The sequence below is a fragment of the Roseovarius sp. MMSF_3281 genome, from assembly GCF_030733685.1.
Classification (GTDB): Bacteria; Pseudomonadota; Alphaproteobacteria; order Rhodobacterales; family Rhodobacteraceae; genus Roseovarius.
In genome coordinates, this window is the sequence record NZ_JASHIM010000008.1 from 55,126 (window position 1) to 138,200 (window position 83,075).

Here is an 83,075-nt window from a genome sequence, read left to right on the forward strand (position 1 = left end):
CCGCCCTTGGCCTCCTCCCACGGCAGGGCGGCATACCCAGCCTTGATCCCTTCGCCCAGAAGCCGGTGATAGGCGGGGTGAAAGCGCACCTCGTCCAGACGCCGCCCCCCGGCATCGAAAAGCAGCGCCTCGGGGGAATGGCGGTTGGCGTCACGCCCTGCCGCGCGTATCTCGGCGGTGCCGATGCGCGCCCCGAACCGGGCCAATGTTTCGCCATCCGCGCCCGCCGCCGCCGCGTGACAGCGCAGGGGGGAATCACCCTTCCAAAGGTCCAGATCGCCCCGGTCGGGTGGCTGGTTGGCGACCTCATGGGTGGTCAGCGCGGCGCGGGGCGGCAGATGTGGCATTGGCGACTCTCCTCTGCCGCGAAATGTAGCTTGCCAAGCGATTGAATGGAAAGGGGGATTCACATTGCGAATCACTTGTGGCATTCTGGGGCCTGACCGCCCGGCAGAGGCGGCGCATAAGGCAGAGACAGGCAAACCGATGACATCCCGCAAGCGGCCCGCTTTGGGCGTATTGATTTATTCCGCCGTGGCCTTTGGGCTTTGTGCCTATTTCACCTTTGCCGCCGTGCAGGGGGACTATGGGTTGTTCCGCCGCGCCGAGATCGACGCCCAGAACCGGGAACTGACCGAACAACTGGCCGGGCTTGAGGCCAAGGTGGCGCGGATGGAGAACCTGACGCATCGTTTGTCGGACAGCTACCTTGATCTGGACCTGTTGGACCAGCAGGCGCGCGATGTGCTGGGCCTGTTGCGCGCCGATGAGATCGTGATCCGGTAGGGTGTAAGGATTTGGCGCTTGGCTCGTGGCGCGGAGCCAAGGCGCGGTACGCGCCGCCGCGCCATCGTCGGGCCGCCCCACCGGCCCGGCGATTGGGTTGCCCAAGGCGCTGTGCGATTCCGTCCCGCGCCAGTGGTTGAGATAAATCGCCCAAAAGCCAGTGTTGGATCGCCGCGCCGCGGCCCGCCGATAGCGCGGCGGCGTTCATGCTCCGTGAGGTTAAAGCGTTTCGCGAAAAATCTGAATCACAGATTTTCGCGAAACGCAGTGCTCCGCTCAATCGTTGCACGCGTTCCGCCTTTCGCCGATGTCTCGGGTTAAAGGCGGAACGCTTTAGTGCTGATTCAGCACCGCAACCATGGTTGCGTAATGGCCCAACCGTTTGTGCATGTCGGCCTGGGCAGTACCTTGGCCAAGGCTGTTGTCATGGCCGCAAGCGCCCCTTTGCGCCCGTGCCAGGGGGCATTGCGCCGCAAGCCCCTTGCGTGGGGCGGCTCACGCGCGTAAGACGTGGGCATGACCAACACCTGCATCATCATTTGCTGCATTCCCTGCTGAGACATCTCAGGCGGGCCGGTCTTCTATTCCATCCATGACATGAAGTTGCTAAAGCCCGCCGCAAGGGAAGCTGCGCGCGCGAGGACCTTATGACGACCATCAAACTGCACAACACCAAGACCCGCAAGAAAGAGGTTTTCACGCCGCTCGATCCGGACAACGTGCGCATGTATGTCTGTGGCCCCACGGTCTATGACCGGGCGCATCTGGGCAATGCGCGGCCGGTGATCGTTTTTGACGTGCTGTTTCGCCTGTTGCGGCATGTTTATGGGCCGGAACATGTGACCTATGTGCGCAATTTCACCGACGTGGATGACAAGATCAACGCGCGGGCGATCGAGACCGTGGGCGAGGGCGGCGATGTGAACGCCGAGATCGCCCGGATCACCGGCATGACCACGCAATGGTTTCTGGACGATATGGGCGCCTTGGGCGCCTTGGAGCCCACGCAGATGCCCCGCGCGACGCAGTATATCGGCCAGATGATCGAGATGATCGGCGGGCTGATTGCCGATGGCCACGCCTATGAGGCCGAGGGGCATGTGTTGTTCTCGGTGGAAAGCTACAAGAACTATGGCGCTTTGTCGGGCCGGTCGGTGGATGACATGATCGCCGGGGCGCGGGTCGAGGTGGCGCCCTACAAGCGCAACCCGATGGATTTCGTCTTGTGGAAACCCTCAAGCGATGACCTGCCGGGCTGGGACAGCCCATGGGGCCGGGGGCGGCCCGGCTGGCATATCGAATGTTCGGCGATGGCGTATGAGTTGCTGGGCGAGAGTTTCGATATTCACGGCGGCGGCAACGACCTGATGTTCCCGCACCATGAAAACGAGATCGCGCAAAGCTGCTGTGCCCATCCCGAGGGCGGGTTCGCGCAGGTCTGGATGCATAACGAGATGTTGCAGGTGGAGGGCAAGAAGATGTCCAAATCCTTGGGCAACTTCTTTACCGTGCATGATTTGCTGGAACAGGGATACCCGGGCGAGGTGATCCGCTTTGTGTTTTTGAGCACGCATTATCGGAAGCCGATGGATTGGACCGAGGCGAAGGCGCGGGAGGCGGAAAAGACGCTGAGGAAGTGGCGGGCAGCAACTCAGGATGCTGAACCTGGACGAGTAAGCGACAAATTCATTTCCACTCTTTCAGACGATCTAAATACTTCTGAGGCATTGTCTGAACTGCATAGGATGTACCGAACACTTCAAAGAGCAGAGAAAGACCCCAAGCAAGATGCTTTTGTTCCCGGTCTCCGTTCTAACCTTTTAGCGTCGGCGCGCTTTTTAGGGTTGCTTGACGCTGAGATGGGCTATTGGGCCGCAGCGCCGGAGGCCGACCTTTCGGGGCTGGAAACTCAACTTTTCCAAGCCCGCCAAACCGCCATTGACACCAAGGATTTTTCCGAAGTGGACCGCCTCAAATCTGCTCTGGTCGAGGCAGGGGTCGAGGTGCGGATGAGCAAGGAGGGGGTTGAGCTAGTCCCCGGTGCAGGGTTCGATCCTGCAAAGCTGGAGGGGCTGGAATGACAACACTCACCAAACGTTCAGCCCGGGCTTGTCCCGGGCAGCGCCCGACCCGCCCCCCCACGGGGCGGGCGCTTTTGGCGAAGGTCGTGATGCCGCCGCGCGCTAGGGTCTTTCATGCACTGTCCCAAGCTGCTCAGAGCCGCCCCGCGCGGGTCGGGCGCTACCCGGGACAAGCATCTGTAGCCTCTGGTCTCGCACATGCCCTCCCAGGGTCGGGCGCGTTCCTTGTTGCGTCGGTCCGCGCAGGGTTGGGAGCGGTTGGAGGCGTGCGCGCCAAGCTGCGCTGTCGGAGTGAGGGGCCAGCCCCTCACGCTCCCCGGGATATTTTTGAAAAGAAGAAAGCAGGGGGTCTGTGATGGGTAAGGAAAGGCTTTACCTTTACGACACCACCCTGCGCGATGGGCAGCAGACGCAGGGCGTGCAGTTTTCCACCGCCGAAAAGCAGCAGATCGCCGCGACTCTGGATGCGCTGGGCGTGGATTATATCGAGGGCGGCTGGCCCGGGGCGAACCCCACCGACAGTGCTTTTTTCGATGCAGCGCCCGAGACCCGCGCCAAGATGACCGCCTTTGGCATGACCAAGCGCGCGGGCCGGTCGGCGGAGAATGACGATGTTTTGGCTGCCGTGCTGAATGCCGGGACGGGGTCGGTCTGTATTGTCGGCAAGAGCCATGATTTTCATGTCAAAACTGCGCTGGGCATAAGCCTTGAGGAAAACACTGCCAATATCGCCCAATCGATCAGCCATATCGTGGGGCAGGGGCGCGAGGCGCTGTTCGATGCCGAGCATTTCTTTGACGGGTATAAATCCAACCCGGACTATGCGGTGGCCTGTTGTCTGGCCGCGCTGGAGGGCGGCGCGCGCTGGATCGTGCTGTGCGATACCAATGGCGGGACGCTGCCGCAGGAGATTGGCGCGATCACCAGCGCGGTGATCAAGGCGGGGATTCCCGGTGATCGGCTGGGTATTCACACCCATAACGACACGGAAAACGCCGTGGCGGGCAGCCTTGCGGCGGTGGAGGCGGGCGCGCGGCAGGTGCAGGGCACGCTGAATGGGCTTGGCGAGCGTTGTGGCAATGCCAACCTGACGACGCTTATCCCGACGCTGATGCTGAAGGAGCCCTTTGCCAGCCGGTTCGAGATCGGTGTCACGCCCGAGGCCTTGAAAACCCTGACGCAGGCCAGCCGGTTGCTGGATGAAATCCTCAACCGGGTGCCGGTGAAGCAGGCGGCCTATGTGGGGGCCTCGGCCTTTGCGCATAAGGCGGGGCTGCATGCCTCGGCTATCCTCAAGGATCCCACGACCTATGAGCATATCGACCCAGAGGTGGTGGGCAATGCGCGCATTATCCCGATGTCGAACCAGGCCGGGCAATCGAACCTGCGCCGCCGCTTGGCCGAGGCCGGGATCGAGGTGCCCAAGGACGACCCGGCGCTGCCGCGTATCCTTGACGAGATCAAGGCGCGCGAGACCCGCGGTTATACCTATGACAGCGCGCAGGCGAGCTTCGAATTGCTGGCGCGGCGGGAACTGGGGCAGTTGCCGCAGTTCTTCGAGGTCAAGCGCTACAAGGTGACCGTGGAGCGGCGCAAGAACAAGTACGACCGCATGGTCAGCCTGTCGGAGGCCGTGGTGGTGGTGAAGGTCGATGGCGAAAAGAAGCTGTCGGTCAGCGAGTCGATGGACGAGGCGGGCAATGACCGTGGCCCGGTGAACGCGCTGGCCAAGGCGCTGGCCAAGGACCTGGGCCGCTACCAGGGCGCGATCGACGATATGCGGCTGGTGGATTTCAAGGTGCGCATCACCCAGGGCGGCACCGAGGCGGTGACGCGGGTTATCATTGACAGTGAGGACGGGCAGGGGCGGCGGTGGTCGACCGTGGGGGTTTCGGCCAACATAGTCGATGCCAGTTTCGAGGCGCTTTTGGATGCGATCACGTGGAAACTGGCCCGCGACGGGGGGCAGATATGACCCTTGCCGACGAAGAGGCCTTTTTGACCGTCCACGCGGATATCCCGCGGCAGGGGCCGGGGATGCCCGAGGATGTGCATTGGGCCCTGGATGGGCTGGAGGTGGGCCGCGAGGCGCGCATATTGGATGCCGGTTGCGGGCCCGGGGCCGATCTGGAAACGCTGGCCGAGGCGCGGCCCATGGCGCGGATCGAAGGGATCGAGCAAATCCCCCATCTGGCCGATGAGGCGCGCGAGCGGTTGCGGCATTTCACCAATGTCCAGGTGATGACCGGCGACATGGGGGCGCTGAGCGGCTTTTACGATTTCATCTGGTCGGCGGGGGCGATCTATTTCCTTGGCGTGACCGAGGGGTTGACGCTGTGGCGGCAATCGCTGGCGCTGGGCGGTGCGATTGCCTTTTCCGAACCGGTTTTGGAGCCGGGCGCGCCACAAGCGGCCAAGGATTTCTGGGCCGACTACCCGCAGATCACCGATTACGCGGGGTTGCAGGCGCGGGTCGAGGCCGCCGGATTCGACGTGGTGGATCACCGGGCGCTGAGCACCGCCGCCTGGGCCGCCTATTACATGCCGCTGGCGGCACGGGTGGCACGCCTGCGGGCCGGGGCCGACGCGGCGCTGGAACCGGCGCTGGCCGAGGCGGAGCGCGAGATTTCGCTTTGGCGGGCGGCGCCGGAGCATGTGCGATACGAATTGATGCTGGTCCGGCCCGGCACGGGGCCTAGCTGACCCTCATGGAGTTTGACGCCGATCTGACCGCCTGTGCGCAGCTTGTGGAAGCAGGCGACCCCGAGCGTTTTGCCGCCGTGATGGCCGCCCCCGTGGCGGCGCGCGGCAAGCTTTTCCCGCTCTATGCCTTCAATATCGAGGTTTCGCGCGCCCCTTGGGTGACGCAGGAGCCGATGATCGCGGAGATGCGCCTGCAATGGTGGCGCGATGCGCTGGAGGAAATCCGCGAGCGGGGCGTTGTACGGCGGCACGACGTGGTGAGCCCCTTGGCGCATATCCTGAGCCCGGAGGATACCGAGCGGCTGGATGACCTGATCCTTGCCCGGCGCTGGGATATCGAGCGCGAACCCTTCGAGGACATGGCGGCCTTCCGGCGGCATATCCGGGACACCTCGGGCGGGCTTTTGGCTGTGGCGGGGCAGGTTCTGGACCGCGCTGCGCCGGTGGAGGTTCTGGAAAAGGCGGGCTATGCGCTGGGGCTGGCCAATTGGCTGCGCGCGGTGCCCGCGCTTGAGGCGGCGGGGCGTATTCCGCTGGTCGAGGGGACGCAGGATGCGCTGCGCGGTTTGGCGCAGGAGGGGCTTGAGGCCCTGGCCGAGGCGCGGCGCGGTCGGGGCGATATGCCCAAGGCCGCGCGCCCGGCGCTTTTGCCGGTGGCGCAGGCCGAAACGGTCTTGCGCCGGGCCGTCGCGGTGCCGGGGCGTGTGGCCGACGGCGCGCTTGATCCGGCCCCGATCGCGCGGCGCATGGCCTTGACCCGCGCCGCGGTTTTCGGCCGCTGGTAAAAGGACGCGCCTGCGGCGCGGCAGGCTTGAGCGCGCTGATGCGCACCGTTTGAGGGGCTTTGCCCCTCGGCCTGCGGCCTCACCCCAGGATACTTTCAAAAAGAAGAAGGGGTCAGGCGTCGTCGGGGCGCAGCATGAGCCAGAGAAGGGCACCGCCCGCGAGGGCGAGGAAGGGCACCATGGCGAGGTTGACCGACATCCAGCCATCCTGCGCGTTGCCGCCCGAGCAGTTCATCAGCCCGCCCGAGGCCAGCGAGGCCATGGTGACGCCGCCGAAGACCAGAACGTCGTTGAGGCCCTGCATGCGGCCGCGTTCATGGGCCTCATGCGCGCCGGCAAGCATGCTGGTGGCGCCGATGAAGCCGAAGTTCCAGCCGAGGCCCAGCAGGATGAGGGCGATGAAGAAGTTTTCGATGGCGACGCCTTGCAGGGCGACCGCGCCCGCGGCGGCGAGGATCACGAGGCCTGTGCCGACGATCTTTTCCACCCCGAATCGGGCGATGAGGTGGCCGGTGAAGAAGGACGGCGCGAACATGGCCAGCACGTGGCCGGTGACGATATCGGCGGCGTTGCCTTCGGTGAACCCGCAGCCGATCACGGCCAGCGGTGTCGAGGTCATCACCAGGTTCATCAATGCGTAGGAGACCATGGCGCAGATCACCGCCACGGCGATGCGCGGGGTGGTGATGAGTTCCCACCGGGAGCGGCCCTTGGGGGCGTCCTCGGAGGGGACGGGCGGTTTCGGGATGTCGAGGAAGACAAAGAGCAGCGCGCCCACGAGGTTGAGGACCACGACGGCAAGGTAGGTGCCCATGAAGGGAATCACCATGGCCTGCGACGTGACCTTGACCAGTTGCGGGCCCAGCACCGCGCTGGCCAGCCCGCCGGCCATGACATAGGAGATCGCCTTGGGGCGGAATTCGTCCGAGGCGGTATCGGCGGCGGCGAAGCGATAGAAGCCTTGCGCCGACATGTAGATACCGGTGATCAGGCTGCCCAGCAGGAAGACCGGGAAAGAGGCAAGGTAAAGCCCGTAGGCCCCGATGGCGGCCCCCAAAGCCCCGGCGCCTGCGCCGACGAAGAATCCGGCCTTGCGGCCCGCGCGCTGCATGAACCACGACAGCGGGTTGGCCGCCAGCATGGAGCCCAGAACAATGAGCGAAATCGGCAGCGTGGCAAAGCATATATTGGAGGCCAGCGTTTGGCCCGCCAGCCCGCCCACCACGAAAATCATCGCCATCTGCGCGCCAAGGAAGGCCTGCGCGAGGGTCAGAACGGTGACATTGCGCTTGGCGCGGCTGTCGTCGGGGAGGGCGGTTGTCTCGGTCATGGGGGCAGGCTTACTCCGACTGAACCGGATGGTCCAGATGGATCATTCCCCCCGGTCGATGATATGCGCGAAAGAGCCGTGCACCTGGCCCTGGGCAAGGCCCATCGGGCCAAGCTCTGTGCCCATGGCATCGCGGGCATGAAAGAGGGCTTCCCCCTCGGCGCGCAGGGTGGAGGCATAGTGGAACTCATGCCCGGCATGGCTGCCGGGGAAGGCACCGCGCAGGGCGTGGAGGCTGCGGTATCCAAGGTGCAGCTTGCGCTGGGCGAAGGAGGTTTCGAGCCGCAGGAGGCCTGCCATTTCGTGCCGTGTGCCCGCGGCGTCGATGAGCCCGTCGCCCAGCACCATGTAGCCGCCGCATTCGCCATAGGTGGGCGTGGTTTGCGCGGCCTTGCGCAGCGAGGGCAGGAAGTTTTGCGTCGCCGCGATCCGTGCGGCGTGCAGTTCGGGGTAGCCGCCGGGCAGGAAGATGAAATCGGCCTGCGGCACCGGGTCGTCGCCCAGCGGTGAGAAGAAGGTAAGCTCGGCCCCCGCCTGCCGCCAATCGTTCAGCATATGCGGATAGCAAAAGCCAAAGGCGCGATCCTGCGCCACCGCGATACGCTGCGCGGGGGGCGGCATCGGGGCGGGTTTGCCCGCTGGTACGTCTTGTTGCGCGGCGAGATGCAGCAGCGCCTGCATATCAAGATGTTCGGCCATGGTATCGGCGGCGGTTTCAAGGAACTGTTCAAGATCGGGGCGTTCCTCGGCCTGTTCCAACCCAAGGTGCCGCGAGGGGTGTGACAGGGCGCTATTGCGTGGCACCGCGCCATAAACCGGCGTGTCGGGCAGGGCACGGCGCAGCATTTTTTCATGCCGGGGGGAGCCGACATTGTTGAGGATCACCCCCGCCACCCGCACCTGTGGGTCCAGCGTGGCAAACCCGTGGGCCAGGGCCGCGACCGAACCTGCCATGCGCGCGCAGTCGACGATCAGAACCACCGGCAGGCCAAGCAGGCGCGCCAGGTCGGCGGAGGAACCTTTGCCATCGGGCGGCGCGCCGTCGAAAAGCCCCATGGCCCCTTCGATCACGAGGGTTTCCCCCGGATCATGCGCCGCGAGGTCGCGAAAGCGGTCGGGCGTCATCGCCCAAGCGTCGAGGTTCACGCAGTCCCGCCCCGAGGCGGCGGCGTGAAACCGGGGGTCGATGTAATCGGGGCCGGACTTGGCGGAACGGATCGCCACGCCTTGCCGCGCGGCGGCGCGCAGGAACCCCAAGGTGACCGTGGTCTTGCCACTGCCCGAGGCAGGGGCGGCAAAGATCAGCCCGCCCAAGGCTCAGGCGCTTTCGGCCGGACGCCCCCGGCCCAGCGGGTCAAGGTTGCGCGGGGCCTCGCCCGCGATCATGCCTTGCCAGTCCAGCACCTGCCGCATCAGGACCGAGCGGCCGACACAAAGGATCGCCGGTGGCTCAAGCCCGCTTTGGCCGATGTCATGGGCCATGGTGCCAAGGGTGGTTTCCAGAACCTGCTGTGCGCCGGTGGTGGCCGAGCAGACGACGGCGCAGGGTTCGGACGCGGGGCGCCCGGCATCCAGCAGCGCGCCCGCGATGCGCTCGACATGTTTCATGCCCATGTAGATCACGATCACCTGGCTGCCCCTGGCGATCGAGGCCCAATCCAGCGACGAGGGCGTTTCGCCCGATTGGTCATGGCCGGTGACGAAAGTCACCGATTGGTTCACGTCGCGATGGGTGACCGGGATACCGGCATAGGCCAGCCCGCCGATGCCGGCGCTGATGCCGGGGATGATGCGGACCGGCACGGAATGTTGCACAAGCGTCTGCGCCTCTTCCCCGCCACGGCCGAAAACGAAGGGGTCGCCGCCCTTGAGGCGCAGCACCCGCTTGCCTTCGCCCGCCAGATCGACCAGCCGGAGCGAGATATCGCGCTGATTGGCCGAGGGTTTGCCGCCGCGCTTGCCCGCATAGATATGCTCGGCCTGCGGGGCCCAGTCCAGAATGGCCTCTTGCACAAGCGCGTCATAGATCACCACGTCCGCCTGCCGCAGCGCATTGACCGCATGCAGCGTCAAAAGCCCCGGGTCGCCGGGGCCAGCACCGCACAGCCAGACCCAGCCGGGCAGCAGTTCGGGCCAATGGCCCGAGGGAAGAGGGAGCGAGTCGGTCATATGTTCCTTTATGCCCCGGTTGCGCGGTGTGGAAAAGGCCGGGGACGACGGATTGCCCCGGTATTTGCGGCGTGTCCCCTGTGTGTTCCCGGCAAGGCATCTGGGCAATTTGCCGATTGGCCTTGGTCCTTGCCACTTCTATAGTTCGGCGCGAGATGGCCCGCAAACCCGATACCCCCCTGCGCCGTGGCTGGACCACGGGTGCCTGTGCCACCGCCGCCACGCGCGCGGCGCTTTTGGGGCTGTGGGGGCAGGGGCGGCCCAGCGAGGTGCAGGTCACCCTGCCGAAGGGGGAAACGCCCGTGTTCGAGGTGGCGCATTGGGATGAGGGCGCGGGCTGGTGCGAGGCCGGGATCATCAAGGATGCGGGCGACGACCCGGATGTCACCCACGGCGCGCTTGTGACGGCACGTGTGTCCGCCTCGGAAAGCGGTGTGCGGTTCAGGGCGGGCCGGGGCGTGGGGCAGGTGACCATGCCGGGGCTGCCCATCCCGCCCGGCGAGCCCGCGATCAACCCGGTGCCGCGCCAGATGATGAAAGGCGTGGTGCATGACCTGGCGCAGGAGCTGGGACAGGCGGGCGATGTGGTGATCGAGGTATCCATTCCCAATGGCGCGGCGCTGGCGCGGGAAACGTGGAACCCGCGCCTTGGCATCAAGGGCGGTTTGTCGATCCTTGGCACCACCGGCATCGTGCGGCCCTTTTCCTGTGCCGCATGGATCGCCTCGATTCATCGCGGCATCGACGTGGCCTGCGCGCAAGGCCTGCCGCATGTGGCAGGCTGCACCGGTGCCACCAGCGAAAAGACCGTGCAGGCGCTTTACGATCTGCCGGATCACGCCATGCTGGACATGGGGGATTTCGTGGGCGGGTTGCTCAAGTACCTGGCCAAGCACCCGGTGCCGCGTATGACCATCGGCGGCGGGATCGGCAAGATGACCAAGCTGGCCCAAGGGGCGCGGGATCTGCACTCGGGGCGAAGCCAGGTAGATTTCGATGCGCTGGCGGCTGTGCTTGGAAATTCCGAGCTGAAGTACATGAATACTGCTTTGCAAGCCTATGAAATAGCTGGGGAAACCATGGCGCAATGGGTGGCTGAAACGACCCTGGAACAGGTGCGCACCATGCTGCCCGACGAGGTGCAGGCCGATACCGTGGTGATCGACCGCGAGGGGCGCATCATCGCCCGGGCAGGCGCATGACGCTGTTGTTGCTGGCAGGCACGGGGGAGGCACAGGCCATCGCCAAGGCGCTTGCCCTGCAGGGCGCTGATGCTGTCGCCTCGCTGGCCGGGGCGACGCGGATGCCGCGCGCAATGGCCCTGCCCACCCGCCACGGTGGATTCGGCGGTGCCGAGGGGTTTCGCGACTATCTGGAGGAGGCCGGGATCAGTGCCGTTCTGGACGCCACGCACCCCTTCGCCCATGATATATCCATGCGCAGTGCCGCGATTTGTGCCGAAAGGAATATCCCTTATTGTCAGGTTCTCAGGCCGGAATGGGTGCCCGAGGCCGGGGACGATTGGACCTTCTTGACCCAAGAAGAGGACGCGGCCCGGCATATCGCGCCGGGGGCGACGGTGTTTCTGGCCACCGGGCGGCAGACGCTTCACCGCTTTGCCAACCTGTCGGCCTGCCGGTTGATCTGTCGCCAGATCGATCCGCCGGACCGGGTTTTCCCGTTTCCCAACGGTGAATTTCTGCTGGGCCGTCCACCGTTCCCGGTGGAGAGGGAAGAGGCGCTTTTCAAGCGTCTGGGGGTTGATTGGCTGATCGTGAAAAATGCCGGCGGCGAGGCGCCGCGCTCAAAGCTCATCGCGGCGCGGCAGCTTGGGATCAAGGTGGCGATGATCAACCGCCCCCCACAGCCCGAGGCCCCCAAAGTGGCAACGGTAGAGCAAGCCATGGCTTGGATCGGGGCATTATGAGTGAAAGAATAATCCATACAGATCAAGATGTTGAAGAGGGTATTTCACATCTCACCTTAACCTGTCCGCGCATGGCGTATGCCCAGGGCCTGACCGGCCCCTTGCCCCTGCGCCGCCGCCCTGACGGGTTTTCGCAACTCCTGAGCGCGATTGTCAGCCAACAGGTCAGCGTCGCCGCCGCGCGCGCCATCTGGGCCAAGATGCAGGCGGCCCGCCTGACCGGCCCTCGCAAGGTGAAATGGGCCAGCGAAGACGACTTGCGCGCCGCCGGTCTGAGCCGTCAGAAGGTGCGCTATGCCAAGGCGCTGGCCGAGGCGCGGATCGACTATGGGGCGCTGCGCGAGGCCCCCACCGACGAGGTTGTCAAAACCCTGACCCAAGTGCCCGGTATCGGCGTCTGGACCGCCGAGATTTACGCGATGTTCAGCCTTGGCCGCGCCGATGTCTTCGCCCCCGGCGATCTGGCCCTGCAAGAGGCCGCGCGCCTGCTTTACGACCTGCCCGAGCGCCCAAGGGAACACGAGTTGCGCCAGATGGCCACGGCCTGGAGCCCGTGGAGATCGGTTGCGGCCCGGCAACTCTGGGCCTACTACCATGTGGCAAAGGACAGGGAAGGGATCAGATGACACGCGTACTTCAATCGGGGCGCAAGGGCCCGCATTCCGGCGAAACTCGCTCGATCGTGGTGTTCCTGCATGGCTATGGGGCCAATGGGGCGGACCTTCTGGGGCTGGCCGATGTTCTGGGCGAACATTTGCCCGACACGCTGTTCGTGGCCCCCGACGCGCCCGAGGAAATCCCGATGATGCCCGGCGGCTACCAGTGGTTCCCGATTCCGTGGATCGACGGATCGAGCGAGGAGGAATCCGAGCGCGGCATGATGGCCGCCGTGGATGACCTCAACGCCTATCTTGACGCGCTGATGGTGGATGAAGACGTGTTGCCCGAACAGGTGGTTCTGTTCGGCTTTTCCCAGGGCACGATGATGGCCCTGCACGTCGCTCCGCGCCGCGAGGACGAGGTGGCGGGGATCGTTGCCTTTTCCGGGCGGCTGTTGCGGCCTGAGCTTTTGAAGGACGAGTTGCAGTGCCGCCCGCCGGTCCTTTTGGTGCATGGCGATGCCGATGACGTGGTGCCGCCACAATCCCTGCCCGAGGCGGCGGAGGCCCTGCAAGAGGCGGGCTGGCAGGATGTTTATGCCCATGTGATGAAAGGCACCGCCCACGGCATCGCGCCCGATGGGTTGCAAGTGGCGCTGGCCTTCATGCGCGACAAGCTGGGCCTTTGAGAAAAAAGCGCGCGGTGCCAATGGCATAGCGCGCGCGCTTCAAGTTCTTTCGGGCGTTCATGCGCGACGAAGGCCGCAAGGCCCGAGACGCGTTAGCCCAGTTTGCGCAGACGTTTGAACAGGCTCGAGGTATCCCAGCGCCCGCCGCCCATTTTCTGCACGTCCTTGTAATACTGGTCCACTAGCGCGGTGACGGGCAGCGACGCGCCGTTTTCATTCCCCGTGGCAAGGCAAATGCCCAGATCCTTGCGCATCCAGTCCACCGCGAACCCATGCTCGAATTCATCGTCCAGCATGGTTTCATAGCGGTTGGCCATCTGCCAGCTTCCGGCGGCGCCCTGGCTGATCACCTCGACCACGGCGCGGCCGTCAAGGCCGGATTTTTCCGCGAAATGCAGCGCCTCGGAGAGGCCTTGAACCACGCCGGCAATCGCGATCTGATTGCACATCTTGGTCATCTGGCCCGCGCCCGACTCGCCGATGCGGCGGCAAAGCTTGGCGTAGATGTCCATCACCGGCAGGGCGGCGTCAAAGGCGCCTTGGTCGCCGCCGCACATGATCGACAATTGCCCGTTCTCGGCCCCCGCCTGACCGCCCGAAATCGGCGCATCGACGAAACTGAGGCCCGCATCCTTGGCGGCGGCATACATTTCTTCGGTGACCTTGGCCGAAACGGTGGTGTGATCGACGAAAACCGCGCCCTTGGACATCCCGCCAAAGGCCCCGTCCTTGCCGGTGCAGACGCTGCGCAGGTCATCGTCGTTGCCGACGCAGGCCATCACGAATTCCGCACCCTCGGCGGCCTCGCGCGGGGTGGGGGCCATGCGCCCGCCGTGCTCTTTCACCCATGCTTCGGCCTTGGCCGTGGTGCGGTTGTAAACGCAGACGTCGTGCCCCGCCGCTTGCAGGTGTCCCGCCATCGGATAGCCCATCATGCCAAGGCCAAGGAATGCCAGTTTTGCCATTGTCTTTCCCCTTTTCATTGTCTCGCCCCGGATTTCTGACTATCCCACGCGGGGATGCAAGGGTAAACAAGGGCGCGTGCGCATGGCTGGTCTTTTTCGGTGGTTGCTGCGGATTGCAGGCGGGATGATCGTTTTGGCGCTTGTGGCGGTGCTTGCGCTTTATTTCCTGCTGTCGCGCTCGTTGCCCGATTACGACAAGACCCTTGCCGTGGAAGGCATCACCGCCCCGGTCGAGATTGTCCGCGACAACGCCAATGTTCCGCATGTCTTCGGCCAAAGCGATGCCGACACGTTTTACGGGCTTGGCTATGCCCATGCGCAGGATCGTCTTTGGCAGATGGTCATGCTGCGCCGCACCGTGCAGGGGCGTTTGTCCGAGGTCTTTGGCCCCCGCACCGTGGCCATCGACAAGACCCTGCGCCGTTTTGGCCTGTACCGGCTTGCCCGCGAGTCGGTCGCGGACCAGGACGACCAGACCCGCGCCGCGCTTGACGCCTATGCCGCGGGGGTCAATGCCCGCCTCAGCGAGATCAATACCGAGGCTTTGGGCCGCGGCGCGCCCGAGATGTTTGTTTTCAACGCCCCCGTGGCCCCGTGGCAGCCCGCCGATTCCATCGCGATCATCAAGCTGATGGCGGTGCAATTGTCCGCGCATCTGTCGAACGAGGTGCTGCATGCGCGCACCTCGCTGGCCCTGGATGTGCCCGAACGTCTGGACGATATCATGCCGCTGGCCCCCGGAAGCGGGATCGCCGCCTTGCCGGAATACGCGGCGATCTTTCCCGAGGCGGGCAAAACCCGCGTGGCGCAGGCCCCTGACATCACGGCGCATCCGCTGTCGCCGTTCAGGAAACCGGCCTTTGCCGGGGCCTCGAATGCCTGGGCCGCGTCGCCCGACCGCTCGGCCTCGGGGGGGACGTTGCTGGCCAATGACCCGCATCTTGGGTTCTCGGCCCCGGCCATCTGGTACCTGGCGCGGCTGGAGTTGGAAACCGGCGGCGTCATCGGCGGCACCATTCCCGGCGTGCCCTTGGTGATGACCGGGCGCTCGGCCAGCCTGGGGTGGGGGATCACCTCGTCCTACATGGACGACCAAGACCTTTATATCGAGAAGCTGAACCCCGAGAACCCGCAGGAATACCTGACACCCGAGGGGTATAAACCCTTTCGGACCGAACGGTCGATCATCCGTATCAAGGATGCCGACCCGGTTACCCTGACCCTGCGCTGGACCGAGAATGGCCCCGTCTTGCCCGGCTCTCATTATGATCTGGCCGAGGTGACACCGCCGGGCCATGTGGCGTCGCTGGCCTGGACGGCGCTGTCTCCGCGCGATACCACCGTGACCTCGGGCATGGGGTTGATGCGGGCCACCTCGGTCGATGAGGCGATCGAGGCGGGCAGGCTTTACATCGCGCCGTCGCAGAACCTGACGCTGGTGGATGAAAACCACGTTGCGATGAAGACCATCGGCGCGATGCCCCGCCGCCATGCCCAGCACGAAAGCCAAGGGCGGATGCCCTCGCGCGGGTGGATTCGCGAAAATCGCTGGCAAGGCGTCAGCCCCTTTTCCGCCAACCCCGGGTTTCGCGACCCGGCGGGCGGCCTGTTGGGCAATACCAACAACAAGACCGTCGACCGGCCCTTCCCGCTGCATGTCAGCTATCTTTGGGGGGATACACAGCGCGTCTTTCGCTGGCGCCGCCTGATGCAAAGCCGCGAGGTGCACACCCGCGACAGCTTCATCGAGGCGCAGCTTGATACCGTCAGCTTTACCGCCCGGTCGCTTTTGCCGCTGATCGGGGCTGACCTGTGGTTCACCGGCGAGGCCGCGCCCGAGGGCACCCCCGAACGGCAACGCCAGCGCGCGTTGGAGTTGCTGGCGGAATGGAACGGCGAAATGAACGAACATCTGCCCGAGCCGCTGATCTATGCGGCTTGGTTGCGCGCGCTTCAGGATCGCCTGATCCGCGATGACCTTGGCCCGCTGGCCGATGAATTCAACCATCCCGACCCGCTGTTCATCGAACGGGTCTTCCGGCAGAAGGACGGGGCCGAGGCGTGGTGCGATGTCAAGCAATCCTCGCCCATCGAGACCTGCACCGATATCGCGCGCATGGCGCTGGACGATGCACTTGTCTGGATCAACGAACGCTATGGCATGGCGCTGGAATCCCTGCGTTGGGGGGACGCGCATCAGGCCACCCATGACCACCAGGTGCTGGGCGAGGTGCCGGTGCTGCGCTATTTCGTGAACATCCGCCAAAGCACCTCGGGCGGCGACAACACCCTGATGCGCGGCCGCACCAGCGGGCAGGAGGCCGACCCTTTCCAGAACGTGCATGGCGCGGGCTATCGCGGGGTCTATGATTTCGCCGATCCCGACAGCAGCGTTTTCATCACCTCGACCGGGCAATCGGGGCATTTCCTGTCGCGCCATTACGACGACATGGCACAGCTTTGGCGGCGCGGCGAATACATCCCGATGTCGCTTGACCCCGAACTGGCGCGCGCGGCCTCGGTGGGGGTGACGGTGCTGGAGCCCGTGGAGTAGGGGGGCAAATCAATTGCCCCATAGCGTTTTGAGGCCTTTTGGAAATGCTTTGAGCCGCGCCGTGAGATACTACTGAGCATTCGATATGATCGCGAGACGGGTCTTCCCCCGGGGCTTCGCCCGTTCGGCCCTCAAACGCTCCCCCGGAGCGTTTGCCGGGCTTCGCCCGGATCGCCGCTCACCCCAAATACGGGGTGGGGTCGACGGATTCGAATCCTTCGCGCACCTCGAAGTGCAGTGCCGCGGTTCCCTCGCGGAGGATCTCGGCCAGCTTCTCGCCTCGTCCGACGCGGTCCCCCTTCTTCACGGTGACATTGCCCACGTTGGAATAGACCGTCAGCAGGTTGTCGGGGTGCTTGACCACGATGATCGGGATGCCATTGGTGTCTTCGGTGATCGCGGCCACCACGCCGTCGGCGGCGGCCTTGACCGCCGTGCCGGGGCTGGCGGCGATGTCGATCCCGTCATTCTTGCCCTTGGCGTATTCGCGGATGATGTCCCCGCGCACCGGGAAGGCCATGCGCGCATTGCTGGCCTTGGCGGTGCTTTGGCTTTGGCCAAGATCGGGGGCAGCCTTGGTCTCGACCGGTTCGGCGGCAGGGGCAGTATCCTCGGCGGGAAGCGGGCTGGAGGCGCTGGGGGGCTCTGGCGTGGGAGAGCCGGCGCCGGGCGCGGTGACTTCGGCGGACTCGGGCTCTTCGAAGCTGTCGGTCGTTTCTCCCGGCAGGGCCACCGGGATTAGCAGGAACTGTCCCTCGCGCACGGCAAAATCACTGCCCAGCCCGTTCCATTCCGCAAGGCTGCGCACCGAAACGTCGTAAAGCCGCGCGATGGTATAGGCGGTCTCGCCGCGTTCGACCTTGTGGCGCACCGGCTCCACCCCGGTTTGGGCCGGGGCCAGCGTGCTGCTTTCGACGCGTTGGGAATCCGCCTCGTCAATGGCGTTGCCGGCAAGCGAGGTGATGTCCACGCCGCTGGGCGGCTGGATGGGACCACCGGCGGGTTCGGCCACGCGCGAGGGCAGGGCGACGATCTCGCCCCTGCGCAGGCGGTCGCCGGTCTGGATGCCGTTGAAACGGGCGATTTCCTCTGCGTCGCCGCCGATCCGGGTGGCAAGGCTGGCCACGGTATCGCCGCGCCGGGCCACGGCCACCTGGTAGCCGGGGTAGGAAATGATACCGCGCTGGTCGGCGGCGGGGCGGTCTGCGGTTGCCTGGCGCGCGGCCTCGGCGGTGTCCAGACGTCCGCCCAAACCGCCGCGCATGTCGAAATCAAGCGGTTCGTCGCAGGCGGCCAATGTCAGGCAGGCGGCACCGGCCACAAGCACGGGAAAGGGGCGCATGGAAAGGGTCATCTCGATCTTGTCCTCATCATCTGCCCCTTGTTGGCCGGGGCCTTGGTCAATCGCATTTATCGCTCAGCTATCGCGCCCCAGCCCTTCGACCAGCGGCACAAACCGCACCGGGCGCAATTCGTCGTAATCGAACCCGCGCTCGTGCCGGGTGACACGGATCAGGCTTTGCACCGCGTCCGACTGCCCCACCGGCACCACCATGATACCGCCGATTTTCAATTGCGCCAATAGGGGGCCGGGCGGGTCCTCGGCGGCGGCGGTCACAAGGATGCGGTCAAAGGGGGCCTGATCGGGCAGGCCGAAGCTTCCGTCGGCGGTGACGGCGGTGATATTTGTCAGGTCCATATCGCGGAAAATCTCGCCCGCTTCGCGCACCAGGCGCTTGTGCCGGTCCACGGTATAGACCCGGCGGGCCAGTTGGCTGAGGATCGCGGCCTGGTAGCCCGATCCGGTGCCGACCTCCAGAACCTTGTCGCGGGGGCTGACCTTCAGCGCCTGGCTCATCAGGCCCACCACCGACGGCTGCGAGATCGTCTGCCCACAGGCGATGGGCAGCGGCATGTCCTCGTAGGCGCGTTCGGCGAAATAGCCGCGGATGAACGGGCCACGGTCGATCTTTTCCATTGCCGTCAGCACGCGGGCATCCGTCACGCCCTTGGATCGCAGGGCGAAAAGGAACTGCATCTTGCGTTCCGCGCTATCCTCGGCCCGGTCGTTCATTCGATCGCCTTCAGGGCCTCCATCACGTCATGCGCCGTCAGGTCCGCCCGCATCGGCGTGACCGAGGTGTACCCCTGAAGGTTCACATCCGCGTCCGAGCCGGGTGAAGTGGGCTGTTGCTGTGGCGCGCCGGTGACCCAAAGGAATTGCCGCCCCGAGGGCGAGGCGACGGGCTGTACGCCAAAGCCCATGTCGCGGCGAAAGCCCTGCCGCGCGGCCTTGATCCCCTTCACATCCGCCGCGGGGACGGGGGGGAAATTGATGTTGTAGAAGATGCCGTAGTCATCCTCGGTCCAGATGCCGCGCTCCAACAGGGTGCGCAGCGTGGCAAGGCCATGACCGCGCGCCGCTTCGAACTGATCGTCCAGATCCTTGTTGGCCGGGCCGTAATACTGGCTGAGGGCCACGGCGCGCACCCCTTGCAGGGCGGCTTCCATCGCAGCACCCAGCGTGCCGGAATAAAGCGCGTTCTCGGCGGAATTATTGCCGCGATTCACCCCCGACAGCACCAGGTCGGGGCGCGCATCCTTCATGATGTCATGCAGGGCGGCCAGCACACAGTCGGCGGGGCTGCCCTCGGCGGCATAGGTCCGGTCAGACATTTTCGACACCATCATCGGACGGGTGAAGGAAATGCAATGCCCCACGCCCGATTGCTCGAACGCCGGGGCCACGGTCCAGACCTCGCCGTCGGGGCCTGCCAGTTCCTCGGCAATCTCGCGCAGTACGGCCAGGCCCGGGGCGTTGATCCCGTCGTCATTTGTGATGAGAATGCGCAATGTCTTTGCCTTTCCTGTCCCTGTTGACCATGATGTGTAGCCGCGCAGGCCCTTTGCGACAAGGGATTGTGCCGCGCAGTTTTCTCAGGTGACCTGCCCCAGAAGCCGCCGCGCTTCGTCCCGCGCATCGGCAAGGCCGCTGCGATCTTCGCCGGGGTGGAAACGCGCGCGTGTCGCCGTGGGCATCGGCTTGGGGGCAAGGATGTGCACCCGTGGCCCGGTCTTTTCGGTCTCGGCCTGCCAGCTTCGGGCCAATGCGATTTGCGCGGCCTTGGTGGCGCCGTAGCTGCCAAAGAATTTCTCGCCCGCCTTGGGATCGTCGAAAAACAGCGCCCGGCCCGCATCGCCCAGAAGCGGTGTGATGAAAGGGATAAGCTGCCCGGTGGCCGTGACATTCATCGCCACGGATTTTTCCCAATCCTTGGGGTCCATATGGCTGGCCGGGGAAAGCGGTGCTGCATGGACAGCCGTGTGCGCCCAAAGGTCGATCCCGCCCCAGCGGTCATAGATCGAACGGCACAGATGCGCCATGGCATCGGCATTGGTGATATCCATCGGGGCCAGAGTGGCCTGCCCACCCTTGGCCTGGATGCGGTCATCCAGTTCCTCAAGCGCGCCGGTGGTGCGTGCCACGGCCACGACATGATGGGTTTCACTCAGCAATTCAGCCAGGGCTGCGCCCAATCCGCGCGAGGCACCGGTGACAAGGGCGATCTTGGGGGGGGATGTATCGGTCATGGTTTGGCAAATCCCACCAGACGGGCTATAAATCAAGGGCATTTGCTTGACTTTTGCCGATGCACAGCGAAAAAGTCGGACTGGATACAGGAAAACCACGGAAAGGACGCGATACCATGCGCGATACAGTTCTCAGCCGGGCCGTGATCGGTCAGGAAACCCTTCTCAAGCAGGCGGCCCTTGTGTTGGGCGGTTCGCTTTTCATCGCCATGGCCGCACAAGTCAGCTTTGGCTGGCCGGTGCCGATTTCGCTGCAAACCCTGGCGATCCTGACGGTCGGCCTGACCTTCGGGTCGCGCCTTGGCGCAGTGACCCTCGTGGCCTATCTGGCGCAGGGCGCGGCAGGCCTGCCCGTTTTCGCCAATGGCATGAGCACGCTGGCCCTTGTCGGCCCGACCGCCGGCTTCCTCTATGGTTTTGTCGGCATGGCCTTCCTTGCCGGTCTGGCCGTGGAAAAGGGCCTTGCCCGTGGTATCGTGCCGACTGCGCTTGTCTGCATGGTGATCTCGGCGGCGCTTTATATTCCCGGTCTGGCATGGCCGGCGGCGGTTCTGGGCAAATCCATGCCCGAGCTTTGGACACACTGGATGGCGCCCTTCCTGATGGGGGATGCGCTTAAGGCGGTTCTGGCGGCCATGGTCGTCTGGGGCGGCTGGAAAGCCCTTGAGGCACGCCGCGGCTAATCCGCAGCAAGATAGCTTATAAAGAAACGCCGCCCCGGATCGGGGCGGCGTTTTCTTTTGCGGATCAAGGGGGCCTTGGTGCCTAGAGCGGCCAGAAGACCAGGATGGCCGGAACCGAGACCGCGATCACCAGAATTTCCAATGGCAGGCCCATGCGCCAGTAATCGCCAAAACGATATCCGCCGGGGCCAAGGATCAGCGTGTTGTTCTTGTGCCCGATGGGGGTGAGGAAGGCCGCCGAGGCCGCGACGGCCACCGCCATCAGGAAGGCGTCGGGCGAGGCATCGAGGCGGCGGGCCATCTCGATCCCGACGGGGGCGGCGACAAGGCTGGTGGCGGTATTGTTCAGCACGTCCGACAGCGTCATGGTAACCGCCATCAGGATCGCAAGGATGGCCCAGCCGGGCAGGCCCTCGGTCAGGCCGATCAATTGCCCGGCCACAAGATCGGCCCCGCCGCTGTCGTTAAGCGCAGACCCAAGCGGTATGAGCGAACCAAGCAACACCACGACCGGCCATTCGATTTCATCGTAAAGATCGCGCAGGGGGATGATCCCCGTCAGCACATAGGCCATCACCACCGCGCCCAGCCCGATCGGCAGGCTGAGCACCCCGAAGGAGGCCGCGGTGACAGCAACGGCAAAGAGGCCGATGGCCAGCCATGCCATGTTCTGCTTGGTGATCGACAGGCCCCGTTCGGCCAGTGGCAAACAGCCCAGCCAGCGCACGACCTGCGGGCCGTGATCCACCGGGGTCAGCAGCAAAAGGATATCGCCGGCCTTGATCCTGGCGCGGCGCAGGTTGTCAGAGATGCGCCGCCCCTGCCGCGAAACCCCGACGATGATCGACCGCTGGCGCCAGTGCAGGCCAATGGCCTGCGCCGTTGTTTCGGCGATCCGGGCATCGCGTGGAACCACCGCTTCGATCAGGGCAAGGCCCTCGGCCTCGCCCTCGATCACGTCGCGCCGGTCGGCATCGGTATAGGCCAGGCCCTGACCGGCGCGGAACTCGTCCAGGGCATCGGGATGGGCTTCGATGACAAGGATATCGTCGGGTTCAAGGCGGGTGCTGCGGGCGCTGCCATAGCGGCGCTTGCCGTCGCGGATCAGGCCAAGAATCGTCACCTCGCTATCGTCGGCGGCCTCGTAAAGGTCGCCAAGCGGCTTGCCGATGGCGGGGTTGCCCTCGGGCACCGAAAGCTCGGCCAGGTAGGCCGAGGTCTCGTGCAGGGCTTCGCTGGGGTTCTGTTCCGTGGCGCGCTGCGGGATGAGGCGCCAGCCGATGATCGTGACGAACCCCATGCCGACAAGGGCCACGGTGGCCCCGACTGGGGCAAAATCGAACATCTGGAAGGGCGCGCCCAGCTCCTCGGCCCGGATCGAGGCGATGATGATATTGGGCGGGGTGCCGATCAGGGTGACCATGCCGCCCAGAATTGTCGCGAAACTGAGCGGCATCAGGCTCAGGCCCGGTGACCGCCCCGCCTTGCGCGCCGCGCGCAGGTCCACGGGAATGAGCAGGGCAAGGGCCGCCACGTTATTGATGAACCCCGATAGGATCGCACCGCCGCCGCCAAGCACGGCAATATGGCCTTGCAGGGATCTGCCGCTGTCGACCACGACATTGGTGATCAGTTGCACGGCCCCCGCCTTGACCAACCCCGCCGAGACCACAAGCACGAGCGCCACGATGATGGTGGCGTGATGGCCAAAGCCGGTAAAGGCCTCTTCGGTGGGGACAACGCCAAGGATCACGCCAAGAAGAAGCGTGGAAAAGGCAACGATATCATAGCGATAACGCCCCCAGAGCAACATTGCGAAAAGAAGGCCGAAAAGACTGAAAAGGATGATCTGGTCACTGGTCACACGCGCACCTCCGTTGTGAATGACAGCCAAGCGGAAAACCCAAGGCATTGCAACCGGCTTGCAGGGCATGGGGGGAGTGCCCTATATCAGGCCAAAACCACGCAATTCCCGAGGGAGAACCCATGGCCGGCCATTCAAAATGGGCAAATATCCAGCACCGCAAGGGGCGGCAGGACGCCGCCCGCTCCAAGCTTTTCTCGAAGCTGTCCAAGGAGATCACCGTCGCCGCCAAGATGGGTGACCCGGACCCTGAGAAAAACCCCCGCCTGCGCCTTGCGGTGAAAGAGGCCAAGTCGAACTCGGTGCCCAAGGATGTGATTGATCGCGCGATCAAGAAATCCACCGCCGGCGACGGCGAGGATTACGAGGAAATCCGCTACGAAGGCTACGGCCCCGACGGGGTGGCGGTGATCGTCGAGGCGATGACCGACAACCGCAACCGCACCGCCAGCAACGTGCGCTCGACCTTCACCAAGAACGGCGGCAACCTTGGCGAGACGGGCAGCGTGGGTTTCATGTTCGAACGCAAGGGCGAGGTGACCTATCCCGCCGAGGTGGGCGATGCCGACACGGTGATGATGGCCGCCATCGAGGCTGGCGCGGAAGACGTGGAATCCGCCGAGGATGGCCATACGATCTGGTGCGCGGATACGGATTTGAACGACGTGTCGAACGGGTTGGAGGCCGAACTGGGCGAGAGTGAATCGACCAAGCTGGTCTGGAAGCCGACCACCACCACCGAACTGGATCTTGAGGGCATGCAAAAGCTGATGAAGCTGATCGACGCGCTTGAGGACGACGACGACGTGCAGCGCGTGACCACCAACTTCGAAGCCTCCGACGAGGTCATGGCGCAACTGGCCGCCGAATGACTTTCCGCGCCCCTAAAGGGGTGCCCGCGAAACAGGTTACCCCATAAGTTTACCCCCGATTTTCCTGCGAAAATCGGGGGTTTTCCTTGTGGTGTCCGACGTGTCTCAGAACCATCTGTCGGCAGGGACGGGCAGGCAGGCCTGCGCGTTGGCAGGCCCCGGGGCCGTTGATGGTTATTCGAATTCGATCAGCAGATCCTTGGCGTCGATCTGACCGCCCGGTTGGACATGCACGGCCTTCACCGTGGCGTCGCGTTCGGCGTGGATGCCGGTTTCCATCTTCATCGCCTCGATGGTCAGCAGCATATCGCCTTCCTTCACGGCCTGTCCGACGGTGGCGACCACGCTGGCCACCACGCCGGGCATCGGCGCGCCGACGTGATCGGGGTTGCCCGCTTCGGCCTTGGGCCGGGCCACGGCTTCGGCCTTCACCTTGCGGTCGGGCACGCGGATCACGCGGGGCTGACCGTTGAGTTCGAAAAAGACCTTCACGTCGCCCTCTTCCGAGGTTTCGCCGACGGTTTGCAGGCGGATTTCAAGGATCTTGCCGGGGTCGATCTCGGCCGAGATTTCCTCGCCCGGTTCCATCCCGTAAAAGAAGGTCCGGGTGGGCAGGGTGCGCACCGGGCCGTACATCCGGTGGCGGCCCATGTAATCGAGGAAAACCTTGGGATACATCAGGTACCCGTTGAGGTCTTCGCTATCCACCTGCATGCCTTCAAGCTGTTCGACCAGATCGGCACGGGCGGCGTCAAGGTCCACCGGATCAAGATGCGCGCCGGGCCGTTCGGTGTTGGGTTTTTCGTCTTTCAGAACCTTTGTGACGATGCTGTCGGGGAAGCCGCCCGGCGGCTGGCCAAGGTTGCCGCGCATCATGTCGATGACCGAGTCGGGGAAGGCGACATCGGTGTCGGGGTCTTCCACCTGCTCGCGGGTCAGCCCCTGGGAGACCATCATCAGCGCCATGTCGCCCACCACCTTGGAGGACGGCGTGACCTTCACGATATCGCCGAACATCTGGTTCACATCGGCATAGGTTTTCGCCACTTCGGGCCAGCGGTCTTCAAGGCCAAGGCTGCGCGCCTGTGCCTTGAGGTTGGTGAACTGGCCCCCCGGCATTTCGTGCAGGTAAACCTCGGAGGCGGGGGCCTGCAGGCCCGACTCAAACGCCACGTATTGGGCGCGGACATGCTCCCAGTAGTTGGACACCTCGCGGATGCGTTCGATATCAAGCCCGGTGTCGCGCTTGGTGTGCATCAGGGCCTCGGTGATGGAGCCAAGGCAGGGCTGCGATGTACCTCCCGAGAAGGCATCCATCGCCGCGTCCACTGCATCGACACCCGCCTCGGCGGCGGCAAGGATGGTGGCCCCCGCGATGCCCGAGGTATCGTGGGTGTGGAAGTGGACGGGAATGTCCAGCTCGTCCTTGAGCGCCTTCACAAGCTGCGTTGCGGCGGCGGGTTTCAGAAGGCCCGCCATATCCTTGAGGCCCAGAACATGCGCGCCCGCGGCCTGCAGGTCCTTGGCCATGCCGACATAGTATTTCAGGTCATACTTGGCGCGGTCGGGGTCAAGGATATCGCCGGTATAGCAAATCGTGCCTTCGCAGATCTTGCCCGAGTCGATGACCGCGTCCATGGCGACGCGCATGTTTTCCACCCAGTTGAGGCTGTCGAACACGCGGAAGACATCGACGCCGGTTTCCGCCGCCTGACGGACGAATTCCTGCACCACGTTGTCGGGATAGTTGGTGTAGCCCACGCCGTTGGAGGCACGAAGCAGCATCTGCGTCAGCAGGTTGGGCATGGCGGCGCGCAAATCGCGCAGGCGCTGCCACGGGCATTCCTGCAAGAAGCGGTAGGCCACGTCGAAAGTGGCCCCGCCCCAGCATTCCACCGAGAAAAGCTGTGGCAGGTTGGCGGCATAGGCGGGTGCGACCTTGGCCATGTCGATCGAGCGCATCCGCGTGGCCAAAAGCGATTGGTGACCGTCGCGCATGGTGGTGTCGGTCAGAAGCAGGCGGTCTTGGTCCAGCATCCAGTCGGCCACGGCCTTGGCGCCTTGTTCTTCCAGCAGGGTTTTGCTGCCCGGCGCGGGTTCGGCGATGAGTTGCGGCGGGCGGGGCGGTTTGACATCGGCGGGCTTGGCGCGGCCGGTGGTTTCGGGATGCCCGTTCACCGTGATGTCGGCGATATAGGTCAGCACCTTGGTGCCCCGGTCGCGACGCTTGGAGAAATTGAAAAGCTCGGGCGTCTCGTCGATGAACTTGGTGGTGTATTCGTTGTTCAGGAACGTGGGATGCTTGAGCAGGTTTTCCACGAAGTTGATGTTGGTCGAGACCCCGCGAATACGGAATTCGCGCAGGGCGCGGTCCATCCGGGCAATCGCCGCCTCGGGGGTTTGGGCGTGGGCGGTGACCTTGGTCAGCAGGCTGTCGTAGTAGCGGGTGATGACGCCGCCGGAATAGGCGGTGCCGCCGTCAAGGCGAATACCCATGCCCGTGGCCGAGCGATAGGCGGTGATGCGGCCATAATCGGGGATGAAGTTATTGAGCGGGTCCTCGGTGGTGATCCGGGTTTGCAGGGCGTGACCGTTGAGGGTGATTTCCGACTGGTCGGCCTTGCGGGTGGCCTCGGCCAGCGGCTTGCCCTCGGCGATCTTGATCTGGGCCTGTACGATGTCGATGCCGGTCACTTCTTCGGTGACGGTATGTTCGACCTGTACGCGGGGGTTGACCTCGATGAAGTAGAAATTGCCGGTTTCCATATCCATCAGGAATTCGACAGTGCCCGCACATTCGTAATTGACGTGCTTGCAGATTTTATAGCCCAGCTCGCACAGCTCTTCGCGCTGTGCGTCCGAAAGGTAGGGGGCAGGGGCGCGTTCCACGACCTTCTGGTTGCGCCGCTGGACCGAGCAATCGCGCTCGTAAAGATGGTACATATGGCCGTGCTTGTCGCCCAAGATCTGAACCTCGACGTGGCGGGCGCGGGTGATCATCTTTTCAAGATAGCCCTCGCCGTTGCCAAAGGCGGCTTCGGCCTCGCGGCGGCCTTCCATGACCTTTTCGGCCAGTTCCTCGGGCTTGGTGATCGGGCGCATGCCACGGCCCCCGCCGCCCCAGCTTGCCTTGAGCATGAGGGGATAGCCGATTTCAGCCGCTTCTTTGGCGATGGTGTCCATGTCGTCGCCCAGAACCTCGGTGGCCGGGATCACGGGCACGCCCGCCTCGATCGCCACCTTGCGGGCGCTGGCCTTGTCGCCAAGGGCGCGCATGGTTTCGGCCTTGGGGCCGATGAAGGTGATGCCGTTTTCGGCGCAGGCATCCACGAAATCGGGATTTTCCGACAGCAGGCCATAGCCGGGATGAATGGCGTCGGCGCCCGATTCCTTGGCGACGCGGATGATTTCCTCGATCGACAGGTACGCAGCCACCGGGCCCAGCCCCTCGCCGATGCGATAGGCCTCGTCGGCCTTGAAACGGTGCAGGCCCAGTTTGTCCTCTTCTGCGAAGACGGCGACGGTGCGTTTGCCCATCTCGTTGGCGGCACGCATGATGCGGATGGCAATTTCGCCGCGGTTCGCGATCAGGATTTTCTTGAAGTCAGCCACGGGCCATGTCCCCCTTGGTGCGGTCTTTTGATCTGGAGGGGATGTTCGCGCTGCGGCGCGGCACCCCCGCGAAACTTGTAGGATTTGTGAAAGGTTTGCGCAATCCGGCTTTGTGGGTATTTGCCGAGTGGGGAAAATTCCTGCCCGGGCGGGTAGGGCGGTTTACCCGGGTGGCGCCGAAGTCTTGAAAAGACTTCGGACCGATTTCTTTTGAAGAAATCGGTCGGGCGCCGTGGGGTCAGCCCGGCGCGATCAGCCTTTGCCGCGCATCGCTTAACCGGGTCAGGCCCAGTTGCCCCATGTTGGCGATCAGGTCCTGGGTCAGGATATGGGTCAGGTGGTCGGGGCCCGCCTCGCCCAGGGCCCCAAGGGCATAGTGCCATGCGCGGCCCATCATCACGAAATCGGCCCCAAGGGCAAAGGCGCGCAGGATATCAAGCCCCGTGTCAACCCCGCCATCCATGATCACCGGCAACGACGTGGCCGCGCGGATGGCGGGCAGCACTTCGGTGGTGGCCGGGGCAGCGTCGAATTGGCGGCCCGCGTGGTTGGACACCCAGATCGCATCGACGCCTTCGGCCTCAAGCGCCTTTGCATCCTCGGCCGACAGCACACCCTTGACCACGAAGGGCCCATCCCACGCCTCGCGCAGCCAGCGCAGGTAATCCCAGTCGGGCGCCGTGCGCAGCAAGTACCCGGCGTGTTTGTTCGATGGCAGCCCCGAGGTTTTCCCGGCATATTCGTCAATCAGGCGCATGCGCGGCATGCCGCGCTGTGCCATGCCCATGGCCCAGGCCGGGCAGCGCGCCACTTGGGCCAGAAGGCGCGGCGTCAGGCGCGGCGGTTGCGTGAGGCCAGAGCGGGTTTGCCGTTCGCGTCGGCTGGGCGTGGGAACATCGACAGTCAGGATAAGCGTGGAAAAGCCCGCGTTCTTGGCACGGGTAAGCATATCCTGCCTGATCTCGGGGTCGCGGGGCGGGTACATCTGGAACCACGCATGTTGGCCCAGTTGGCCTTTCAAATCCTCGGGGGTCTGGCTGGCCACCGTGGACAGGCCATAGGGGATACCGGCCTTGGCCGCCGCACCCGCCAGCATCCCTTCGGCCCCCGGCCAGATCAGGCCCGACATCCCCACCGGCGCGATGCCGAAGGGCAGCGGCAAGGATTGGCCCATAAGCGATACCGAAAGGTCCGGCTCCACCTCGCCATGCAGGATGGAGGGCATAAGGCGCAGCTTGTCCATCTCGCTGCGGTTGCGCCTTTGGGTGGCCTCTTGTCCCGTGGCACTGTCGAGGTACTCCCAGACAAAGCGCGGGATGCGCCGCATGGCATGGTCACGTAGATCGGAAAGGCCGGGGTATTTTGCATCAAGATTCATGGCCGTAGTTGTGCGGGTTTGGGCGAGGTTGTCCAGAGGCAAAGCATAAAGAGCAGGGCCGCGTCCGACCCCGGGTGGGCGCGGCCATGGCGCCCGCAGGTTATTTTCTTCAACACGAAGAACATTCCCCGAACATTCCCTTTAACTCATATTTAACCCGCGCTATCTTGTACGCCATGAGCAGTTTTGACGAATCCGACGCCTTTGAAGGGGCAAGTCTTGCCGCGCGGGCCGTGGCGGCGCGGCCCACGCCCTATCTTGAAGATCTCAACCCGCAGCAACGCGCGGCGGTGGAGGCCTTGGACGGGCCTGTCCTGATGCTGGCAGGCGCGGGAACGGGCAAGACCAAGGCCCTGACCACCCGGATCGTGCATTTGCTGAACACCGGCAGCGCGCGCCCGAATGAAATTCTGGCGGTGACCTTCACCAACAAGGCGGCGCGCGAGATGAAGATGCGCGTCGGACGGACGCTGGGCGAGGCGGTGGAGGGGATGCCTTGGCTGGGCACCTTCCATTCGATCTGTGTGAAGCTGCTGCGCCGACATGCGGAACTGGTCGATCTGAAGTCGAATTTCACCATTCTGGATACCGACGATCAAATCCGGCTGATGAAGCAGTTGATCCAGGCGGCGGGGATCGACGACAAACGCTGGCCCGCGCGGGCGCTGGCCGGGGTGATCGACAACTGGAAAAACCGGGCATGGACGCCGGATAATGTGCCAGCCGGTGAGGCAAGCGCCTTTGATGGCAAGGGCGTGGCGCTTTACAAGCAATACCAGATACGCCTGCGCGAATTGAACGCCGTGGATTTCGGTGACCTGCTGTTGCACATGGTCACGATTTTCCAGGGCCACGAGGATATCCTGGCGCAATATCAACGCTGGTTCCGCTACATCCTGGTAGACGAGTATCAGGATACCAACGTCGCCCAATACCTCTGGCTGCGGCTCTTGGCGGGGGGACACAAGAACATCTGCTGCGTGGGCGACGACGATCAGTCGATCTATGGCTGGCGCGGGGCCGAGGTGGGCAATATCCTGCGGTTCGAAAAGGATTTTCCGGGGGCCGAGGTGATCCGGCTGGAGCAGAATTACCGGAGCACCCCGCATATCCTCGCCGCCGCTGGCGGTGTGATTTCCGGCAACAAGGGCCGTCTGGGCAAGGAGCTTTGGACCGAGGCCAAGGAGGGAAAAAAAGTCGGCCTTATGGGCCTTTGGGATGGCGAAGAAGAAGCCCGTTGGGTGGGAGAACAAATCGAAGATGCGCAAGCTGGGCGAGGGCGCTTCAGGGATCGTAAAAATCCTCGTTCAGAGAGCTTTCAACAGGAGTTGGACAGGCGCGCTAAACATGGGCTTGGCCGACTTACCAGACAGCAATTTGTACGATGGGCTATGGAGAGTGGAACGGCGTATTCCGATCTCAAGGTTCAAAATTTGCTACTTCGGCTTTTGAAAGACGATCCAAATGCGCAAAATATGTACAAAGCCATTTTGGCGAGTCCTGTAGATCGGTATTCATTAAATGAAGTAGCCATCCTCGTGCGTGCCTCCCACCAGATGCGGGCCTTTGAAGATCGGTTCCTGACCATCGGCTTGCCCTATCGCGTCATCGGTGGCCCACGGTTTTACGAGCGGATGGAGATCCGCGATGCCATGGCCTATTTCCGGCTGGTGGTCAGCCCCTCGGACGATCTGGCCTTCGAGCGGATCGTGAACACGCCCAAGCGCGGGCTTGGCGACAAGGCGCAGCAGACCATTCAGCGGATCGCGCGGGACAACGGCGTGTCGCTCTTGGATGGGGCGGCCTTGGCGGTTGAGCAGGGGGCGATCAAGGGGAAAGGCGCAAATGCGCTGGGCAAGCTGGTGGTGGACCTGTCGCGCTGGGGCCGGATGACGGGCGATGCGGACGTAAGCCATGTGGAACTGGCCGAGATCATCCTTGACGAATCCGGCTATACCGAGATGTGGCAAAACGACAAGACGCCCGAAGCCCCGGGGCGCTTGGAGAACCTCAAGGAATTGGTCAAAGCGCTGGAGCAGTTCGAGAACCTGGGCGGCTTCCTCGAACACATCAGCCTGATCATGGATAACGAGAACGAAGAGCAGGGCGAGAAAGTCAGCATCATGACCCTGCACGCCGCCAAGGGGCTGGAGTTTCCCGCCGTGTTCCTGCCGGGGTGGGAGGATGGCCTCTTTCCCTCGCAACGCTCGATGGACGAGTCGGGCCTCAAGGGCGTGGAGGAGGAGCGCAGGCTCGCCTATGTCGGCATCACCCGCGCCGAGGAGATTTGCACCATTTCCTTCGCGGGCAACCGGCGGGTTTACGGCCAGTGGCAAAGCCAGATGCCAAGCCGCTTCATTGACGAGCTGCCCGAAGAGCATGTCGAGGTGTTGACCCCGCCGGGCCTTTACGGCGGCGGATATGGCGCGGCGGGTGGCATGGGCCAATCGGGGTTGGAGCAGATGGCGGCAGAGGCCAATGTTTACAACTCCCCCGGCTGGCGGCGGATGCAATCGCGCGCCGGCGAGCGGCCGATTTCCCAACCCCGCGAAAGCAAGTCCAGCGTGATCGACGCGCAGGCCGTCAGTTCGCACACCATGGGCGAGCGGGTCTTTCACCAAAAATTCGGCTATGGCGCGGTGATCGGGATCGAGGGCGACAAGCTTGAGATCGACTTTGAAAAGGCAGGCGTAAAGAAGGTTGTAGCGCGTTTCGTCACCGGCGCGGACGATGTGCCGTTTTGAACGAAAATCCATCGCGAAACGCCCCTTTTCACGCGGGCCATCTAAGTTATATATGCAACTCACGACACAGGGTTGAAACAACGCGTTGAGCATGAGCCAGCATCAGGTAATCACGGCAGGGCCTATGGGGGACGACGGGGATGATACCTCGGTCGTGGTGGACACCCGTACCAAGACCAAGCGGCCACCGCTTTACAAGGTTTTGCTGCTGAACGACGATTATACGCCGATGGAATTCGTGGTCGCCGTGCTGGAGCGGTTTTTCGGCATGAACCACGCGCAGGCCTTCGAGATCATGCTGACCGTCCACAAGAAGGGCGTGGCCGTGGTCGGTGTCTTCAGCCACGAGATCGCCGAGACCAAGGTGGCGCAGGTGATGGATTTCGCCCGCCAGCATCAGCACCCGCTGCAATGCACCATGGAAAAAGAGTAACGTGGCGCAGGTGTCGCGTTTGACGCTGGCCGTGGAGGCGGGCGATCTGGCCTTGCCCGAGGCAGGGCGCATTGCCGTCTTCGCGCCGCGGGGCGATACGGATTTATCGGCGCTTCCCAAGGACCGGGTGCAGGTAATCACCGGGTTCAAACCGGATTTCGATGCATTTTCCGCGCGCGGCTTTGACTGCGTGGTCGAGGGCGAGGGGCCCTATGCCGCCGCCGTGGTCATCGTGCCGCGCGCCAAGGCACAGGCGCGCAGCCTTGTGGCCAAGGCGAACCGTATGAGCGACGGCATGGTCATCGTCGACGGGGCCAAGACCGACGGGGTTGATTCCATCCTCAAGGCGGTGCGCGGGCGGGTGCCCGTCTGGGGGCCTGTAAACAAGGCCCATGGTAAGCTGTTCTGGTTCGAAGCGGGGCAGGCCCTTGCCGATTGGGCGCTGGCCGAAACCCAAGAGATTGCGGGCGGATACATGACCGCGCCGGGGGTGTTTTCCGCCGATGCGGTCGATCCGGCCTCATGCCTGCTGGGCGACCACCTGCCCGAGAAACTGGGTGCCGTGGTGGCCGATCTGGGCGCCGGTTGGGGATACCTGGGCACACGGGTTCTGGAGCGTGACAGCGTGGAGCACCTGCATCTGGTCGAGGCCGATCACGCCGCTTTGGACTGTGCCAAGCAGAACATAAGCGACCCGCGCGCCGCATTCCATTGGGCCGATGCCACCACGTGGCGCGCGCCGGGGCCGGTGGACACGGTGGTGATGAACCCGCCCTTTCACACCGGCCGCGCCGCCGACCCCGACCTTGGCCGCGCCTTCATCGCGCAGGCGGCGGCGATGCTGAAACCCAAGGGGCTGCTTTGGATGGTGGCCAACCGGCATTTGCCCTATGAGACCGCCCTGTCCGAACGCTTTGCCGAGGTCGCGGAAATCACCGGCGACAACCGCTTCAAGCTGTTGCGCGCCACGCGGCCCATCCGGAAGCATAGGTAGAAAGCCCTTCCCCCGGTTTCTTTGCATGGCGTAGGCTCAACCGGCAGAATCACGACGGGAGTGTTCCGCGCATGTCATTTTCCATTTCCGGCAAAACCGCCATCGTCACGGGCGGGGCCAATGGTATCGGGCTGGCCATCGGGCGGCATTTCGCCGACAAGGGCGCTAACGTGATGTTCGCCGATATGGACGAAGAACGCCTGATCAAGGAGTTGGGCGAGAACAAGGAAGACAGCAACATCCGCTATTTCGCGGGCGATTTGCGGGAAAAGCTGACGCTGGCCAACCTTCTGTCGGCCACCATAGACGCCTTCGACCAGGTGGATATCCTGATCAATGCCTCGCGGCAGGTGGTGCCCTCGGACCCTTTGAACCCCGATGACGACGCGGTTGAAATGCTGTTGCAGCAAAACCTGATGACCGCCCTGCGGCTAAGCCAACTGGTTGCCAAACGGATGATCAAACAGGCCGAGGGCAAGGAGGGCGGCATGGCCGGCACGATCGTCAACCTGTCGTCGATTGCCGCGCGGCGCACGCATCCCGATTTGCTGGCCTATTCGGTATCGACCGCCGCGCTGGACCAGTTGACGCGCAGCCTGGCGGTGGCCTTGGCGCCGCACCGCATCCGGGTGAACGCGGTGGCCTTCGGCTCGGTCATGTCGGCCTCGCTCAAGGATACCCTGCGCGACAATCGCGGGTTTCGCGGCGATATCGAGGGGCATACGCCGCTTGGGCGGATCGCTTCGCCGACCGAACTGGTCGAAACGGTGCAGTATTTGACCAGCGATGGCTCGGGCTTCATGACCGGGCAGATCATGACGGTAGATGGCGGGCGGTCCCTGCTGGACCCCGTGGCGGCCCCGGCGCACTGAGGCTGGCCTTGGCTTTGGTCGCCTGCTAGGGAGCGCCAAAGACATAAGGACCCCGCACATGACATCCGACTTCTCCGAGGAAAAGCGCCGCGCGGCCACGTGGTTTCGCCAATTGCGGGACGAGATCGTCGCCGCCTTCGAAGGGCTGGAAGACAGCCATGACAAGGGGCCGTTGAGCGACGCGGAACCGGGCCGTTTCGAGGTGTCCGAAACCAAGCGCACAAGCGAGGATGGGTCGGACGCAGGCGGCGGATTGATGAGCGTGATGCGCGGCGGGCGCGTGTTCGAGAAGGTCGGCGTCAATGTCTCGGAGGTTTACGGCACCTTGGGCGAGGCCGCGCAAAAGGCCATGGCGGCGCGCGGCGTGCCGGGGATGGACAGCGACCCGCGCTTCTGGGCCAGCGGCATCAGCCTTGTGGCGCATATGCAGAACCCGCATTGCCCCGCCGTGCACATGAACACGCGGATGTTCTGGACGCCGAATGCCTGGTGGTTCGGCGGCGGCTCGGATTTGAACCCCTGCATCGAATATGACGAGGACACCGCGCATTTCCACGCCACCCAAAAGGCGCATCTCGATCCGCATGGGCCGGATATCTACCCCAAGCTCAAGGATTGGGCGGACGAATATTTCTATATCACGCACCGGCACCGGGCGCGGGGCGTCGGCGGTATCTTCATGGATGATCGCAACACCGGCGATTGGCAGGCGGATTTCGCCCTGACGCAGGATATCGGCCGGGCGTTCCTGCCCGCCTTCCTGCCCCTCACCGAAAAGCGCCGGGTGCAGGCGTGGGACGAGGCCGACAAGGAGGCGCAACTGGTCCATCGCGGGCTTTATGCCGAGTATAACCTTGTCTACGACCGGGGCACCAAGTTCGGCCTTGCCACGGGGCACGATGCCAATGCCGTGTTGATGAGCCTGCCACCCTTGGCCAAATGGGTGTGACGCGCGCCTGAGCCAAAGCCCCGGGTCAGGCCCGGGGCGGGATGCGCCCACCATCAAACGCGCGCTTTGTGCCCTTGTGGCGCTTAGCCGGCCTTGATGAATGTCCCGTTGCGCAAGTCGCGGAAGGCCTCTTGCAACTCGTCTTGGGTGTTCATCACGATCGGGCCGTGCCAGGCCACGGGCTCTTGAATGGGGCGGCCTGTCATCAGCAGGAACCGCAAGCCTTCATCGCCCGCTTCCACGGTGATCTCGTCGCCTTCGCCAAAGCGGATCAGGGTGCGGTTGCCGCTCAGGTCGCGGATGTTCAACTCCTCGCCGCGGTACTCTTTTTCCACCTTGATCCCCATGGGCGCGCTGGCATCGCGGAAGCGCCCTGAACCTGCAAAGACATAAGCCAGCGCATTGGCGCGGGTGTCCACCGGGAAGGTCTTGCGCCGCCCTGCCGGGATGGAAATATCCAGCAGCATCGGGTTGGCCGCGATCCCGTCCACCGGCCCGGTCTTGCCCCAGAACGACCCGATGATCACCTTGGCGGTGGTGCCGTCCTCGTCCCCCTCGATGGGAATATCGCCTTGGGTGATATCCTGATAGCGCGGGGTCGTCATCTTCAGCGACTTGGGCAGGTTCGCCCAAAGCTGAAACCCGTGCATCCGCCCCTGCGCGTCGCCCGAGGGCATTTCCTGGTGCACGATGCCCGACCCGGCGGTCATCCACTGCACGCTGCCCGGGCCAAGCAGGCCCCGGTTGCCAAGCGAATCCGCATGCTCGACCTCACCCTCCAGAACATAGGTGATGGTCTCGATCCCGCGGTGGGGGTGCCATGGGAACCCCTTGGAATAAAGCCGCGGATCGTCATTGCGGAAATCATCCATCATCAGGAAGGGATCGGTGAGTGTCGGGTCTTCGAAGCCGAAAACCCGGTGCAGGTGAACGCCCGCGCCCTCGATATGGGGCTGTGCGGTGCTGGTGGCGGTGACAGGCCTGAAGGTCATTTGGCAAACTCCATGCTTGGTTTGATCCAAAAATGGGGTGTGTTGCGCGACAGGCCAAGGGCGGCATTCGCCCAGGTGCTGTGCAAGAACGCACAAAGTGCGCCCGGGGCCCATCGGCAAGCAGACCTACGCAACCGGTTAACCGAGTGATCGAAGGGCGGACATTGCGACCGGTCGAAATGGGCGACGACACTTCATGCGTCGAATAGCAATGTAGATTGCTCGGGCATCACGATGATGATACCCGGAGACCTCAAGCTTTTGTTGAATATGTGAAATTACTTAACCCAAATGTCACTGTTGAATACCATAATCGAGAAAGCCAGCCTTCCGAAGGTGGCGTTCGTTGTGTGCGCTCTGTGCCTGCCTTTAAAACCAGCGTATGCCTGTACGCTTCTTAACGGGCCGCTGGATATTTCGATATGTGTCGCGGGCACGTCATGGGAACTGCGTGAAGACAAGGCGGATAGCACCCTCTTCTACAACACAGAGGAGGGTTTTGCCGGGAGCCTCAGGTTTTTTGACGGGGGCACAGATGACGGGGTGGAAAGTGAGCGCGCCGCACGCCTCATGGCCCAGTCAGATAGTAAAGAATCCCAAGATTTCGCTCTTTTGAAGTCGGGGAAGGTTTCAAGCGGCAATTATGTTTATGCAGCACGCGGGTCGGTGAATGGCCGGTCCAATATCTATGTGAATACGATCTCTGTGGGCCCAACGAAAACGCTGCGCATCACCACTTGGCGCATTGGCGACACGATGTCCGATAAAGATCGCGAGATTCATATTGCGTTCGGAAATCTGCTAAAGACCGGGTTGTGAGAACGGCGGTTCCCCTTCTGATGTGAGCCGAACGCAACCCGGCAACGAGGTGCCATACAGTGGGATTTTTTACGGGATTAGGCGCCAAGGATCATTGCGGGCACTTCAATGCGCTACGTGACATGGTGGAGGCGAAACACGGAGTTACGATTCCCCGAACGCACAAGCGTGCAGAAATTTTGCATCAGGCAGAAACCGTTTTCAAAGCTCCGCTTGGGCAAGAGGTAAAGTCGTTCCTGGGCTTCCTCGCAGATATCGCCGCCAGCGGCGCTTTCGAGGCACTGGTCGCTGACAAAGGGAAAATGAAGCCAACCGATCCCTGCCAGTATCACCTTGAATTGAAGGATTTGAACGATATCGACCCTTCGGTCGAAGGGATCAGTTTCATGGAAACGCGTGATGCGCGATCATATTTTACAATACTGAAATCACACCAAGTTCGTTCCCCCTGTCCAACAGCAAACTATTCGCTGCGAAGAAACAAGGCAAAGCGAGAGCTGGCCCGTAGCCCATATGGTGATATCAGCCTGATTTCCTTCGCCTTGCGTTTCTTCGGGCAAAGATTGACGAAAGAAGGCCGTGCGCTGAGTTCGGCCTCTTCAGATCCTGAGGCGTTTTATGCGCAAGCATGCCGGTGTTTTGGCGCTCCCGCTGAATTGGGCGGAGGCGTGTATTTTTTCGAAGCTGATAATGCCGAGATATTGATAAGGCCAGTTGCCGATATCGGGATTGACCTGCGTGTATTTGACTTGTGCAAGCCGTCGCCCGTTTCAGATGCGCTTTTGAGGCTGTTGGATGGCGGGATAGAGACGTTCAAAGCCTGACCGACCATGTCCAATGCCCGACTCGAAGCGGACCTACCTCCGCGCAGCGAGCCGAACATTTGGCAAGCCCCGGCCCGTCAGACCGATCTTTCATGAACGTTGCAGCATTTTCGGAAGGGTGAAGGTAAGCGGCGCGGGACGGAGTGAGCTTCGGCCTTGCGCGGAATCAAGGCGCAAAGCGCCGCCGCGCATCGCCGGGCCGCCCCCCGGCACGGCGATTGGGTTGGTCATTGTGCTTAGCATACAGATTTCGCGCCAGTGGTTAAGATAAACTGCACAGGCTCATGGCGAGGATCGCCGCACCGCGGCCCGGCGATGCGCGGCTCATGTTCCAATATCCAAAAGAGACTCGAACCCATCATTCGCGACAGCTTGATCGAACCTTCGGTAAAGGGGGGTCGGCCCGCCTTTTAACGGTGCTTGTCTCGGCCAATATGATCCGGGCGGGAGGATTTCGTACGACTCGTACGAAACCTTTCGCCAGCCCCCGGATTTTCGTACGAAACTCCCCCGTTGAGCGTACGAGTCGTACGACAGCGCGGGCCGTTAGCCCTCTTGCAACAAATCCCTGAGCGCGGCCTCGCACAGCCCCAGGTCCAACCACTGGCAGCCCTTGCACAGGTGGGACAGGTCACCGGGTTTCAGGCTGCTTTTCATGCGTGCCTTGGCCTCGCCCCATGTCAGGCGGTCACCGGGGCGCAGGGACAGGGCCGATGCGTGGCGCGCGTCGATTTCTTCAATCTTTTCCTGGGCTTGGCAGAGGTTCCCGCGCCGCTTGGGGCAGGGGGCGCAGATGTCGTCCAGGCTGCCCACCACCTCGATTTCGGTGGCGTCGCCATCCGGCGCGCGCAGGCCGTCGACCACGATGCGCGTCATGTTGCGGGTAAAGGCATGGGAATAGCCTTTCCCCTTAAACCCTTGAGAACAAAGGAAATGATGGGGCCTGAAGCGTAGTGGCGGCATCACTCCGCCGCTTTAATCTCGAAGCCTTTTTCGACCATGTCCGAAGGCACCACCGGGTATTCCCCCGAGAAACAGGCATCGCAGTACTGCGGACAGTCGTTCTTGCGCCCATCCGCTTCGCCCACCGCGCGGTAAAGCCCATCCAGCGAGATGAACTTGAGGCTGTCCACCGCCAGATGTTCGCGCATCTCGTCTTCGCTCATGGTCGCGGCCAGAAGTTTTTCGCGCTGCGGCGTGTCAACGCCATAAAAACAAGGCCATGCCGTGGGCGGCGAGGCGATGCGGAAATGTACCTCGGCGGCCCCCGCATCAAGGATCATCTCCTTGATCTTGCGTGATGTTGTGCCGCGCACGACGCTGTCGTCCACCAGGATCACCCGCTTGCCTTCAATGAGTGCGCGGTTCACGTTGAGCTTGAGGCGAACGCCCATGTTGCGGATCTGTTCGGTGGGTTCGATAAAGGTTCGGCCCATGTACTGGTTACGGATGATCCCCATGGCATAGGGGATGCCCGATTGCTGGCTGAACCCGATGGCCGCCGGTGTGCCGCTATCGGGCACGGGGCAGACAAGGTCGGCATCCACATGGCTTTCCTTGGCCAGTTCCACCCCGATCTGGCGGCGTGTCTCGTAAACCGAGCGCCCGCCGATGATCGAATCCGGGCGCGAGAAATAGACATGCTCAAAGATGCAAAAGCGCGATTTCTGGCGGCGGAAAGGGTAATGGCTTTCGACACCTTTGTCAGTGATTACAACCATTTCGCCCGGCTCGACCTCGCGGACGAAGCGCGCGCCGATGATGTCCAGCGCACAGGTTTCCGAACTCAGAACCCAGCCATCTGCAACTTGCCCCAGAACCAGCGGGCGCACGCCAAGCGGGTCGCGGACACCGATCAGCTTGGTGCGGGTCATGGCCACGACCGAGAACGCCCCTTCGACCCGGCGCAGGGCGTCTTCCATGCGTTCGGGGATGGTGCGTTGCAAGGAGCGGGCCATCAGGTGAATGATGCATTCGCTGTCCGAGGTCGACTGGAAGATCGAGCCGCGTTCGATCAGTTCCTTGCGCAGGGCCTCGGCGTTGGTGATGTTGCCGTTATGGGCAATCGCCGCCCCGCCCATGGCAAACTCACCAAAGAAGGGCTGCACGTCGCGGATCGCCGTTTGGCCTTTCGATCCGGCGGTGGAATAGCGCACGTGCCCGATGGCCAAGGGCCCGGGCAGGGTTTCCATCAGTGATTGCTTGGTGAAGTTGTCGCGCACATAGCCGAAACGGCGGGCGCTGTTGAAGCCGTGGTCGGGGTGGTGGCAGACGATACCGCCGGCCTCTTGTCCACGGTGTTGCAGGGCATGAAGGCCGAGGGCCACGAAATTCGCCGCATCGGTCACACCGATCACGCCGAAAACGCCGCATTCCTCCTTGAGTTTGTCATCGTCGAAAGGATGGGCGGGGGGCATATGCTTGGACAAGGGGCAGCTCCGAATCCCGGTCACGCTATTTGACCCCTAGATAGTGGCTGTGGCGGCGTATGTCACGAAACTATCACATGAAACTTTTTGATGCGTTTCGCGCGCGGCACCTGACGTGGCGTCAAAAGCGCGACAGGACGATCCCGGCCAGAACCAATCCGGCGGCGAGCAGGCGATTGAAAGAAATCGCTTGAGCCTGCAATCCGAAGAGACCGTAATGGTCAATCACCAGCGCGGCGGTGATCTGTCCAAGGATCAGAACGGCCACGAGGGTCAGCACCCCCAAGATCGGCACGCTGTAAAGCGCGGCCCAGACAAGGAAGGCCCCCAGCAACCCGCCGGAGAGCAGGACAAGCGGTGCATGGGGGGCCTGCAGCACGGCGGGCCATTGGCCGAAAAGCAAAGATGCAATCGAAAGTGCGATCAGCCCCACGGCAAAACAGATCGTCGTTGCGCCAAGGCTGCTGCCGATATGACGCGCCAGCCCGGCGTTGATCGGGTTTTGCAGCGAAATCGCGACACCGGCCATCGCGGCAAGGCCCAGGGCGATGATATAGCTGTTCGACATCACCTTATGTCCCTACTGCGGGGCGTCGCAGGCACCGACAAGCTGTTCGTATTGTTGCGTGATCCAGCCAAGGGCCTGTTCGGGGTTGCCGTCTTCGACCTTGTCGGTAAGGCGGCTGAAGACACGGGCGGAACGGCTATCGTCGATCATCTGGATGTTCTGGCTGGTGATGACGGTTTCATAGACGAAATAGGCGATGGCCACCAAGAGGATGCCGCGCGCCACACCGAATATGAAGCCCAGCCCCTGATCCAGCCCGCCAAGGGCCGAGCGTTGCACGAGCGAGGAAAACAGCGGTGTGATGAAGGAGGCCACGATCAGCGCCACGGCAAAGACGGCGGTGAAGGCGGCGATCATGCTCAACTCGCAACTGTCGGCGATGAAGTCGCCGACAACGGGCACTTCCTTGACCAGCGGTTCCACCTGTGGGGCGAAGATGAAGGCCAGAAGGCCCGCCACGAACCAACCCGCGATGGCGAGGGACTCGCGCACGAAGCCGCGCGAATAGGCCAGAAGCGCCGACAAGACGATAATCAGCGCGACAACGCCGTCGATGATGGTGAAACCTTCCATGTACCTGTCCCTAGCTGCGTGCGGCGCCTTATCCTGCGCCGAAAATGTCACCTACGAATGCCGTCAGATCGCCCAGTTGGGTCAACGTGAGGCCGGATTTGCCCCCGGGTTTCCCGCCCGCTGGCACGATTGCCGATGTGAAACCAAGTTTTTGCGCTTCTTTCAACCTGTTTTCGGTCTGACCTACGGGCCGAAGCGCTCCGGAAAGGCTGATTTCCCCGAAAACCACGGTTTCGGCGGGCAGGCTGCTGTCTTCGCGCGCACTGAGCAGGGCGGCGGCGACGGCCAGATCGGCGGCGGGTTCGGATATCTTGATGCCGCCCGCGACGTTGAGGTAGACATCAAGCCCCGCAAAGGGGATGCCGCAGCGTGCCTCGAGTACGGCCAAGATCATGGCAAGGCGCGACCCATCCCAGCCCACCACGGCGCGGCGGGGTTGGCTGTGGGGTGTTGGCGCGACAAGCGCCTGCATTTCCACCAGCACGGGCCGGGTGCCTTCGATGCCTGCGAAGACGACCGAGCCGGGGGCCGGATCGCCACGCCCCGAAAGGAAAAGCTCGGAAGGGTTCAAGACCTCGGCCAGCCCGCCGCCCGTCATCTCGAACACGCCGATTTCATCGGCGGGGCCAAAGCGGTTTTTGACGCTGCGCAGGATACGAAACTGGTGGCCGCGCTCGCCTTCGAAATAAAGCACGGTATCGACCATGTGTTCGACCACGCGGGGGCCGGCGATCTGGCCCTCCTTGGTGACATGGCCCACCAAGATCACGCTGGCCCCCTTGCGCTTGGCAAAGCTGGTCAGTTCGTGGGCGGCGGCGCGTACTTGGCTGACGCTGCCCGGGGCGCTGTCGACGTTGTCGGCCCAGACGGTCTGGATCGAGTCGATCACCACGAGGTCGGGTTTTTCAGCCTCCAAGGTGGTGAGGATATCGCGCAGCGAGGTCGCGGCGGCAAGCTTTACCGGGGCGTCGCCCAGCCCAAGGCGCTGGGCGCGCATACGGATCTGTGCGCTGGCCTCTTCGCCCGACACGTAAACGGTTTTCAGGCCCGCACCCGCAAAGCGCGCGGCGGCCTGCAAAAGCAGGGTGGATTTGCCGATGCCCGGGTCACCGCCCACCAGAATGGCGCTGGCTGGCACCATGCCGCCACCAAGCACGCGGTCCAGCTCGGCAATGCCGGATTGGGTGCGGGGGGGCGGCGTTTCCTCGGCAGAAAGATCGGTCAGGGTAAGGGCGGTGCCGCGTTTGGCACCAAGGGATTTCGAGGCGGGGCCGGTGGACAGCGGTGTATCTTCGACGATGGTGTTCCATTCGCCGCAGGCGTCGCACCGCCCGGACCATTTGGAATAGACCGCGCCACAGGCGGTGCAGGAAAAAGATGCCGTTTTTGCCATGGCCCGCTATTGCCCCATCGGGGTGGGGGCGGTCAAACCCTAAAGCGGTCTGCAATCGGCCCGACACATCAGAGAAAGGCGGAACGCGGACAACGACTGAACGGTGCACCGCATTTCGCGAAACGCCTTATTCGGCGGCTTTTTCGGTTAACGGGACGATGGTACCATCTTGGCGCGCCATATCCTCGTGGCCCAGTTCGGGCAGGATATCACGCAGGTCGTCGCGCAGGCGTTGCAGTTGGCTGGCCGCGACGCTTTCTTCCAGCTCCACCTCGTGCGCCCAATGGTGCAATTCCTGGCAGACCTGCTTGGCCTGCACCAGTCGGGTGTTGAAGGTTTCGATTTCCTGCTGGCGCTGGGTAAGGAAGGCGCGGGCGCGGCTGACTTTCTCGTCGGAATAAACCTCGGCCAGTTCCTTGCTGATAAAGGACATTTGTGCGGCCACCTCCAAAAGCGCGGGTTCCAGATCGCCAAGGTCGGGATGTTCCCGCAGATAGGCCAGCCGCTCGCGCACGGCGTCAAATTCGGAACTGAGGTGAAACAGGCCCTCGCGGTCGGCGCCATGGGCCGCCGCATAGGCGCGGGCGATATCCATCATGCCGATCTCGAATTTGCGATGCGAGTTTTCCAGCCGCATGATCCGCCCGTTCATCGGCACGAAAAAGCATATCAAGACCGCCGTGGCGGTAAGGGCGATTTGGGCGATTTGCCCAGCGTTTTGGTAGGTGGCGCCGTTGAATTCGGCGCTGAATTCCAACCAGGGCATCGCGCCGAAGGCGGCCATGACGGTAACGGCGGTCAAGGTGAGCGCGGCGAGGATAAAGGCGACAACCGCCAATCGCTGCATCAAGAACTGAAGTAAGACAAAAAACGATTTGAATTGGTTCGACATGACTTTCCCCCCAGAAAGTGATCTAACCCAAAGTATAGGCAAGTTTATGCTGGCCCCCCGCAAATCCCCAAGGGGAAATTGTGAAGATTTGTGTCATGGCGCGGAAACCGGGGCTTATGACCCCTTTTTTGTTTCCGTTTTGGCGACAATCTTGGGGTTTCGCGCTGACTTTTCCGTCGCGTAACCAATGGCGATGGAGGCAAGGATACAGCCGGTGAAAAGATAGAGGCCCCAGGCCACCTCGATCCGTCCTACGCCGATACCCTTGGACAGCGTGATGTAAAGCGCGATCAAAAAAACATCGGCCATGGCCAGCTTGCCCATGATTTGAAGAACCGGCAGCACCTTGCGGCGCAAAAGGCCAAAGTGGATCAGGGCCAGCCCGATGGTTTTCATGTAAGGCGCGAACAAGGCGAACACGGTCACGACGAGGGCCAGGAAAACATCACTTTCCCACAGCGATTGCAGCCCGGTGATGACGCTGATCTCGGATAGTGCGAAAAGCGGCAATAGACCCGCGCGCATCAAGGGGGCAAACCATGCGACGGGAAACAGCACCAAAAGGGCCAGGTTGGCGAATTTCAACATAAGCGGCCCCTTGGCAATCACCATGGAACGATCAACTATGACCCGCGGCACGAGGTTGCAATGCCTAGAGATCGGCGTGGAATTCCTCGATCAGGTGGCGCACAACGGCGCGCATGGCATGATCCTGATCGTCCTCGGCATGAAGCGCCTCTGAATAGGCCTGTCGTTGGCGGCCGGCGGATGTGCCTGTGCGCAGCATCTCGCGGGTATTTTCCACCTCGGACGCGGATTCGAAAAACTGCGCGTCGTCCTGTAAAAGCTCGATCAATTCTTCGACCAGACCGGCCATGGGGATGATCTCACCAAGGCCGAAGTCGATCAGCCCTTCACGCACACCGTAGCGTTGCGCGCGCCAGCGGTTCTCGGCAATCAGGAAGCGATCGTAGATACGCCAGCGTTGGTTTTTCACAGCCAGCCGCCAAAGCATCCGCGACAGGGCTTGGACCATTGCAGCAAGGCTCAAGGCATCTTCAAGACGGGGCTGGACATCGCAGATGCGCGATTCCAGTGTCGGAAACTGATGCGAGGGGCGCAGATCCCACCAGATTTTCGAGCTGTCCTCGATCACCTCGAGATCGACAAGCGCCTGAACCGAGCGTTCAAATTCGCCAAAGCTTTCCATGCGGGGCGGCAGGCCGGTTCGCGGCAGGTTGTCGAACACCGTCAGGCGATAACAACTTAGCCCGGTATCCTGCCCCTGCCAGAAAGGGGAGGAACACGACAGCGCCAGAAGATGCGGCAGGAAATAGCTTAGCTGGTTCATAAGGTCGACGCGGCGGTCGGGCGGGTCGATGCCCACATGCACATGCATCCCGCAAATCAACATTCGCCGCACCACGCCTGCCAGATCCCCGGCAAGGTGGTTGTAGCGTTCCTTGTCGGTGTGTTTCTGGTCCCGCCAGTCGGCGAAGGGATGGCAAGAGGCAGCAATCGGCGCGAGGTTATGCTTGGCCGCGCAGGCCGATACCGTGCTGCGCAGGCGCTTGAGGTCTTCTCGCGCCTCACCCACGTTGCGACAGACCTTGGTGCCGATTTCGATCTGGCAATTCAGGAACTCGGGGCTGACCTGATCCTGAAGCTGCGCGCGGCATTCTTCCATCATCGCTTCGGGGGCGTCGGCCAAGGCCATGCTGTCACGGTCAACCAGAAGGTATTCTTCCTCGATGCCGATGGTGAACTCGGGGTGGATCAGGGCCATGGGTACCCCCTTTGCCATGTTATCGCACCATATCAGCACGGGCAGGCGGGGGCGCGCAATGCAAAACGCCCGCCGAAGGGGCGGGCGTTCTCGTTGGTGTGGCCGTGGGTTAATCCATGGCCTTGAAGTTGAACTCGCCACCTTCCTTGATGCCCGAGGGCCAGCGGGAGGTCACGGTCTTGGTACGGGTGTAGAACTTGAAGGCGTCCGGGCCGTGCTGGTTGAGGTCGCCGAACATGGATTTCTTCCAGCCGCCGAAAGTGTGATAGGCCAGCGGCACGGGGATCGGAACGTTGACGCCGACCATACCGATGTTGATGCGGTTGGCGAAATCGCGGGCGGCGTCACCGTCGCGGGTGAAGATGGCCGTGCCGTTGCCCATTTCGTGATCAATGGCCAGATTGATCGCCTCTTCGTAGGAACCCGCGCGCACGGTGCTCAGGACCGGGCCGAAGATTTCCTGTTTGTAGATGTCCATGTCGGGAGTCACCTTGTCGAAAAGGTGCGGACCGACAAAGAACCCGTCTTCGTATCCCTGAAGTTGGAAGTCGCGGCCATCGACAACCAGCTCCGCGCCTTGGTCGACACCAGATTGCACAAGGCCAAGAATTTTTTCCTTGGCCGCACCGGTGACGACGGGGCCGTAATCCACGTCATCGCCCGCGGTGTAGGGGCCGACCTTCAGCTTCTCGATACGCGGGACCAGCTTTTCGATCAGGCGATCGGCGGTTTCATCGCCAACGGGCACAGCGACCGAAATCGCCATGCAGCGTTCGCCGGCAGCGCCGTAACCGGCGCCGATAAGCGCATCGGCGGCCTGATCCATGTCGGCGTCGGGCATGATGATCATGTGGTTCTTCGCACCGCCGAAGCACTGCACCCGTTTGCCGTTCGCGCAGCCACGCGAGTAGATATACTCGGCGATCGGGGTGGAGCCGACGAAGCCCACCGATTGAATGACCGGGTGGTCAAGGATCGCGTCAACCGCTTCCTTGTCGCCGTTCACCACTTGCAGCAGACCTTTGGGCAGGCCGGCCTCTTCCATCAGTTCGGCCAGCATCAGCGGCACCGAGGGGTCACGCTCGGACGGCTTGAGGATGAAGGCGTTGCCGCAGGCCAGTGCCGGGGCGAACATCCACATCGGGATCATCGCCGGGAAGTTGAAGGGGGTGATGCCCGCCGTCACGCCAAGCGGCTGCTTCATCGAGTACATGTCGATGCCGGGGCCGGCGCTGTCGGTGAATTCACCTTTCAGGAGTTCCGGTGCACCGATGCAGTATTCCACCACCTCGAGGCCACGTTGCACATCGCCCTTGGCGTCGGGAAAGGTTTTGCCGTGCTCAGACGACAGGGCCTCGGCCAGCTTGTCCATATCGCGGTTCAGCAATTGGACGAACTTCATCATCACCCGCGCGCGGCGCTGCGGGTTGGTGGCGGCCCATGCGGGCTGTGCGGCGGCGGCGATTTCAACCGCTTTGTTCAGCTCTTCGTTGTTGCCGAGCGGGCATTTGGCCTGCACCTCGCCGGTGGCGGGGTTGAAGACATCGGAAAACCGGCCCGAAGTGCCATTGACATGGGCGCCGTCGATATAATGCGTCAGTTCTTTCATGGAATCCTCCCAATTCGAGATTTAAGCCTAGCTTAGTCTTGCAGCGATCCCCGTAAAAGGGGCAATATTCCAAAAGTGTTTTGCAAAAACGCAAAGGTACCCGATGCAGTGGGATGATCTGAAAACCTTTTTGGCCGTGGCGCGTAGCGAAAGCCTGTCACGGGCGGGGCGAGTGTTGAAGGTGGACCCGGCCACGGTGGGCCGACGGGTGGCGCGGCTTGAGGCCGATGTCGGCGCGCCTCTGTTTGCCAAATCGCCCACCGGGTATGCCCTGACCGACGCGGGCCAGCGGTTGATGTCGCACGCGGTGCGGGTGGAACAGGCGGTGGAAGGCGCCGTTGAGGAATTGGCCGGGCAATCCGGCGGGCTGACCGGCCAGATCAGGATCGGCGCACCGGACGGGGCCGCGAATTACCTGCTACCACAGGTCTGCGCCAAGATCGCCGAAGAAAACCCCGATTTGGAGGTGCAGATCGTGGCGCTTCCACGGGTATTCAACCTGACACGGCGTGAGGCGGATATGGTGATCGCCGTCAGCCCGCCCACGGCGGGGCGGTTGAGCGTTCAGAAGGTCGCCGATTACCGGCTGCATCTGGCGGCCTCGAAATGCTACCTTCGGCAGGTGCCCCCGATCGAGCGGTTGGAAGACCTGAAAGGTCATCGCGTCGTGGGCTATATCCAGGACATGATTTTCGACAAGGAACTGGATTATCTGCGCGAAGCCGGGGTGACGACCGTAAACCTTGCGTCCAATTCGGTGGCGGTACAGCTCAACTGGGTCAGGCATGGGGCCGGGATCGGTATTTTGCATGATTTCTCCATCCCGGCGGTGACGGATGTGGTGAAGGTTTTGCCCGATGCCCTGAGCCTGACGCGGAGTTTTTACCTTGTGCGTCATGCCGATGATCGACGGTTGGAGCGGCAGAACCGCTTTGCTGCCGCTTTGGTCGACGGATTGCGGCGCGAAGTGGCACGGCTTGAAGCGCTTACTTGACAGAAACTTTATTATCGTAAACCGTGGTATACGCGACATAAAACAATCGGAGGGCTGCGCAATGCTCGTGCAACAAATCTTGAAATCCAAAGGGGACCACAAGGTTGTCACGGTGAAGCCCGGAACGCTGGTCTCGGACGCGGCGCAAACGCTGGCGGAACGCCGGATCGGTGTGCTGGTCGTGTCGCGCGATGACGAGAAGATTGACGGCATCCTGTCAGAGCGCGATATCGTCCGCTCCTTGGGGGTGCGCGGCGCGAAATGTCTGTCGGAAACCATTGACGAGATGATGACCGCCAACCCGGTGTGCTGTTCGCGGCAGGACAGCTCGGACGCGGTGTTGGCGCGGATGACCGATGGCCGGTTCCGCCACATGCCCGTGGTTGAAGACGGCAAGCTGATCGGCATCGTGACCATCGGTGACGTGGTCAAGTCGCGGCTTCAGGAGTTGTCGATGGAAAAAGACGCCCTTGAAGGCATGATCATGGGGTACTGATCACCGCGTCAGGATCAATTTCCCGCCGCCGATTTCGACGCTGGAAAACCGCTGTAGGTAGTCCATTCCCAGCAAGGAACCTTCCATCGCGCCGTCATTCACGACGGCGCGCACGTTATTGTCCTTGATCGGGCCGATGCTGACGGTATCGAGTTTCACCGGCGCTGTGCGCACTTCGCCATTGGCAGTATAGGCCCGGCCAAGATATACGAGCTCATCTACATCAAGGCCGACGCGGCGGGCGTCGGATTTCGACAGAACGATCTGCGTGGCCCCGGTATCGACGACAAAGCGCACCGGTTCGCCGTTCACATCCGCAGTCAGGTAATAATGCCCATCGGGCGCGCGGGGCAGTTCGATCTGCCCGGATTGCGCCACGACCGTTTGCGCGGGCGCCACGCTTTGCCGGATGTCGCCCCAAAGGCCCACAACCGCGATGCCCCCAAGGAAAATAAGCCCCCAAGCCGCCGCTTGTTGGGCCAGTTTGCCAATGGATTGGCGGTTTTGCGCGAAGAACCACAGGCCGATGGCCGACCCGAGGATCACAAGATAAACCAAACTGGCAGGATCGTTTTGCATGGGCCAGATATAAGGCGGCGTCAGGGCTTTTGAAAGGTCAGGCGGCGATCCCGAAACCGCGCAACCCGTCAAGCACGAATTGCACCGCCAAGGCCGCCAGCAACATGCCCAAAAGGCGCGTGACCACGTTGATGCCCGTCCGCCCCAGGGCGCGCTCCAATATGCCTGAGGTCAAAAACAGCACGAAAACCATGCCGACCACGCAGAGCATTACGCCAATCACCCAAGCCAGCCCTTCAAGCCCCGGTTTCTGCCCGGCCAGAAGGATCACCGTAGTGATCGACCCCGGCCCGCCAATCAGGGGAATGGCCAGCGGAAAGATCGAGGGATCATCGCTGTCGTCTTCTTCCTCGGCCTCGTCGGCTTGCGATTTGCGCCGCTTGCTGCGCCGTTCGAACAGCATGTCGAGGGCGGTGAGGAACAACAATATCCCGCCCGCAATGCGGAAGGCGGGCATGGAAATTCCGATAAAGCCAAGCACCGCCTCACCGAAGCTGGCAAAGACAATAAGGATCAGCGCGGCGGTGACACAGGCGCGCAAGGCGATGGCGCGGCGCTTGGCGGTGCTCATGCCCTGGGTCATGGCCACGAAAAGCGGTGTCATGCCGATCGGGTCGATGATGACGAACAACGTGACAAAGGCGGTGATCAGGAAGGCGGTATCGACGATCATGGGCGTTCTGCCTCCTCCAGCCGTTCAAGGGCGGCTATCCACAAGGTTTCGGCCCGGGCCAGACCGTCTTCGACCTCGGCGAATTTCTTTTGCCATTCGGAGGCTTCGTTTACGCGCGCTTCGTCATACATGCCCGGATCGGCCAGCTTGGCCGAGATACGTTCGTGCATCTCGGTCAGTTTCTCAACCCTTGCTTCGCATTTGCGCACCTCTTGGCGCAGGGCGAGGACGGCGTCGCGCGAGGGGCGTTTGGGTTTCTCGGGTTTGGATCTCGGGGCCTGTTTCGCGGTGCTGTCGCCCGAAAGAAGCATGTCGCGGTAGGTTTTCAAATCGCCCTCGTAGGGGGCAACGCGCCCGTCCTTGACCAGCCAAAGCCGGTCGGCCACCAGTTCCAGAAGGTGCATGTCGTGGCTGACAAGGATCACCGCGCCGCTATAAGCGGTCAGCGCCTCGACCAAGGCTTCGCGGCTTTCGATATCAAGGTGGTTGGTCGGCTCGTCAAGGATCAGAAGATGCGGCGCATCCAGTGTGGCCAGCATCAGCGACAGCCGCGCCTTTTGCCCACCCGACAGCCCCTTGACCATGGTTTCCGCCTGTTCGGCCCCGATGCCGAAGCCGCCCAGCCGGGCGCGCAGTTTCGCCGGGGCCTCATCGGGCCGCAATCGGCGGATGTGATCGATGGGGGTTTCATCAAGGTGCAACTCCTCCACCTGATGCTGCGCGAAATAACCAACGCGCAGCTTCGAGGCGCTATGCACCCGTCCATCCATTGTCTCAAGCTTGCCTGCCAAAAGTTTGGAGAGCGTGGATTTCCCTTCGCCGTTGCGCCCCAGAAGCGCGATGCGATCATCCTGGTCAATCCGCAGGTCCAGACGGTTAAGCACCGCTTTCCCGTCATAACCAACGGCGGCCCCCTCCAGCCGAAGGATGGGCGGTGAAAGTTCCTCGGGCTCGGGGAAGGTGAAGCGGCGCAGCGCGGCTTCTTGCGGTTGGGTGATCGGCTCCATCCGGGCAAGGGCCTTGATCCGGGCCTGCGCCTGCTTGGCCTTGTCGGCCTTGTAGCGAAACCTGTCGACATAGGACTGAAGATGCGCGCGGCGGGCCTCTTGTTTCTTGGCCTCCGACTGCGCGGCGGCCAGACGTGCGGCGCGGGTCTTGGCAAAGGCGTCATAGCCGCCTTGGTAAAGCGTCAGTTTGCGGTCTTCGAGATGCAGGATGGACCCCACTGCGCGGTTCAAGAGCCCGCGGTCGTGGCTGACCACCAGAACCGTGTGCGGATAGCGCGCCAGATAGCTTTCCAGCCAAAGCGCGCCTTCCAGATCCAAGTAGTTGGTAGGCTCGTCCAAGAGCAGAAGATCGGGTTGCGCAAACAGCACGGCGGCCAGCGCCACGCGCATCCGCCAGCCGCCGGAAAAGGCGCTGCAGGGCATTTGCTGTTCGGCATCGGTAAAGCCAAGCCCCTTGAGGATGCTGGCGGCGCGGGCCTCGGCCGACCATGCGTCGATATCGGCAAGGCGGGTTTGGATTTCGGCGATCCGCGCGCCATCTGACGAGGTTTCGGATTCGGCCATCAATTCGGCCCGTTCGGTATCGGCGGCCAGCACGGTATCAATCAGCGACACCTCGTTGCCCGGTACCTCTTGGGCCACGCCGCCGATGCGGGCGCGGGCGGGCAGGGCGATTTCCCCGGTTTCCAGCGCCAGTTCCCCCCGGATCAGGCGGAAAAGCGTGGTTTTGCCGGTGCCGTTACGGCCCACCAAACCCACCTTGTGGCCATCCGGAATGGTGGCCGAGGCGTGTTCGATCAACGGGCGGCCCGCCACCGAATAAGATATATCGTCAAGTCGCAGCATGGCAGGGGTGTGACGCAATCCCGGGCAGGCGTCAATCGCGGCTTTTCAAAGGGCCGACCCCATGCTATCGGAGCCGCGATCAAACGCGCGCGGGACGGTTCCGCGCCCCATTCATCAAGGAAAGAGGCTGACATGGCTGTGGAACGCACCCTGAGCATCATCAAACCCGATGCCACCAAACGCAACCTGACCGGTAAGATCAACGCCAAGTTCGAAGACGCGGGCCTGCGCATCGTTGCGCAAAAGCGCATTCAACTGACCCCCGCCCAAGCCGGTGAATTCTATGCCGTGCACAAAGAGCGCCCGTTCTATGGTGAACTGTGCGAATTCATGGCGTCCGAGCCGGTTGTCGTGCAGGTGCTGGAAGGGGAAGGCGCGATTGCCAAGAACCGCGAAGTGATGGGCGCAACCAACCCTGCCGATGCGGCGCCGGGTACGATCCGCGCCGAATTCGCGGAATCGGTTGGCGAAAACTCGGTCCATGGGTCGGACGCGCCGGAAACGGCGGCGGTTGAGATCGCTTTCTTCTTCTCGGGGCTGGAGCTGGTGGGCTAAGCCACAGCGCCTTGACCGTGAAAACGCTTGGGTCGTGCCCTTACGGGGCGCGGCCTTTTTCTTTTGTTTGCAGTGCTTTAGATGCTGGCGAAGTCGTTGAAGACCTTGCGTGGATCGCCCTGCGAGAGAGGGGCCTGCGGCGTCGCGGGGCCGGCCTGCTTCGGCTCATCAGTTGCCTGTTGGGGAGGTTGGAGAGGTTTTGCGCTGCCCATTGGTCTGCTCCTTTTTTATGAGGCAAACCAGCCGGCTGGCGCGCGGCTGGCGCCTGTTTATCGGAACAGGATACCACGCAAATAGGGCGGAAATGTGGCAGGCTTCACGCCGCGGCAAACGTACGAGTCGTACGGTTTACCCCCGATTTTCGTACGAAAATCGCGCCGCTTGCGGACCCGTTCGTACGAGTCGTACGAAACTTGCAATTCCGGTCCGGAGTATTCATGGTTGAGCGCCGTCTGCAAAGGACCGAATATGGCTGATCCAAATCTGCGCCAAAACCCCCATAAGGTCCGTGAGACCCGCGAGAAGAACCTTGAAACCGCGATCGGGCGCGAAGTGCGCGAGGTGCGCCGTGCCCGCGGTATGACGGTGGCCGATCTGGCCGCGGCGACGGGGTTGTCCGTGGGGATGCTTTCGAAGATCGAAAACGGTGTCACCTCGCCGTCGCTGACGACGCTGCAAAGCCTGTCTGCGGCGTTGAGCGTGCCGGTCACGGGGTTTTTCCGGCGCTTCGAAGAGCGTCGCGAGGCGGTGCATGTCAAGGCGGGCGAGGCGGTGGAGATGGAGCGCGCGGGCACGCGGGCGGGCCATCAATACAATCTGCTGGGCCACTTGGGGGCCAATAACAGCGGTGTGGTGGTGGAACCCTACCTGATCACGCTGAACGAAACCTCGGATGTGTTTCCGACGTTTCAGCATGAGGGCGTCGAGCTGCTTTATATTCTGGAGGGCGAGGTCGGTTATCGCCATGGCGACCAGAGCTTTCACCTGCGGCCCGGCGACAGCCTGTTTTTCGATGCCGACGCGCCGCATGGGCCGGAAGAACTGATCGAGCTGCCGATCAGGTATCTTTCGGTGATCTCGTACCCGCAGGGCGGGAGTTGAGGGCTTGACCCTTGGCGGTTGGCCGGGGGGCCTGCCTGCCGAAAAGTTGAAGCCGGGGCGCTTGCCCTTTTCCGTGCGGGGGACTAAGCCGCGCGTATGACTGAGATGCCTGAAGTTCGTGGAAGATTGACGCAGGATCGGCTGTTGGCCGATCTGACGTGGTTGCGCGTGGGTGGCCCGGCGGATTGGCTGTTTCAACCGGCCGATATCGAGGATCTGGCGCATTTCCTGCGCGCGTTGCCCGGCGATGTGCCGGTCTTTCCCATGGGGGTGGGCAGCAACCTGATCGTGCGGGACGGCGGCCTGCGCGCCGTGGTGATCCGCATGGGGCGCGGCTTCAACGGGATTTCGGTTGAGGGCAACCGGGTGACGGCGGGGGCGGCGGCGCTGGACGCGCATGTGGCCAAGAAGGCGGCGGCGGGCGGTGTTGACCTGACCTTCCTGCGCACCATTCCCGGCGCGATCGGCGGGGCCGTGCGGATGAACGCGGGGTGTTATGGCTCGTATGTCGCCGACCACCTGGTGCAGGCGCGTGCGGTGACCCGGGAGGGGGAGATTGTCACGCTGACCCCTGAGCAGTTGAATTTTCAGTACCGTCAGAGCGATCTGCCCGAAGGTTGCGTGATTGTCGAGGCGGTTTTCGAGGGGGCGCAGGGCGACCCCGATGCCTTGGCCGCGCACATGCAAGCACAGCTTGAAAAGCGCGACGCGACACAGCCCACCAAGGACCGCACCGCCGGGAGCACCTTTCGCAACCCGGCGGGATTTTCCAGCACGGGCCGGGCCGATGATGTGCATGACCTCAAGGCCTGGAAGGTGATTGACGATGCGGGCATGCGCGGGGCGCGCAAGGGCGGCGCGCAGATGAGCGAGAAGCATTCCAACTTCCTGATCAATACCGGCGATGCCACGGCGGCGGATCTGGAAGGTTTGGGCGAAGAGGTGCGAAAAAAGGTTTTCCAAAACAGTGGAATAGAGTTACACTGGGAGATCATGAGGGTCGGAGAAACGGCCCCGTAACGCCAAGGCAGGCGATTTTAATAAGAGTGAACCGATCTAACGGTTCTGGACATTGAGGCACGAGTTGGGACTTTCGAGCGGAAAATCCCCGACTGTGGCGGTGATAATGGGTGGCCCCTCGGCTGAGCGCGAGGTGTCGCTGTCATCAGGACGTGAATGCGCCGCCGCATTGCGGGAAGCAGGATACGAGGTGGTCGAGGTCGATGCAGGCCGCGACCTTTCCGTGCAGCTTGCCGATATGTCACCCGATATTGTCTTTAACGCCCTGCATGGACGCTGGGGCGAGGATGGTTGCGTGCAGGGCCTGTTGGAGTGGTTGGGCCTGCCTTATACGCATTCCGGGGTCCTGGCCTCGGCTTTGGCGATGGATAAAGAGCGCACTAAAGCGGCCTATCGCGCCGAGGGTTTGCCGGTGGTGGAAAGCGTTCTGGCCGCGCGCGATGCGGTACGTGCGGCGCATGTCATGACCCCGCCTTACGTGGTGAAGCCCTACAACGAGGGCTCCTCGGTCGGGGTTTACCTTGTGCATGAGGAAGCCAACGGGCCGCCGCAATTGTCCGAGGAAATGCCCGGGGTGGTGATGGTTGAGGCCTTTGCGCCGGGGCGCGAGTTGACGACGACGGTGATTGGCGACCGGGCGCTGACCGTGACCGATATCCTGACCGATGGCTGGTATGACTATGACGCCAAGTACAAGGCGGGCGGGTCGCGCCACGTGGTGCCAGCCGATATCCCGCAAGAGATTTTCGACGCCTGCATGGAGTATGCCAAGCGGGCGCATGATGTGCTGGGATGTCGCGGGGTGAGCCGGACGGATTTCCGTTGGGATGAGGCGCGGGGCCTTGATGGGCTTGTGCTTTTGGAGACCAACACGCAGCCGGGGATGACGCCCACGTCGCTGACGCCCGAGCAGGCGCAGGCGGTGGGCATGTCGTTCCCTGAGCTTTGCGCATGGATGGTGGAGGATGCCTCGTGCAACAGGTAGGTCGCCCTGATCCCGCGCCCTCGCGCTGGGCTTACCGGTTCGAGCGGCTGATGCTGACGCCGCTGTTTCGCAAGCTGTTGCGGGTTGGTGTGCCGTTCTGCCTGAGTTTTGCCGCCGGGGCGATTTACCTGTCCGACGAGGCACGGCGCGATGCGCTGGTCCTGAAGGTGGCGGAGATCCGGCAGGAGATCGAAACCCGGCCCGAATTCATGGTGCAGCTTTTGGCCGTGGAGGGGGCAAGCACCGGGGTGGAAGAGGATATTCGCGAGATATTTCCCTTCGACCTGCCGGCCAGTTCCTTCGATCTTGAATTGGAGCATGTGCGCGAGATGATCGTCGGCCTGCCGGCGGTGGCCGATGCCGATGTGCGGGTACGGCAGGGCGGTGTCCTGGTGGCCGAGGTGACGGAACGCCAGCCGGTGGCCGTGTGGCGCACGCGCGACGGTTTGGCCGTGGTCGATGCCGAGGGGGTCAGCGTGGCGGATCTGCGCCATCGCTCGGACCGCGCGGATTTGCCGGTGATCGCGGGCGAGGGGGCCGACAAGGCGGTGCCCGAGGCGCTTGAGATTTTGCGCGCCGCGGCGCCCCTGGCCGACAAGATGCGCGGGCTTGTGCGCATGGGTGAGCGGCGTTGGGACGTGGTGATGCAGCGCGGCCAGCGGATCATGCTGCCCGAGGCTGAGCCGGTGCGCGCGCTGGAGCGTGTGATCGTGCTGAACGAGGTGCAGGACATGCTGGCGCGTGATCTGGTGGCGGTGGACATGCGGCTTGCGTCGCGGCCCACCCTAAGAATGAACGAGGCGGCCACCGAGGAATGGTGGCGGATAACAAAGATAAGCTCAGGGGCAGAATAAGAACATGATCGAGCTTTACGAATCCCAACGTGCGATGCGCAACATGCGCAAGGCGGCGATGCAGCGCGGTGTGGTGGCGGTTCTGGATGTGGGCACGTCGAAGATCGCCTGCCTGGTGCTGCGCTTTGACGGGACCGAGCGGCTGCGCGAGGCCGATGGTATCGGCGCCATGGCGGGGCAGGCCGGGTTCCGGGTGATCGGCGCCGCGACGACGCGGTCGCGCGGGGTGCGCTTTGGCGAGATCGACGCCATGACCGAGACCGAGCGCGCCATTCGCACCGCCGTTCAGGCGGCGCAGAAGATGGCCAATATCCGGGTGGATCACGTGATTGCCTGTTTCTCGGGGGCAAGCCCGCGCTCTTACGGGTTGGCCGGCCAGGTGGAGTTGGAAGGCCACACCGTGAGCGAGCAGGACATCAGCCGGGTGCTGAGCGCCTGTGACGTGCCCGATTACGGCGAGGGGCGCGAGGTGCTGCATGCCCAGCCGGTGAATTTCGCCTTGGATCACCGCACCGGCCTGAGCGATCCGCGCGGGCAGATGGGGCAGGAGTTGTCGACCGATATGCACATGCTGACCGTGGATGCGGCGGCGGTGCAGAACCTGGCGCATTGCGTGAAGCGTTGCGATCTGGAACTGGCGGGTTTGGCCAGTTCGGCCTATGTCAGCGGCGTCTCGGCCCTTGTCGAGGACGAACAGGAGCTGGGTGCAGCCTGTATCGACCTTGGTGGTGGCAGCTCTGGTATTTCGGTCTTTATCAAGAAGCACATGATTTATTCGGACAGCGTGCGCATGGGCGGTGACCATGTGACTGGCGATATTTCCATGGGGCTTCAGGTGCCGCAGGCCACGGCCGAGCGGATCAAGACCTTCTACGGCGGTGTCGTGGCCACCGGCATGGATGACCGCGAGATGATCGAGATCGGCGGCGAGACCGGCGATTGGGAGCATGACCGGCGCACGGTAAGCCGGGCCGAGTTGATCGGGATCATGCGGCCGCGGGTCGAGGAAATCCTCGAAGAGGTGCGCGCGCGGCTGGATGCCGCCGGGTTTGACCATCTTCCCAGCCAGCAGATCGTGTTGACCGGCGGCGGCAGCCAAATCCCCGGCCTGGACGGATTGGCCAGCAAGATATTGGGACAGCAGGTGCGGCTTGGGCGGCCCCTGCGGGTGCATGGCCTTCCGCAGGCGGCAACCGGGCCGGGCTTTGCCAGCGCGGTGGGCATGTGCCTTTTCGCGGCGAATCCCCAGGACGAATGGTGGGACTTCGAGATCCCCGTCGACAGGTACCCGGCACGCTCGCTGAAGCGGGCGGTGAAATGGTTTAAGGACAACTGGTAACCGCAATATATGGTAAATTCGGCAAAATCCCGCGTGTTAGCGCAAAAACCCGGCCATATTTTGTGGTTTTTTGGTGTTTTTTAGGTGACGCGAGGGTTAACGATCGGTAAGAATACCGTAATATACGCGGATTTTACGGCCTGTCGGGACAACAGGCGAAACAGGCACAACAGCAGGCGGACAGAGCAATGACATTGAACCTCACGATGCCCGGACATGACGAACTCAAGCCCCGGATCACCGTTTTCGGTGTGGGCGGCGCAGGCGGCAATGCCGTCAACAACATGATCGAGAAGAACCTCGAAGGTGTTGATTTCGTCGTGGCAAACACGGACGCACAGGCCCTTTCCCAGAGCAACGCGGAGCATCGCGTGCAACTGGGCGTGAAAGTGACGGAAGGTCTGGGGGCAGGGGCCAAGGCCACCATTGGCGCGGCTGCCGCCGAGGAAAGCATCGAACAGATCGTCGACCATCTGGCGGGGGCGCATATGTGCTTTATCACCGCTGGCATGGGCGGCGGCACCGGGACAGGCGCCGCGCCGATCATCGCACAGGCCGCGCGTGAACTGGGTGTTCTGACTGTGGGTGTCGTGACCAAGCCGTTCCAATTCGAAGGCGGCAAGCGCATGCGCCAGGCCGAGGACGGTGTGGATACACTGCAAAAGATGGTCGATACCCTGATCATCATTCCCAACCAGAACCTGTTCCGTCTGGCCAATGAAAAGACCACCTTCACCGAAGCCTTCAGCATGGCCGACGACGTGCTGTATCAAGGGGTTAAGGGCGTCACGGACCTGATGGTGCGTCCGGGCCTGATCAACCTTGATTTCGCCGATGTGCGCGCCGTGATGGACGAGATGGGCAAGGCGATGATGGGAACAGGCGAAGACGCGGGCGAGGATCGGGCCGTGCAGGCCGCCGAGAAGGCCATTGCCAACCCGCTTCTGGATGAAATCAGCCTGAAAGGTGCCAAGGGTGTGTTGATCAACATCACCGGTGGGCATGACCTGACGCTGTTTGAACTGGACGAGGCGGCCAACCGTATCCGCGAGGAAGTGGATGCCGATGCCAATATCATCGTCGGTTCGACCCTTGATACCTCGATGGACGGAACGATGCGCGTGAGCGTTGTCGCCACCGGTATCGACGCCAGCGATGTCAGCCACGACATCCCGGTGCCGCGCCGCAGCCTTGCCGAACCTCTGAAGCCTGCCGAAGTGCAGGAAGAAGCCCCGGTTGAACAGGCGGCCCCGGCCCCCGTGGCCGCGCGCAGCACCGAAGACCAGCCCAGCATGTTCAACGATCTGGATGCACAGCGCGCCGCCGCCGAGGACCAGATGGAAGACATCTTTGAAGAGGCCCCGGTGGAGGAGGCACAAGACGATTTGCCGCCGCCCGCCTATACGCCGCGCGTTGAAGAATTCGCCCCCGCGGCACAGGCCGATGAGGACGATGCGCAGCTTGACGCCTTTGTCGCGCCGAAAGCACCGGCACCGGGCACGCCGTCGCCCGAGGCGATGGCACGCTTGCAGCACGCGGTCAGCAAGGCCCCGGGCCAGCGCCCGTCCGCCGCGCCGCAGCCCGCCCCGGTTGAACAGGCCCGTCATCATCAGGCGCAGGACAAGTCGCGTTTCGGCATCAATTCCCTGATCAACCGGATGACAGGCCATGGCCACGAGGCCGAGGCCGCGCCGCGCCCGAGCCGTCAACAGCCGACCATGCAGGCCCCGCAGCCGCAGCAATCGGCGCAGGACGAAGAGGACGAACAGATTGAAATCCCCGCGTTCCTGCGTCGTCAGGCAAATTAACGCGTGCTTTCAACAGTCATTCAAGGCCGCCTTCGGGCGGCCTTTTTTGTTGAAATAACAGGGGGTTAGGGAGGTTTGTTTCACGCTCGGCGGAAAATCGCCGCCATGGTGCGGGGCCATGTTTCATATCGTTGCAAAGATTGAGTTGAGCCGAGCCACCCAGACCACTAAACCATTTGCTAACCTTGAACAGCCGCGAGCATCGCACAGCCGTGTAACAGTTTTGCGGGCTGAAGGACAAAAAACTTTGAGGTCGAACCGTGCAAACCAGCATTCTGTCATCGGTGTCGTTTCAGGGCGTGGGGCTTCATAGCGGCCTTCCGGCGCGTCTGACGATTCGTCCGACTGGAATCGATCACGGGATCGTTTTCCGCCGCGTGGATGTGACCGAGCATGACGCGTATCTGCCGGCGCGTTTCGACGTGGTGCATCAATCGCCGCTTTGCACGCGTCTGGAAAATGCCGACGGTGTTTCTGTTTCGACGGTTGAGCATGTCATGGCGGCCTTGATGGGCTGTGGCATTCACAATGCCCTTGTCGAAGTCGATGGCCCCGAAGTTCCGATTCTTGATGGCAGTTCGGATGCGTTCGTGCGCGGCATCCTGTCGACCGGCATTCAACCGCTGAATCGCCCGGTCAAGGCCCTGCGCATTCTGCGCCCCGTATCGGTGACCCGCGGTGAGGCCTGGGCGCGGTTGACGCCGCATGAAACGCTTTTGATCGAGTTCGGGATCGAATTCGAGGATGCCGCGATCGGCATTCAGAAAAAGACCCTGAACATGTCGAACGGCAGTTTCGTGCGCGAGTTGAGCACAAGCCGGACCTTCTGTCGCAAGGCAGATGTGGACACCATGCGCGCCAACGGCCTGGCCCTTGGGGGCACGTTGGAAAATGCCGTGGTTGTCGATGGCGAAAAGGTGTTGAGCCCCGGTGGCCTGCGCCATGCGGACGAGGCGGTGCGCCACAAGATGCTGGATGCGCTTGGCGACCTGGCCTTGGCGGGAGCGCCGATCATGGGGCACTATCAAGGGATGCGCGCGGGCCATGCCCTGACCAATGACCTGCTACATGCCGTGTTTGCCGATACGGCGAATTACGAGTGGGTGGATTGTGATCCGACGATGGCGCAACGCCTTCCCGGCGCGGGCGTTCACTGGGGCGAGATTCCCGAAGTCGCCTGACCGCGCGATGAATCGCGCAAAGTCATTTTGCACCGGAAATTTATGTGCTAGGAGCAATCCAAGCCGGAGGGTCTTGGCCCTTGGCATGTCGAAAAGAAGGTGGATTCAAGCATGACGTTGCGCAGGTCCCGGGCGAAACTGTTTTGTGTGGTTGCTGTGGGTCTGGCCCTGTCCGCGTGCAGTGGTCAGGATGGCCGGGTCGAACGGGGTGAAATCGATTACGAGAACTTCACCGCCAAGCAGATTTTCGAGCGTGGTGAATACGATCTGGCGCGGAACGATCCGGATCTGGCGGCGCAGGTCTTTGGCGAGGTCGAGCGCCTTTACCCCTATTCGGAATGGGCCAAGCGGGCCTTGATCATGCAGGCCTATTCCTATCATCAGGACAAGGATTACGAGAACAGCCGCGCCGCCGCGCAGCGGTTCATTGATTTCTATCCGACCGATGAAGACGCCGCCTATGCGCAGTATCTTCTCGCGCTGAGTTACTATGACCAGATCGACGAGGTGGGCCGCGATCAGGGGCTGACCTTCCAGGCGCTGCAATCGCTGCGCAAGGTGATCGAGACCTACCCCGACAGCGAATATGCGCGGTCTTCCATCCTGAAGTTCGACTTGGCCTTCAACCACCTGGCGGCCAAGGAAATGGAGATCGGGCGCTATTACCTCAAGCGCGATCACTTTACCGCCGCGATCAACCGGTTCCGGGTGGTGGTCGAGGATTTCCAGACCACGACTCATACCGCCGAAGCCCTGCATCGCCTGGTCGAAGCTTACCTGTCGCTGGGGCTGACCGATGAGGCACGGACGGCAGGGGCGATCCTTGGCCATAACTTCCGCGGCACCGAGTGGTACGAGGACAGCTACAAGATGCTGACCGGCCAGGGCCTGACGCTGGAGGCTGCGGGCGACAACTGGTTGCGGCAAGTATACCGCCAGATGATTCAGGGCCGTTGGCTGTAAGGGCAGGGCGGGGCGCGGCCCCGCCTTACGGGTTTCATTGATGCTGCGTGCGCTGGATATTCGGGATATTCTGATCATTGATCACCTCGAGCTGGGCTTTCAGCCGGGGCTGAACGTGCTGACCGGGGAAACCGGCGCGGGCAAATCCATCTTGCTGGATAGTCTTGGCTTTGTTCTGGGCTGGCGCGGGCGCGCGGAACTGGTGCGCCAAGGGGCCGATCAGGGCGAAGTGGTGGCCGAGTTCGACCTGCCCGATGGGCACCCGGCGCGGGCGGTTCTTGAGGAAGCGGGCCTGCCTGCGGGGGAGGAGTTGATCCTGCGGCGGGTCAACACGCGCGACGGGCGCAAGACCGCTTGGGTCAATGACCGGCGGTGTTCGGGCGACGTCTTGCGGCAATTGTCGGATACGCTTGTGGAATTGCATGGCCAGCACGACGACCGGGGGCTTTTGAACCCGCGTGGCCATCGTGATTTGCTGGATGCCTATGGTGCGTTGGAGCCCAAGCGCAAGAAGGTGAAAGGCGCGTGGCGGGCCATGGCCGAGGCGCGCAAGGCCTTGGAGGCGGCGCAGGCGGCGCTTGAGGAGGTGCGCGCCGAAGAGGAATTCCTGCGCCATGCGGTGGGGGAGTTGGACACGCTTGACCCGCAACCGGGCGAGGACGAGGCGCTGGATGCCCGCCGCCGGTTGATGCAGCAGGCCGAGAAAATCCGCGAGGATATCACCCGCGCCCAAGCGGCGCTTGGCCTTGACGGGGCCGAAGGGGCTGCAGGCGATGCCCTGCGCTGGCTGGACGGGGTGGCCGACCGCGCCGATGGCCAGTTGGACGAGCCGATTGCCGCGATTGGCCGGGCCATGGTGGAACTGGACGAGGCCGCGCAGGGGGTGACCCGTTGCCTTGATGGGCTGACGTTCAACCCGCTGGAACTGGAAGAATGCGAGGAACGCCTTTTTGCCATTCGGGCCATGGCGCGCAAGCATGGGGTGGCGCCGGATGATCTGGGCGAGTTTGCCGAAGGCTTGCGTGGGAAACTGGCGGCACTGGATCAGGGCGATGCCGACCTCAAGACGCTGGAAGACGCGCTGCGCAGCGCCGAGGAAGAGTATGACACCGCTGCCGGGGCGTTGAGCAAAGCCCGCGCCAAGGCGGCAGGGGCTTTGGACAAGGCCGTGATGGCCGAGCTTGCGCCCCTCAAGATGGAGCGCGCGGTATTTTCCACGGTGATCGAGGCGGGCGACCCGGGGTCGGAAGGTCGCGATGCGGTGACCTTTACCGTGGCCACCAACCCCGGCGCCCCGGCGGGGCCGCTGAACAAGATCGCCTCGGGCGGGGAGTTGAGCCGGTTCTTGCTGGCCTTGAAGGTGTGCCTGACGGGTACCGATAGTGGGCTGACCATGATCTTTGACGAGATCGACCGCGGCGTCGGCGGGGCCACGGCGGATGCCGTGGGCCGCAGACTCAAACAACTGGCCGAAGGCGGGCAGGTTCTGGTGGTGACGCATTCGCCGCAGGTGGCCGCCCAAGGCGCGCATCACTGGCGGGTGGAAAAGAAAGTGGTGGAGGAGCAGACTCTTTCCACCGTCACACCCTTGCCGGACAGTGACAGGGTGGATGAAATCGCGCGGATGCTGTCGGGCGATACCATCACGCAAGAGGCCCGCGCGGCGGCGCTGGCCTTGATGGGTTAGAGGGCTGCGAGCCTGCGGAACCTGCCGGGGGTAAGCCCGGTTTCGGCGCGAAACACCCGTGACAGATGGCTTTGACAGGAAAACCCGCAGTCCTGTGCAATCTGGCAAAGGCTGTCGGCGCCGGTGAGCCGCGCCTTGGCATGATCGACACGGCGCGACATGATCCATTTATGCGGGGATACCCCGCGCGTTTTGCGAAACATCCGGTGAAAATGAAACTCGGACAGGCCTGCAACGCGGGCCAGATCGGCCAGTCGGATGGTTTGATCAATATGGGCGGCGATCCATTCGTCGCATTGGCGCAGGGCGCGGGGGGACAGACCGCCGTGCAATGGGCGCGTGTCGTCCGGCAATTGGTCCAGCAGGTCAATCAGCGCGCTGTCGCCCAAGAGGAAATCCCCTGTATTGGCGGCTTGCGCCATTTGTATCAGCGGCGCGGCCAGCTTGGGCGAGGTGACGAAAGTGGCCTCTTGAACCGAGAGGCGGCGGGCGTCGCGTTCCGTCATCCGGGCAAAGCCTGCGCGCAAGTGATCGTCAGGGGCGTAGAGGTGCACGAAGCGGAAAGGTGCGGTGATCTGCCATTCCGAGTGGTGGCCTTCGGGCATCACGCAGATCGCACCGGGAAACCCGGCAATCGCTCCGGCATCCAGCCGCGTGGTGCCCTTTCCCCCTTGCAAATAAAGGCTGAAGGTGTGGCCCTGTGGCCCGTCATAGGTGATATGGCCGCTGCTGTTTTCCCAGATCGCCACCTTGAAGCCACGCCCCAAATCGAGGCTGGCCACGGCCCGGGCATCGGGGGCTTGGGCAAGGAAATCCGGGACGCGCTGTTGCATGTGTCGAATTTAGCCTGTCTGAAGCCGCTGCAAAAGGCCGGGGCGCATTTCACCGCAAGATCGTGCAATCCTTATGTCGCGATTGGGCGTAGGGGAACTGACCTACTTGGAGAAGATGCCTTGCCCACATCCGCCTTATTCATCGTGACAGTCCTGATCTGGGGGACGAGTTGGTACGCGATCAAGTTACAGATCGGGCCGGTGCCCCTGGAGGTGTCGGTGTTCTATCGCATGGCGCTTGCCGCCGTGATCCTGTTGGCGGGTTTGGCGGTGACGGGCCGGTTGCAACGCCCCGCGCGCTGGCGTTTCGTGGTCGTGCAGGCGCTGTGCTTGTTCAGTTTCAACTTCGTGGCGTTCTACCATGCCGCGGCGCTGATACCCTCGGGGATGGTGGCGGTGATTTTCTCGCTGGTGTCGATCTTCAATGCCGTGAACGCGCGGATTTTCTTTGGTGAGCGGATCACGGCACAGGTTGCGGTTGCGGGAATTCTAGGGGGCGTGGGGGTCAGCCTGATGTTCTGGCAGGATTTGGCCGTGGCGCGCGAGGTCGAGACCCTGCAAGGCATCGGTTGGGCCTTGTTTGGGGCGATCATCTTTTCTTGGGGGAACATGGCGTCGCGGGTGAACAGCAGCAGCGGCGTGCCGCCGCTTTTGGCCAATGCATGGGGGTTGGTCCTTGGTGCCTTGGCCCTGTTGGTCATGCTGGCCGTGAAGGGGCAAGGTCTGGTTGCCCCGCAGGGGGCGGATTATTGGGTGGGTCTGGTGTATCTGGCGGTTTTCGCCTCGGTCATCGGGTTCACAACCTATCTGGTGCTGGTTTGGCGGATCGGGTCGGCCAAGGCGGGGTATGCCACGGTCTTGTTTCCCGTGGTGGCCATGGCCGTGTCGACCGTTCTGGAGGGGTTCGAGTGGACGCCCTTGGCCGGGTTGGGGGTGGCGGTGGCGCTTATGGGCAACCTTGTGATGTTCTGGCGGGGGCCCGTGCCGCGCAGTCGCCGGAGCGCCCCGCCGGTGTGATGACGTCAATTCCGTGGCGGCACCAGTTTTCCGGGGTTGAGGATGTTTTGCGGGTCCAGCGCCTGTTTTATATCGCCCATCACGCTCCAGGCGCTGCCGTGTTCCTCGGTCATATAGGGGCGTTTGCCGATGCCGACGCCATGTTCGCCGGTGGCCGTGCCGCCAAGGGCGAGGGCGCGTTTGACCATGCGGTGGTGCACATCCTTGGCCTTTTCGGTGGCGGCCTCGTCGCCCTCGTCGAACATCAGGATGGCGTGAAAATTGCCGTCACCCACGTGCCCGAGGATGGGGCCGGGCAGGGCGGCCTCGGTCAGGTCGGCCTGGGTTTCCTCGATTGCCTGGGCCAGTTTCGAGATCGGCACGCAGAGGTCGGTGACCACCGCGCGGCTGCCCGGGCGGCTGGCGAGGATGGCGTGATAGGCGTTGTGCCGCATGGTCCAGAGGCGGGTGCGATCCTCGGCGCGGGTGGCCCAGTCAAAGCCCGTCGCGCCGTGTTCGGTGGCGATCTCGCCGAAGGTTTCGGCCTGCTCAGTGACGCCCGATTCCGAGCCATGGAATTCCAGCAAAAGATGCGTTGTTTCAGGCAATGCCATATCGGCATAGGCATTGACGGCGGCGACGCTGGCCGGGTCCATCAACTCGATCCGGGCCATGGGCAGGCCCATCTGGATGGTATCGATGACGCAGGCCACGGCGCTGCCCACATCCGGGAAGGCACAGACCGCGCTTGAGATGGCCTCGGGCTGACCGTGCAGGCGGAGGGTCAGTTCGGTGATCAGGCCAAGGGTGCCTTCGGCGCCGACGAACAGCCCCGTGAGGTCATAGCCCGAAGAGGATTTGCGCGCGCGCGTGCCGGTGCGGATTACTTCGCCGCTGGCGGTGACCACCTCAAGCCCCAGAACATTGTCGCGCATGGTGCCGTAACGCACGGCGGTGGTGCCGCTGGCGCGGGTAGAGGCCATGCCGCCAAGCGAGGCATTGGCGCCGGGATCGACCGGGAAGAACAGGCCGGTGGCGCGCAACTCGGTATTGAGGTCTTCGCGCGTGACACCGGGTTGCAGGGTGACGTCCATATCTTCGGGGTGCACGGATAGCACCTTGTTCATACGGGAAAAATCCACGCAAAGCCCGCCATGCGGGGCCTGTGCCTGACCTTCCAGCGAGGTGCCGGTGCCAAACCCCACCACCGGGCAGCCATGGGCGGCACAGATGCGCATGATTTGCACCACTTCCTGCGTATTTTCAGGATAGGCGACGGCCTCGGGCGGCATGGCGGCAAAATGGCTTTCACTGCGACCATGCAGATCGAGATCGGACTTGGACTGCGTGAGTCGGTCCCCTAGAAGGTGGGAAATTTCGGTGAATGCGTCGGATGTCTGCATGGCCTTGCCCCTCTTAACGATTTCGGCGCAAGGTAGGGCAAGGGGGCGGGCGTGAAAAGGGCCGCGAGGTTGGTGCAAGGGCAATGACGGACGGGGAACAATCCATCCTCAAGCAAAAGGCGCGGGCGGCAATTGCGGCACTGCGCAATGGCTGGTCTGTCATGCTGGACCGGGGGCCGAGCCAGATACAGTTTTGGTTCATCGCGCTTTTGATCGGTATTGCCGCGGGTTTTGCCGCCCTGTTTTTCCGCAAGGGAATCATGGCCTTGCAGGGCCTTGTCTACGGTACTGCGGATATGGCGCGGGTTCATTCGGTGGCCGAAACCCTGCCGTGGTACTGGGTTTTGGCGGTGCCGATTGTCGGTGGTTTGGTGGTGGGATTGATCCTGCACCACCTGACCGATGATGCGCGGGTGCGGTCGGTCTCGGACGTGATCGAGGGCGCGGCGCTGAACGATGGCCGGGTCGAGACACGCGAGGGGATCGCCTCGGCCCTGGCGTCGATGATCACGCTTGGCACCGGTGGCTCCTCGGGGCGGGAGGGGCCGGTGGTGCATATGGCCGGCGTGATCTCAAGCTGGGTGAGTGACCGGATCAATGCCGACGGGATCACCGGGCGCGATTTGCTGGGCTGCGCGGTGGCCGCCGCCGTATCGGCCAGTTTCAATGCGCCGATTGCCGGGGCCTTGTTCGCGCTGGAAGTGGTTTTGCGGCATTTCGCGCTGCATGCCTTTGCGCCCATCGTGATTGCCAGCGTGGCAGGCACGATCATCAACCGCTTGGAATTCGGGGATATCACGGAGTTTGCCCTGCCCACCACGAGCGCCTTGGAGTTCTACGTGGAACTGCCTGCCTTCCTGTTGCTGGGACTGATTTGCGGGGTGGTGGCCACGGTGCTGATGCATTCGATCCTTTTCGCCGAGGATATGGCCAGCTACCTGCAAAAGCGTAGCAAGCTGCCCCGGTGGCTGCGGCCGATGGTGGCCGGGGCCATGCTGGGCGTTTTGGCGATTGGCTTTCCGCATATTATCGGGGTGGGGTACGAAACCACCTCGGCGGCGCTGACCGGGCAATTGGTTTTGCACGAAGCCTTTGTTTTTGCAGCGTTAAAAGTGGCCGCGGTGGCGATCACCATCGGCGGGCGCATGGGCGGAGGTGTTTTTTCGCCGTCATTGATGGTGGGGGCCTTGACCGGGTTGGCCTTTGGGCTGATCGCGACGGGGCTGTTTCCCGAGGTGTCGGGCAAGCCCACGCTTTATGCGCTGGCGGGCATGGGGGCCGTGGCCGCCGCCGTGCTGGGCGCGCCGATTTCGACGACTTTGATCGTGTTCGAATTGACAGGCGACTGGCAGACCGGATTGGCGGTGATGGTGGCGGTGTCGATGTCCACGGCATTGGGGGCGAAACTGGTGAAACGCTCGTTTTTCCTGACACAGTTGGAGCGGCGGGGGACGCGATTGGCCGCCGGGCCGCAGGCCTATTTGTTGGCGATGTTCCGGGTGGAGCCCTTGATGCGCCCGCCTGATCACCCCCGCGGGGCCAGTGAGGAGGCCTGTTGGCAGATGATCGAGGATGGCGTTTATATCGGCATGAACGCCACGCTGGAGGCGGCGATGCCACTGTTTGATCGCTCGGCCGTGCCCTTTATCCCGGTGGTCGTGCTGCGCGGGGAAGGGCAGCCGCCGGAGCTGCAGGGGGCGCTGTTTCATGTGGATGCTTTGAAGGCCTACAACCGGGCCTTGGCGGCGGTGTCGGCGGAAGAGCATAGTTGAGGCCCCAAATCGGGGCTAAGCCCTTGGGTTAACCGGAAAAAACCCTGTCTGCAGCGCGTCGGTATTTTTCCCCGCACCCCGGCGAATAAACAGGGCGTACGGTGAGAAACGCAAGGTTTGGTTTCCGGAAAGGAATGTCGGGTGTCAGCCCGGCGATGCGCGGCGGCCTGCGGCCTTGATTCCGCGCTGGACCTTCGCGATCGAATGTCCAACAGGATCAAACCCGTCATTCGCTGCACACTAGACGAAAGGCAGCTGTCCGGAAACGCCCAAAGCTTTCCAAACCCCACTATCTGCGCAAAGCCGCCGTTCCCCCGCGCGGCTAGCCGAAATGGTGCGCAGGGGCTGCGCACCCAAGATGGTCAGAGCCGCTCGACCGCCAGCAAATCACTTGGGTAAAACGCCAGGTGGCCCTTGATGCGGGCGGCGGCTTCTTTGGGGGCGTCATAGCTCCAGGCGGCGTTTTCGAGGGTTTGGCTTTTGGTCACGATGGAGTAATACCGCGCCTCGCCCTTGTGGGGGCAGGTGGTGCGGTGATCGCTGTCGTCGAGAAATGCCATGGCGATATCGTCTTGCGGGAAGTAGATGACATCCGGGTAGCCGTTTTCGACGAGTTCCAGGGCATTCTTGGATTCGGCAAGAACAGCGCCGCCTGCGCGGACAACCCAAGTGCCTTCGGCTTTCCGTATTCTGATATCGGTCATGCTGTTTCCTTTTGCGTCATTTCGGGTGTCTTGCTGTGCTGTGCCGGGGAATTGTTACACCCGTGTGTCACAGCGGCTTGGTCGCTTCGGCCAACCATAGACGAGCCGGGCCTGTGATCCGAGGACTGATTTTGTCGCGGCAGGTGGCGTGGTAGGCGTTGAGCCAGTCACGTTCCCCTTGGCTGAGCATTTCGGGGACGATCAGGCGGCGGTCGATGGGCACGAAGTTGAGGGTTTCAAAGCAAAGCTTGCCCCGGGCGTCGCCGGTGGCAAGCGGTTCGGCCTTCTGCACCACGACGATGTTTTCGATGCGGATGCCGAAGGCGCCTTCGCGGTAATAGCCCGGCTCGTTCGAGAGGATCATGCCTTCCTGAAGCGGCACCTCGCTGGCCTTGGACAGGCGCTGAGGGCCTTCGTGCACGCAAAGATGCACGCCGATGCCGTGGCCCGTGCCATGGCCGTAGTCCTGATCGGCCAGCCACAGGGGATAACGGGCGATGGCGTCAAGATCGCGGCCCGCAAGGCCACGGGGCCAGCGCACCCGGCTCATCGCGATCATGCCTTGGAGGACGCGGGTGAAGGCGGTGCGTTCATCCTGACCCACATCGCCCATGGGCAGGGTGCGGGTGATGTCGGTGGTGCCGTCAAGGTATTGGCCGCCGCTGTCGAGTACCAGGAGATCACCGGCTTGCAAGGTGCGGTTGCTTTCGCGGTTGACGCGGTAATGGGCCAGCGCGCCGTTGGGGCCGGAACCCGCGATGGTGTCAAAGCTGATGTCCAAGAGTTTTCCGGTGGCTTGGCGGCTTTCCTCGAGCTTGGTGGCGACGTCGATTTCGGTGATCGTGCCGGGGGCCTGATCGTCGTACCATGTGAGGAACTCGCACATGGCGGCGGCGTCGCGCAGGTGCGCCTCGCGGGTGGCGGCGATCTCGGCCGTGGTTTTGCAGGCCTTGGGCAGCACGCAGGGGTCATCGCCCTTGGCGTGGGCGACGCCCGCCTCGTCCAGTTGCTGGAGTACCCACAAGGGCGCGCTGGAATGATCGACGCGCACTGTGCCTGTCAGGCTGCGCAAACCGGGGCCGAAGGCGTTGGGCGGGCGGATCGTGACCTCTTCGCCCAGATGGTCGCGGATGTCGTCCGAGAGTTTCTCGCCCTCGACGAAAAGCGTGAGATGCGTGTCGTCGTGCAGGATGGCGAAGGCATGGGGGATCGGGTTGCGGGGGATGTCGCTGCCGCGAATGTTCAAAAGCCAGGCGATGGAATCGGGCAGGGTGAGGACGGCGGCGGCATGGCCCGCGTTGCGCAGGGCGGCGGCGAGGCGGCGGCGCTTGTTTTGGTGGGGTTCCCCGGCCAGATCCTCGGGGTAGATGCGGATTGCGCCCATGGGCGGTGCAGGCTGGTCGGGCCAGATAGCATCGACAAGGTTGTCGGAGGGGCGCAGGGTGATGGCGCTGTCCTTGAGGCCCTTTTCAATGGCCGCGATCTGGTCGGGTGTATAGAGCCACGGATCAAACGCGACGGTGCCGCCGTCGGGCAGCTGTTCGCGCAGCCATGCGGGGGGCGAGGTTTCGGGCCAGTCGACGGGGGTGAAGTGATCGGTGACGACCTGCGATTTCACCTGCACCCGATAGCGACCATCGACAAAGACGCCTGCCACATGCGGCAGCACGATGCAGAATCCGGCCGAGCCGGTAAAACCGGTAAGCCACGCCAGACGGTCGTCGCGCGGGGCGACGTATTCGCCTTGGTGGGCATCGGCGCGGGGCACCATGAAACCGGTGATGCCTTCGGCGGTCATGACATCGCGCAGCGCGGCAAGGCGGCCGGGGCCTTGGCCGGGGTGGGCGGTTTCATCGAAGGATTGGAACATCAACGCTCTCCTGCAACTGCGCGGGTCAGACAGTGCTAAAGGCTGGGGCGCGGAAGATCAATCGCCCAACCACGGGGCGGCGATGTCGCAGGCTTCACCCCCTGCAAGGGACCGAATGCCGCCTTTGGAAGAAAAGGCGTGCAAGTCCCTATACAAAGGCCGCGCAACCCGGTATGCGCGACGCTTCCGCGTGGCGTTTCCGCAGGCGGTTCATCTTTCCTCAACAAAAGACCCAGACCATTGAAAAACACCATTGCAGAGGCGCTGGCCCAAAAGGGTTATGACGTCTTGACCCCTGTGCAGCAGGCCGTGACGAAACCGGAACTCGACGGGCGGGACCTTTTGGTTTCGGCGCAGACCGGATCGGGCAAGACCATTGCCTTTGGTCTGGCGATTGCGCCGACCCTGTTGGACGACGCGGAGCGTTTTGGCACGGCGGGCGCGCCCCTGGGCCTGGTTATTGCACCGACGCGCGAGTTGGCCATGCAGGTCAAGCGCGAGCTTGGCTGGCTTTATGCCAAGGCGGGGGCGGTTCTGGCCTCCTGTGTCGGGGGAATGAATATCCGCGACGAGCGCCAGGCGCTGGCGCGCGGGGCGCATATCGTGGTCGCCACGCCGGGGCGGCTGCGGGATCATATCATGCGCGGGGCCATCGACCTGACCGAGGTGCGGGCGGTGGTTCTGGATGAAGCCGACGAGATGCTGGACCTCGGGTTTCGCGAGGATCTGGAGTTTATCCTCGAAGAAACCCCGGCCACACGCCAGACGCTGTTGTTTTCGGCCACGGTGCCCAATGCCATTGCCAAGCTCGCCAAAAGCTATCAGCGCGAGGCAGAGCGGATTTCGACGGTGGGCGAAAAGACGCAGCATGCCGATATCGAGTACCGAGCGCTGACCGTGGCACCGCATGACGCCGAGAAGGCGGTGATCAATGTCTTGCGCTATTACGAGGCACCCAATGCCATCGTGTTCTGCAACACGCGCGCCATGGTGGCGCGGTTGACCACGCGGCTGTCGAACCGGGGGTTCTCGGTCGTGGCCCTGTCGGGGGAGTTGACGCAGGGCGAACGCTCCAACGCTTTGCAGGCCATGCGGGATGGGCGCGCGCGGGTCTGCGTGGCCACCGATGTGGCCGCCCGCGGCATCGACCTGCCCAAGCTGGAACTTGTGGTGCATGCCGAATTGCCCAGCAGCCATGAAACCCTTTTGCACCGCTCGGGCCGGACCGGCCGGGCTGGGCGCAAGGGGGTGAGTGCCCTGGTGGTGGTGCCTTCGGCGCGCAAGAAGGCCGAGCGTATCCTGAAATTTGCCAAGCTGACGGCAGAGTGGGGGGCGGCCCCTTCGGCCGAGGATATCGAGGCGCGCGATCAGCAGCGGATGTTGCAAAGCGACGATTGGCAAGCCGAAATCACGGAAGGCGAGCGCGCGGCGGTTGAGCAATTGGTTCAACGCTTCACGCCCGCGCAAATCGCGGCGGCTTACCTCAGGCAATACAAGCTGCGCCATTCCGCGCCGGAAGAATTGGGCACTGTCGCTGCCGGGAAACCCGAGCAGAAGAAACCGCGCGCGGCCTTTGGCCCGAGCGTTTGGTTCTCTCTGTCCGAAGGGCGCAATCAGGCGGCCTCGCCCCGGCATCTCTTGCCGATGATCTGCAAGGCCGGGGGACTTTCGAAAGAGGATATCGGGGCGATCCGCATCGGTGACGACGAATCCTATATCGAGATTCGCGAGGCAAGTGTTCCGGGGTTCTTGGCCGCGATTGGCGAGGGCATGGTGATCGAAGGCCAAAAACAGCTTCAGCGTTTGGATAAGGCTCCGGACCTGCCCGCTTTCCGCCCGGGCAAATCCGGGCCTGCGCCCAAGTATGAGCGAAAACCGAAAGATGGGGGCGAGGCGCCGGAGCCGCGCCGCAAGCCAAGGCATGGGGCGTCAAAAGACGCGCCGCCCAAGCGTAAGAAACCCGCCGAGGAGCGCGATCCGGAGGTCCATGCGACCTACAGCAAAAAGAAGCATGGGGTGAAAAGCGCCGAGCACAAATCGGGCGAGAGCGCCAAACCGGATCGTGCAAAGCCCAAGGGCAAGCCATCGGGACCGGAGGGCAAGCGCAAGGGGCCACCGCCCCCGAAGGGCAAGCCCAACAGCAAGAAAAACCGGGCCCGCGCGGCGGCGAGGAAAATTGACAAGGCAGGCAATGCCAAGCCAAGGCGCTCGCAAGGCTAGGAGCGACGGTGCATCAACTGGCCCGTTTGATCCCCATGATCCGCGCCCTTGCGCGCGGATCGCTGTCAAACAGGGCCGCCAGTTGTTCGGTCATCGCCCCGGCCAGTTGGTCGACATCTGTAATCGTCACCGCGCGGTCGTAGTAGCGGGTGACGTCATGGCCGATGCCGATGGCCAGAAGCTCCACCTGTTTGCGGCGTTCGACCATGTCGATCACATCGCGCAGGTGTTTTTCCAGGTAATTGGCGGGGTTCACCGACAGGGTGCTGTCATCCACGGGCGCACCATCCGAGATCACCATCAGGATCTTGCGCGCCTCGCGGCGGTTGACCAGACGCTTGTGCGCCCATTCCAGCGCCTCGCCGTCGATGTTTTCCTTGAGCAAGCCTTCCTTCATCATCAACCCGAGGTTCGAGCGGGTCCGCCGCATCGGTGCATCGGCGGATTTATAGATGATGTGGCGCAGGTCATTCAGGCGACCGGGCAGTTGCGGGCGGCCTTCGTTCAGCCATGCCTCGCGGCTTTGGCCGCCTTTCCAGGCACGGGTGGTAAAGCCCAGAACCTCGACCTTCACGCTACAGCGTTCCAGCGTGCGGGCCAGAACATCGGCGCAGATCGCGGCGATGGAAATCGGCCGCCCGCGCATGGACCCGGAATTATCCAGCAGCAGGGTCACCACGGTATCGCGGAACTCGGTGTCTTTCTCGACCTTGAAACTCAGCGGCGTGGTGGGGTTGGCGACGACACGCGCCAACCGGCCCGCATCCAGAACGCCCTCTTCCTTGTCAAACTCCCACGAGCGGTTCTGCTGTGCCTGAAGGCGGCGTTGCAGCTTGTTGGCCAAACGACTGACCGCGCCTTTCAAGGGCTCCAACTGTTGATCGAGATAGGCGCGCAGGCGTTCGAGTTCTACCGGCTCGGCCAAGTCTTCGGCGTGAATTTCCTCGTCGAAATCGGCGGAATAGACCTCGTAATCGGGATCGGCCTCGGAAATCGGCTGCGGGGCGGGGGGCTCCATCGGGGCTTCGCCTTCGGGTAGCTCGGTTTCCTCGCCCATGTCCTCGTCGGCCATATCGTCCATCTGGACCTGGGCTTCGCTCGCGTCTTGCTGTTCTTCCTGGCTGCGCTCGGCCTCGGCATCGGCGTCCGAATCGTCGCTGTCGTCCTCGCCACTGCTGTCGGGCTGTTCTTCGTCCTCCTGGCTTTCCTCGGCCTCGTCCTCGGCGTCGTCCTCGGGCGCGTCGGGATCATCGCCCAGTTGATCGCCATAGCCCAGATCCTCGATGATCTTGCGGGCAAAGCGGGCAAAGTCTGCCTGATCGGCAAGGGTGTCTTCCAGACCTTCCAGGGTGCCACCGGCCTCGGCCTCGATGAAATCGCGCCACAGCTCCATGACGTTTTGCGCCCCTTCGGGCAGGTCCCGCCCCGTCGCCATGTGCCGCACAAGGTATCCGGCGGCGGTGGCAAGCGGCGCATCGGCGCGGTCGGTGATCTGATCAAAGCCCATGCGCTGTGCCTCGGCGCCGATCTTGGCGTCGATATTGCCGGCGGTGCCGGGCATGTCGCGCGCACCGATTGCTTCGCAGCGGGCGGTCTCCATCGCTTCATACAATTCCCGCGCCATCTCGCCCGCCGGGGCATAGCGGGCATGCAGCCCGCCATCGTGGTACTTGTGCTTGAGGGCCAGCGCATCGGCGGTGCCGCGCGCCTGCAAGACCTCGTCACGGGTCATCCGGCGGCTGATTTGCGGCAGGCGCATGGACTCGCCCGACAAACCGGCCGGGTCGATGGAATAACTGACCGAGAGATCGGGATCATCGGCCATGACCTTGGTGGCCTCCGCCAGGGCCTTCTTGAAGGGATCCGCGGGATTGTCATTGTTTTGAACCATCACCGGCCTCCTGTCTCAGACCCTGCGTTTCTTCTGGCCTCAAATATCCTGGGGTACGTTGAAAATTTCATTTTCAACGAAGGGGCAAAGCCCCTTGCGGCGCGCGACAGCGCGCTCCCCCGGTCTGCGCCGAAGGCGCAGACATTCAGGTCACTCCCCGTCACCCCAGGCTCATGCTGGCCGCGCTTTCGGGCAGTTCCTCGTCAAAGCAGCGCTGGTAGAACTCGGCCACGGTCTGGCGTTCAAGCTCGTCGCATTTGTTGAGGAACGACAGCCGGAAGGCATAGCCCACATCGCGGAAGATGGTGGCGTTCTGCGCCCAGGCGATCACCGTCCGCGGGCTCATGACCGTCGACAATTCGCCGTTCATGAATGCGGTGCGCGACAGGTCGGCGACGGTGACCATCTGGCTGACGATCTTGCGCCCCTCGGCGGTGTTGTAGACCGGGTTCTTGGCGATCACGATATTGGTTTCGGCGTCATGGCTGAGATAGTTCAGCGTGGCCACAAGGCTCCAGCGGTCCATCTGGCCCTGGTTGATCTGCTGGGTGCCGTGATAAAGCCCCGTGGTATCGCCCAGACCCACCGTATTTGCCGTGGCAAAAAGCCGGAAGAAGGGGTTGGGCGTGATCACCTCGTTCTGGTCCAGAAGCGTCAGTTTGCCGTCTGCTTCCAGCACCCGCTGGATCACGAACATCACGTCGGCGCGGCCCGCGTCGTACTCGTCGAAGACGATGGCGGTGGGGTTGCGCAGCGCCCAGGGCAGGATGCCTTCGTGGAACTCGGTCACCTGCACACCGTCGCGCAGTTTGATGGCGTCCTTGCCAATGAGGTCGATCCGGCTGATGTGGCTATCGAGGTTGACGCGCACGCAGGGCCAGTTGAGTCGGCTTGCCACCTGTTCGATATGGGTGGATTTGCCGGTGCCGTGATAGCCTTGGATCATCACCCGGCGGTTATGCGAAAAGCCCGCGAGGATGGCCAGGGTCGTGTCGGGGTCGAATTTATAGGTGCTGTCAAGCTCCGGCACGCGGTCGGTGCGGTCGGCAAAGCCTTTGACCACCATATCTGAATCAATTCCGAACACGTCACGGACCGAGATTTCCTCGGTCGGTTTCGCGTTCATGTCGATGCTGCCGTCGGCCATGGGCGCAGTCCTTCACTTCACGGGTCATTCTTGTTGGCTCACGTGGTGCAACATATCGCGTGGAAGGGCAAGGGAAAGGGGGACTTTTGCATTGGACTCATCGCAAACTAGTCTAGTATCTCCAGACGAGGGGTATCGAAGCATATGGCGACACGCGACGAAATCGAGACTTTGTTGGCGGCTTGTACGCTGGGCGACAAGCGCGCTTTCGGCGCGCTTTATTCTGCGACATCTGCGAAACTTTTTGGCATCTGCCTGCGTGTCTTGGACAATCGGGCCGAAGCCGAAGAGGTCTTGCACGACGTTTATGTTAAGATTTGGCATAACGCCGGGCGTTATCAAGCCAATGGCTTAAGCCCGATGACGTGGCTGATTACCATTGCGCGCAACGCGGCGGTGGATCGGTTGCGCAAGCGGCGGGCGCCGGCTGTGTCGATGGAACAGGCCGAGGCGCGGCCCGATCCCGGCCCGGGGCCCGAGGCGCAGGCGGTCGCGGCCTCGGAAGCGGAGCGGTTGAGTGCCTGCTTCGATGAACTGGATGAGGGCCATGCGCAGGCCGTGCGCGGTGCCTATCTTGACGGCGAGACCTACGCCGATCTTGCGGCACGGTTCGAGGTGCCGCTGAACACGATGCGAACATGGCTGCGGCGCAGCCTGTTGAAATTGAAGGAGTGTCTCTCGCGATGAGCGGTGAGTTGCCAGAACGCGATGCCGATAAGGCCTTGGCCGGGGAATATGCCCTTGGTCTGCTCTCTGCCGAGGCGGCGGCGGATTTCGAAGCGCGTCTGGTGAACGAGCCTGATTTGCGGGCACTTTACGCCGAGTGGTGCGAGGATTTGGCGGCCCTGACCGACCGCATTGACCCGGTCGCCCCGCCGCCGCGTTTGCAGGGCGAGGTCGAGGCGGCCCTGTTCGGCAAGCCACGCGGTAGGGCGGGCTGGATTGGCGCGCTTTTGGGCGGCTTGGCCGTGGCGGCCTTGGTGCTTGGCCTGATCTTCGGGGCGGACCTACTGCCGCGCGGGCCGCAGGCCCCCGCCGATCCGGCCTATGTGGCCGAGGTTGCCGCCGAGGATGGCAGCCTTGTGGTGGCTGCAGCATATGATGCGGAGGCGGGCGCATTGTTCGTGGATCGCCGTGCCGGGGCCGCCCGGGAGGGCCGCGCCCTGGAGCTTTGGCTGATCGCCGGAGAGAATGCGCCGGTGTCCTTGGGCGTTCTGCCGGGCGAGGCGCAGGCCGCCCTGGACATTCCCGCCGAGTTGCGCGCGCAGCTTGACGGCGGCGTTCTGGCGATCTCGGACGAGCCATCGGGGGGCTCGCCGACCGGCGCGCCGACGGGTGATGTGCTGGCCGTGGGGCCGATCACGAACACGTGATTGCATGTTCTGAAACTCTTTCAACGCCGCTTGCGTGCCTTCGTCGGCTTCGGGCAGTTCAGCCCGGGGTCTGACAGAGGAGATTGAAAGATGTTCAAGACAGGATTTTTCACCGCGACCGCACTGGCACTGGGTCTTGGTGCCGTTGCTGCAAATGCCGAGAACCCCATGGTGGGTGGCGCGCCGATGTATGCCGACAAGACGATTGTTGAGAACGCCGTGAATTCGGCGGATCACGAAACGCTGGTGGCCGCGGTCAAGGCCGCGGGGCTGGTCGAGGTTCTGAATTCCGAGGGGCCGTTCACCGTTTTTGCCCCGACCGACGATGCCTTTGGCATGTTGAAGGAGGGCACCGTCGAGGCCCTGTTGCAGCCAGAGGCCAAGGCGCAACTGGCCAATATCCTCAAGTGTCACGTTGTCGGCACCGAGGCGATGTCGATGGCGATCAAGGGGATGGTCGATGATGACGGCGGGGTGCATCCGGTGCCGACGCTGGGCTCCTGCACCTTGCAGGCGACCTACAGCGGCGACAAGATCATGCTGGAAGACGAACGCGGCCGCATGATCAACGTGACCATCGCCGATGTCGACCAGTCGAACGGTGTGATCCACGTGGTGGACCGTGTGATCCTGCCGCCGCAGTCGTAACCTTCACCAACTTGTGTGGAGCCGTGCATTGTGTTGCGGCTCTGCACAGCCCAGATTCCAAACAGCTTTATCACGAGGAGGACCGTTATGAACCGTCGTCGCTTTTTTGCCCTTGCCCTAGGTGCCGGGGGGGCGCTCACCCTGGCCGGGCGTGGTGTGGCGGCCAGCGGGGATTTCGAAGTCACCCGCACGGAAGCCGAATGGAAGGCCATGCTGAGTGATCTGGAATACAAGGTGATGCGCGAGGAGGCGACGGAACCGGCGTTCTCGTCGCCATTGGACAAGCAATATTCGGATGGCGTTTATCACTGCCGGGGCTGTGATCTGGCGGTTTATTCCAGTGAACACAAGTACGACAGCGAGACCGGCTGGCCCAGCTTCTGGAAATCCTTGCCCGATGCGATCGGGACGAAGCGGGATTTCAAGCTGATCTATCCGCGCACCGAATGTCATTGCCGCCGCTGCGGAAGCCATTTGGGCCATATTTTCAACGATGGCCCGCAACCCACCGGCAAACGGCATTGTCTGAACGGTGTAAGCCTTGTGTTCAAGCCGGCCTGACGGGTGCAGCCGCGAGGGCCAATTCAGGAGCCTGAACACGGAACCGCCCCGGCAGATCGCTGCGCGGGGCGGTTTTTTGTCGGAAAATCAGTGGCTTACTTGAAGTAGCGGCTATCCTTGATCTGGTCCCAGGCCCAGACGACCTGTTGCAGTTGTTCTTCCTGGCTTCGGTCACCGCCGTTGATGTCGGGGTGAAGAACCTTGATGAGCTTCTTGTAAGCCTTGCGGATTTCAACCTTGGTCCAGCTGTCTTCGGCTTCGAGGATATCAATCGCCTTGCGCTCTGTCGGGGGCAGCTTGCGCCCGCCGCCCTGTTTCTTGCCGGGGTTCTTGGTGGCGTTTTCGCCCAGAACCTGGTGCGGGTCTTCGATTCCCAGCCGCGCCCAGGCCCGTGCCTCGGGGTCGGAGAAGGATTTTGTCTGTCTTTCCCAGACCTTATCCTCGGACATCTGCGCGTTCATCTCGGCCTCGGTGGTGCCGTGGAAGAAGTTCCATTTCAAATTGTATTCGCGCACGTGCTCTTTGCAGAACCAGTAGTATTCGTCCAAAACGTCGGGGGCTTTGGGGGCGCGGTACAGGCCCGGTTTGTTGCAGCCCTCGTGTTCGCAGATGCGGGTGGAGGTTTCGGAGGCACCGGACATGCCGCGGCGACCGCGTGGATTTTTCTTCTTCGCGGAAGACACGGACATGTCGAAACCGAAGGGATCTGACTTGGACATGGGGCTACCTTTCGACTCGGAGCGCTGATTTTAGGCCAAAACGGGGCGAATTGAAGGGGCAAAATCGGAAAAATTCAGAAGATGCGCGGAGGCCCGCCGGTGCGGTTCTATGGACGCTCGGGCGGCGTGCCCTCTTCGGCTTCGGGGGCGCTTTCGCTCTCGTAAGCTTTTGGTTCTTCTGTGTTATTTTCCGGTTCATCCGCCTCGTCGATGGCCGGATCGGCCTGTGGGGCGATATCGGTGGCGGGGCGGCGGAAGACAAGGACGCTGCGGTAAACCGTGTGTGAAGAGGTCAGGCCCTGCCGTTCCTCCGAAGGCAGGATATCGGAGCGTTGATACTCCCAGCCGTGGGCGGCCTGTTCGTTCATCGCCTCTTGCAGGGCATGGGCAAATCGCGCGTCGGCCCCTTTGACGCCCTGGGCCTTGCGGCCCTTGGCGGGGGCGGGAATCACGCGGTATTCATAAGCTGTCATGGAAGCGTCCCTTTGAAATGCGCGCCACATCCTAGTTGTTTGCCCGGGCAACGCAAGGGCGGAAAGGGATGTACAGATTGTACAGAAACCCCCGGAGTTTTGTACAAATCTCCGGGGGTTTGGCTTGGTGCATGTACAGGTTTTACATGAAAGCCGTTATTCGGCGGGATGCAGGAGCGTGTTTGCCGATGTTTCGCCGCGCAAAACGCGGTTGGCCAGAAGCCCGCCTGCGATGATCGAGGCCAGCGCGAGGATCGCGGCAAGCGACAGGGTGGGCACCCCGGCAAGGCCCGCGCCGACGGTGCAGCCACCGGCCAGAACACCCCCCAGGCCCATCAGCACGGCGCCGGTCATGTAGCGGCCTGTCTGGCGGGGCGACTCGAAGCTTTGCCATTCGAAGCCACCCGAGAGCAGCGCCGCGAACAGCGCGCCCACCACGACGCCGCCCAGAAGGCCCGCGCCGAAGTTGGCCGATACGGCGGTGGAGGCCACGGTGTAAAAGATCGAATCCGCGGCGGGCGAGGTGAAGGAAAGCGACTGCATCGCGATGGGATCGAAATCATCATAGAGAACGAAGCCGGTCCCGACCCATGCCAGCGGCACCAGCGCGCCGATCAGCGCGGCCAGCGCGAGGGTCGTCGCCTTGTTGCCCGAGCGCAGGGCGAAGAACAGCGCCACGACCGCGATCAGGGCCGTCCAGAGCAGCGGGTTGCCGGGCAGGGCGGCGGAGTCGAGCGGCAGGGTGACACTGCCCAGCGAGGTGCGCACCGGCGCCAGTACGCCCTTGAGGGTGGCATGGGCGGTGATCGCGAAGACGATCAGCACGAGAGCCGCGCGCAGGTTGCCCGCGCCGGTCAGCACCGTCAGCCGCGAGATGCAGCCGCGCGTCAGGACCATGCCGATGCCGAACATCAACCCGCCGGCCGCGATGGCCAGAACCGGCAGGTCGCTGGCCATGAAGCGGTGATCGGCAAAGGAGATCAGCCCTTGGGCCACGGCGGCCTGCGTGCCGAGGACGGCCACGGCAAGGGCGATGAGCCAAACGCCCGCGGCGGCCTTGCGATCTTCGCCCACGACGGCACGGCGCAGGCAGAAGCGGGTAATCTGGGCCAGGATGCCGAAGGCTGCGCCGATGGCCAAGGCGAACCATACGGCGGCCTGCGGGGCGGTGAGGGTTTCAAACCCAAGGGATTCGAACATGGTTTTTCTCCCGAATGCGGAATTTTGTTCCATGTGGCGGGGAGAGGGCCAGTAATCAAGGCATATGTAATGCGCGCCTGTGCGTCGGATTGGGATAGTGTTCCATTTTGCCGCCCATGGCGGGACGCTGTTCCGCGCTGCCCGGATTTGACATTTGTTTGATCCGGTTTGGAGGGGCCGTGCGTGACGTGGTTTTTATTCGCCGTGTCGCTTGCTTATCTGCCCTGACAGGCGTCTTCGCGATGAGCGCGCCCGGTTTGCCCCCTTGGATCGTGGGTTTGGCAGATGGCCTCGCCCGCGCCTGTCACGATCAGCACGATCACGGCCAGCATCAGCCCCGGCGCGAGGGCGCGGGCAGGGTGAAGGCCAAGGTAGGGCAGGGCCTCGTGCAAGAGACCTCCGAGGCTGGGGGTTCCCGGGGCAAAGCCAAGCCCGAGGAAAGAGAGCGCGGATTCGGCGATCATCGCTTGGGCCATGGCCAGCGTCGCGGAGGTGACGAGCGGGGCCATGCAATTGGGCAGGATGTGCCGGATGGCCAGATGCCATGGCCCTGCGCCGAGGGCGCGGGCGGCCTGGGTGAATTCCATGCCCGAAAGGCGCAGCACCTCGGCCCGGATCAGGCGGGCGGTTTGCATCCAGCTTGTCAGTGCGATCACCGTGGTGATCAGGGTGAAGGTGCCAAGGGTATCGCCAAGGCTGGCCGTGAGCGGCGCGCGGAAAAGCATGACGATAAGGAGCATCATCGGCAGCATGGGCAGCGCGAGGCAGAGGTCGGTGAGGCGCATGAGCCAAGGATCGAGGCGGCGGGAGAGCCCGGAGGCAAGACCGATGGCCGTGCCAAGCAGCACCGTGAGGGCCATGCCCGCCAGCCCGGTGAGCGCCGAGATCTGCCCGCCCATCAGCAGCCGCGCCAGCCGGTCACGGCCCAGCCTGTCGGTGCCCAAGGGGTGGGTTAGGCTGGCGGCGAGGTTGCGTTGGGTGAGATCGGGCGCCGTGGCCTCGAACGGCCAGAGCAGGGGGGCAGTGAGCAAGGCAAGGGCGATGACGCCGAGGATCCAGAGCGTGCGGCTCATGCGCCGATCCTCGGGTCGAGCCAGCGGTAGGCGGCATCGGCCAAGAGATTGGCCAGCACCACGAGCACGGCAATCAGCAGGGTGAGGGTTTGCACCACCGGCAGGTCGCCCGCGTGGATCGAGGAAATCAGCAGGTGGCCCAGGCCGTTGATGGCAAATATCTGCTCGGTAATGATCGCGCCGCCGACGATTTGCGGCAGGCCGAGCGCCATGATGGTCACCACCGGCAGCATCGCGTGGCGCATCACGTGCCCCGTGAGCAGCGCGCGGGGACCAAGCACCTTGGCGCGGGCGGTGCGGATATGGTCGGCGTTCAGAACCTCGATGGCGCTGGCGCGCAGGTGGCGGGTGAGCTGCGCGGTGATTTGCAAGGTCAGGACCAAGACCGGCAGGATCAGTTGCTTTACCTCATGGCCGAGGCTTTGGGCATCGGTGATCCGGTGGCTGGCGTCATAGCCCGAGGGCAGCCAGCCGAGGGTGATGGAAAACAGCCAGATCAGCAACAGGGCGGTGACGAAGGGCGGCAGCGCGTAGGCTGTCATGGTGAGGGCGGTGGCGGCATGGTCGGCGCGGCTGTGATGAGTGTAGGCTTGCCAGAGACCCAGCGGCAGGGCGCAGGCGAGGCCAATTGCGTAGGCCAGCGCCATGAGGCGCAGGGTTTGCGGCAGGCGGTCGGTAATCAGGCCCATGACGGGGCTGTGGCTTTGCCAGCTGAGCAGGCGGGGGGCGCCTTCGGCCCATGTGGTGCCGAGCAGCGCGTCACAGAGGGCGAGGGGTTCGATGAGCAGCAGCTGTTTGAGCCAGAGGGCAAGGCGTGCGGGCCACGGGGCGTTCAGCCCAAGGGCCTCGCGCATGGCGGTGCGCACCTCGGGCGGCAGGGTGTGGGGCATCTGTGCCAGCGGGTCGCCGGGGGCGAGGGACAAGAGCGCGAAGATGGCCAGGGCGATCGCCAGCAGGGTCAGGCCAAGGCCGGCCCCGCGCCGGGCCAGCGCGGTCAGGGCGCGCGGTGCCATGTGGCGATGTTCCAATAGGGGCTGCCCCATGGGTTGGGGGCCGGGCCTTGCAGGTTTTGTGCGGCAGCGGCGACGCGGCCCCGGTGCACGAGGGGGACAAGCGCGTGGCTGTCGGTGAGGCGTTGCGCCATCTGTTGGACCAGTTGCGCGCGGGCCTGCGGCGCGGCGGTTCGGGCCAGGTCTTTGGAGAGGGCGTCGAAGCCGGGGTCGCAGATGCGGGCGATGTTGGACCCCTGCCAGTTGTTGGCGGGGGATGGGATGTTTTCGCAACGCCAGTTGGCGAGGAAGGCACCGGGGTCGGTGCCGTCGAAGGCGGAGGCGAACATCTGCACATCGGCGTTGAATTTCTGGAAGGTGTCGGGGTTGGCGGGGTCGGAGCCGAAAAAGATGCTGGCCTCAATGGCGCGAAGCTGGGTTTCGACGCCGATCTGACGCCACCAGTCCTGGATCACCACCTGGAAATCCTGCCGGACAGGGTTGACCGAGGTTTGGAAGGTCAGGCGCAGGGGCTGCCCATTTCGGTCGCGGATGCCGTCGCCGTCGCTGTCGCTCCAACCGGCGGTCTCCAGCAGGGCGCGGGCGCGGGGGAGATCCTGGGCGGCGCAGCCTTCGGGTTGTGGCGGGGC

General features: G+C 63.2%; 76 protein-coding genes (1 of these 76 running past the window's edge). 38 read left to right on the top strand and 38 right to left on the bottom strand.

The annotated features are described in order from the left end of the window. Window positions 1-347, bottom strand: partial view of an acyl-CoA dehydrogenase family protein gene (locus tag RBB32_RS10130; RefSeq protein ID WP_306152587.1) — the 5' end (the start) only. 1,282 nt of this gene lie to the left of the window's left edge; only the first 347 of its 1,629 coding nucleotides appear in the window; the start codon lies at window positions 345-347; the stop codon falls past the left edge of the window. A 139-nt stretch (window positions 348-486) separates the two neighbouring features. Here RBB32_RS10130 and RBB32_RS10135 point away from each other — a divergent pair, with 139 nt between their 5' ends. The 5 genes from RBB32_RS10135 (at window position 487) to RBB32_RS10155 (ending at window position 6,355) form a co-directional block, all read left to right on the top strand. Further along, window positions 487-786 (top strand): septum formation initiator family protein, encoded by a 300-nt coding sequence (locus RBB32_RS10135; RefSeq protein WP_306152661.1) that lies wholly within the window; start codon window positions 487-489, stop codon window positions 784-786. A gap of 647 nt (window positions 787-1,433) precedes the next feature. After that, window positions 1,434-2,867, top strand: a complete 1,434-nt coding sequence (gene cysS, locus RBB32_RS10140) for a cysteine--tRNA ligase (RefSeq protein ID WP_306152588.1) — start codon at window positions 1,434-1,436, stop codon at window positions 2,865-2,867. Window positions 2,868-3,222: 355 nt separating this feature from the next. After that, window positions 3,223-4,842 carry a citramalate synthase gene (gene cimA, locus RBB32_RS10145; protein WP_306152589.1) on the top strand — a complete coding sequence of 540 codons (1,620 nt, stop codon included), beginning with the start codon at window positions 3,223-3,225 and terminating at the stop codon, window positions 4,840-4,842. Beyond that, window positions 4,839-5,570 (top strand): trans-aconitate 2-methyltransferase, encoded by a 732-nt coding sequence (locus tag RBB32_RS10150; RefSeq protein ID WP_306152590.1) that lies wholly within the window; start codon window positions 4,839-4,841, stop codon window positions 5,568-5,570. Before cimA ends, RBB32_RS10150 begins: the two co-directional genes overlap by 4 nt. Window positions 5,571-5,575: 5 nt before the next feature. After that, window positions 5,576-6,355 carry a squalene/phytoene synthase family protein gene (locus tag RBB32_RS10155; protein ID WP_306152591.1) on the top strand — a complete coding sequence of 260 codons (780 nt, stop codon included), beginning with the start codon at window positions 5,576-5,578 and terminating at the stop codon, window positions 6,353-6,355. A 112-nt stretch (window positions 6,356-6,467) separates the two neighbouring features. Here the strand turns inward: RBB32_RS10155 and RBB32_RS10160 are convergent, their stop codons facing one another. Genes RBB32_RS10160 through cobA form a run of 3 tightly spaced genes read right to left on the bottom strand, consistent with a single transcriptional unit; the run spans window position 6,468 to window position 9,854 of the window. Then, window positions 6,468-7,685 (bottom strand): MFS transporter, encoded by a 1,218-nt coding sequence (locus tag RBB32_RS10160; protein WP_306152592.1) that lies wholly within the window; start codon window positions 7,683-7,685, stop codon window positions 6,468-6,470. Between the two features lie 42 nt (window positions 7,686-7,727). After that, window positions 7,728-8,999, bottom strand: a complete 1,272-nt coding sequence (locus RBB32_RS10165; RefSeq protein ID WP_306152593.1) for a cobyrinate a,c-diamide synthase — start codon at window positions 8,997-8,999, stop codon at window positions 7,728-7,730. Between the two features lie 3 nt (window positions 9,000-9,002). Continuing rightward, on the bottom strand, window positions 9,003-9,854 hold the full coding sequence (gene cobA / locus RBB32_RS10170) for a uroporphyrinogen-III C-methyltransferase (RefSeq protein WP_306152594.1): 852 nt from the start codon (window positions 9,852-9,854) through the stop codon (window positions 9,003-9,005). 155 nt (window positions 9,855-10,009) lie between these two features. Between cobA and RBB32_RS10175 the strand changes: the two genes are divergently transcribed. The 4 genes from RBB32_RS10175 to RBB32_RS10190 are packed head-to-tail and all read left to right on the top strand — an operon-like array spanning window position 10,010 to window position 13,069. Further along, complete coding sequence (locus RBB32_RS10175) at window positions 10,010-11,056, top strand: cobalt-precorrin-5B (C(1))-methyltransferase (protein ID WP_306152595.1); 1,047 nt, start codon at window positions 10,010-10,012, stop codon at window positions 11,054-11,056. Beyond that, a complete protein-coding gene (locus RBB32_RS10180; RefSeq protein WP_306152596.1) occupies window positions 11,053-11,781 on the top strand; it encodes a cobalt-precorrin-6A reductase in 729 nt (242 codons plus the stop codon). Before RBB32_RS10175 ends, RBB32_RS10180 begins: the two co-directional genes overlap by 4 nt. Next, the gene (locus RBB32_RS10185) at window positions 11,778-12,407 is read left to right on the top strand and encodes a DNA-3-methyladenine glycosylase (protein ID WP_306152597.1); all 630 of its coding nucleotides are present in this window, start codon (window positions 11,778-11,780) and stop codon (window positions 12,405-12,407) included. Before RBB32_RS10180 ends, RBB32_RS10185 begins: the two co-directional genes overlap by 4 nt. Further along, window positions 12,404-13,069 (top strand): alpha/beta hydrolase, encoded by a 666-nt coding sequence (locus RBB32_RS10190; protein ID WP_306152598.1) that lies wholly within the window; start codon window positions 12,404-12,406, stop codon window positions 13,067-13,069. Before RBB32_RS10185 ends, RBB32_RS10190 begins: the two co-directional genes overlap by 4 nt. A 92-nt stretch (window positions 13,070-13,161) precedes the next feature. Here the strand turns inward: RBB32_RS10190 and RBB32_RS10195 are convergent, their stop codons facing one another. Beyond that, window positions 13,162-14,034: an NAD(P)-dependent oxidoreductase gene (locus RBB32_RS10195; RefSeq protein WP_306152599.1), complete on the bottom strand. Its 873-nt coding sequence runs from the start codon at window positions 14,032-14,034 to the stop codon at window positions 13,162-13,164. An 82-nt stretch (window positions 14,035-14,116) separates the two neighbouring features. Between RBB32_RS10195 and RBB32_RS10200 the strand changes: the two genes are divergently transcribed. Beyond that, window positions 14,117-16,588: a penicillin acylase family protein gene (locus RBB32_RS10200; protein ID WP_306152600.1), complete on the top strand. Its 2,472-nt coding sequence runs from the start codon at window positions 14,117-14,119 to the stop codon at window positions 16,586-16,588. Window positions 16,589-16,766: 178 nt separating this feature from the next. Here the strand turns inward: RBB32_RS10200 and RBB32_RS10205 are convergent, their stop codons facing one another. From RBB32_RS10205 to RBB32_RS10220, 4 genes are all read right to left on the bottom strand, one after another. Beyond that, on the bottom strand, window positions 16,767-17,942 hold the full coding sequence (locus tag RBB32_RS10205) for a peptidoglycan DD-metalloendopeptidase family protein (RefSeq protein WP_306152601.1): 1,176 nt from the start codon (window positions 17,940-17,942) through the stop codon (window positions 16,767-16,769). A 63-nt stretch (window positions 17,943-18,005) separates the two neighbouring features. Then, window positions 18,006-18,662, bottom strand: coding sequence for a protein-L-isoaspartate(D-aspartate) O-methyltransferase (locus RBB32_RS10210; RefSeq protein ID WP_306152602.1), 657 nt, complete (start codon window positions 18,660-18,662; stop codon window positions 18,006-18,008). Then, a complete protein-coding gene (gene surE, locus RBB32_RS10215; RefSeq protein WP_306152603.1) occupies window positions 18,659-19,441 on the bottom strand; it encodes a 5'/3'-nucleotidase SurE in 783 nt (260 codons plus the stop codon). Before surE ends, RBB32_RS10210 begins: the two co-directional genes overlap by 4 nt. Window positions 19,442-19,525: 84 nt before the next feature. After that, window positions 19,526-20,179, bottom strand: a complete 654-nt coding sequence (locus RBB32_RS10220) for an SDR family oxidoreductase (protein WP_306152604.1) — start codon at window positions 20,177-20,179, stop codon at window positions 19,526-19,528. Window positions 20,180-20,295: 116 nt separating this feature from the next. Here RBB32_RS10220 and RBB32_RS10225 point away from each other — a divergent pair, with 116 nt between their 5' ends. After that, window positions 20,296-20,862 carry a biotin transporter BioY gene (locus RBB32_RS10225; protein ID WP_306152605.1) on the top strand — a complete coding sequence of 189 codons (567 nt, stop codon included), beginning with the start codon at window positions 20,296-20,298 and terminating at the stop codon, window positions 20,860-20,862. An 82-nt stretch (window positions 20,863-20,944) separates the two neighbouring features. Here RBB32_RS10225 and RBB32_RS10230 read toward each other — a convergent pair whose 3' ends face one another. Further along, complete coding sequence (locus tag RBB32_RS10230) at window positions 20,945-22,726, bottom strand: SLC13 family permease (protein WP_306152606.1); 1,782 nt, start codon at window positions 22,724-22,726, stop codon at window positions 20,945-20,947. 122 nt (window positions 22,727-22,848) lie between these two features. Here RBB32_RS10230 and RBB32_RS10235 point away from each other — a divergent pair, with 122 nt between their 5' ends. Further along, complete coding sequence (locus tag RBB32_RS10235) at window positions 22,849-23,598, top strand: YebC/PmpR family DNA-binding transcriptional regulator (RefSeq protein ID WP_306152607.1); 750 nt, start codon at window positions 22,849-22,851, stop codon at window positions 23,596-23,598. Window positions 23,599-23,772: 174 nt separating this feature from the next. Here RBB32_RS10235 and RBB32_RS10240 read toward each other — a convergent pair whose 3' ends face one another. Together RBB32_RS10240 and RBB32_RS10245 are read right to left on the bottom strand one after the other, a co-directional pair. Then, window positions 23,773-27,210 carry a pyruvate carboxylase gene (locus RBB32_RS10240; RefSeq protein ID WP_306152608.1) on the bottom strand — a complete coding sequence of 1,146 codons (3,438 nt, stop codon included), beginning with the start codon at window positions 27,208-27,210 and terminating at the stop codon, window positions 23,773-23,775. 238 nt (window positions 27,211-27,448) lie between these two features. Beyond that, the gene (locus RBB32_RS10245) at window positions 27,449-28,588 is read right to left on the bottom strand and encodes an alpha-hydroxy acid oxidase (RefSeq protein WP_306152609.1); all 1,140 of its coding nucleotides are present in this window, start codon (window positions 28,586-28,588) and stop codon (window positions 27,449-27,451) included. Window positions 28,589-28,764: 176 nt separating this feature from the next. Here RBB32_RS10245 and RBB32_RS10250 point away from each other — a divergent pair, with 176 nt between their 5' ends. The 5 genes from RBB32_RS10250 to hemF all read left to right on the top strand — a co-directional run bounded on the left by RBB32_RS10250 (window position 28,765) and on the right by hemF (window position 34,580). After that, window positions 28,765-31,332, top strand: coding sequence for an ATP-dependent helicase (locus RBB32_RS10250; RefSeq protein WP_306152610.1), 2,568 nt, complete (start codon window positions 28,765-28,767; stop codon window positions 31,330-31,332). Window positions 31,333-31,423: 91 nt separating this feature from the next. Then, complete coding sequence (gene clpS, locus RBB32_RS10255; RefSeq protein ID WP_306152611.1) at window positions 31,424-31,765, top strand: ATP-dependent Clp protease adapter ClpS; 342 nt, start codon at window positions 31,424-31,426, stop codon at window positions 31,763-31,765. 1 nt (window position 31,766) lies between these two features. After that, window positions 31,767-32,759 (top strand): class I SAM-dependent methyltransferase, encoded by a 993-nt coding sequence (locus RBB32_RS10260; protein WP_306152612.1) that lies wholly within the window; start codon window positions 31,767-31,769, stop codon window positions 32,757-32,759. Between the two features lie 71 nt (window positions 32,760-32,830). Beyond that, window positions 32,831-33,631 (top strand): SDR family NAD(P)-dependent oxidoreductase, encoded by an 801-nt coding sequence (locus RBB32_RS10265; protein WP_306152613.1) that lies wholly within the window; start codon window positions 32,831-32,833, stop codon window positions 33,629-33,631. A gap of 58 nt (window positions 33,632-33,689) precedes the next feature. Next, window positions 33,690-34,580, top strand: a complete 891-nt coding sequence (hemF, locus tag RBB32_RS10270; protein WP_306152614.1) for an oxygen-dependent coproporphyrinogen oxidase — start codon at window positions 33,690-33,692, stop codon at window positions 34,578-34,580. 83 nt (window positions 34,581-34,663) lie between these two features. Here the strand turns inward: hemF and RBB32_RS10275 are convergent, their stop codons facing one another. Next, window positions 34,664-35,572, bottom strand: coding sequence for a pirin family protein (locus RBB32_RS10275; protein WP_306152615.1), 909 nt, complete (start codon window positions 35,570-35,572; stop codon window positions 34,664-34,666). 291 nt (window positions 35,573-35,863) lie between these two features. Here RBB32_RS10275 and RBB32_RS10280 point away from each other — a divergent pair, with 291 nt between their 5' ends. Together RBB32_RS10280 and RBB32_RS10285 are read left to right on the top strand one after the other, a co-directional pair. Then, window positions 35,864-36,391 carry a hypothetical protein gene (locus tag RBB32_RS10280; RefSeq protein WP_306152616.1) on the top strand — a complete coding sequence of 176 codons (528 nt, stop codon included), beginning with the start codon at window positions 35,864-35,866 and terminating at the stop codon, window positions 36,389-36,391. 59 nt (window positions 36,392-36,450) lie between these two features. Next, entirely contained in the window at window positions 36,451-37,215 is a 765-nt protein-coding gene (locus tag RBB32_RS10285) for a hypothetical protein (protein WP_306152617.1), read from the top strand. Between the two features lie 546 nt (window positions 37,216-37,761). Here RBB32_RS10285 and RBB32_RS10290 read toward each other — a convergent pair. The 9 genes from RBB32_RS10290 to RBB32_RS10330 all read right to left on the bottom strand — a co-directional run bounded on the left by RBB32_RS10290 (window position 37,762) and on the right by RBB32_RS10330 (window position 46,465). Then, the gene (locus RBB32_RS10290) at window positions 37,762-38,178 is read right to left on the bottom strand and encodes a DUF1284 domain-containing protein (protein ID WP_306152618.1); all 417 of its coding nucleotides are present in this window, start codon (window positions 38,176-38,178) and stop codon (window positions 37,762-37,764) included. Continuing rightward, window positions 38,178-39,632: an amidophosphoribosyltransferase gene (gene purF / locus RBB32_RS10295; RefSeq protein ID WP_306152662.1), complete on the bottom strand. Its 1,455-nt coding sequence runs from the start codon at window positions 39,630-39,632 to the stop codon at window positions 38,178-38,180. The genes RBB32_RS10290 and purF overlap by 1 nt, the downstream gene beginning before the upstream one ends. Window positions 39,633-39,765: 133 nt before the next feature. Continuing rightward, window positions 39,766-40,212, bottom strand: a complete 447-nt coding sequence (locus RBB32_RS10300) for a DMT family transporter (RefSeq protein WP_306152619.1) — start codon at window positions 40,210-40,212, stop codon at window positions 39,766-39,768. 12 nt (window positions 40,213-40,224) lie between these two features. Then, window positions 40,225-40,785 carry a CvpA family protein gene (locus RBB32_RS10305; RefSeq protein ID WP_306152620.1) on the bottom strand — a complete coding sequence of 187 codons (561 nt, stop codon included), beginning with the start codon at window positions 40,783-40,785 and terminating at the stop codon, window positions 40,225-40,227. 28 nt (window positions 40,786-40,813) lie between these two features. Continuing rightward, on the bottom strand, window positions 40,814-42,178 hold the full coding sequence (gene radA / locus RBB32_RS10310) for a DNA repair protein RadA (RefSeq protein WP_306152621.1): 1,365 nt from the start codon (window positions 42,176-42,178) through the stop codon (window positions 40,814-40,816). Between the two features lie 127 nt (window positions 42,179-42,305). Further along, on the bottom strand, window positions 42,306-43,025 hold the full coding sequence (locus RBB32_RS10315) for a DNA repair protein (RefSeq protein WP_306152622.1): 720 nt from the start codon (window positions 43,023-43,025) through the stop codon (window positions 42,306-42,308). Window positions 43,026-43,184: 159 nt separating this feature from the next. Beyond that, window positions 43,185-43,658: a paraquat-inducible protein A gene (locus tag RBB32_RS10320; protein ID WP_306152663.1), complete on the bottom strand. Its 474-nt coding sequence runs from the start codon at window positions 43,656-43,658 to the stop codon at window positions 43,185-43,187. Window positions 43,659-43,722: 64 nt separating this feature from the next. Beyond that, window positions 43,723-44,856, bottom strand: coding sequence for a carboxylate-amine ligase (locus RBB32_RS10325; protein WP_306152623.1), 1,134 nt, complete (start codon window positions 44,854-44,856; stop codon window positions 43,723-43,725). A 109-nt stretch (window positions 44,857-44,965) separates the two neighbouring features. Beyond that, window positions 44,966-46,465, bottom strand: coding sequence for a CoA-acylating methylmalonate-semialdehyde dehydrogenase (locus tag RBB32_RS10330; RefSeq protein WP_306152624.1), 1,500 nt, complete (start codon window positions 46,463-46,465; stop codon window positions 44,966-44,968). A gap of 103 nt (window positions 46,466-46,568) precedes the next feature. On the opposite strand from RBB32_RS10330, the gene RBB32_RS10335 reads away from it, so the two are divergent. Both RBB32_RS10335 and RBB32_RS10340 read left to right on the top strand, forming a co-directional pair. Further along, on the top strand, window positions 46,569-47,459 hold the full coding sequence (locus tag RBB32_RS10335) for a LysR family transcriptional regulator (protein ID WP_306152625.1): 891 nt from the start codon (window positions 46,569-46,571) through the stop codon (window positions 47,457-47,459). Between the two features lie 61 nt (window positions 47,460-47,520). Then, window positions 47,521-47,955 carry a CBS domain-containing protein gene (locus RBB32_RS10340; RefSeq protein ID WP_306152626.1) on the top strand — a complete coding sequence of 145 codons (435 nt, stop codon included), beginning with the start codon at window positions 47,521-47,523 and terminating at the stop codon, window positions 47,953-47,955. Here the strand turns inward: RBB32_RS10340 and RBB32_RS10345 are convergent, their stop codons facing one another. From RBB32_RS10345 to RBB32_RS10355, 3 genes are read right to left on the bottom strand one after another with little or no spacing between them, the layout of a single operon-like run. Continuing rightward, the gene (locus RBB32_RS10345; RefSeq protein WP_306152627.1) at window positions 47,956-48,534 is read right to left on the bottom strand and encodes a TIGR02281 family clan AA aspartic protease; all 579 of its coding nucleotides are present in this window, start codon (window positions 48,532-48,534) and stop codon (window positions 47,956-47,958) included. Between the two features lie 37 nt (window positions 48,535-48,571). Next, window positions 48,572-49,207, bottom strand: coding sequence for a MarC family protein (locus RBB32_RS10350; protein ID WP_306152628.1), 636 nt, complete (start codon window positions 49,205-49,207; stop codon window positions 48,572-48,574). Beyond that, complete coding sequence (locus tag RBB32_RS10355) at window positions 49,204-51,060, bottom strand: ABC-F family ATP-binding cassette domain-containing protein (RefSeq protein ID WP_306152629.1); 1,857 nt, start codon at window positions 51,058-51,060, stop codon at window positions 49,204-49,206. The genes RBB32_RS10350 and RBB32_RS10355 overlap by 4 nt, the downstream gene beginning before the upstream one ends. 132 nt (window positions 51,061-51,192) lie before the next feature. Here RBB32_RS10355 and ndk point away from each other — a divergent pair, with 132 nt between their 5' ends. Beyond that, a complete protein-coding gene (gene ndk / locus RBB32_RS10360) occupies window positions 51,193-51,615 on the top strand; it encodes a nucleoside-diphosphate kinase (RefSeq protein WP_306152630.1) in 423 nt (140 codons plus the stop codon). A gap of 77 nt (window positions 51,616-51,692) precedes the next feature. On the opposite strand, the gene RBB32_RS10365 is transcribed toward ndk, so the two are convergent. Then, window positions 51,693-51,827, bottom strand: a complete 135-nt coding sequence (locus RBB32_RS10365) for a hypothetical protein (protein WP_306152631.1) — start codon at window positions 51,825-51,827, stop codon at window positions 51,693-51,695. A 256-nt stretch (window positions 51,828-52,083) separates the two neighbouring features. On the opposite strand from RBB32_RS10365, the gene RBB32_RS10370 reads away from it, so the two are divergent. From RBB32_RS10370 to recN, 9 genes are all read left to right on the top strand, one after another. After that, complete coding sequence (locus RBB32_RS10370) at window positions 52,084-52,716, top strand: XRE family transcriptional regulator (RefSeq protein WP_306152632.1); 633 nt, start codon at window positions 52,084-52,086, stop codon at window positions 52,714-52,716. 96 nt (window positions 52,717-52,812) lie between these two features. Next, window positions 52,813-53,736, top strand: a complete 924-nt coding sequence (gene murB / locus RBB32_RS10375; protein WP_306152633.1) for a UDP-N-acetylmuramate dehydrogenase — start codon at window positions 52,813-52,815, stop codon at window positions 53,734-53,736. A 106-nt stretch (window positions 53,737-53,842) separates the two neighbouring features. Continuing rightward, window positions 53,843-54,721 carry a D-alanine--D-alanine ligase gene (locus tag RBB32_RS10380; protein ID WP_306152634.1) on the top strand — a complete coding sequence of 293 codons (879 nt, stop codon included), beginning with the start codon at window positions 53,843-53,845 and terminating at the stop codon, window positions 54,719-54,721. Beyond that, window positions 54,709-55,575 carry a cell division protein FtsQ/DivIB gene (locus tag RBB32_RS10385; RefSeq protein ID WP_306152635.1) on the top strand — a complete coding sequence of 289 codons (867 nt, stop codon included), beginning with the start codon at window positions 54,709-54,711 and terminating at the stop codon, window positions 55,573-55,575. Before RBB32_RS10380 ends, RBB32_RS10385 begins: the two co-directional genes overlap by 13 nt. A gap of 4 nt (window positions 55,576-55,579) precedes the next feature. Beyond that, a complete protein-coding gene (gene ftsA / locus RBB32_RS10390; RefSeq protein WP_306152636.1) occupies window positions 55,580-56,914 on the top strand; it encodes a cell division protein FtsA in 1,335 nt (444 codons plus the stop codon). Between the two features lie 188 nt (window positions 56,915-57,102). Next, window positions 57,103-58,722 carry a cell division protein FtsZ gene (gene ftsZ / locus RBB32_RS10395; protein ID WP_306152637.1) on the top strand — a complete coding sequence of 540 codons (1,620 nt, stop codon included), beginning with the start codon at window positions 57,103-57,105 and terminating at the stop codon, window positions 58,720-58,722. A gap of 260 nt (window positions 58,723-58,982) precedes the next feature. Next, complete coding sequence (lpxC, locus tag RBB32_RS10400; protein ID WP_306152638.1) at window positions 58,983-59,903, top strand: UDP-3-O-acyl-N-acetylglucosamine deacetylase; 921 nt, start codon at window positions 58,983-58,985, stop codon at window positions 59,901-59,903. Window positions 59,904-60,014: 111 nt separating this feature from the next. After that, a complete protein-coding gene (locus RBB32_RS10405; RefSeq protein ID WP_306152639.1) occupies window positions 60,015-60,866 on the top strand; it encodes an outer membrane protein assembly factor BamD in 852 nt (283 codons plus the stop codon). Window positions 60,867-60,906: 40 nt separating this feature from the next. Continuing rightward, window positions 60,907-62,553: a DNA repair protein RecN gene (gene recN / locus RBB32_RS10410; protein WP_306152640.1), complete on the top strand. Its 1,647-nt coding sequence runs from the start codon at window positions 60,907-60,909 to the stop codon at window positions 62,551-62,553. Here recN and RBB32_RS10415 read toward each other — a convergent pair. Then, window positions 62,550-63,386 carry an AraC family transcriptional regulator gene (locus tag RBB32_RS10415; RefSeq protein WP_306152641.1) on the bottom strand — a complete coding sequence of 279 codons (837 nt, stop codon included), beginning with the start codon at window positions 63,384-63,386 and terminating at the stop codon, window positions 62,550-62,552. The genes recN and RBB32_RS10415 overlap by 4 nt on opposite strands. Before the next feature lie 144 nt (window positions 63,387-63,530). Here RBB32_RS10415 and RBB32_RS10420 point away from each other — a divergent pair, with 144 nt between their 5' ends. Next, on the top strand, window positions 63,531-64,403 hold the full coding sequence (locus tag RBB32_RS10420; RefSeq protein ID WP_306152642.1) for a DMT family transporter: 873 nt from the start codon (window positions 63,531-63,533) through the stop codon (window positions 64,401-64,403). A gap of 5 nt (window positions 64,404-64,408) precedes the next feature. On the opposite strand, the gene RBB32_RS10425 is transcribed toward RBB32_RS10420, so the two are convergent. Further along, entirely contained in the window at window positions 64,409-65,785 is a 1,377-nt protein-coding gene (locus RBB32_RS10425) for an FAD-binding oxidoreductase (protein ID WP_306152643.1), read from the bottom strand. 83 nt (window positions 65,786-65,868) lie between these two features. On the opposite strand from RBB32_RS10425, the gene RBB32_RS10430 reads away from it, so the two are divergent. Beyond that, window positions 65,869-67,557, top strand: a complete 1,689-nt coding sequence (locus tag RBB32_RS10430) for a chloride channel protein (RefSeq protein WP_306152644.1) — start codon at window positions 65,869-65,871, stop codon at window positions 67,555-67,557. Between the two features lie 362 nt (window positions 67,558-67,919). Here RBB32_RS10430 and RBB32_RS10435 read toward each other — a convergent pair whose 3' ends face one another. Further along, on the bottom strand, window positions 67,920-68,261 hold the full coding sequence (locus RBB32_RS10435; protein ID WP_306152645.1) for a DUF427 domain-containing protein: 342 nt from the start codon (window positions 68,259-68,261) through the stop codon (window positions 67,920-67,922). A 67-nt stretch (window positions 68,262-68,328) separates the two neighbouring features. Next, window positions 68,329-70,131 carry an aminopeptidase P family protein gene (locus tag RBB32_RS10440; protein ID WP_306152646.1) on the bottom strand — a complete coding sequence of 601 codons (1,803 nt, stop codon included), beginning with the start codon at window positions 70,129-70,131 and terminating at the stop codon, window positions 68,329-68,331. 240 nt (window positions 70,132-70,371) lie between these two features. Here RBB32_RS10440 and RBB32_RS10445 point away from each other — a divergent pair, with 240 nt between their 5' ends. Beyond that, window positions 70,372-72,351, top strand: a complete 1,980-nt coding sequence (locus tag RBB32_RS10445) for a DEAD/DEAH box helicase (RefSeq protein ID WP_306152647.1) — start codon at window positions 70,372-70,374, stop codon at window positions 72,349-72,351. Window positions 72,352-72,364: 13 nt separating this feature from the next. Here RBB32_RS10445 and cobT read toward each other — a convergent pair whose 3' ends face one another. Together cobT and cobS are read right to left on the bottom strand one after the other, a co-directional pair. After that, window positions 72,365-74,242 (bottom strand): cobaltochelatase subunit CobT, encoded by a 1,878-nt coding sequence (gene cobT / locus RBB32_RS10450; protein ID WP_306152648.1) that lies wholly within the window; start codon window positions 74,240-74,242, stop codon window positions 72,365-72,367. Window positions 74,243-74,402: 160 nt separating this feature from the next. Then, the gene (gene cobS, locus RBB32_RS10455) at window positions 74,403-75,389 is read right to left on the bottom strand and encodes a cobaltochelatase subunit CobS (protein WP_306152649.1); all 987 of its coding nucleotides are present in this window, start codon (window positions 75,387-75,389) and stop codon (window positions 74,403-74,405) included. 144 nt (window positions 75,390-75,533) lie between these two features. Between cobS and RBB32_RS10460 the strand changes: the two genes are divergently transcribed. The 4 genes from RBB32_RS10460 to msrB all read left to right on the top strand — a co-directional run bounded on the left by RBB32_RS10460 (window position 75,534) and on the right by msrB (window position 77,971). Then, entirely contained in the window at window positions 75,534-76,076 is a 543-nt protein-coding gene (locus tag RBB32_RS10460) for a sigma-70 family RNA polymerase sigma factor (RefSeq protein ID WP_306152650.1), read from the top strand. After that, entirely contained in the window at window positions 76,073-76,762 is a 690-nt protein-coding gene (locus RBB32_RS10465) for an anti-sigma factor domain-containing protein (protein ID WP_306152651.1), read from the top strand. Before RBB32_RS10460 ends, RBB32_RS10465 begins: the two co-directional genes overlap by 4 nt. Window positions 76,763-76,852: 90 nt before the next feature. Then, entirely contained in the window at window positions 76,853-77,410 is a 558-nt protein-coding gene (locus tag RBB32_RS10470; RefSeq protein ID WP_306152652.1) for a fasciclin domain-containing protein, read from the top strand. Window positions 77,411-77,497: 87 nt separating this feature from the next. Then, window positions 77,498-77,971, top strand: a complete 474-nt coding sequence (gene msrB, locus RBB32_RS10475; RefSeq protein WP_306152653.1) for a peptide-methionine (R)-S-oxide reductase MsrB — start codon at window positions 77,498-77,500, stop codon at window positions 77,969-77,971. Between the two features lie 95 nt (window positions 77,972-78,066). Here the strand turns inward: msrB and RBB32_RS10480 are convergent, their stop codons facing one another. From RBB32_RS10480 to RBB32_RS10505, 6 genes are all read right to left on the bottom strand, one after another. Next, the gene (locus RBB32_RS10480; protein WP_306152654.1) at window positions 78,067-78,690 is read right to left on the bottom strand and encodes a DnaJ domain-containing protein; all 624 of its coding nucleotides are present in this window, start codon (window positions 78,688-78,690) and stop codon (window positions 78,067-78,069) included. 107 nt (window positions 78,691-78,797) lie between these two features. Next, the gene (locus tag RBB32_RS10485; protein ID WP_306152655.1) at window positions 78,798-79,163 is read right to left on the bottom strand and encodes a DUF4177 domain-containing protein; all 366 of its coding nucleotides are present in this window, start codon (window positions 79,161-79,163) and stop codon (window positions 78,798-78,800) included. A gap of 156 nt (window positions 79,164-79,319) precedes the next feature. Next, window positions 79,320-80,363: a YeeE/YedE family protein gene (locus RBB32_RS10490; RefSeq protein ID WP_306152656.1), complete on the bottom strand. Its 1,044-nt coding sequence runs from the start codon at window positions 80,361-80,363 to the stop codon at window positions 79,320-79,322. 215 nt (window positions 80,364-80,578) lie between these two features. Further along, entirely contained in the window at window positions 80,579-81,436 is an 858-nt protein-coding gene (locus RBB32_RS10495; RefSeq protein ID WP_306152657.1) for an ABC transporter permease, read from the bottom strand. Beyond that, on the bottom strand, window positions 81,433-82,449 hold the full coding sequence (locus RBB32_RS10500; RefSeq protein ID WP_306152658.1) for an ABC transporter permease: 1,017 nt from the start codon (window positions 82,447-82,449) through the stop codon (window positions 81,433-81,435). Before RBB32_RS10500 ends, RBB32_RS10495 begins: the two co-directional genes overlap by 4 nt. After that, window positions 82,431-83,075: ABC transporter substrate-binding protein (locus tag RBB32_RS10505; RefSeq protein ID WP_306152659.1), on the bottom strand; the 645-nt coding region annotated here is incomplete at its 5' end. The genes RBB32_RS10500 and RBB32_RS10505, both read right to left, overlap by 19 nt.

Excerpts from the sequence above, each read along its gene's own strand:
- RBB32_RS10135 (WP_306152661.1), top strand. The coding sequence starts at position 487 with ATGACATCCCGCAAGCGGCCCGCTTTGGGCGTATTGATTTATTCCGCC.
- cysS (WP_306152588.1), top strand. The coding sequence starts at position 1,434 with ATGACGACCATCAAACTGCACAACACCAAGACCCGCAAGAAAGAGGTT.
- cimA (WP_306152589.1), top strand. The coding sequence starts at position 3,223 with ATGGGTAAGGAAAGGCTTTACCTTTACGACACCACCCTGCGCGATGGG.
- RBB32_RS10150 (WP_306152590.1), top strand. The coding sequence starts at position 4,839 with ATGACCCTTGCCGACGAAGAGGCCTTTTTGACCGTCCACGCGGATATC.
- RBB32_RS10155 (WP_306152591.1), top strand. The coding sequence starts at position 5,576 with ATGGAGTTTGACGCCGATCTGACCGCCTGTGCGCAGCTTGTGGAAGCA.
- RBB32_RS10160 (WP_306152592.1), bottom strand. The coding sequence starts at position 7,685 with ATGACCGAGACAACCGCCCTCCCCGACGACAGCCGCGCCAAGCGCAAT.
- cobA (WP_306152594.1), bottom strand. The coding sequence starts at position 9,854 with ATGACCGACTCGCTCCCTCTTCCCTCGGGCCATTGGCCCGAACTGCTG.
- RBB32_RS10175 (WP_306152595.1), top strand. The coding sequence starts at position 10,010 with ATGGCCCGCAAACCCGATACCCCCCTGCGCCGTGGCTGGACCACGGGT.
- RBB32_RS10180 (WP_306152596.1), top strand. The coding sequence starts at position 11,053 with ATGACGCTGTTGTTGCTGGCAGGCACGGGGGAGGCACAGGCCATCGCC.
- RBB32_RS10185 (WP_306152597.1), top strand. The coding sequence starts at position 11,778 with ATGAGTGAAAGAATAATCCATACAGATCAAGATGTTGAAGAGGGTATT.
- RBB32_RS10190 (WP_306152598.1), top strand. The coding sequence starts at position 12,404 with ATGACACGCGTACTTCAATCGGGGCGCAAGGGCCCGCATTCCGGCGAA.
- RBB32_RS10195 (WP_306152599.1), bottom strand. The coding sequence starts at position 14,034 with ATGGCAAAACTGGCATTCCTTGGCCTTGGCATGATGGGCTATCCGATG.
- RBB32_RS10200 (WP_306152600.1), top strand. The coding sequence starts at position 14,117 with ATGGCTGGTCTTTTTCGGTGGTTGCTGCGGATTGCAGGCGGGATGATC.
- RBB32_RS10205 (WP_306152601.1), bottom strand. The coding sequence starts at position 17,942 with ATGACCCTTTCCATGCGCCCCTTTCCCGTGCTTGTGGCCGGTGCCGCC.
- RBB32_RS10210 (WP_306152602.1), bottom strand. The coding sequence starts at position 18,662 with ATGAACGACCGGGCCGAGGATAGCGCGGAACGCAAGATGCAGTTCCTT.
- RBB32_RS10220 (WP_306152604.1), bottom strand. The coding sequence starts at position 20,179 with ATGACCGATACATCCCCCCCCAAGATCGCCCTTGTCACCGGTGCCTCG.
- RBB32_RS10225 (WP_306152605.1), top strand. The coding sequence starts at position 20,296 with ATGCGCGATACAGTTCTCAGCCGGGCCGTGATCGGTCAGGAAACCCTT.
- RBB32_RS10235 (WP_306152607.1), top strand. The coding sequence starts at position 22,849 with ATGGCCGGCCATTCAAAATGGGCAAATATCCAGCACCGCAAGGGGCGG.
- RBB32_RS10245 (WP_306152609.1), bottom strand. The coding sequence starts at position 28,588 with ATGAATCTTGATGCAAAATACCCCGGCCTTTCCGATCTACGTGACCAT.
- RBB32_RS10250 (WP_306152610.1), top strand. The coding sequence starts at position 28,765 with ATGAGCAGTTTTGACGAATCCGACGCCTTTGAAGGGGCAAGTCTTGCC.
- clpS (WP_306152611.1), top strand. The coding sequence starts at position 31,424 with ATGAGCCAGCATCAGGTAATCACGGCAGGGCCTATGGGGGACGACGGG.
- RBB32_RS10265 (WP_306152613.1), top strand. The coding sequence starts at position 32,831 with ATGTCATTTTCCATTTCCGGCAAAACCGCCATCGTCACGGGCGGGGCC.
- hemF (WP_306152614.1), top strand. The coding sequence starts at position 33,690 with ATGACATCCGACTTCTCCGAGGAAAAGCGCCGCGCGGCCACGTGGTTT.
- RBB32_RS10275 (WP_306152615.1), bottom strand. The coding sequence starts at position 35,572 with ATGACCTTCAGGCCTGTCACCGCCACCAGCACCGCACAGCCCCATATC.
- RBB32_RS10280 (WP_306152616.1), top strand. The coding sequence starts at position 35,864 with ATGTCACTGTTGAATACCATAATCGAGAAAGCCAGCCTTCCGAAGGTG.
- RBB32_RS10290 (WP_306152618.1), bottom strand. The coding sequence starts at position 38,178 with ATGCCGCCACTACGCTTCAGGCCCCATCATTTCCTTTGTTCTCAAGGG.
- purF (WP_306152662.1), bottom strand. The coding sequence starts at position 39,632 with ATGCCCCCCGCCCATCCTTTCGACGATGACAAACTCAAGGAGGAATGC.
- RBB32_RS10300 (WP_306152619.1), bottom strand. The coding sequence starts at position 40,212 with ATGTCGAACAGCTATATCATCGCCCTGGGCCTTGCCGCGATGGCCGGT.
- RBB32_RS10305 (WP_306152620.1), bottom strand. The coding sequence starts at position 40,785 with ATGGAAGGTTTCACCATCATCGACGGCGTTGTCGCGCTGATTATCGTC.
- radA (WP_306152621.1), bottom strand. The coding sequence starts at position 42,178 with ATGGCAAAAACGGCATCTTTTTCCTGCACCGCCTGTGGCGCGGTCTAT.
- RBB32_RS10315 (WP_306152622.1), bottom strand. The coding sequence starts at position 43,025 with ATGCAGCGATTGGCGGTTGTCGCCTTTATCCTCGCCGCGCTCACCTTG.
- RBB32_RS10320 (WP_306152663.1), bottom strand. The coding sequence starts at position 43,658 with ATGTTGAAATTCGCCAACCTGGCCCTTTTGGTGCTGTTTCCCGTCGCA.
- RBB32_RS10325 (WP_306152623.1), bottom strand. The coding sequence starts at position 44,856 with ATGGCCCTGATCCACCCCGAGTTCACCATCGGCATCGAGGAAGAATAC.
- RBB32_RS10330 (WP_306152624.1), bottom strand. The coding sequence starts at position 46,465 with ATGAAAGAACTGACGCATTATATCGACGGCGCCCATGTCAATGGCACT.
- RBB32_RS10335 (WP_306152625.1), top strand. The coding sequence starts at position 46,569 with ATGCAGTGGGATGATCTGAAAACCTTTTTGGCCGTGGCGCGTAGCGAA.
- RBB32_RS10340 (WP_306152626.1), top strand. The coding sequence starts at position 47,521 with ATGCTCGTGCAACAAATCTTGAAATCCAAAGGGGACCACAAGGTTGTC.
- RBB32_RS10345 (WP_306152627.1), bottom strand. The coding sequence starts at position 48,534 with ATGCAAAACGATCCTGCCAGTTTGGTTTATCTTGTGATCCTCGGGTCG.
- RBB32_RS10350 (WP_306152628.1), bottom strand. The coding sequence starts at position 49,207 with ATGATCGTCGATACCGCCTTCCTGATCACCGCCTTTGTCACGTTGTTC.
- RBB32_RS10355 (WP_306152629.1), bottom strand. The coding sequence starts at position 51,060 with ATGCTGCGACTTGACGATATATCTTATTCGGTGGCGGGCCGCCCGTTG.
- ndk (WP_306152630.1), top strand. The coding sequence starts at position 51,193 with ATGGCTGTGGAACGCACCCTGAGCATCATCAAACCCGATGCCACCAAA.
- RBB32_RS10365 (WP_306152631.1), bottom strand. The coding sequence starts at position 51,827 with ATGGGCAGCGCAAAACCTCTCCAACCTCCCCAACAGGCAACTGATGAG.
- RBB32_RS10370 (WP_306152632.1), top strand. The coding sequence starts at position 52,084 with ATGGCTGATCCAAATCTGCGCCAAAACCCCCATAAGGTCCGTGAGACC.
- murB (WP_306152633.1), top strand. The coding sequence starts at position 52,813 with ATGACTGAGATGCCTGAAGTTCGTGGAAGATTGACGCAGGATCGGCTG.
- RBB32_RS10380 (WP_306152634.1), top strand. The coding sequence starts at position 53,843 with ATGGGTGGCCCCTCGGCTGAGCGCGAGGTGTCGCTGTCATCAGGACGT.
- ftsA (WP_306152636.1), top strand. The coding sequence starts at position 55,580 with ATGATCGAGCTTTACGAATCCCAACGTGCGATGCGCAACATGCGCAAG.
- ftsZ (WP_306152637.1), top strand. The coding sequence starts at position 57,103 with ATGACATTGAACCTCACGATGCCCGGACATGACGAACTCAAGCCCCGG.
- RBB32_RS10405 (WP_306152639.1), top strand. The coding sequence starts at position 60,015 with ATGACGTTGCGCAGGTCCCGGGCGAAACTGTTTTGTGTGGTTGCTGTG.
- recN (WP_306152640.1), top strand. The coding sequence starts at position 60,907 with ATGCTGCGTGCGCTGGATATTCGGGATATTCTGATCATTGATCACCTC.
- RBB32_RS10415 (WP_306152641.1), bottom strand. The coding sequence starts at position 63,386 with ATGCAACAGCGCGTCCCGGATTTCCTTGCCCAAGCCCCCGATGCCCGG.
- RBB32_RS10425 (WP_306152643.1), bottom strand. The coding sequence starts at position 65,785 with ATGCAGACATCCGACGCATTCACCGAAATTTCCCACCTTCTAGGGGAC.
- RBB32_RS10430 (WP_306152644.1), top strand. The coding sequence starts at position 65,869 with ATGACGGACGGGGAACAATCCATCCTCAAGCAAAAGGCGCGGGCGGCA.
- RBB32_RS10435 (WP_306152645.1), bottom strand. The coding sequence starts at position 68,261 with ATGACCGATATCAGAATACGGAAAGCCGAAGGCACTTGGGTTGTCCGC.
- RBB32_RS10440 (WP_306152646.1), bottom strand. The coding sequence starts at position 70,131 with ATGTTCCAATCCTTCGATGAAACCGCCCACCCCGGCCAAGGCCCCGGC.
- cobT (WP_306152648.1), bottom strand. The coding sequence starts at position 74,242 with ATGGTTCAAAACAATGACAATCCCGCGGATCCCTTCAAGAAGGCCCTG.
- cobS (WP_306152649.1), bottom strand. The coding sequence starts at position 75,389 with ATGGCCGACGGCAGCATCGACATGAACGCGAAACCGACCGAGGAAATC.
- RBB32_RS10460 (WP_306152650.1), top strand. The coding sequence starts at position 75,534 with ATGGCGACACGCGACGAAATCGAGACTTTGTTGGCGGCTTGTACGCTG.
- RBB32_RS10465 (WP_306152651.1), top strand. The coding sequence starts at position 76,073 with ATGAGCGGTGAGTTGCCAGAACGCGATGCCGATAAGGCCTTGGCCGGG.
- RBB32_RS10470 (WP_306152652.1), top strand. The coding sequence starts at position 76,853 with ATGTTCAAGACAGGATTTTTCACCGCGACCGCACTGGCACTGGGTCTT.
- msrB (WP_306152653.1), top strand. The coding sequence starts at position 77,498 with ATGAACCGTCGTCGCTTTTTTGCCCTTGCCCTAGGTGCCGGGGGGGCG.
- RBB32_RS10480 (WP_306152654.1), bottom strand. The coding sequence starts at position 78,690 with ATGTCCAAGTCAGATCCCTTCGGTTTCGACATGTCCGTGTCTTCCGCG.
- RBB32_RS10485 (WP_306152655.1), bottom strand. The coding sequence starts at position 79,163 with ATGACAGCTTATGAATACCGCGTGATTCCCGCCCCCGCCAAGGGCCGC.
- RBB32_RS10490 (WP_306152656.1), bottom strand. The coding sequence starts at position 80,363 with ATGTTCGAATCCCTTGGGTTTGAAACCCTCACCGCCCCGCAGGCCGCC.
- RBB32_RS10495 (WP_306152657.1), bottom strand. The coding sequence starts at position 81,436 with ATGAGCCGCACGCTCTGGATCCTCGGCGTCATCGCCCTTGCCTTGCTC.
- RBB32_RS10500 (WP_306152658.1), bottom strand. The coding sequence starts at position 82,449 with ATGGCACCGCGCGCCCTGACCGCGCTGGCCCGGCGCGGGGCCGGCCTT.